This window comes from Streptomyces sp. NPDC005070 (genome assembly GCF_053600395.1).
The window spans coordinates 1-112946 of sequence record NZ_JBSFZS010000001.1 but is presented as its reverse complement, the minus strand read 5'-3'; the positions used below and the strand labels follow the sequence as shown (position 1 = coordinate 112946).

Here is a 112946-nt window from a genome sequence, read left to right as displayed (position 1 = left end):
CCACCCAGCAGGTTGCACTCGCTCCCACGGCCAAGGAGGTGGTTGCCACGCGCCGCCGCTACACCTTGACGGACGCGGACACCCTGGACTTCCTCCATGATCTGGAGGCGGTCGGCCAGCCGCTCCAGCACCATCTTTCCGCACGGCTCCGGCGGTCCGGCGCGAGCTGAGAAGCGGGGCCGGCGCCGCCGACCGGGGCAGGCCGGGCCGGAGATCGGCGCGGTGCCCGCCCGACCGTACGTGGACGCGGTGCCTGCTTGCCCGTACATCGGCACGCTGCCCGCCTGACCTTACGTGCACGCGATGCCCGTGCCCGTACATCGGCTTGGCGTGGTGCCTACCTCCCCGTACACCGTTTCCTCGTATCCGTACCCTGGTTGCATGCGCATGCGCCCCACTCTGAGCTGGATCCCCTCCGGGGATCTCCCGCCGGGCACCACGGACCTGGAGCCGGTGGCCGCCGCGCTGCGCACCGGCGGTGTGCTGGTGCTCAGCGGGGCGGGCATCTCGACGGAGTCGGGCATCCCCGACTACCGGGGCGAGGGCGGGAGCCTGCGTCGGCACACCCCGATGACCTACCAGGACTTCACCGCCACCACTCAGGCCCGGCGGCGCTACTGGGCGCGCAGCCACCTCGGCTGGCGGACCTTCGGCCGGGCCCGCCCCAACGACGGACACCGGGCCGTGGCCGCGTTCGGGCGCCACGGCCTGCTCTCCGGGGTGATCACACAGAACGTCGACGGGCTGCACCAGGCCGTCGGCAGTCAGGGCGTGGTGGAACTCCACGGAAGCCTGGAGCGGGTCGTCTGTCTCTCCTGCGGCGCCCGCACCCCGCGCCGCGAACTCGCCCGCCTGCTGGAGGAGGCCAACCCCGGCTTCGCGCCGGTGGCCGCCGCCGTCAACCCTGACGGTGACGCCGACCTCACCGACGAGCAGGTCGGGGACTTCCACGTGGTCCCGTGCACGGTCTGCGGCGGCATCCTCAAGCCGGACGTGGTCTTCTTCGGCGAGTCCGTTCCGCCGTCGCGGGTCGAGGAGTGCCGCCGGCTGGTCCGTGAGGCGACTTCGCTGCTGGTCCTGGGCTCCTCCCTGACGGTCATGTCCGGACTGCGGTTCGTCCGTCAGGCGGCCGATGCCGGGAAGCCGGTGCTGATCGTCAACCGGGACGTGACCCGGGGCGACCAGCACGCCCTCACCCGGGTCGCTCTGCCCCTGGGTACGGCCCTCACCACGGTGGCGGGCCGGCTCGGCGTCCCCTTGGAGGAGGCCGCGGCTTGAGCCGGGCCTCTTCCCTGAGTGGTACGGCCCTTCACCCCCGCGCGCTCACGGCGCGGGCCCGCCTGCGCAGCTCCAGGCGGGCGGCGGGCATCCGGCCCGGCCCCGTCCAGAACGGATGCCACCACAGACGGGCCGACAGCACCAGCAGACGACGGCGCAATGCCGTGTGTCCCACCGGGCGGGGCGCGGCGAGGGCGTCATAGTTGCGACACCAGGCCACTTCCAGTTGGACCAGGTCTTGAGGGAAGGACATGCGCGACACGGACTCCATCGCTCTATTAGTTCACATGTTCGATTCCCGACTCAAGTCCGACCCCCTCTCGCCGCACCGCCCACCCGGTTCCGCTCGCCCGCCCGGCCACGGTTCCGCCCGCCCGCACCAGGACGGTCCGAGTCTCGGGAGCGGCGGCCCCGGCCGGTCGCGGCCGATCGCGGCCGGTCGCGGCCGATCGAGTCGCCCGCTCGGATGAACAGCCGGATACTGGATTTATGGCCCAGAAGACCGCGAAGGCACACGGGCCGTCCACCGTGACGGTCAAGGGGCGGGACTACCGGATACGCAGCATCGGTTTCTTCGTGCTGGCAGCCCTGACGATCTGGTTCATCGCAGCCAACACCAACTCTGTGACCATCCGGCTCTGGATCCCGGAGGTCACCCTCCCCCTGTGGATCGTCCTGACCGTCACCCTCCTCGTCGGCATCCTCCTGGGGCTGCTGATCGCCTACCGCAGGGCGCGCCGGTAGCCCGCGCTCGGGATTCCCCGGTCAGGCCGCCCGGACGTGGGGCCTGCCCGGCGGATCATGCCGGACAGGCCCGCGCCGGTCCCGGGAGGGCTCAGCGCTTGAGTGTGAAGGTGAAGTCGCCGGACACCTTGCCGCTCAGCCGGACCGCCGAGACGACCTTCCCCTCGTCCATCAGTCTCTCGACCTCGGCCCGCGAGAGACCGCAGCCGTCGGCGATCAGCCGCACCGGCCGGAGGGGGATCCGCGCCGCGAATCGCACCGAGACATCGATCACCTCGCGGCCCAGATGATCCGAACCGCCGGTGTCGAGACGCCAGGCGCCGTCCCAGTCGAGGGCGACGCGATTGCGGCGCCGCACGATCGGGTCCTGCAGCAACTCCGCCGCGAGGCTGGGGTCGTTGTCGTGCATCCGGTCCAGCAGCTCCGGTCGGACCGAGCGCACATGCGCCCGCTCCAGGATCGTGAGCTTGGCCGTGTCCCCGCAGCCGGCGCAGAGCACGAGGAGCCAGGCGTCGAGGAGTTTGTGGTTCGCGTTGACACGGAATTTTCCGTTGGCCCGAAAGCGCCCGGAGCCGCAGGCGTGGCAACGGCGGAGAACAGTAGGCAGGCAGGTGGGCATGACCACCCAGCTATTGAGCACAGAGGTACACCGGTTTCAGTGAGAAGTCCGCAGCAAAAGGCAGCGCGGCGCACGGAGGCGACGCGCGACAGATCAGCGCTCGGGAGGTCTCACACGGTGTACAACGGCACGTCCTTGCCTAGACGAATGGGCCCGGCAGCACCCTAGTGACGGGCCGCTCCACCACTCCACCGAATTTCCCACCGGCCGACCCGACCGTTACCGGCCGACCCGACTGACCCGACCGACTCCGGCCACTTCGACACCCGAAGGCCGATAGCCGACGTATGCGACTTAGTCACGCGCGAGTTGGGCAACCTCCCCTGATGGTGACGTCCAACCGATGGCGTGCGCCCACACGCAGGAGCGCCTTCCCGCCGACCTTCGCTCGCGACCTAAGGTCCAGGGCACGGAACCGCCACGCGCGGGGAGGCGCGGTGTGATGAGGTTCTTCGGGAAGGTCCGGCTCGCGGAGCCGGAAGTGTCCGACGCGGAGCGCGAGTTGTTCGGCGGCCCGTTGCGTTACGACATGGGCTGGTCCCAACACGAGCACGCGCAGCTCGACTTGACCATGCTGTCGGCACTGCGGTCCATGCCGACCCTGGTCGGAGCGACCTTGCGCATGGCATGGAACACGGACCGCCGGGCGCTCATCGCCGTCGGCGTGAGCGAGATCGGGCAGGGCGTCGCCGCGGCCGTAGGGCTGCTCGCCGTCAACGCGGTCATGCACGCCCTGCTCGGTGTCGGCACTGCGGTCGAGCGGCTGCACGCCTTGATGCCGGGCCTGCTGGCCGCCGCCGCGATCGCCGTCGTCAACTCCGTGCTGGCGGGCTGGTCCACGTCCCGGGCGGGCCGCCTCGAACCTCTGGTGGAACGGATCGCCACCACCCAGTACCTGGCAGCCGCCGCCTCCGTGGAGCTGGAGGCCATCGACGACCCGGACTTCCGGCGGCTGATCGACATCGCCCAGTACGGCCCCGCGTCCGCCCGCCAGATGATCAGCGCCTGTGTGGCCGCGCTGAACAGCACCATCTCCCTGGTGGCCACGGCGGGCGTGCTCACGGTGCTCCATCCGGCGCTGCTGCCGATGCTCGTCCTCATCGCCGCGCCGCGCGGCTGGGGTGCGATGCGCGTGGCCCAGGAACGGTACGTGTCGGTGATGAGCTGGATCGAGCACCTGCGGGCCAGCCGGCTGATCGGCAACCTCCTCACCGAACGCACCGCCGCCCAGGAGGTACGTATCCACGGCGTCGGCCCCTTCCTGCTCAGCCGGTACGAACGCATGGCGCGCAGCGCCGAGGCCGAGCAGGAACGGCTGGCCGCCGGCAAGGCGGTCACCGAGTGGGTGGCCTCGGCGCTGTCCGGACTGGCGATGGCCGCCACGTACGGAACCATGATCTGGCTGGTCATGAGCGGGCACATGAGTCTGGCGGTGGCCGGCACGGCGGTGATCGCCGTCCGGTCCGGGTCGGCGAGCCTGGGCGCTCTGGTGATGAACGTCAACACCCTGCACGAGGAATCCCTGTACGTCCGCGACCACGGACGCTTCCTGACCGAGGCGGCCGGGTACGCCATCCCCGAGACGGGCGGTCCGGTTCCGGAGCAGGTCAAGCAGATCACGCTCGACGAGGTCTCGTATCGGTACCCCGACCGCGAGGCTCCGGCGCTCGACCGGGTCACGCTCACCATCCCGATGGGCTCGGTCACGGCCGTCGTCGGCGAGAACGGCTCCGGCAAGAGCACCCTCATGAAGGTCCTCTCCGGCCTGCTGCTCCCCCAGGCTGGAATGGTGCGCTGGGGCGACCTGGACGTCACCGGGCTGGAACGCTCCCAGGTCTTCGAGCGCGTCGCGCTGCTCACGCAGGACTTCCAGCGCTGGCCCGTGACGGCGGCGATGAACATCAGGATCGGCCGCCCCGAAGCCGAGGCCACCGACGACGACCTGCGGGCGTCCGTCGACTACGCGGGTGCGGGCCCGGTCGTCTCCAGACTCCCCGACGGGCTGCGGAGTCTGCTGGCCCGCGTCTTCCGCGGGGCCATCGAACTGTCCGGCGGCGAATGGCAGAAGGTCGGTCTGGCCCGCACGCACTGGCGCAGTTCGACCTCGCGGGCGGACAGCATCCTCATCGTGGACGAACCGACGTCCGCCCTCGATCCGGAGGCCGAGATCGCGGCGTTCGACCGCATCCGCGGACTCGCCGCCCCGCACCGCGCCGTCGTCCTCGTCACCCACCGTATGTCCGGAGTCCGCCACTCCGACCGCATCTACGTCCTGCACCAGGGGCGGCTGGTCGAGGAGGGCGGCCACGACGAACTCATGGCGGCCCAGGGCCGCTACGCGGCGATGTTCACAGCCCAGGCAGCCCAGTACGCCCCCACCCCCACCATCCCGCACCCCAACTCACCCGGCTCGTCCACCCCACCTGGTTCAGCCACCCCGCCCGGTTCACCGACTGTGGCGGACCCGGCGTGACGCCGTCGACGGCGGAGTCCGAGCGGCCGGAAGCGTGCGTCTCGGGCGTGCGAGCGGGACCCTGTATCGCGATATAGCGTTAGTCTTCTCCTCGCGCCGCTGCCCGCGTCGCGCGGAGTCGTTCGACAGGATCAGGACGGAAGCATGTCGGGAGAGATCGCGCCCACCGGGAAGCCCGCCGGCCCCGGCTCGTCGCCCGAGCTGCGGGCCTCGCACGCGGACCGGGACCGGGTCGTGGACGTACTGCGTATCGCGGCCGGGGACGGTCTACTGACCGCGGACGAGCTGGACGAGCGCCTGGAAGCCGCCCTGTCGGCGCGGACCTTGGGCGAACTGGCCGCGCTCACCGCCGACCTGCCGTCCGTCGGCGCCGCCGGAGCGGAGGCCAAGGACACGGTCCGGATCGAGCAGGTCCACAGCGGCGCGGTCGCACGTGTGGGGCGCTGGGTCGTGCCGCGGAGGCTGGAGCTCGCCGTGACGTACTGCGAGGTGACCCTCGACTTCACCGACGCCGTGATCACGCACGACACCCTGCGCGTCGACGTCGCCATGATGGGCAAGACCCTGACCCTCGTCACACGGCCGGGCATCGTGGTCGACACCGACGGTCTGCGGCTGGTGCACTGCAGGGTCAAACACCGTCCCACTCCGACACATCCGGACACACCGGCTACCCTGCGGGTCGAGCTGGTCGGCGAGAAGGCGCACGGCAGCGTGGTGGTACGTCCCCCGCGCCGGACCGTCGGGCGGTGGCTGCTGCGCAGGCCCGCCGCACTTTCCCCTGCTGAATCCAGGTGACCTGCGGGGACAGCACTGCTTACCATCGGGCGCTGCAGTTCATGTCCGCTGTCCCTGATCGGTCGTTTCGTGAAGTCTTTGGTTCCTGGTGTGCTGCGTGATGAGCCGCAGTTCGCCCGCCTGTTCATCGGGCAGTCCCTGTCGGTGGTGGGCGACCGCGTGTCGTTCATAGCGGTGCCCTTCGCCGTGCTCTCGGTGGGCGGGTCCGCCTCCGACGTGGGGCTGCTCGCGGCCGCCAGCCTCGTGCCCACGCTGCTGTTCTCCCTGGTGGGCGGGGTGTGGGCGGACCGTTTCCCGCGCCATCGCATCATGCTGGTGTCGGACCTGGTGCGGTTCGCCGTGCAGGGGCTCGCCGCCGTACTGCTGTTGACCGGCGTCGCCGAGGTTCGGCATCTGGTGCTGCTGATGATCGTGTTCGGCACGGCCGACGCGTTCTTCATGCCGGCGGCCACCGGGCTGATGCCCCTGCTCGTCGGTGCCGACCGGCTGCGGGAGGCGAACGCCCTGCGCGGGTTCGTCCAGTCGGCGGGACTGGTCGTCGGCCCTGCCGTGGCCGGGGTTCTGGTGGCGGCGGCCGGTCCCGGCGGCGCCCTGGCGGTGGACGCACTGACCTTCGCGGCCAGTGCCGCGTTCCTGACCCGGCTGACCCCACGCGACATGACACCCGACACGGCGCAGGCAGCCCCCGGCGGAAGGTTTCTCGAGGAACTGCGCGCCGGCTGGACGCAAGTACGGAGCCGGACATGGGTGTGGTCCGGCATGGCGGCGATCTCCGTCTACCACGTAGTCGTGCTGCCGTCGGTGTTCGTGCTGGGGCCCATCCTCGCCGAGCGCGAGTGGGGCGGCGCGGCCGGCTGGTCGATCGTGACCGCGGGCTTCGGCTTCGGCTCCATCGTCGGCGACGTCTGCGCCTACCGGCTCAACATCAGACATCCGATGGCACTCGCCGCCGCGGCGCTCGCGGTGGGCTCCTGCCAGGCGATCATCATCGGGTCCGGCGCGCCCGTCGCCGTGATAGCCGTCCTCGAAGCGGTCACCGGCGTCGCCGTCTCCCTCTTCTTCGTCATCTGGGAAACCGCGCTGCAGACGCACATACCCGAGGCCGCCCTGTCCCGGGTGAGTTCGTACGACTATCTGCTGTCGGCGGGACTCATGCCGCTGGGCCTCGCGCTCGCCGGCCCGGTGTCCGATTCCCTCGGCGTGCGGCCCACGCTGTACGCGATGACGGTCATCGCCGTCCCCTCGGCGCTGGCCCTCCTGTGCGTCCCCGCCGTACGACGTCTCCCCGCCCACGCCTCGGTCACGACCGGCGGCGGTGACAGCGTCCGCACCGCTGCGGACGTCGGCGTCGCGTGAAGCGGGGAGCTCGGTAGCCGCCGAGGAGGGGGCACATGGCTGTGCCCCCTTGGCCCGTTCGGGGATGAAGGCCGTTAGCCCATCCGACTCCTGCGGCAGGACAGCCATCGGCGCGCGTCCGCTCCGGGGACCTGCGCAAACACTCACGCGGGAGGCGGCAAGGCCGCTGCACGGGTGACACCTGGGCCGACGCCTCCTGTTGCGGAGCTGACGGAGCGTCGGTTTTCTCGTGTGTGGAGATCACAGGAGCGCCGAGCGGACAGGTCGGCCACTGCTTTGTCGGAGGGTTCCCTTGCGAAACAAACACGTTGGCGTCGGTGTCGGACTGCTCCTCGGCGTCCTGGCTCTGCAGGGCCCGGCCGCCGTGGCCGCCGGTGACACGGAGCTCCGTATCGACCCGGGCAGTGGCCTGCCGGGGTCCACGGTCACGGTCACGACCACCGCCTGCGGCCCGGATGTGACGTACGGCAAGGGCGAGTCGGCGGCGGGAGGTCAGTTCCACATGTTCGGGGGCAGCCGCAAGGGCGTGCTCGTGGGTGAGTTCACGATCCCGGCCGAGGGAGCGTCCGGCACCGACACCGTCACCGTGAAGTGCCCGCCGCGGATCAAGCTCACGGACACGTACGAGATCGCGGACCAGCAGCCGAGCGGCGGCATCCACGCCGGGTTCGGAGACGCCCAGGACACCAACACCCAGGTGGCCATGGGCGGCGCGCTGATCACGGCGGCCGCGGCCGGGGCCCTGTACAGGATCCGCCGTCGCTCGCAGGGCGCCCGGCCCTGACCTTCCGCTGCGGCCGCCCAGGCCCCCGACCCCCGTTCCCGACCCCAGCGCGGCGGGAGCGGACTCCCCCGGCTCCCTCCAGGCAAGAGGCCCGACGTTGAAGGAATCCAGGGACAAGGCCGACGCGCCGACGCGCACGTTCGTCCCACCCGTCACGTTCCTGATCGTGGCACTGGCGGCGGGCATCCTGCTGGTGCTCAACACGATGGTCGACAGGCGGCCCCCGCAGCCCTCGGCCGACCAGGCCTTCCCCACCCCGCCGGCGGGTCTTGCCGCCCCGCCGGCACACCCCGCCGCCCCACCGCTGCCTCGCTCCGAGCCCGTCCGCATCCGTATCCCCGCGATCGGTGTGAACGCCTCCCTGGCACGGTTGGGCCTCGACAGGGCGGGGGCTCTGCGGCCCCCGCCCGAGAGCGAGCCCGGTCTCGCCGGCTGGTACGGAGGGGGCACGACACCGGGTTCGCGCGGCACGGCCGTGACCACGGGGCACGTGGACACACGCGCCGGAGAAACCGGCGTGTTCTACCGGCTCGGCGCCCTCACCAAGGGCGAGACGATCGAGATCAACCGGGCGGACGGCCGTGCCGCCGTCTTCACCGTGGACGCCGTGGAGGTCTACGACACGGACCGGTTCCCCGACAGGAAGGTCTACGGCAGCACGGGCCGACCCGAACTCCGCGTGATCACCTGCGGCGGCCGGGCCGGGAACGGCGGATACCGCGGCAATGTCGTGGTGTACGCGACCCTCACCGGCGCGCGCCAGACCAAGGGCCACGCCCTGGCGGGGTAGCGTGCCGCCTGCTCGGCGTAGCAGATGTCCTCGTAGCCGAGGACGAGCAGCGGCCGGTGACGCGGCGCGGGATCTTCGGACGGTCGTCGGAAGCCGCCGGATTCAGGCCGGTGCCCGTCCGTCAGAAAGGCAGGGGTGCCCTTTCGCGTTGTGTCCTACCGCGGCCGGAGGGGCTTCGCGAGGGACGCTTCGGGCCATGCGTCGCATTGCTCCTTGCCCTGCCGCCCGTGTGCGGTGAACGTGGAGGAAGGGTCGGACAGCGGCCGACGCTCGGGGAAGTACGGGCCGCATGTCGCAGGAACAAGGGGGTTGCCCCTCGGACCGGCCGTCGAGAGCTGAACGCGACGCTTACGGGCCTTCCTCGTACGGGGGCTGGTTGGGACCGACCGCGACGACGCCCGGGACGCTTCGGCGGCCCGGGCGACGTGCGTGAGGCGGAGCGGGGAAGGGGCTCAGCTCGTCTGGAGCGAGGCGACAGACGGTGCCGTGAGGTGGCCGCCGTGGCCGACGTAGACGGTGGTCGGGGCGTGGCCGGCGATGACGCGCATGCTGTGCGCGGCGGCGTCCAGGTCGGTGGCGAACATGGGCTTGCGGGCGGTCCGGGCACGCATGATGCCGCCGGATAGAGCGTCGCCGGCCACGATGCTGTGGTCGGGGAGCAGGACGCAGACGGAGCCGGGGGTGTGGCCGGGGGTCACGAAGGACCGTCCGATTCCCCCGTGGCGGGCCAGGTCTTCCTCGTCTCCGAGGATGATGTCGGGCTCGATGGCCGGGATTTCGGTCTTGGCCAGCATGACCTTCATCAGGCGCGGCACCAGGCTGGTGGGGTGGAGGTCGACGCGGCCGCCGCGGCGGAGCTGGTCGGCGTCGTCGCGGTGGATGGCGATGGGCGCTCCGGTGGCGGCGCGCAGGTCGAGGGCGGAGCCGCTGTGGTCGGCGTGGTGGTGGGTGAGCAGGATGAGGTTGACGTCGGTGGGGCGCAGGCCGGCGTCCGCGATCTGCTGGAGCATCGCGGGGGCTCGTCCGGCGACGCCGGTGTCCACGATCATGGCTCCGTTCTCGTCGGTGACGAGGAACGCGGACGAGACGAGGTTCTTGACGGTGTAGACGCTCATGACTTCTCCCGGGCAGGTGGGGTTGGCGGAGCAGGTGGGCAGATGGGTCGTTTCGGTATGCGGGGCGGTGTGCGGCCGGGCCGGGTCGTGCTTTGGGTCATCCACCGGGGGCCGCGGACCGTGCGGGCGGCGCGGTGAGGTGCAGGGCCGTCAGGCCGCGGCGGCGGATCATGAACTCGGCGGCGACGATGTTGGGCAGCCAGCACAGGAAGGGCAGGGGGGCGTAGGCCTCCGCGAGGATCGCGGGGAACGGGTCCGGTCCGTGGGCGAAGGGCACCTGGGCGAGGATCAGCACGCCGAACCACAGTCGCAGGGTGACGGCCGCGTAGGTGAGTGCGAAGTTGCGGATCATCCAGGCCTGGTGGCTGGGGACGTCCCGTTCGCGGATGGCGCGGTAGCCGCGCCATGCGGTCCATCCCCACAGCACGGCCAGTGAGCCGAAGCCGAAGAAGCCCAGCAGGCCCACCGAGCTGAACATCGACACCACGAACGCGGAGACCGAGCCGAGCGCGACGCTGACCAGGTACGCGCGGCCGATGCCCCGGTGGACCCGTACGCGGCGGGTGCGCAGCCGCCGGGGGAACTGCCACGGTCCCAGGGCCAGTGCCAGCCCGGCCGTCACGATGTGGACGTAGAAGGCCGCGCGGATCACCGGCGCCTGGGAGGCGTAGCTGTCGGCGAGGCCGACGTGCCGGTTCGCGAGGGCATCGAGCGTGCCCTGCGCGTACTGGCCCGTGAAGTAGCCGGCGATCGCCAGCGAGGAGAGGGCCACCCAGGCCCAACTCCACTGCGAACGCCTCCGCCGGGGTGGGGCTTTGGCGGTTGCGGGAGGTGCGGTGGAAGTCATCCGAACTCCTCGGGTCCTCATGCCGCTCCGATGTGAACGGCTCTAACATAGCAGCCAATGTTAGAATCAGTAACATGCATTCGATGCAGTTCTCCGCGCCCGCCGACACTCTGACGGCGGGCGCGGCAAGTAGGGAGGAGCAGCGGTGACACGCGCGACCTACCACCACGGCGCACTGCGGCAGGCGCTGATCGACGGGGCCCGAGAGATCCTCACCGAGCGGGGGCACGAGCAGTTCAGCCTCAACGAGGTCGCCCGCCGGGCCGGCGTGAGCACCGCGGCGCCCTACCGCCACTTCAGCGGCAAGGACGAACTGCTCGCCGCCGTGTCCGACCAGGGGTACGCCACCTTGCGCGGAAGCCTGGAGAAGGCGGCGGCAGGCGCGGACGATGCCCGTGAGCGGCTGTTGTCTCTGGCCGGGGCGTACGTGCGCTTCGCACACGATCATCCCGACCTGTTCGTCACCATGTTCCGCAGTCGGCCGGACGGAGAGCCGGTCGGTCACGACTCCTTCGAGGTGCTCCTGAGCTCCGTCGTCGACGCCCAGGCGGCCGCGCTCATCCCCGCCGGGCCGTCATCGGAGCTGATGGCCAGGTCCATCTGGGCCACCCTGCACGGCTTGGCGGTGCTCAGCCTGCGCCGGCCCCACCAGCGGTTCGGCATGGACGAACCTCCCGAAGACCTCGCGGCCGCCACCCTGTCGGCGATGTTCGGGCTGTAGCCGTGGAGCGGTTGCTCAGGCCTCGGCGCGCGCACGGCGCCCGGGTGTGCCCGAGCTGCCGCCGAGGACGCTGTCGACGTGGGTCGTGAGTGCGGCCCGCAGGTCGTCGGAGGTCATCTTCTGGTGGTCGATCAGGTGGGCGACGAGGTCGGCGCGGACGGCGGCGAGCAGCGCGTGAGCGGTGAAGTCCGCGTCGTGGACACCGGGCACTTCGGCCAGTTCCGTGCGCAGGGTCTCGTGCCACCAGCCGTAGTGTTCGGCCTGGTAGGGGCTGCTGAGTCCGGCGTCCTCCGCGGCCGACATCAGGTTCCGGTTGTCGATCTTGAAGCTCAGCAAGGCGTCGAGAAGCTCCCGCACGCGCCGGTGCGGTGAGGACCCGGCCGCATCCTGAGCGTCCCGTACGGCTTGTTGCAGGGGTTCGAGGCGGGATGCGATGACGGCGGCGATCAGGCCGGCGCGGTCGCCGAAACGGCGGAAGAGAGTGCCCTTGCCCACGCCCGCGGCCGCCGCGATGTCGTCCATCGACACGCTGTGGGGGCTGCTGCTGGCGGCGAAAAGGCCATCGGCGGCAGCCAGGACGGCCTCTCGGTTGCGCAGGGCGTCCGCGCGCTCCGGGCGCTGGGTCATGGATCCTCCGTGGTCTTCGGCCCGTCCGCGGCGTGGCGTCCGTCCGGCTGGAGCGTGTCGTCGAGCCAGTCGAAGATACGCGCTGCGGCGAGGCGGATCGCGCCGGGGTGACAGTGGGCGTCGGCTCCTTCCTCCTCGGTGAACGTCAGGAGCGTCTTGGGTGCGGTGAGCTGCCGGTACAGCTTGCGCGGATCGGATTCCCCGGCGGCGGAGTAGTAGAGGTCGTCGGCCGCCTCGCACACCAGCACGGGGCAGGTGATCTTCGCGGCGCTGCCGTCCTTGAAGCCGTAGCGGGCGTACTCGGCGAGGAACGCCCGGTCGGTCGGGGTCTTCGTGACGTAGCGGCCGTGGTCGAAGGCCCAGCGCAGGATCGGGCTCCGCACACGGGCGTGGGCGAGCATGCGGTCCAGTTCCTCGTCCTGGTCGGCTGCCGCGCGCCGGACCGCTTCCTCGTGCGGCATCGGGAGGTGTGCTGTGAGGGCGGAGACGGCGTCGAAGACTCCGTCGAGGGCGACGACGGCGGCGAGGCGGGGCTCGTAGGCGGCCGCCCGGGGCGCGAGGTATCCGCCGAGGCTGACGCCGAGGAGCGCGATGCGGGCAGGATCGACGCCTGGGTCCCGGGTGAGGAAGTCCAGGACGGGGCCGACCACGTTCTCCCGGTCCGGCCGGAAGGCCGGCCCGCCGAGGTGGATGGCCGCGGGCTGCCCGGGGCCGTCGAAGGCGAGGACGTGGTAGCCGCGTTCCTGTCCGGCGGGTGCGCCGAAGAAGTGCAGTTCCTCGGCGGCGCCGTCGAACCCGTTGTGCATGACCAGCGTCGGCCCCGGGCCTTCTCCGGCCGCTCGGTAGAAGTAGCCGTGCAGGACGGTGTCCTCGTACGGGATCTCGACGGGCGTGACACCGGGCAGGTGGGCGACGGCGTCACGGAAGCAGACGACGCCGCGCTCGTAGGCGTGGTCGATGCGCGGGTCTTCGGGGTTTCCGTGGAGGAAGAACTCGGCGGCCCGGTAGTAGCTGGAGGCGCGCAGCAGTCCGTCGCGCGCGCTGACCGGGCGGGCCGCTCGCGCCTCGGTCTCCAGACGCCGGGCGGTGGACAGCCAGGCATCGTGCCAGCCGTCGTAGTCGCCGGACGTGATGCGCGAGGCGGTGGCGATGACCTCGCCGACGTCAGAGCCGCCGTACGCGGCGAGACCGAGATTGCGCAGCGTCTCGAACCAGAACGCCGGATCGTCCTGGAACATCAGCTGCTTCATCGGACTTCCCGCTCGACGAACGCGCGCAGCGTCCCCGCCGGGCGGCCGGCGACGCGCTGGACGGTGTCGGTGGTGCGGTTCTCCGCGCCGCCGGCGATGGCGCGGTCCATGCCGGCCAGCATGGTGGCGAACTCCAGCGGTATCTCGGCCGCCCACCGGTCGCGCAGCTCCTCGAAGGTCAGGTGTCGGTGCTCGACTGGCCGGCCGGTGACCTCGGTGATGATCGCGGCGACATCGTCGTAGCTCAGCGCCTCGGGCCCGGTCAGGAGCAGGTCGGTGTCGGGGGCCTGCTCGTCGGTCAGGGCGCGCACTGCGACGGCGGCGATGTCACCGGCGTCGATGAACCCGACGCGGCCGTCTCCCGAGGCGGTCAGGATGGCGCCCTCCTCACGGATGCTGCGCGCATGGGGGGTGCGGCCGGCAAAGTTCTGCATGAACCAGGACGGGCGCAGCACCGCCCACTCCCGGAACAGGCCGGGCAGTTCCTCGTGGACCTGCCCGACCGCCGGGCCGCCCGCGGGGATCGCGGAGGAACTGAGCAGCACCGCGCGGCGCACGCCCCTCGCGCGGGCCTGCCGCAGAAAGGGCAGCATGACCGCGGCCGGGTCGGAGGATCCGATAGGCGGGACGAGGTAGCCGCGATCGACACCGTCCAGGGCCGCGTCCCAGGTCGCGGGCTCGTTCCAGTCGAAGCGGACGGCCTGCGCGCCGTCGACCGGGGTGGCCTTGCGGCTGGCGGCCTTGACGCGGTGGCCCTCGGCGGCCAGTTGGGCGGTGACGCGGCTGCCAGTGGTGCCGGTGGCCCCGATGACCAGGGTGGCGCTGGTGGTAGTCATCAATTCGCTCCCACGAAATCGGCGCCGGGCTGCTGGACGGCCAGGGGATTCCAGTAGTCACGGTAGGAAGTGATGAGCCCGTCCCTGACCGTGACCACGGCGATGTAGGTCATGTCGAAGGGGCTGTCGGTCTCCACCAGGCGTCCGACCCCGCGCATCTCCACCACGACAGTCTCCGGCGCGGCGGTCTGGTGGACCGTCACCTCGGGGAAGTCGTGCAGGTCGACGTGGTCGGGGTAGTGGCGCATGTACGCGCCGACCGCAGCCTTGCCCTCCAGCCGTACGGGCCAGCCCTCCGGCGCGAAGGGGAACTCCAGGACACCGTCCTCGTCCCACAGGTCCACCCAGCCCGCGATGTCCTTCTCCAGCAGCAGTCGCAGACCGTGGCGGTACAGCTCCGCGGCTGTCATCGGCATTGTCATGATCAAGCCTTCCATCCTGTTCGAACACACAGTGTTCGCGGCCCTGTGGGTACGGCCATTCGCCATGGGGCCGACAGCAGACAGGCGTGATGCTCCCCATGGCAGGCCACCCGACAAGGCGGGGCCCCCAAACGAAGCGGACCGGCGGTCCGCATACGGACGACTATACGGACCGCCAGTCCGCTTTTCAAGACCAGGCATGTGGCTGCCGTCTGACATCGGTCGCGTTTCATAGGGTCGCGCTGTGGACGACGAGGACGGCGCGGAGGCATGAACCGCCCTGCCGAGCAACACCGTGCGCCCGTTCCTGTCGCTGCTGGGCGGATCGAACGCGCTGGGCGCGACCCAGGGCGGCCGGCGCATCCTGAAGGCGGTCCGCCTCCTCCCGGCGCTGTCGCGGCGGCGGGTCAAGGAGCGTCCGCTGCCGCCGCGCGAGGTCAGCCGGGATCCAAGCGCTTGACGCCAACGGTCGTACCGATCATCTTCACCGGCCGCGCGCATCTGTCAGGTTGGTATACCGGGGGTCATCCCGTCTGTCCCGCAGTCCCCGGCGAAGTACTGGGCCATGGATGCCAGGGTGACCTCCACGCTGTCCGCCATGTAGCGGCGCAGGTCGTCCAGGTCGGCGCGGGTGGTGCCCAGGACCGGGTCGAGGTGCAGGAGTTGCCAGGACTGCCGGACGATCGTGCCGCGGCCTTGGGGGTGGAAGGTCCAGTCCCACTGCACGATGCCGTTCTCGGTGCCGCCGACGACGAACCCGAACGCGGCCGCGGGGTCGGCTCGTACGACCTGGGAGCGGGTGGTCCACTCCCGTCCGTCCTTGCGGTTGTGGCCGCTGAACCAGGCCCCGACCCGGGGTCCGGCGTCGTGGTCGTAGGCGGCGTCGGTCGCGTTGGGGCTCCAGCGGCTGATCGAGGACACGTCGCCGACCAGGCGGTAGACGCGGGCGGGTGGGGCGTCGACCCAGGTGCGCCTGGTGAACGCGTAGGCGGCCGGGTCCAGGGAGTCGAAGGTTGCAAGGGCGTCGGGTCGGGGGGTGGTACTCACGGGGGTGCTCCTCGTTGGGCAGGCTGATCGGTCTGCATCCACTTCAGCGGCCGTGCGGCTCGGGAACCAGACCCGCTCGTGCCTATTCACAGCTGGGGCAGGCTGGGTGTCCGCGAGGCGTTGATACTCGGAGCCATGAACGGAAAATCGCAGCTCGGGGAGTTTCTGCGGACGCGGCGTTCCCAGCTGCGCCCCGAGGATGCCGCAGTGCCCACCTACAACGAGCGCCGGCGCGTGTCCGGACTCCGGCGCGAGGAGCTGGCGTTGTTGGCGGGTGTGAGCGCCTCCTACTACACGCGGCTGGAGCAGGGCCAGTCGCAGAGCGCCTCACCTGAGGTGTTGGACGCGATCGCCGGGGCGCTGCGGCTGGATGACTCCGAGCGGCGGCATCTGCACGACCTGGCCCGGGCGGACCGGCACCGGCCGCGGGCCCTGCGGCCCGCGCCGGAGCGCGTGAGCGAGGCGGAACGGCAGTTGCTGGACGTCCTGTCGGACGTACCGGCGGTCGTTCTCGGCCTGCGCAGTGACGTGCTGGCGTGGAACCGGCTGGGACACGCCCTGTTCGCGGGGCATCTGGACCCCAGGGCCCCGGAGATCGCGGGGCAGCGTCCCAATATGGCCCGCCTGGTGTTCCTCGACGGTCATACCCGCGAGCTGTACGCGAATTGGCCGAGCAAGGCCAGGGCCGTGGTGGGGAACCTGCGGCTGGTGGCGGGCCGCCATCCGCAGGACGCGGCACTGCACGCGCTGGTGGGTGAACTGAGTTCGACGAGCGCGGAGTTCGCCACGATGTGGGCGGACCACCGGGTCAGGGCGTGCACCGTCGCCGCCTATGCGATGCGCCACCCGCTGGTCGGCGCGGTGGACGTCATCCAGCAGACCTTGAGCCACGGAGCGGGCCCCAGCGTCGTCGTGGCCACCACCGAGGCGGGCTCCCCTTCGCGTGCGGCGCTGGCCTTGCTGGGGCAGGCCACCGCGCAGGCCGGGCCGGGACAGGAAACCGTCCCATCTGCCCGGACCGCTCCGCCGGCGTCCGTTCCGACCAACCCGGCCGGTCCCGCGCGACCAGGCCCCCGTACTGCCGCCGACTGATCCGCGTACTACGGGCACCAGGCGCTGTTTCTGCCCGCACCCGGCTCCCCGCTGCCCGGACGGCGGCCGGTGGACGCCGCCCGTGGCCACGCGCCTTCTTGTCGGCCCGGCCCACAGCACACTTCCCCGCATGCGTCGGCGTGTGGCTGCCGCATGCCCGAAAACGACTGAAGGAACCATGACCAAGAAACTCTCCCCTCTCGCCGCCACGGTGGCCGCCCTGGCCGCTGTGGCAGGGGTCGCGCTCGGACCCTCCCAGGCATCGGCCGCCTCCCCGACGCTGAGCGACGCGCGGATCGCCGCGCACTTCGACCTGGCCAAGGGCCGGACACCGGAGAACATCGCCTTGGCCCCGGACGGCGACGCCTACGTCACCTTCGCGGTCGGCCGCCAGGTCGCCAGGATCTCCGCCCACGGCGGCACCCGAATCCTGGCCACCCTGCCGGCGCCGGCCGACGGCGGCATCCACACCCCGGTCCTGGGCTTCGCCCTGACCACTGGCATCGTCCGCGCCCATGACGGCACCCTCTACTTCCTGTATGCCACGGGAACCCCCGACCTGACCGGGGTGTGGCGCCTGCACCCGGGCGGCCGGCCGCAGCGGATCGCCGCGCTTCCCGCAGGCGGCCTGCCCAACGGCCTGGCGCTGGACGCACGCACCCGCACCCTTTACATCACCGACTCCGTCCTCAACACCATCTGGCGCGTCCCCACCCGAGGCGGGACACCCACCGCCTGGTCCACCGCGCCCGAACTGGCCTCCAGCGGCTTCCTCGGCGCCAACGGCCTGAAGATCCGCGACGGCGAGATCTGGGCCACCAACTTCGACCGGGGCACCGTCCTGCGCATCCCCGTCCTGCGGGACGGGCGGGCCGGCAGCGTCCGTACCGAGGCGAGCGGGCTCACGGGGATCGACGACTTCGCCTTCACCGGTCGCGGCGACCAGCTCCTCGCCACCCTCAACGGCTCCAGCCAGGTTGCGCTGGTACGGCCCGGCGGCAGCCACACGATCGTGCTGAGCCCGGCCGACGGCCTGCAGAACCCCACGTCCATCGCCCTGCGCGGCAACACCGCCTACGTGCTGAGCGCCGCGTACGTCACCGCCAAGGACCCCAACCTGCTCCTCGCCCGCCTCAACAAGTAACGGAGAAAGACCATGCAGGACACACACGAGATCGCCCTCGGCGCTGTCACCGTCACCCGCATCGAGGAGATGCACGGTCCGATCATGCCCGCGGACCAGTTCTTCCCGGACCTTCCCGAGCAGGCGTGGAAGGAGCACCGCGCCATGCTGGTCCCCGACCACCACAGCCCCGATGACGCCATGGTCCACATCGCCATGCAGACCTGGCTGCTGCGCAGCGGCGGCCAGACCATACTGATCGACACCGGCATAGGCAACGACAAGGCCCGCCCGGCCGTGGGCGCGTGGGACCATCTGCACCTCGACTACATCGGCAACCTCGCCCGCGCCGGCGTACGACCCGAGGATGTCGACCTGGTGGTCAACACCCACCTCCACGTCGACCACGTCGGCTGGAACACCCGCCTGCTCGACGGCGCCTGGGTTCCCACGTTCCCCAACGCCACCTACCTGATGCCGAAGGCGGACTTCGAGTTCTTCAACCCGGACAACAACCCCGGCATCGCCGGCGGAGTCAACGAGAACGTGTTCGAGGACAGCCTCGCCCCGGTGCACGCCGCCGGCCAGGTCAAGCTGTGGGAGGGATCCCACACGATCGACGCGCACCTGCGCCTGGAGGCGGCCCCGGGCCACACCCCCGGATCCGGCATCGTCAAGCTGGCCTCCGGAAACGACCGGGCCCTGTTCGCCGGTGATCTGCTGCACAGCCCGCTCCAGATCACCCACCCGGATCACAACAGCTGCTTCTGCCAGGACCCGGCCCAGTCCCGCACGACCCGACGGGCCCTGCTCGGCTGGGCCGCCGACACGGGCGCCCTCGTACTGCCGGCCCACTTCAGCGGCCACAGCGCCCTGGAAGTCCAAGACACCGGCAAGGGCTTCGCCATCAAGGGCTGGGCACCGTTCACCCGGTACTGACACCGGATCTCGAGCAGCCCTACGACAAGCCGCCGCCCCAGGCCCGCCGGGGCGGCGGCGCCCCCGAGACATCCGGCGGCGAGGAGACACCCACGTGACACCACCCGACTTCGTCATCATCCCCACCACTCGCGGCCCGGTCCGAGGCCGCCGCCACGAACACGGTGCCGTCTACCTCGACGTGCCCTACGCCGCTGCGCCCGTCGGTCGCGAGCGATTCACCGCACCGCGCCCGCACCCCGCGTGGACCGAGGTGCGAGACGCGACACGGCCGGGGCCGACCGCGCCCCAGCCCGTCCGGGACGCCTTCGGCACCCTCGACATGTCCCCCTACTTCGGCCCGGGCTGGCAGCGCGGAGAGGACTACCTCACCATGAACATCTGGGCCCCGCGGACGGACGGCCCAGGACGGCGGCCGGTCATGGTGTTCGTCCACGGCGGAGGCTTCGTCGCCGGATCCAACCGCGCACCGCTCCACGACGGCACCACCTTCGCCCGCGACGGCGTGGTCCTGGTCACCGTCAACTACCGCCTGGGCATACCCGGCTTCCTGCACCTGCCCGACGCGCCGGACAATCGCGGCATGCTCGACGTCCTCGCCGCCCTGCGATGGATCCGCGACAACATCGACCGCTTCGGCGGGGACCCCTCCAACCTCACCCTCTTCGGCCAGTCCGCAGGAGCCGTCATCGTCGGCGGCATCCTCGCCGATCCCGCCGCATCCGGCCTGGTGCGGCGGGCCGTCATCCAGAGCGGCACCGGCACCGGAGCCCTCACACCCGACCAGGCCGACATCGTCACCCGCAAGGTCGGACGCGAACTGGGCACCGAGCCCACGGCCACAGCCCTTGCCGACACCGCCGATGCCCGTCTCGTCGCCCTCCTGCCCCGCCTGGGCGAGCTGGATCTGCGCACGCCCACCCGACACCACCCGCTGGGCGGCATCACGCCCTTCAGCCTGGTCGCCGAGGAACACCCCGCCACGGTGCTGGCCACGCGAGGAAGCGGCACCGACCTGCTCATCGGCTCCAACCTCGACGAAGGCAGCCTCTACCTCGCCCCGCTCGGCTTCCTGGCAGGCAGCACCGAGGCCGACCTCCGTACCACCGCGGCGCAATTCCAGTCCGGTCCGGGCTGCACCCCCCAGGACGCCGTACGCGAGTACCGGGCACGGCACCCGAACGCCACCACCGCTGAACTGCGCACCATCATCCTCAGCGACGGGCTCTTCACCACCGGCACCCGACGAATGGCCGCCGCACACGCCCACGCCGCAACCGGGCGCACCTACCGCTACGAGTTCGCCTGGCGCTCCGACGCGCTGGACGGACAACTCGGCGCGAGCCACGTGATGGAACTGCCCTTCGTCTTCGACCGCCTCTCACTGCCCTCGCTCCACGGCCCCCAAGCCCTCCTCGGCACCACCCCTCCCCCCGACGCCCTGGCCCGCCACATCCACCAGTCATGGATCCGCTTCGCCGAAACCGGCACCCCCGGTTGGCCCGAACACCAGCCGTCAAAAGAACACGTCGAGTACCTCGGAGCCGACTGAGACCCGCAACCTGGTGGTGGAGCGGCACCGGCCGGAGAGCCCGACCGGCGAAGCCGGGGCACCCGGGCACCAGCCTTGTCTGCCGCTGGCCGAAGCCTTGGCGCATGGACCCGCGGCTCCGGACGACAGCCCGCCATTGCCAACAAGCTCCTGGCACCGGGGTGGGCATGGTCGACCGGCTGCGCGACGCGCTGAGCAGCCGGGGCAAGCTCGGCCGAGCGCGATCACGCCGAGCCGGCACCACGAACCCATGACGACCTGGCCGCCCGTACGACATCTCGTGATCGCGCGGGCGGCCGGCGTGAGTACCGCCCCTCAGGCGACGAGCGCACGCCCCTGTTCCCAGCCGGCCGACGGCGGCGCGATGTGGCCCAGCCCTCGGCGGCGAGATGGGATGCGACACAGCCGCCGCTGTCGGCGAGCCGGTCCTCCCCGGGCTGTCTGAACCGATCGGCCGGAGTGATCCACGTCTCTCGATGACCCGGACGGAGCTTTCACCCGCCGTATCCGGGCATGCGGGCAGGGACACGGGCAAGCGGACAATTCCTTACCGGATACCAGACCGCGGAGGACACGGTGACTGGGGGCGACGAGGTGGACTCGACCTCTTCGACGTCGTTGGAGGCAGGCGTCACGGCGCGTGTGAGGGAGCTGGAGGGCGAGAACATCCAGCTCCAGGAGGCGCTGCGGTCGCACGCCGTGGTGGACCAGGCGATCGGCGTCGTGCTGGCCCTGGGCGGGCTCACGCCGCACGAGGGGTGGGACGTGCTGCGGGCCATCTCGCAGCGGACGAACGTCAAGCTGCGGAGCGTGGCGGAACTGCTCATCGAGTGGGTCCGGACCAAGGAGCTCCGCGCCGACATCCGCGCGGAGCTCGAGCGGCAGCTCGCACGGATCCCCGCACACCGGCAGGCGGACAGGTGACTCCGTCGCCGGCCTCACGAACGGTGGTCCCCTTGCCGGGCCGTCGCCGGCCGTCGGCCGAGTCCGGTGGAGGGCTCAGCGGCCGAGCCCGGACAGTCCGTCACCCAGGACGCCGGCGCCCAGGAGCAGCAGCACGATCACCGTGATCACGGTGCTGTTGGTGACCATGAACTCTCTGATGGTGTCCAGGAACGACGCGGCGCGCTGTCCTCCGGCGAGATGGAGGGCGACGGCGCCGAGGACAGTGCACGAGGCGACGAGGACGTAGACGGCGACGGCCGCGACGAGACCGACGTCGTGCACCCCGGCTTCGACGATCGACGTGGTGGCCGACGCGGTCAGGACGAGGTTCTTGGGGTTGGCTCCCGAGAGGAGGGCGCCGAGGAGCAGCGCCCGTCCGGCGGTGGCGTCCTCGAGGGAGGCCATCCAGCGTGGCTGTTCCGCCTGCTCACCGGCGCGCGGACGGCTCCACCACGTGCGCACCCCGAGCACGATGAGGGCTCCTCCGGCGAGGACCCGTCCCCAGTCGGCGACCGCCGACGAGGTGCTGTCGGGGTCGTCGGCCCCGCCGAAGAGCAACGCGATGAGCGTGGCCGCGATCGTGAGGCCGGTGATCCAGCCGACCGCGAACAGCGGGCCGTTGCGGCGGCCGTGCGTGCCGGACAGGATCAGGATGATCCCGATCAGAGGGAAGGGGCTGAGCGCGACCGCCAACGCGGCCGGCAGCATCGCCCCCATCGCCTGGCCGAGCACCGGCTCCCCTTCCACGTCGTACGACTGCCACGTCGCGCGACCGGGACCGCACGTTTCGCCGACGTCATCCCGATGCTGCCCCAGCGGGGGCCCACGTGCCTTCCGAACGCGCTGACGTCACCCGTCTGCGGAACGCGCGCGGGACGCGGGCCATCCCGACCGTTCGATCGCGGGCCTCAGGCTTGGCCGGCCTTCAGCAGCAGTACGGCGATGTCGTCGGTCGGCAGGCCGTGGGGCCAGGAGTGGTGGATGAGCTTGTCGACGAGTTCGGCGAGCCTCGACCGGCCCGCGAGGAGCTGCGCGAGCCCGCTGGTCATCCGGTCGAGGTCGGTGCCGTGCACTTCGACCAGTCCGTCGGTGTAAAGGGCGAGAATCGTCCCCGGGGGCATCCGGACCGTGGTGATCGGGTACGGGAGATCGACACCGATGCCGAGCAACGGACCCGGCTCGATCTCCAGCACACCGGGGCGTTCCCCGGGCCGGTGGAGCAGGGGTGGCACGTGGCCGGCGCTGGCCAGGCTCATCTGCCCGCGGGCGAGGTCGATGTGCGCGTACAGACAGGAGACGAGAAGGTCGGGTTCCAGGTCGGCGAGGACGCGGTTGGTGCGGGAGAGCACTTCGTCGGGCCGCGCGCCCGCGGTGGCGTGGACGGCCGTACGGACCTGTCCCATGAGGGCGGCGGCCGCCACGTTGTGGCCCTGGACGTCGCCGATGACGGCCGCCGCGGTCGTGTGGTCGAGCCGGATGAGGTCGTAGAAGTCGCCTCCCACGTCCATGCCGTGGCCGGCGGGGAGGTAACGGGCCGCCACCTCCAGACCACCGACCGTGGGCAGGCTGCGCGGGAGGAGTGCCTGCTGGAGCGTGTGGGCCAGGTCGAGCTTGGCGTCGTAGAGGCGCGCCCGGTCGAGGGCCTGGGCCACGAGGCCGCCCAGCGACGTGAGGATGGCCCGGTCGTCGGCCGTGAACATGTGGGGCCGGGCGTAGGTGAGGATGCAGCAGCCGACGGGGCGGCCGTCACTGATGAGCGGGAGGAAGGCCCAGGCCTGCTTACCGCTGATCCGGGGTGTGGCCGGATAGTTGTGGGCGAGTTCGTCGGGGTCCGAGAAGAACAGGGGAACTCCCCTGATCAGCGCCTCGCCCGCGGGCGTCAGGCTGGCTTGGATCGGAAGCCCGTCGAGGCTTTCGATGGTCCCCGGGTCGTAGCCGTGGTGGCCCATGATCCTGAGGCGTCCGGCGTCGGCCGCGGCCAGGACCATGCCGTCCGCCCCGAAGGCGGGCAGGATCTGGACGGCGATCAGGTCGACCACGTCCTGAACGCCGATCACGTCCGTCAGAGCCGCCGCCAGGTGCACGAGCTGGTACAGACGGCCGGCGGACGCCTCGGGCGCGGGTGAGGAGGGCGTACGGGGCGGGTCACCGGGCCCGGAACGGCGTGCCGTGACGCGGACACTGATGCCGCTGGAATCGGGGTGGAGACCGATGTCGAGCCAGGTGTCCGGCGGCCGCAGCACGGTGAAGGCGACGGACTCACGGCTGATGACCGCAGTGCGGTAGTGATCCTCGACCAGGACCTGGTCCATCCAGGGCAGCGACTGCCAGGGCCTGGTTCCCAGGAGCTGGCTGACGTGGCGGCCGAGGAGGGACGCTGCCCGGCTGGTGAGAAAGGTGATCCTGCCCTCCAGGTCGAGGGCGACGAAGCCCTCCGGCAGCCGTTCCAGGAGATCGGCGGGCGCGTGGGCGGACAGGGCGAAGCGCTCGGAGGCGCCGTCCACGGGGATCATGTGCGGCTCGTCCGGCGGCACGAACGCCCGGCCGGCGTTTTCCAGCACGCGAGCGACACGTCGGCCGTGCCCGGCGAGGTTTCCCCTCTCCCTGAGCGAGGCCCGGCCGGAGTGGCCGGCCGGCCACATCAGGAACAGCGCGCCCCAGCAGCGGCTGCGGCCGGAGAGCGGTGCCGCCGCGAAGGCGTAGCGGTAGGGCAGCGCCGCGGCGGTCTGCGGATAGGCCAGAGCCATCTCCTCCTGCGAACCGACCCACACCACACGGCTCTCACGGAACGCGTCACTGACCGGCACGGATGCCGTCACGGGCACCCGCAACCAGGACGCGGCGACTTCGCCGGAGAGCCCACACGCCACCTTCAGGCTCAGCAGCCGTCTGGTGTCGTCCACGAGGTAGATCCCGCCACCCGAGGCCCCGGTGCGACGGACGGCCACCGCGAGCGACTCCGCCAGCGGCTCGATACCGCCCGGCTTCCCGGCGCCGCTCGCCGCCTCGGCGCGGATCGCGTCCTCGGCATCGGCGCTGATCTGCTTCTTTGCCAGGATCGACTCCTCGGCGCGGCCCGGACTCACCCTCCTCGGGTTGGTCGACCTTCTCGGGTTGGTCGACACAGCGGCGAGCCTCCTCCGCAGCCACACTCGACGGTCCAGTTCGCGTGCCCCGGCATGCTCAGGGCGGCGCCGTTCTCCTACCGGCCTACCCGTCCGGCCACCACGTTCGCGCGATGTCCTTTCGGACCTCGGGACGCGGAGGCCGCTCGACTTCCTCGGGCGCGCGACGACTGGGCTCGGACTTCTTGTCGGGCTTCTTCCGCACCATCTCTCGACGCATGTCCCTGCCTCCTCGGCCTCTCCCAAGTTCCGCAATATGCCCGCTTTAGGCATTATTCGAGCGTAATGCTCAGATGTGAGCCTTCACCTCTCCGCGCGTCCTGTCCACCCCCGGCACGACACGACACCCTCGTTACGTCCGCGGCTCAGGGGTACCCGTGTGGCGCCGCCGGCTTCCGGCCGGCCTGTCCGCCACCCTCAAGCACGTTCGGAGCGGAGTCGTGAAGGCACACCTGGTCAACCGCACATTCGAGAAGGCCCCCGCCGCTCCGTTCCGCTGCTGGATCCCGCCGGGCGTCTACCGCCCGCAGACGGATACCGGATTGCTCAGACGGGCCCTGCGCCGGGAGCGGATCACCGGCCGCACCGAGGTCCTGGACCTGGGCACCGGCAGCGGTGCGCTCGCCGTGGAAGCGGCCCGCCTGGGTGCCCGGGTGACGGCGGTGGACATCTCCTGGCGGGCGCTGGCCGCCGCGTGGTGCAACGGACTCCTCAGCGGGCACGTCGTGAAAGTGCGCCACGGGGATCTGTCGGCCGCCGTACCGGGCCGCCGGTTCGACCTGGTGGTCACCAACCCGCCGTATGTGCCCGCCCCCGGGGAGACGCGGCCACAGGGCCGCGCCCGCGCGTGGGACGCGGGTGCGGACGGCCGCCTCCTGATCGACCGGATCTGCGCGGCGGCCCCGGCGGTCCTGCGTCCGGCCGGGCGGCTGCTGATCGTGCATTCACACCTGAGCGGTGTCGAGGAGACGCTGGCCCGGCTGCAGGCGGGCGGGCTGCGCGCGGAGGTCGTCGAGCGCACCCGGCTGCCCTTCGGACCCGTACTGCGCTCGCGGCTCTACTGGCTGCGCGAGCGCGGGCTGGTGGGCGGCCGTACGACAGAGGAACTGGTGGTGATCCGTGCCGAACACGCCTGAGCGCCCCCGCCGTATCCGTGTCCAGCGCGAGGGACCGCTCCTGGTCGAGGGGCCGGTCGAGATCGTGGGTGAGAACGGTGAGTCGACGGTGTCACGGCGATTCGTGGTGGCCGTCTGCACCTGCCGTCGCACACGCACACCGCCCTGGTGCGACACCAGCCACCGCCGACGTACGAAACCGGACGAGGCGTCATGACCGGCGCGCGCCTGCCGGAACCGCGCGGCCCGGTCTCGGCCACGCTCCTCGACGCGCTGCGCGGGTCGAACGCCGGCTTCCCGCCTCCTCCCGCGGACCCCTACGGCGACGATCTCCAACTCGCGCTGTACGTCCTCTACGAGCTCCACTACCTCGGCTTCGACGGCGTACCGGACGACCGTGAATGGGATCCCCAACTCCTGACCTTGCGCGCCGCGTTGGAGGACCGCTTCCTCCGTGCGCTGCGCGCGGACGCGCCGGTCGGCGCGTCCGACACCGCGGAGGCCGCACTCGACGAGCTCCAGCTCGAACCGGTCGGGGAGGCCGACGGCAGCCTCTCCCACTTCCTCCGCGACCACGGCACCCTCGAACACGTCCGCCAATACGCGGCATTGCGCTCGCTCTACCACCTCAAGGAGGCCGATCCGCACGCCTGGGTGATCCCCCGGCTGCGCGGGCGGGCCAAGGCAGCCATGGTCGCGGTGGAGTTCGACGAGTTCGGCGCGGGCCGCGCGGACGAGATCCACGCCCGGCTGTTCGCCGACCTGATGACCGACCTGAGCCTGGACACCTCGTACGGCCACTACCTGGACGCGTCCCCGGCCGAAGCGCTCGCCACCGTCAATCTCATGTCTCTGTTCGGCCTGCACCGTGCCCTGCGCGGAGCGCTCGTGGGTCACTTCGCCACTGTCGAGGTGACCTCCTCCCCCGCCTCCCGCCGCCTGGCCCAGGCGCTGCGCCGGATGAACGCCGGTCCGGCGGCCGTCCGGTTCTATACCGAGCACGTCGAGGCCGACGCGGTGCACGAACAGGTCGTACGGCACGAGGTCGTCGCCGGACTCCTGGCGGACGAGCCGTGGCTGGAGAGCGACGTGGTCTTCGGGAGCCGCGCCACGGAGCATCTCGAGGACCGGCTGGCCGCGCGACTGCTGCCGGCCTGGCGCGACGGCCGGTCGGCACTGCGCACGAACCACGTCATCCCGTTGTCCGGGAAAGGGCCACGCGAAGGCTGCAAATCGGCGGCGTCGGCACGTGCACGGATGGCCCCGGGCACGTGAGCGCCGCCGGGCGCGCGGGCGAACCGATGGCAAGGGTGACCGACCCCACCGACCGGGCGGTCGTACCGCCGTGGGGCGGGAAGACCGCGATCGACCTGATGCCGCTGCCCGACCGGGACCGGCTGCGCGCGGCGGAGCCGATCTGGCTCGTCGGGCTCTCCGACATCTCGACCCTGATGACACCGCTGCCCTGGCCACCGGGCGGGCGACCCTCCACGGCAACATCCTCATGGGCACGCCGTGACGATCAGCGCGCTGCCGCCCGCCGAGTCCGCCCGAGCGTCCGCGTCGTACGACGGCGGGAATCCGAGGCCGGTCATCGTCCCTCCCACGGGACCGGGATTTCCGACGGGACCGGTAGCCGAGTGGCAATCGATGCCCGCGATGTACATGGGGCTGCCGAGAAGGCTCCGGATTCCTGTGGCCACGAGGGACGTCGCCCGTCATCTTGGAGGCACCAGGCGCTTCACGCTTCGGCGGGACCCGGGCCGTCCTGCCCCTGCTCCTGCTCCTGCTCCTGCTCCTGGGCCCAGGCGATCGCCCAGTCGTCGAGCGGGCGGAGCGCGTCGCCGAGGGCCGCTCCCAGCGGGGTGAGTTCGTAGCCGTCGGCCGCGCTGGTGACGATCCCGCTCGACGTGAGCTCGCGAAGCCGCTGGTACAGGACGCTGGACGACAGACCCTCGCACCGCGCCAGCAGCGCGCGGGCGCCGAGCGGGCCCGCGCGCAGTTCCCAGAGGATGCGCAGCGCCCAGCGGCGGCCGAACAGGTCCATCGCGGCCATGATCGGACGGCCGGTCGTCGAGCCACGGACCGACAATCCTGGGCGTGGTGTCGACATGACGCTCCTCGGCTCTCACTGACTCCTTGTGTTTCGTTATTCGAAACAGTAGCATCGACCGTCATGTGTTTCTTATTTCGAAACAACGCCCCTCGGGAGAGCCGATGCCGCGGATAGCCCTGCTGGAGCCGCCGTACACCGCCCAGGCTGACGCGCTGTTCGCGCGCCTGATGCCCGGCGGAGCTCCGCCGATCGGGCTGTTCCGGATGTTCGCCAGAAACCTCGCGATGACCGGCGCGATGCACGGCTGGGGTCGCTACGAGCTGGGCCGGCAACTGACCCTCACCGCGCGGGAACGCGAGATCGTCATCGACCGGACGTGCGCGCTGTGCGGGTGCGCGTACGAGTGGGGCGTGCACGTGATGACGTATGCCGAGCGGGTCGGCCTCACCCCCGAGCAGACCGCGTCGCTGGTTCACGGCGGCCCCGCTGACGCGTGCTGGACGTCCGAGCGGGAACGCCTGCTCATCCTGGCCGCTGACGCGCTCCACGAGCGCTCCGACATCGACGACGCGCTGTGGGCACGGCTCGCGTCGGTCTTCGACGAGCTCCAACTGCTGGACCTGCTCCTGCTGTGCGGCTGGTACCACGCCGTCAGCTTCGCCGCGCGGGCGGCACGTCTGCCGCACGAGCCGGGCGCACCGGACTTCGCCGACTTCGCGCCCCGCGTCCGATGACCATCCGCCTGTCGCGGTCGGTCACGGGCCGGGCCGACGTGCCCGTGACGATCGTGCACGCGTGCCTGCGCGGGGGCCGCGGCGGCAGTCCGACCGCGGTCGTGGCCGAGGGCTTCTCGGCCTCGGCCGGCGGTCCGTTGGACAGTCCGTTGACGGATGACGAGCGACGCCGCGTACCCGCGCTGGCCGGTACCTCTCACGCGGTTTTCCTCTCGAACGACCCCTTTCCGGCGGGCGGCCGCGCGGACGTACGCCCCCTCGTCTCGGCGCGCTTCTTCACCACGGAGGGGGAACTGCCCGCGTGCGGCCACGGCACCGTCGCCGCCCTGGCCTTCCTCGCGGCACATGCGGGCCGCGGGGAGCACCGGGTCGATGTACGGGTGTCGGGTCGAGTGATCAAGGGGCGCACGGTCCGCGGGTCGTCGGCATCGTCCGTGGATGTCGTCTTCGAGGCCGGGCCGATCGACCTGCGTGAGCCGACGCCACACGAACTCGCCCTGCTTCTCCCTGCTTTGGGGCTCCCCGCGGCGACAATGTCAGGGGCCTGCGTGGCAACACTGGGCCGTCCACGGCTGCTTGTCCCTGTCAGCACCCGGTCCGCTCTCGCGGCACTGGCCCCGGCCCTCGACCGGCTCGCCGCCGTGTGCGCAGGCCTGGACCTGCTGGGCTGCTTCGTCCACTCCCCCGGGTGGGACAGGGGCCGGGTCGCGGCCCGCATGTTCGCCCCGTCGATCGGCGTGCCAGAGGACATCGCCAACGTGAACAGCTCAGCCTGCCTGGCCGCCCACCTGCTCGCCCGTCACGGAACGCCCCGGATCGACGTCGACACGGGCGACGCGTTGGGCTGCCCTTCCAGCGTCACCGCTGCCGTACGCAAAGGTTCGCAGGAGCCACTGGTCGACATCGCGGGGGCTGCCAGGATGGGTCAAGTGCTGCACTTTTCCGTGTAGTTGTGGGGTCCTGAATCGACGCCAACTCACCCGCGAAGAGCGTTCATGGCACAGCCGTTAGGGTGAGCGGATGGCCGAAAACAGTGCGAAGGACATCCCGGCGGTACTGCCTGCCCACACCATCGAGGTCGGGACCGAGCGGCTGGAACGGCCCGCGCGGAACTCAGTGGGCGGCTGGCCCTTCCTGGACGACGCCGACGACTGGCCCGAGTGCTTCTGCGGCGAACGGATGGCGCTGTACTTCCAGCTCGACATACCCGTGGACATCCAGCACTTCGGCGGAGACCACCTCATGGTCTTCCACTGCCGTTCCCACAACGACGCGTCCGATCCGGAGTTGGCCGACGGCCGCCTCGTGCCCCGATACTGGGACGCTCCGCAGCCGCCCTACCCGCGTCCGTTCTGGCGCGTACTGCTCCAGCGGAACGTAGCCGGGCCATCAACAGAAGCCGAACCATCAGTCCGCGCACTGCCGTTGACGCTGAAACCCCTCGTCGACACTCCCGACTCACGCGGGCTGGGAGCTCAGGCGTTCAAGGTCGGCGGCACGCCGTCCTGGGCACAGGACCCCGAGTCCTACACCTGCGCGTGCGGCTCCGACCTGGTGTACCTCTGCCAGGTGCCGGAGAGCATGGAGTTCGCCGTTCACCCCGGCCTGCCGGAGCAGCCGTACAGCGTCGGTGCCGACACCTACAACCTGTTCCTGGCGAACGAGGTCTACCTGCTCGCGTGCCCGGACCACTGCGACCCCGCGGCCGTGTGGCCGGTGAACCAGAACTGAGCCGCTGCTTCACCCACCACGTGCCTCCTGTGCGGCGCACAGGTGTCAGCTCTTGGGCATGAGGACGGCTTCGATCATGTAGACGTTGGCGTTGGCGTCTACACGTTGCCACACTCGGAGGGGCGCGCGGCCCCTGTCACGGGGCGGGCCCGGCCGGTAGACGGGGGCGGGCGCGGTCAGTCGATGGTGACGACGACGGAGTGCCGTCCGCTGGCGCCGTCGGGAATGGTGCGGGTGCGTCTGCCGGTCTGCACCGCACCGGTGCGGTCGGTCGCGCGGACGGTCAAGGTGTGGCCGCCTCGGGTGGCCTTCCAGGGCATCGACCACTGGCGCCAGGTGTCGCGGGTGTCCTCGGCGGCCAGGTGGGCCTCCTGCCAGGGGCCGTCGTCGATGCGGACTTCGACCTTGTCGATGCCCCGGTGCTGGGCCCAGGCGACGCCGGCGATCATCACCGTGCCAGCCCTGGGCCGAGCGAACGGCTTGGGCGTGTCGATACGCGACTCGGTCTTGATCGGGGCCCGGCGGGCCCAGCCGCGCTTGACCCAGTACGGGTCGTAGGAATCGAAGGTGGTGAGCTCGATGTCCTCGATCCACTTGCAGGCCGAGACGAATCCGTACAGGCCCGGGACCACCATCCGTACCGGGAAACCGTGTTCGAAGGGCAGCGGCTCACCGTTCATACCGAGAGCGAGCATCGCGTCGCGGCCGTCCATGAGTTCCTCGACCGGACTGCCGATCGTCATGCCGTCGACCGAACGCGCCACCAACTGGTCCGCCGGACCTCCCCGGGACGGAGGCCGCACCCCGCACTCGTCCAGCAGGTCGGCCAGACGTACGCCGGTCCAGCGAGCGTTGCCCACGTAGGGGCCGCCGACCTCGTTGGAGACGCAGGTCAGGGTGATGTCCCGCTCGATCAGCTCCCTGTGCAGCAGGTCGTCGAAGGAGTAGGCGGTCGGACGGCGTACACCCTTGCCGTGGATACGCAAGCGCCAACCGGTGGCGTCCACCTTGGGCACCACCAGCGCGGTGTCGACCCGGTAGAAGTCGCCGTTCGGGGTGACGAAGGGGCTGATGCCGGGGACGCGAAGCCCGGCCCCTCTGGGTACCGGTTGTGCCGGTGACCGGGGGGCCGGCAGCACGACCCTTCGCCGTGAGGCGACCGCGCCCTGGCCGCGCGAGGTGCTCAGTGACCGGCCGACCACACCTACAGCGGCCGAGGCCGCGGCGGCGGACGCGGCCGCCAGGACGAATCCCCGTCGGTCCCAATCCTCGCGCGCGGGTGAGCCGTCTCCCGCTCCCTCGGTCACGGGCGCGGGCGGCACCGACGCCGGTGACGGCCTCACCGCGGTCAGACGGCTCACCAGAACGTGGAGAAGCAGGGCCCCGGCCACGGCCCCCACCACGGAGGGCAGCACGTCGGTTAGGCCGACCGAGTCGGGCCTGCTGAGGGCTGCCACCGCCCCTACGACCCCGAAGAGAAGGACCCCGGCGGTTCCGACCCGCCGAAACCGCACCGCCAGAACACCCAACGCCAGAGCCGCGACAGCCAGCACGGCGAGGATGCCGAGCTCCAGCACGAGCTTGTCGTTCGTGCCGAAGTGGCGGATTGCCCAGTCCTTGACCGGAGCGGGTGTCGCGTCGATGGACGCGCCGCCCACCGCGACGACCGGGCTGGACTGCGGACGCACCACCGCGGCGACCAGTTCGGCCACCGCCAGTGCGGCGAACGCGGCCAGCGCCCCGCTCAGCGCACCCAGCGCCCAACGCGACAAGCCTGTCCGTGCTCGCTGATCCTTCTCTTCGTCCCTCACACGGGGAATCCGGTTCTGGGCACCGGACGGATTGGCCGACCCACCTGATCGGGTGAAAAGAGATGCTCCACCGATCCAGCCCGCATTCCGCAACGGATCAGGCGCGGTCCGCGACGGATCACATGTCGCTTCGCGCCTCGTCGTGCTCGCGGCGGGCGTGCAGGCAGCGGATCATTTCCTCCGCATAGGGAAATGCGACGCACAGGCCGACTCCGGCGGCGATCGCCGTGAGGTAACCGGCCGGCAGAGGGCGCTCCTTGGGGACGAGCTTCCAGTCGTCCGGCCCGGTGCCGCTCCTGAAGGTTTCGCGGACCTGATCCCAGTGGAGGCATGCGGTGAAGGCGGCCGCCGTCATCGGCAGCACCTCCAGGAAGCTGTGAATGTGCTGCTCCAGGGGCCGCACCTCGCGCTTCTCGGTGGCCAGCGACACGTCCCACAGCGCGGTGGCTCCGTGCACCACGGCCGCGCCGCCCATCAGCGAAAGGACCAGCGGATTGACCTTGGCGGTCAGTCCCGCGACGACCGGGATTCCGGCCTCGGTCATCATCAGGGCGTGCACCGCGGACTCCCGTACTCCACTGGTGTGCTCGATGTCCGAGCGGCGGTGCATCACCCAGTCCGCGACGGCGGGAACGAACCACAGGGGCAGAACGCCGTACAGCAGGAACCTGCGGTTGGCGTTCTCCACGTCGTCGGCCCGGCCCGGAATGCGCAGCGCTGGTTGCGAGCGCCAGCGCCGCCAGCGGGTGAGTGTCGAAGCGCGGTGGATGCTCATGGATTCCTTTCCCGGCCGGATGGGGCGTGCGCGCGGGCGGGTACCCGGGAGCAGGCGAGCCGAACGGGGCGAATCAGTAAAGACCGGTTGATCGCTCAATGGCTCCGGATCGTCCCGAGGCCGGTGTCGCCGCCCTGGCCGAGGGAGAAGATCGATCGAGTCCGGCGATCCGCAGGATGCGCAGAGTGTTGGCGGGTACGGCTTCCAGCGCTATGTCCGCCTGCGCGGTGTGGGCGTGGTGGTGGGCCGCGATCAGGGCGCTGAGTCCGCTGGAGTCGCAGAATTCCATGCCGCCGAGGTCCAACGTGAGGCGCTGGCCCGGCCGGAGGGTGACGGTGGGGATCAACTCCCGTAGCTCGGAGACGGTGTCATAGTCGAGTTCCCCGGCGATCTCCAGAACGGGGCCGGTGGCGGCATCTCGGGTGGTGATCTTCAGCGGGCTCATCGGGCGCTTCTCGTCAGGGTGTCGGGGGCCGGGGCGCCGACGGCGAGCAGGGCGGTGTCGTCGTCGAGCCCGTCTCCGAAGCTGTGCAGCAGACCGGTGAGGGCTCGGACGAGGGCGGGCGTGGGCTTGCCGGCGTGGTCGGCGGCGAAGGCGAGCAGGGCCTCGTCCCCGAACAGGCTGGTGCGGTCCTCGCTCGTACGGGCCTCGGTGATGCCGTCGGTGTAGAGCAGGAGGGTGTCTCCGGGGGCGAGGACGGTCCTGGCCGCGGTGAAGTGGGCGAAGGGCAGGATGCCGACGAGGAGGCCACCGGGGGTGGGCAGGAATGCGGCGGTGCCCTCGGCTCGCAGCACGATGACCGGCGGGTGGCCGCCCGATGCCAGGTGGACGGCGACCTGCCCGGTGTCGGAGTCGGGTTCGAGGGTGCCGAAGACCGCGGTGCAGTACCGCGGGTCACCGCTGCCGCCCGCGTACCGTTCGTAGAGCACCTTGTTGAGGGTGCTCAGGGCGGAGACGGGATCGGGGTCGTGCAAGGCGGCGGCGCGCAGGGTGTAGCGGGTCAGGGAGGTGACCGCGGCGGCCTGGGGCCCCTTGCCGCACACGTCGCCGAGAAAGAAGCCGAAGCGTTTTTCGTCGATGGGGAAGACGTCGTAGAAGTCGCCGCCGAGCCGGTCGGGGTGGGCGGTGTGGTAGGAGGCGGCTGTGTCCACCCCGGGGATCGACGGCAGGGTGTCGGGCAGCAGTGACTGCTGGAGGACGGCGAGGGCGTCCTCCAGCCGGGCCCGGTCGGCTTCCGCCCGCTCGCGCGCCTCTTCGGCGGCCTTCCGCTCGCGCAGAAGCTCTTCCTCATAAGCGCGACGGTCCCGGGCGTCGAAGAGGGTGGTGCGGATCAGCAGGGGCTCACCGGTGGAGCCGTGCTTGACCACGGAGGAGACCAGCACCGGCATCCGGCCGTTCGGCTGCTTGATCTCCAGGGCGATGCCGCTGATCTCGCCCCGCATCCGCAGCAGCGGCGCGAAGTGCGTCTCGTGGTACAGCTTTCCGCCCACGGTCAGCAGGTCGGTGAACCGCATCCGGCCCACCACCGCCTCACGCTCCTGGCCGAGCCAGGTCAACAGCGTGGTGTTGATCTTCGCTATGGTGCCGTCCATCAGCGTCGACAGGTATCCGCACGGCGCGCTCTCGTACAGATCTTCGACACTGTCCTCCAGCAATGAGGCGAACGCGGCCCCGGACGACTTATCGTCGTCGGCCTCGTGCGGATCGGGGTGCTGTCCGGCGCGGCACATCACCGCAGGCTCTCCAAAAACGTACGGATGGCGTCATTGGTGGCTTCGGGCGCGGACAAGTGCGGGCAGTGGCCGTACGCGTCCAGGGTGACGAGCGTCGAACCGGGGATCGCCCGGTGGATGAAGGCGCCCACCTCGCGGGGTGCGATCACGTCCTGGGTGCACTCGAGCACCAGGGTCGGCACCGTCACCGTCTTCAGGTCGTCCCGTGAGTCCGACAGGAACGTGGTGCGGGCGAAGACGCGGGCCATCTCCGGATCGGTGGCGCAGAAGCTGTTCTTCAGCTCGTCACCGAGGTCCGGCCGGTCCGCGTTCCCCATGATCACGGGTGCCATCGCCGCCGACCAGCCCAGATAGTTCGACTCCAGTGACGCCAGCAGCTCGTCGATGTCGTCGGCGCTGAAGCCGCCACGATAGCCGTCGTCGTCGATGTACCGCGCGGACGGAGCCACCATCACGAGCGCCCCGATCCGCTCCGGGACCATGCCCGCCGCCAGCACGCCGATCATCGCGCTGACGGAATGCCCCACGAACACGGCGTCGTGCAGATCGAGCGCCTCGCACACCTCCATCACGTCCTGGGCGTAGCCGCTCAGCGAGGCATAGCGATCCGCCGAGAACGCGGCCGCGTCCGAGCGGCCCGCGCCGACGTAGTCGAACAGCACCACCTGGTAGTCCTCGGCCAGGGCGGGCACCGTCAGCCGCCACATGTTCTGATCGCAGCCGAACCCATGAGCCAGCACGACCGTCCGCCCCCGGGGGTTGCCGGTGACGGTGACATTGTTCCTGCGAGCGACATCCATGCCCGGCAGTCTCTCAGCACCTGTTCGGTGCCCCATTGCGACCATCCACCCCATGTATCCCTCCCGCCCCTGCGCAAACCGGGTCATGGCGGAAAACAGACCCGGCCACCGGGCACAGGCCGGTCTCCGCGGGGAACAGGCCCGTCCCCGAGGGGACTGGGGCACATCTCCGCAGAAAGCCCGGGACGGGTGGACGATCCGGAGTCTGTGCTTCACAAGTACGGGTACTCGGCGGCCATGGACCACGCATACTGGAACATCGCGCTCTCGAACGCCGCGTTCGGCACGCTCGGCGCCCTGCTGGGCGGGCTCGTCATCGCGGGAGCCCTGGTGTGGGCGGTGGGGCTGGGCATCCGGGCGCGCCGTCGCGAGCCGGGCCCGCCCAAGGCTCATAAGCAGCCCAAGCTTCCGCAGTCGGGGCCCGCACACGAGACCTCGGAGATCAGGGAACCGAACGAGGTGCCCCGCGCCGAGAACGACAGCGAGCGCCTTACCCCGCATCAGCTCGGCGGTTCCGGCAGCAGGCGCAGTGACCGTCAGGAGCGGCCGCGCTGGGGGTCCGGGTCGAGCGGGTCGTTCGGTGGCGGGGGTTCCGGCTGACGCCGGACCACCCGGACCACGTGAACCCGCCGGACCGGCTTCGGCAACGGAACGCGCGTCTGCGCACACCCGATCCGGGTACTCGGCGCCCCCTCCCCTTCTCCCTATCGAGGTGATGAAAGTGGCATCGACTCCACGCCGGTCAGATCTGGCCGGCCTCTCCGCACTCGTCACGGGCGGATCCAGGGGTCTCGGGCTGCTGCTGTCCGCACGGCTGGCCCAGCGCGGCTGCCTGGTCACGATGGCGGCCCGCGACGAGGACGAACTGCGACGCGGCGCCGAATGGGCCGAGGAAAGGACCGGCAAGAAGTTCTCGACCACGGTGTGTGACGTCCGCGACCGGCATGCCGTGGAGTCGATGGTCCGGCACACGGATGCCCGGCACGGCGGGCTGGACATCGTCGTCGCCAACGCCGGTGTCATCCAGGTCGCCCCGGTGGCCTCGCTCGACAGCGCGGCCTTCGAGGACGCCATGGACACCATCTTCGGCGGCGCCGTGAACACAGCCATGGCGGCACTGCCCTCCCTGCGCGCGAGCGAGGTCGGAGGCCGACTGTGCCTCATAGGCTCGGTCGGCGGGCTGCTCGCCGTTCCGCATCTGCTGCCGTACTCGTGCGCCAAGGCCGCCGTCGGCGCGCTGGGCGAGGGACTACGGGCCGAGACGGCCGGAGACCACCTCAGCGTCACGACGGTCCATCCCGGGCTGATGCGCACCGGCTCGCATCTCCAGGCCGAGTTCGGCGGACAATCCTCCCAGGAGTTCGCCTGGTTCTCGGCTCTCTCAGGGACGCCCGTCGTCTCGATGGACGCCGACCGTGCGGCGGAGCGCATCGTACGGGCGCTGGAGAAGCGCAGGACCCGCCTGGTACTGACTCCCGCCGCGCGTGCCGCGTCGGTGGCGCACGGCGTGGCACCGGCCACGGTCACCCGGCTCAGCGGGCTCGCCGCCCGGCTCCTGCCCGCTCCCCCGTCCGCGCCGGGCGACACCGGCCCGGTGGGGCACGGCATCGAGCAGGGCCACGGCATCGATCGCTCCGCCTCCACCTGGACGGAGAAGGTACGCAGGCTGGGCAGCGGCCTCAACGATCGGGCCGCCCGCCGCTACAACCAACAGATCCCGGGCCCGCCGACCAGCGCCTGACCCCCGGCCGGGGTTGAACCCTGCGACAGAAGGAGACCTCATGCGCGCACTGACCTGGCACGGCAAGAGGGACGTCCGTGTCGAAACCGTGCCGGACCCGCGGATCGAGAAGGCCGACGATGTGATCGTACGGATCACGTCGAGCGGTATCTGCGGATCCGACCTTCATCTCTACGAGTTGTTCGGCCCCTATCTGGACCCCGGGGACATCCTGGGACACGAGCCCATGGGCGTGGTCGAGTACGTCGGGTCCGAGGTTCACGCCCTCAAACCGGGCGACCGGGTCGTGATCCCGTTCAACGTCTCCTGCCGCGACTGCCACATGTGCGACTGCGGACTGCACTCGCAGTGCGAGACCACACAGGTCCGTGAACACGGCACCGGCGCCTCGCTCTTCGGATACACCAAGCTCTACGGCCAGGTCCCGGGCGGCCAGGCCGAACTGCTGCGGGTCCCCTTCGGCAACAGGCTGCCCATCAAGGTCCCGGACGGGCCGCCGGACGACCGCTACGTCTACCTGTCCGACGTCCTGCCGACGGCCTGGCAGGCGGTCGAGTACGCCGACATCCCCGAAGGCGGCACGGTGACCGTCCTCGGGCTCGGCCCGATCGGCGACATGGCGACCCGGATCGCGCAGCACCGCGGGGCCGGCCTGGTCATCGGCATCGACCCGGTCGCCGAGCGGCTTGCCCGCGCCTCCGCACACGGCGTCTCATGCTTCGACGCCCGACGCGATGGGTCCGAACTGACCGATTCTGTACGGGAGTTGACCGATGGGCGGGGCACCGACGCGGTCATCGACGCCGTCGGGATGGAGGCCCATGGAGCGCCGTTCGCGAAGGCCGCCCAGTGGGTCACCACCCTGCTGCCGGACAGCGTCGCTCAGCCGCTCATGGAGCGAGTCGGCGTGGACCGGCTGACCGCCCTGCACACCGCCATAGAGCTGGTACGGCGCGGGGGCACAGTCTCCGTCTCCGGCGTGTACGGCGGCGCGGCCAGCCCGATGCCGCTGCTGACCATGTTCGACAAGCAGATCCAGCTACGGATGGGCCAGGCGAACGTCTGGCGCTGGGTCGAGGACATCCTGCCCCTGTTGACCGACGCCGATCCGCTCGGCGTGGACTCCTTCAAGACCCACGACATGCCGCTGGAGGACGCCCCCAAGGCCTACGCGATGTTCCAGGCCAAGGAGGACGCCATGGTCAAGACGCTCCTCCACCCTTGACCCCCGGTTTCTTGGCTCGATCCGGATTCCACACTGTCCACGTGTTTGTGACCGCACGAATGACCTGGAGTTGACTGATGGAGGAACGAAAGACCCCTGGCCAGAGCCGACGCATGGGCGTGTGCAAGGCCTGTGGGAGCAGGCCGGCCGTCTGGTCCGAGGGCGGGACGATGCTGTGCGAGCACTGCTCCCGTGTGCTTGAACTGCCGGACCAGGCAGCATTGGTGGACGATGAGGGGGCCAGGGTCCGGCGCGATTTCGAGAACCGCGACGGCCGCCCAGAGGCCTGAAGTCTGAAGACAGGGCGTACGACGCGACATCCACCCCGAGGGGCCACAAGAACGGCGCGACCCATCGGCCGGAAGCCGCGAGGACAGGTCAGTCCTCCGCGACGACCCGCACCGTTTTGAGGTGCGGGTCGGCGGCATCGGGCAGGAACATTCCGGCCGCGACGCCCGTGGTCAGGTACCGCAGTAGAGGCTCGGTCAGGCGTTCGCCGGGCAGGGCCGCTGGGATGCCCGGCGGGTACGGGGTGATCATTTCCGCGGCGATACGGCCGGAGGCCTCGGCGACCGGTACCTTCTCATGCCGGGCGAAGTAGGCGTCGCGGGGCAGCCTTGCCTGTTCCATGCGCAGTTCCGCCGGTGAGGGCACGACCACCTGTGGCGCGTCGCACAGAGTGCCGGCGTGGTCGGCGAGATCGCGCAGAGCGGTCAGCAGACGGCCGACGGCCTCCTCGTCGTCGGCGTGTGTCAACTGGGCACTGATCCGCCGGTGATCGGACAGGTGAGCGTCGACGTGATGGTGCTCGCGCAGCCAGTCCGCCGCGCGGTAGCCGGTGGTGCCCAGTTCGCGGATGTCCATCACGACCGGCAAGGGATCGAAATCCGCGGCGAGGCCGGGACCGCAGAAGTCGGCCGCGTCGTTGACGTGGAAGCCGTCGATCGTCTCGATGGCCGTTCGTGTGCGGGACGCCAACTCCAGTGCCCCGCCCATGAGTTTGCGGCCTTCTTGAACCATCTGCCGGCGCCAGGCGTCGATGCCGGCGTAGAGCAGGACATTGGGGCTGGTCGTGCCGAGAAGGTCTGCCCTGGAGGCGAGCTCCGCCGGATCGATGAGATCGCCTTGCAGGTGGAACACGGAGCCCTGCTCCAGGCCGCTGCCCATTTTGTGGACGCTGGTCACGCAGATGTCCGCGCCCGCGTCCATGGCCCACGACGGCAGGTCGTCGTGGAAGGGCAGGTGTTTGCCCCACGCCTCGTCCACGATGAGCGGTTTGCCGTGGCGGTGGCAGACCTCGGCGATGCCGGCCAGGTCGGCCGCCGCCCCGTACGGCGTCGGGCTGGTGACCAGGGCGCCGTCGGCGTCGGGGTGCTCTGTGCACGCCTTGTCGTAGGCGGCCGCAGACGGCGGATGGGCGATGTGGAGCGAGGTGTCCCACTGGGGCTCCACCCACACCGGCTCGACGCCGGAGAGAATGAGGCCCGCGATCACCGACTTGTGCGCGTCCCGGCCCACCAGGAGCCGGCTGCTGGGACAGGCCACCACCAGCATGGCGGCCTTCACCGACAGTGAGCTGCCGCAGGTGGAGAAGAACGTGTGCTCGGCGTGGACAGCGTCGGCCATGAGGCGTTCGGCCCGCTCCAGGACTCCGCCCTGCGTCAGCCGGTCGTCGAGGCCCCCGCTGGCCAGGACGTCACCGAAGAAGACGGCGTCCCCCAGCACGGCTCGCGCCCGCGGATCCGCGCCCCGGGCCTGTTTGTGCCCCGGAGGCGTGAAGCCCAGCTCATCGACATCGTGATAGCGGGTGAGCGCCTCAAGGACGGGTGCCTCATCGTGGTTCAGATCCATAGGGGTGGAGTGCCCGGGTTGGACGGCTCGATGATGGACACATTCGCCGTGAGGTTGACTCTCTCGCCTCACCTTTCGCCACTCCAGCCCGTGCCCGCGAGAGGCCGCCTCGCGGCCGGGCCTGCCAGGCAGGCCCGCGCGGCGGCCAAGGCGTCGGCGATGCCCAAGTCGAATTGTCGCCTCACACCGGTGCCATCGGGTCCGCGAGCATCACCCCCGGGCCAGATGTGTGTTTCGGCCTGGTTTGGGAACGCGTTCAGAACGTTGGCCACTTCGAACCGCGGAGGCGCACATGGCCGTACGGCATCGTCTGATCCGGAAGCCCCCCGCAGCCGTCTGGGCCGTCCTGTCCGACGCCGAACGGTTCGAGGAATGGGTGGTCGGCACCTCCCGGGTCGAAGCGGACGAAGGAAGGTGGCCTGACCTGGATGCGACCCTCCGCTACGAGATCGCCATCGGTCCGATCACGTTGCACAACCGGACCATCGTGCGCCGCAGCGAACCGGACACCGTCCTCGAACTGGAGGCGGACAGCGGAGCGCTGGGGACCGCGAGGATCGCGCTGGAGCTGCGGCCCTGGGGCGAACACACCTTGTTGATCCTGGATGAACACCCCTTGCGCGGCCCGGGCGGCGCCCTCCACAACGGCCTCCTGGACGCGGCGCTCCAGGTGCGGCACCGCGCGATGCTCCGCCGCCTCGCCCGACTCTGCGAAGCGCCCGAAGAGCCGTCCCATGACCCGGTCGGACAGGGCGGGTACCCGCGCAGTGCCTGAAGCGCCACCGGGACCCGGAAGCGGTCACGGCACCCGGCGCGACGCCACACAACGAGCCAGGAGTACGTCATGGCGGACGCAATAGTGATCGGGGCGGGTCCCAACGGCCTGGTCGCGGCCAACCTCCTGGTAGACGCCGGCTGGAGTGTGGAGGTACTGGAAGCCCAGCACACGCCCGGCGGGGCGGTGCGGCACGACCATGGGGTCGACCCCGATTTCACGAGCGACGTCTTCAGCGCCTTCTATCCCCTGGCCGCGGCTTCACGGGTCCTCGACGACCTGCACCTGGAGCACGATGGGCTGGTGTGGAGACACGCTCCGAAGGTCCTCGCCCACCCGTTGCCCGACGGCCGGTGCGCGGTCCTCAGCCGTAACCTGGAGGAGACCGCCGCGAGTCTGGACGTGTTCGCTCCGGGCGACGGACCGGCCTGGGAAAACCTGTGGCGCGTCTGGGAGAGACTGCGCGAGGGCATCCTCGACGCCTTGTTCACCCCCTTCCCCCCGGTCCGCGCCGGTGCCGCGCTGGCCTTGCGGCTACGGGGTGCCGGAGGACTGCGGCTGGCCAGGACGATGGTGCTGCCGGTGCGGCGGCTGGGCGAGGAGGAGTTCCGCGGTGAGGGTGGCCGGCTCCTGCTCGCGGGCAACGCCCTGCACGCCGACATGGCGCCGGAAGCAGCGGGCAGCGGCGGTTTCGGATGGCTCATGTCCATGCTCGGCCAGACGTACGGCTTCCCCGTTCCGGTCGGCGGCTCGGGAGCCCTCAGCAGCGCCCTCGCCCGCCGTCTGACGCGGCGCGGCGGAACCATCCGCTGCGGGGAACAGGTCACCGAGGTCGTCATCCGTAGCGGCCGCGCCGTCGGCGTCCGCACGGCGTCCGGCGAGGGAGTCCCGGCCCGCAGGGCGGTCCTGGCCGATGTGTCCGCGCCCGCTCTGTACGGCTCCCTCGTGGCCGAGGACCATCTCCCCCCACGGCTCCTCGCCGACCTGAAACGCTTCCAGTGGGACTTCGCCACCTTCAAAGTCGACTGGGCCCTGAACAGCCGGGTCCCCTGGCGCTGCCCGGAGGCCTCTCAGGCGGGAACAGTCCACCTCGCCGACGGCGTCGACGCCCTCACGCGTTTCGCCTCCCAGATCGCCATGGGCGGCGTCCCCGACGAACCCTTCTGTCTCTTCGGCCAGATGACCACCGCCGACCCCAGCCGCTCTCCCCGCGGCACCGAGGCCGCCTGGGCCTATACGCACGTACCGCAACAGGTGCGGGGCGACGCAGGGACCGACGGACTGACGGGATCGTGGGACATCCGAGAGCAGGAAGCCTTCGCGGATCGCATCGAGACACACGTCGAGCGCTACGCCCCCGGGTTCCGCGGCCTCGTACGGGCCCGACGCATCCTCGCCCCACCCACGCTGGAAGGCCTGGACGCCAACCTTCACCGCGGCGCCCTCAATGGTGGCACCACCGCCCTGCACCAACAGCTCATCTTCCGTCCCAGTCCCGGCACCGGCCGCCCGGAGACACCCGTCCCCGGCCTTTACCTGGCCTCCGCTTCCGCGCACCCGGGCGGCGGTGTCCACGGCGCCCCCGGAGCCAATGCCGCACGGGCCGCCCTGCGCCGACACCGCACGGCCGCTCTCTCCCGTCTCCAGAACCGGCTGACCCATCGCGACCGCGGGGGCCGGCGATGACGACAGAAGGGAGGTCGGCCGAAATGCTTCGCTGCCCAGTCGCCAAAAGCCGCCCTGGGACCGCCGCGTGAAACCGGCGGACCATGGGTACTCGCGCCGCAGCAGCACGCTGGTGTGCGCGGTGCCAGACGCTGCACGCGCGGCGCGTCGGCGCCCCCAGGAGGGGATCCCCGTTGACATGAGACTGATCAGCGAACGCTCGCGACGCCGGTACGCGCCGAGGTCGTGGATGTCCTACGGTGCCAGTGCCGGCGCCGTGGCGGCGACCGCTCTCCTGGGGGCACGCGCGGTCGATGCCGACAGTTCCTGGTACCGGACCCTGCGCAAACCGCCATGGCAACCCCCTTCCTGGGCTTTCGGCGTCGTGTGGACTCCGCTCTACGCGACGATCGCCTACGCCGCCGGACACGCTCTGAACGCGGCTCCCGACGGCCCTCGCCGCGCTCGCCTGGCCGCCGCGCTGGCCGTGAACCTCAGCCTCAACGCGGGGTGGAACTGGCTGTTCTTCGGCCTGCGTCGGCCCGAGGCCGCGCTGTGCGGTGTCCTTCTGCTGGATGCCAGCAACGCCGCACTCATCCGTCACACCCACCGGTTCGCCCCCCGGCAGCCCGCGCGCTCGTGCCGTACGCGGGCTGGTGCACCTTCGCCACGGCGCTCAACGGCTCCATCGTGCGACGGAACCCCTCACACCGCGTCTCGTGAGTCGCATCGAGTCCGTGAGCGCGCCCCGGCCCATCACGCGTCGGCTCCCGGCACGGTGTGCCGGGAGCCGACGCACCTGGCGCGCGGGTTCAGTCGTCGCCCCTGACGATGTTCCACTCGGCGCTCGTGTACGTGATGGCTGTGGTGCACCCGTCCGCGACGGCGGCAACACAGGTACGCACGCTCCTGCGAGGTAGGTGACGTACCTTCGCCCAGCCGGTCTCTGCCACTCGGAGGACCGATTTCTCTGCGCTTCGCCTGATCACGGCGTTCATCTTCTCTCGTTTCACGGAAGAACCGAGTAGCCCGTCGGCACACGGTCAAACGTCGCCGTGCGGCTGGCGACTTCAGCACTGGTCCTGGACCCGATGGGTCTGGGTCCCACCCGACCGGAGCGGGCACAGGATGTCGGGTGCGGCAGGCTTGGCCGTTCCTAACGTTGGGATCGAAAGGGAAGGAGGCCGGGCTTGCTGGATCGGTTGAACCAGGCCATGGAGTACATCGAGGGTCACCTCGACGAGCACATCGAGGTGGCCGAGCTGGCCCGAATCTCGGTCACGTCGGAGTACCACTTCCGGCGGCTGTTCTCCACGCTGGCGGGGATGCCGCTGTCGGAGTACATCCGGCGCCGTCGGCTGACCGTCGCGGGAGCTGAAGTCCTGGGCGGGGAAACGACATTGCTGGAGATCGCGATCCGCTACGGCTACACGTCGGGGGAAGCTTTCGCCCGGGCGTTCCGCGCCGTGCACGGCGTCGGCCCCGGCGAGGCCAGGCGCACCGGCGCGGCGCTGAACTCGCAGGCCCGGCTCTCCTTCCGCCTCACCGTCGAAGGGAACAGCACCATGCGGTATCGGATCGTGGAGAAGAAGGCATTCCGGGTCGTCGGCAGGAAAGCGCGCGTCCCGCTGATCTACCAGGGCGTCAACCCGCACATCGCCGAGCACATCCGGAGCATCCCGCCGGAGACGTTGGTCCGGATCTCCGGGCTCTCGGACGACGACCCGGAGGGCGTGGTGTCGGCGACGGTACGCCTGTCGGACGGCTTCGAGGAGGGCAGCGAACTCGACTACTACCACGCCGTGGTGACCACGGCCGTCGAGGTGCCCGAGGATCTCGACGTCCTGGACTGTCCGGCGGGCACCTGGGCCGTGTTCGACAACACCGGGCCGTTCCCGCAGGCACTGCAGCGGATGTGGGGTGACGTCGCCGCCCAGTGGATCCCGTCCAACCCGTACGAGTACCGGCCGGGACCGGAGATCCTGCGAACCCGCCTGTCACCGGACGAGCCAGCACACTCCGAGGCACAGCTCTGGATCCCGGTGACGCGCACCACGCACTGATCCGGAGGATGCGCCGCCAACCAGGTGAGGCCCTCTCACTCACTATGAGGGGAGCGCCATTACCCCGAATCCCATCCTCGAATCAGATATTTCCGCAGTGAATGGGCGCAGATCCGGGATCCTCAAGAATCCGGGATTGCCAGGTATACGGATCGGCCCGCCGGGCATCCGATGCTCCGGAGGTTGATAACTATGGTTCCCGTTCTTCTCGTTCTTCTGCTCGCGCTGATCCTCTTCGGTGCCGGTTTCGCGCTCAAGGCGCTGTGGTGGATCGCGGTCATCGTACTGATCGTGTGGGCTCTCGGCTTCGTGATCCGTCCGACGGCCAGCGGTGGCAGGCGCGGCCGCTGGTACCGCTGGTGAGCCTTGCCGACCGGCGGCATCCAAGGGTGGGCCCCGGCACTTCGGTGTCGGGGCCCACCCTTTTCTGCTCGCGGCATCGGCATGGACCGATCGTGGTTAATCCTCCGCATCGGGGTACTTGGAGGGCGGCGGTGCTGCCGAATTCGGTGGCACTCAAAAGAACTCCACGGTGGGACAGTTGAACGTGGAGTGGCAATGCATCACGACAAGGGAGCCGTTCCTCATGAGTGACAGCCTCTGGGGCTACCAGCCGACCTCCGGCCACATCGCGGGCACCGATCTGACCGGGTACAAGGTCGATGCGACCGACGGCGGCATCGGGAAGGTCGACAAGCACTCGGACGACGTCGACTCCGCCCACCTCGTGGTCGACACCGGCGTATGGATCTTCGGCAAGCACGTTCTCCTGCCGGCCGGAACCGTGCAGCGGGTCGACCACGAAGAGCGGAAGATCTACGTCGCCCTGACGAAGGACCAGATCAAGGACTCCCCCGAGTTCGACAAGGACAAGCACGTCGGAGACGCGGGGTACCACGACCAGATCGGCACCTACTACCAGGGCCACCGCGGGATCTGACCCCAGCACCAGGCCCTTCGGCGGGGCCGGCCGGAGCTTCTCCGGCCGGCCCCGCTCCGCGTGCGCCGTGCCCCTATCGAGAAGGCATGCGCACTGGTGGCCGAGTTGCGAACCGCAGGCTTGTTGGACATGGACGAGCCTCGCTTGACGTCCGGGCTCTCACTGTGGCTCGTACCGGACCTTCGGCAGCCGACCGGGCCCAGCCCGGGCAGCGAGCGCCAGCTGATCGCCGACCGGCATGAGCCTGTCCAGGCCGTCTCCTGCGGCATCACACCGAAGATCGCCCTGCCTTGGTACGCGCGATCCGGGAGGAAAGGGGGGTCGTCATCGACTCGGCTGTTGGCAGTCGGTAAGCCGGATCAGGGAGTCGTGCGGTGCGAGATGGCACTTTCGACCGCTTCATGGGTGTTTTGCGACGTCGATGGCGGTTACCCGTGCCTCGCTGTCGGATAGGGGCCGCAGTGGCCCGGCCGTGCCGTTGTGAGCGTCGAGCCCTCGGCGGTGGGTCCCCAGCGAGTTCTGAGCCAAGGTCCGCCGCCCAGATCACAATGCCGTATCCGCACGCACCATCGAAGGGGAATCGAGAATGACCGACACCACACCCAAACCGACCACCACGGACGCGGGCATTCCGGTGGAGAGCGACGAGCACTCGCTCACTGTCGGCCCGGGCGGGCCCATTCTGCTGCAGGATTCGTACCTCATCGAGCAGATGGCCCAGTTCAATCGGGAGCGCATACCCGAGCGTCAGCCGCACGCGAAGGGCAGCGGCGCGTTCGGTCATTTCGACGTCACCGCGGATGTCAGCGCCTACACCAAGGCCGCGGTGTTCCAGCCTGGTACCAGTACCGAGCTGGTCACCCGGTTCTCCACCGTCGCCGGTGAGCGGGGAAGCCCGGACACTTGGCGCGACCCCCGCGGCTTCGCGGTGAAGTTCTACACCAGTGAAGGCAACTACGACATGGTGGGCAACAACACCCCCGTGTTCTTCGTGAAGGACCCGATGAAGTTCCAGCACTTCATCCGGTCCCAGAAGCGCCGCGCAGACAACAACTTGCGTGACCACGACATGCAGTGGGACTTCTGGACTCTCTCCCCCGAGTCCGCCCACCAGGTCACCTGGCTGATGGGCGACCGAGGCATCCCGCGTAGCTGGCGTCACATGAACGGCTACACCTCGCACACCTACATGTGGATCAATGCTCAGGGCGAGCGCTTCTGGGTGAAGTACCACTTCAAGACCGATCAGGGCATCGAGTTCTTCACCCAGCACGAGGGCGACCAGATGGCGGCGGCCGACACCGACTACCACACGCGGGACCTCTTCGAGCACATCCGTGACGGTGAGTATCCGAGCTGGACACTGTACGTGCAGGTCATGCCGTACGAGGAAGCGGTCGACTACCGCTTCAACCCCTTCGATCTGACCAAGGTGTGGCCGCACGGCGATTACCCTCTGATCGAGGTCGGGCGGATGACCCTGGACCGCAACCCCACGGACAACCATGCGCAGATCGAACAGGCCGCCTTCCAGCCGAACAACCTCGTCCCAGGCATCGGCCCCAGCCCCGACCGCATGCTGCTGGCGCGGCTGTTCTCCTACGCGGACGCGCACCGCTACCGCATCGGAGCCAACTACCAGCAGTTGCCGGTGAACGCACCCGTCAATCCGGTACACACGTACTCCAAGGACGGGGCGATGGCGTACCGCAACACCAGCGACCCCGTCTACGCACCGAACTCGAAGGGCGGCCCTGCGGCGGACACAGTCCGGTTCGGCAATCCCCCGAGCTGGCACTCCGACGGTGAGATCACCCGCGCCGCCTATGTCTCTCATCGTGAGGACGACGACTGGGGGCAGGCCGGCACGATGGTGCGTGAGGTCCTGGACGACGCGGCCAGGGACCGGCTCGTGGACAACGTCGTCGGCCATCTGCTCAACGGTGTCACCGAGCCCGTGCTACAGCGAGCGTTTGAGTACTGGTCGAACATCGACAAGTCGATCGGTGAACGTATCGAGCAGGGGGTGCGTGCCAAGGCCGATGAGAAGGACCCCAAGGCCTCGGAGCAGGGCAACCCGGCACGTCAGAGCATGCAGGGCAAGGCCTGATACGAGAGCAGAGGTCCGGTCCGGGTCTGCGGGCGCCCACGCGGTCGTCGGCGGCCGGGTCCTCTGGCCGCCCGTGACCGCACGAGCGCGCGGTCGCTCCCATTTCTTCGGAGTCGTCCCCCGGGGACGGCGACCAAGGTCTTGTTCCGCCGTCGGCCGGAGCCCGCGCCCCATATTTCACTCGCTGCACCAGATCAATGTGACCGGCAGGGGAGAGATGGGACGTTTCAATAGCGGCAGAAAGGCAACCCCGTACTTCAGCGGAGCGTGCCCTCGTCAGGTCGCCTGCAGATGAACCCCCGGGAGCCCCGCTTCCCGGGGGTTCTCGAATTGTGGGACAGCGCCGCGTTCGTCCTCCTGAGACGGCGGCCACCGCCTCGAAGCGGAAGCATGACGGCATCCAGCGCCACTTCCCGGCGGCCTGAGGACGGCGTGGCGGCGTCGAGGTGACGGTCGCCGCACGAGTTCGGATCGCGATGGTTGCTGCCCTGATACGCAGGCCGGCAGCATGGGCCGCTGACCGGGCCGGCTTGGTGAATGCGCATGCCGCCGCGACACGCGAGACCATGCCAACCTTCCCGGGCCCGGCGGAATCCAGACCCTCGCCGAGCGGGCCAGTGATCGGCCTGCCGCACCCGCATTCACACGACACAGCACTCCGGCAGCCTGTACTCGTTGCACATCCTTGCGCCTTGTCAATGCCGTGCTTGGCGACCGGACTTGCGGACACAAGGACGTAGTGCTGAAGATACGTCTGATCGTCCTGCTCGACTTGCTGGCGGTGAGCAGCCTCGTCGCCGCCATACTCATCTCCCCCTGGTACTGGTGGGTCGCCGTCCCCTTACTCGTGGCCGCACTGATGGTCGTCCATGATCTTGTTCAACGGCGGCATTCCGTTCTGCGGAACTATCCCCTGCTCGGGCATTTCCGATTCGCGCTGGAGAGCCTGCGGCCGGAACTCCAGCAGTACTTCATCGAGCGGAACTTCGACGGGCGCCCCTTCGCCCGCGACACTCGCAGCATCGTCTACGAGAGGGCCAAGGGAACCGCCGCCGAGGAGCCGTTCGGCACAGAACTCGATCTCTACCGGGCCGGCAGTGAATACCTCACTCCGTCCATGGCTCCGCGAGCGGTGCCCGACATCCCGCCGCGGGTGCGGATCGGTGGACCCGACTGCACACAGCCGTACGACATGGCTCTGCTCAACGTCTCCGCGATGAGCTTCGGCTCGCTGTCGGCCAATGCCGTACTGGCTCTCAACACCGGAGCTCAGCTCGGCGCCTTCGCCCACGACACCGGAGAGGGCGGCCTTTCGGAATACCACCTGCGCCCCGGCGGCGACCTCGTCTGGGAGATCGGCACCGGCTACTTCGGCTGCCGGACGGACGACGGGGACTTCGACGAGCGGCAGTTCGCCGACAAGGCGGCGCACGATCAGGTCAAATGCGTGTCACTGAAGATCAGCCAGGGGGCCAAGCCGGGCATCGGCGGAGTGCTGCCGGGAGCCAAGGTGAACGCGAAGATCGCCGAGGTGCGTGGCGTACCGGAGGGAGAGACGGTCGTCTCGCCACCCTTCCACCGGGTGTACACCACGCCCCGCGAACTGGTCCGCTTCCTGGGCCGGATGCGCGAACTGGCCGGCGGCAAACCCGTCGGGTTCAAACTGTGTGTCGGCTCCCGCCGTGAGTTCCTCGCCGTATGCAAGGCAATGCTGGCGGAAGGAACGACACCGGACTTCATCATCGTCGACGGCGCCGAGGGCGGTACGGGTGCGGCGCCGCTCGAGTTCGCCGACAACGTCGGACTCCCGCTCAGCGAAGGCCTGATGACAGTGCACAACGCCCTCGTGGGCGTCGGGCTGCGCGACCGGATCAAGATCGGCGCCAGCGGCAAGGTCGCCACGGGCAGTGATCTGGTGAAGCGCCTGGTTCAAGGCGCCGACTACACCAACGCGGCCCGGGCCATGATGTTCGCCATCGGATGCATCCAGGCACAGCGCTGCCACACCAATACCTGCCCCGTGGGGGTCGCCACCCAGGACGAACGCCGCGGCCGCGCCGTCAAGGTCGACGACAAGTCCCAGCGCGTCCAGCGCTATCAGGAGGCGACGGTGAAGAGCGCCCTCCAGATCATGGCGGCGATGGGCGTCGACGATCCGAGCGGCCTGCACCCGCCCATGCTGCTCCAGCGGGTGGACCCGCACACCGTCCGCTCCTACGCCGAGCTCCATGAATGGCTCGCTCCGGGGCAACTGCTCGCATCAGCACCCGAGAGCTGGGCACCCGACTGGCGGACGGCCCACCCGGACCGCTTCACCCACTGAAACGTGCCCTCGTACCGCGGGGCGCACCGGACCGGAAGGCATTCCTGTGGCACGCACTGTCGCCCATGTGATCGTCGACGCACTCAAGGAGCTGGGCGTCGGTCACGTCTTCGGAGTCGTCGGGGACGCGCTGAACCCGCTGACCGACGCCATCCGCACCACGGACGGCCTGAGCTGGATCGGCTGTCGGCACGAAGAGGCCGCGGCCTTCGCCGCGGGGGCGCAGTCACAGCTCTCGGGAACCGTCGGGGTGTGCATGGGGACTGTGGGACCAGGATCCGTCCACCTCCTCAACGGGCTCTACGACGCGGCCAAGAGCCGGACACCGGTGCTCGCGATCTGCGGTCAGGTCCCTCTCGCCGAGATCAGCAGCGACTACTTCCAGGAGGTCGACAACGACCTGCTCTTCCGCGACGTGGCCGTCTACCGCGCTACCCTCACCTCCCCGAATCAAATGCCACGGATGCTCGAATCGGCCGTACGCGCCGCCGTCAGCCACGGCGGAGTGGCCGTCCTGACCGTTCCCGGTGACCTGGGTGACCAGCAACTGAGTGAGGACCGGCCGGCGCGCTTCGCTCTCGATCGTCCCGTCACCCGGCCCGACGACCCCGCGCTCGTCGAGGCCGCCGAACTTCTCAACAGCGCCTCTCGCGTCACTCTCCTCGTCGGCCGCGGGGCGCGCGACGCCCGCAGCGAGGTGCTTCAGACCGCCGAGCTGCTCGCCGCGCCCATGGTGCTCACCCTCAAGGCGAAGGAGGGTTTCGAGGAGGACAACGCCTTCCAGGTCGGCCAGACCGGTCTCATCGGCAACCCCGCCGCCGCCCACGCGTTCGACAGCGGTGACGCGCTCCTCATGCTGGGCACCGACTTCCCTTACCGCGACTGGTATCCGAAGGACTGCGAAGTTGTTCAGATCGACGCTCGTGAGGAGCACCTGGGACGCAGAGTCCCGGTGACCGTAGGACTCGCCGGCGATGTCGGAGCGACGCTGCGCGGCCTGCTTCCGCTGCTGAAGGCGGCATCCGACCGTGCCCACCTGGACGATGCCCGGGAGCGGTTCGCCCACTGGCAGGAGGGCCAGCGGCGGCTGGCCGACCCTGACCACGAACGCCGCACCACCGGCAAAATGCGCGCCGCGCTGGACAACCGGGACCACGAGATCCGCCCCGAGTCACTGGCGGCCGCGGTGGACAGGTTCGCGGACCAGGACGCCGTCTTCACCTCCGACACGGGAATGGCCACCGTCTGGCTCTCCCGCTTCGTCACCATGAGCGGCACCCGGCGCCTGATCGGCTCCTACAATCTCGGCTCCATGGCCAACGCCATGCCGCAGGCCCTCGGGGCGCAGCTCTGGGCGCCGGACCGGCAGACCGTCGCGTTCTGCGGCGACGGAGGACTCAGCATGCTGTTGGGGGACCTCATGACGATCAAGACGCACAGGCTGCCGGTGAAGCTCGTCGTCTTCGACAACCGACGCCTCGGCATGGTCAAGCTGGAACAGGAGCAGGCGGGGCTGCCCGAGTTCGGCACGGAACTCGACAACCCCGACTTCGCCGCCCTCGCCGCAGCCCTCGGGATCACCGGAATCCGGGTCACGGACCCGGCCGAGCTCCACGACAGTGTGCGCCGGGCATTCGACACCCCGGGGCCGGTCGTGCTGGACGTACTGACCAACCCGGAGGAAATGGCCGTGCCGGGCAAGCCGACCGTGGCACAGGGCTGGGGCTTCGCGATCGCCAAGGTCAAGGAGATTCTGTCGAGCCACGGAAGCTGACGCACGCGCCGCGCACCTGACCTCGCCCCGCTTGCCGGCCACGAAGCCGCCTGCCGGGCCGTGGCGCTTCCGCCGGGGACAAGTGTGCGTGGTGCCCATTGACGGCCTCCTGTTCCCAGGAGCGCGTCATCGCGGCACCGTCTTCGGGAACCATGGAGGCGCAGCCGCCGGGAGCAACCGAAGGAGTGGTCTTCTCTTGGCCGGGCTGCGGGGGCTCTCACGCGGGAGCAACGCGGCTCAGGGGGCGTCGGCAACGGCCCGGAAGTCGGTAGTCCGTTCGCCCTGCTCAGGCCGATCGACAACCGGCTGCCAGCCCGGGCCTTCGTCCCAGGCGATGCCGTAGTGCTCGTACATGTGGTGTTCCTCGTCGTCCGCGAGGAAGCCGCCCGCGTCGACGTCGACTCTGGGTGCGTCTTTGACGGTGGCTGCGGCGTAGGGGACCACCAGATGGTCCTCCACCAGGGTTGCCCCACGAGTGGGAACGAAAGACTCGCTGGTGTCGAAGAGCTCAGCCTTGAGGCCGACCCACCCGGGCTCACCGGTTCCACTGTCGAGGAAGACATGCTCAGCGTCGCCGATCTTGTTTCCGTCGACGTCGCACACCGAGTGGTTCAGCACGGTGGCAATCTGCTCGTGGGTGATCATCTTGCCTCCCGCATCCCTGGTCACCTCCCAGGTAACCAACCCACAAGCATAAAAACGTACCAATGACGACTATTTACCTCTAACGGGCAAGTTCGCCGCGCAGCCCTCTCGGACGGCGTCGCAGCAAGGCCGCCCACAGAGGTTCGGATCCTCAGCATGCCCCGGTCCACAGTCCGGGGCCGGACCGCTTGCTGCGCGAAACGGCGTCCGAAGACGGGGCTGTGCGCGCCGTCCTCATCGACTCGGACCGCCAAGTGTGGGGAATCGTGCCGCTCGGATTGTCGATTCCGACTACGTCGAGGCAGCTACTGAACGTGAACGGGTGATGTCAGGTCGGTTGGCCTGACGGGTGCCGGCCGGCTCGCCGGCTCTGGCCTTGGCGTCCACGAGAAGCGCCTCCAGGGAACGGCCTTGCCTGCCGTGTGGCCCTACGATCACGGCACCCCGCCGAACGCTTGTGCCCGACGAATTGAGTGAGCCCATGAGCGACGACGTCCTGTCGATCATTCCGACCGATCCCCAGTGGCAGCCCGACCGGCCGGCGGCCGAGCGGGCTGCCGCGCTAGCCGCGGACCTGGCTCCCGGCCTGCCCGATGGCGTGGAGGTCGAGATCGACGTCACCTGGCACGACGTTCTCACCCCCGTCGACTGCGGCGAGAATCTGGAGCGGATCGACTGCCCGCACTGCGGTGACCGGATCGACACCGAGTGGTACGCCGACCTGCTGGAAAGCAACTGTGAGGACGGTTTCGTCACCTTGGCCGTGGAAGTGCCGTGCTGCGGCGCCGCCACGTCGCTGGACGTGTTGGACTACGACTGGCCATGCGGCTTCGCCCGCTTCGAGATCGCCATCTGGAACCCCGAACGTGACTGGTTCGGCGATGAGGAACTGGCCACTATCGGCGACACACTCGGGCACCCGGTGAAGCAGATCAGGGCCCACATCTGATGCAGGTCTCAGCAGGAACCAAGTGCAGCCGTCCGGCCCGCCATCACCCATCCAGGGCCGGGGGCGGAACGCGTCGGCCCCCGCATCTGGCACGCATACCATCGCCCGCCTCTTCACGCCCGGTCAGGACTTGTGCCGACAAGGCGGGAACCCCAGTGGGCGGCTGGGATACGGCTGCCACCATCGTCGCCGACCACGCCGGTGACCATCCGGGCACCGTCAGATCAACCGCACCATGACCTCCTCCTGCGCGCCTCGCCCGAGGGACATGGCAGCGGCACGCTGGCCCTCCTGCGACCTGCCACCGCCTCGGTCGGCCGGGCGACCCGCCCGCGAACTCCCGTCCCACACACCCGCTCGGCCTGCAACCTTCGTGGAAGGGTAGACGATCACGAAACGCCGGATTCAGACGCGTGCGGGAGGAAAACACCCATGGTGACGAGCCGAGCCGACGCCTGCGTCAAGCACCCGCGGCACGAACGCCGCGGCGAACCCCGGCTGCCAGGAGTGGCCGCCACACTCATCGCCATCACCCTGTACCTGGCCCTGCCGCAACAGCTCCTGATCGCACCGCGCTACGTACTGCCCGCTCTGGAACTGCTGCTCCTGGTACCGCTCATCGCGATCAACCCCAAGAGGCTCACCCGGCAGACCACCACTTTCCGGTTCCTCTCCCTGTCTCTCGTGCTGGTCATCGTGGCCAGCAACCTCACCGCGCTCGGCATCCTGATCCACGAGTTGGTCCATGCCGAGGTGAAGGACGGCCGCTCCTTGCTGGTAGCCGCTCTGCAGGTATGGCTCACCAACATCATCGCGTTCGGCCTCGCCTACTGGGAGCTGGACCGCGGTGGCCCGGTGACACGCACGCAACTCCCCCGCGACAAGCTGCCGCTGGCGGACTTCCGCTTCTCCCAGGACGAGAACGACGACGCGGTGGAAGAGGTTGCCGATGGCGCCAGCATCAACTCCGACTGGGTGCCCGATCTCGTGGACTACCTGTACGTGTCCGTAACGAACTCCACCGCCTTCAGCCCCACCGACACGATGCCGCTGTCCACTCGCGCGAAGTTGCTGATGAGCGTTCAGAGCATCGCCGCGCTCCTGACCTCCCTGCTGGTCATCGCCCGTGCCGTCAGCATCCTGCACTGACCGGTGGACCATCTGAAGGACCGGCGAGGCCCGCCGGGCAATGGCGCCTGACCGCTCACGGCCCACAAGGCCGGACGGCCTCGCTGACGACACCGGCTACGACGCTCCGCACGTGGCCAGCGCGGTTCGTGCCAGGCCGCGTAGCCAGGCGTGGGCGTGGTCGGTGTCGTAGCGCTGATGCCACGACAGGCATATCGATGCCGACGGCAGTTCGAGCGGGAGGGGCAGGACGACCAGGCCGAGGTCGGCGACCGCCGACCGCGTGGTGGCTTCCGGGACGCTGATCACGAGGTCCGAGCCGCGCGCGAACTCCAGCGCGGCCGCTTCCGTGGGCGCGGCGGCCACCACGCGGCGGGTGAGGCCGAGCCGTGCGAGGGCCTCGTCCAATGGGCTGCTGAAGTTTCCGCGTCGCGAGATGGTGACATGCTCGGCGGCGGCGTACCGCTGTGCGGTGACGGTCTCGACTCGGGTGAGGGGGTGCCCCTGCCTCACGACGATCACGAGGCGGGTCTCGCCGACGTTCTCGGCACGGATGTCCGGTGCGCTCGGGCGGTTGGCGTTCGCCTCCAGGTCGACCTCGCCACGCCGCAACCCGGGGGTGTCGACGCTCGATTCCGCGACGAAGCGCAAGCGCACGCCCGGCGCCTGTCCACGCACGGCCGCGAGCAGCGCGGGGCCGCTCAAGGCGACCAGGGAATCGTGCCAGCGGAGGGTGAAAGTGCGCTCCAGCGTTGCCAGATCGAGTTCACGGCTCGGTGCCAGCACCCCCTGGACCTGGTGCAGCAGCTCGTGCACCTGTTCCCGGACGGCGATCGCATACGGCGTCGGGGTCATCGTGCGGCCGGTGCGCACCAGGATCTGATCGCCGGTCGTGCTCCGGATCCGGCCCAGACTCCGGCTCATCGCGGGGGCGGTGACGTGCAGGCGTGCGGCCGCCCCGGCCACGCTTCCCTCCTCCAGCAGTGCGTCGAGCGCGGTGAGCAGGTTCAAATCCAATTGCATGCGAGTAATCCTATCCGTGCTTTACATGCATTTGAAGTTAACCAAGAGGGTGGATACCTTCGAGACAGAAGCGCAGGACGGACCGCGCAGCCGGATCCGACCCGCCCAACCACCCCTTCTCACACGGGAGTTCCACCATGTCCGAAACGCTTCAGACCACTGACGTCGCCGCCTCCGACGCCGACCTGCTCCGCCAGACCGCGATCGCCGTGCGCGCGGCCGGTTCGGCACTGCGCGAGCGCTTCGGCGAGGTGGTCCGCTACGGAACCCGCGATGAGCTGATGCGCGCGCTCGCCGCCAACGACGACACGGCCCTCGACATCCTGCGCCCCCGCCTCACGCACCTGCGTCCGGACGCCGGCTGGGTGGAGGACGAGCTGGACGGCGGGGCACTGCCGTCCGGCGAGTGGTGGGTCGTGGATCCGGCCGAGGGCAACGTCAACCACCTGCACGCCCTGCCGGAGTGGGCGGTGACCGCCACTCTCGTGCGTGAGAACCAGCCGGTGCTCACCGCGGTCCACCTGCCGTTGACCGGCGAGACCTACACCGCGCTCACCGGCGCGGGCGCCCACCTCGACGGCCGGCCGCTGCGCGTCTCCCCGACCGCGGACCTCGGCCTGAGCATCGTGGCCACCAGCCAGGCCCGGCCGGACGAGGACGAGAAGGTCGTACGGCGCGTCGGCTCCTCGATCACCGCGATGCTCTTCGACGCGCTCGTCGTCCGCACCGCCGTGCCCGCGACCCTGCACCTGACGAACGTGGCCGCCGGCCGGATCGACGCCTTCTGGCAGTTCGCGGGCGCCCGCGCGGACCTGCTGCCCGGGGCGCTGCTCGTCACCGAGGCCGGCGGGCAGATCTCCGACGCCGAGGGCCGCCCCTGGACTCCGCAGAGCGAGAGCTTCCTCGCCGCCGCGCCCGGCGTCCACGCCGGGGCCGTCACCACGCTTTCACGCTGACCGCGCCCCAAAACCTGCACGCACGAAAGGACCAGATCATCATGACCACGATCGCAGTTCTCGGAAACGGCCGCGTCGGTGGCAACCTGGCCGCGGCCCTTGCCCGGGCAGGGCATGAGGTGACCGTGGCGGACCGCGCGCCGGGCGTCGCCGCCGCCGCTGCCCGGACAGCCCAGATCGTCATCAACGCCACCCCGGGCGCCGGCTCACTGGACCGGCTCGCCGCCCTGCGCGAGGAACTGCGCGGCAAGATCCTCCTCGACGTCGCCAACGCCACCGTCGACGGACCGGACGGACTGCCCGCCGGCCTGATGTACCCAGGCTCAAGCCTCGCCGAGCAACTCCAGGAAGCGCTCCCCGAAACACGCGTCGTCAAGACACTCAACACCATGCTCTTCCCGGTGATGACCGAGCCGGCCATGCTCACCCAGGCGCCGGTTGCCTTCCTCTCCGGCGACGACCCGCAGGCCAAGGAGACGGTCCGTGAACTGCTCGTCGACCTCGGCTGGCGCAAGGAGTGGATCACCGACCTCGGCGGGATCCAGACCGCCCGGGCCACGGAGGCGGCGATTCTGTTCGTACCGCACGTGATCCGGTCCAGCGGATTCGCGCCCTTCGCGATCTCGATCGCCCGCTGATTCGCACACAGTGCGCCGCCCCCGGCGGGCCCACGGAGTGCTGCGCTGCCTCGTGACGGCGATCCGGCACGACTGACAGTGCCTGACCTACTCGGGCGGAGCGAGCAGGCGGGCCCACCTGTGAGCGGCGGTCCGCCGGCTGAGGTTTCGGCCGCGTACCGCTGACCCGGTGCGTGCCCTGGCCTTCAGGCACCCGGAAGGAAGAGGCAGAACGGATGCCCGTGCGGGTCACGGAGCACCCGCACGTCGTCCTGCGGCTGGTGTTCCAGCAGCGTCGCGCCCAGAACGCAGGCCCGTTCCGTTTCCGCCTCCAAGTCGTCGACCTGTAGGTCCAAGTGCGCCTGCATCTGCTGCGTGCCCGGACGCTGCGGCCAGGTCGGAGGCGTGTGATCAGTCTCCAACTGGAAACTCAGCCCAGGGCGTTCCTGATGCGGGGCCCTCAAGCGGACCCACTCCGGCTCGCGGTCGACCTCCTCCCAGCCGAGCAGAGCCCGGTAGAAGTCGGCCAGCGCGGGAGGATCGGGCGTACCGAGAACGAAGGCGCCGAGGGTTGTCGTCATGCCCTCAGCCTTACCCCGGCACTCCCCCTCACACATCTGTGCGCCCCGATGCGGCGGCCACCCGGGCCTGGTTCGCGGCTCGCCGGACCGCTCGTCCTCGCTGTAGTCCCACACGTTCGGGCTGCCAGACACACCATGACGGGAGGTAGGGGCCGGGCGCCGGACACCGCTGATCCCGGCGCCAACAGGCTGCCGGGATCAGCGGTGTGTCGCCTACTTGGGCTTGATGGCGTCCTTGGCCTTCTCCTTGGCGTCGCGCAGGTCCCCCGTGGACTCCTCGGCGTGTCCCTCGGCCTTCAGAGACTCGTTGCCGACCGCCCCGCCGACGACCTTCTTGGCCTTGCCCTTGGCCTGCTCGCCCTTGGCCTGAGCCTTCTCATCGGCAGCCACAACCACTCACCCTGTCTCGCTGGAAATCAATTCCCACCTTGGGTAACCCCTTGCCCTATTTTCAAACCTGGCAGCACAGAGCGGCCTTCGCTCAGTCCATAGACCTCGGAGGAAATGCAGGGGATCCAGGGATTCACGGATCCACAGGAATGGCGATCGATCCACAGGGCACACGACGGCTCGGAGGTTGATATCCATGGTTCCTATTCTTCTTGTTCTTCTCCTGGCCTTGATCCTCTTCGGTGCCGGTTTCGCACTGAAGGCCCTGTGGTGGGTCGCCGTCATCGTGCTGATCGTGTGGGCCCTCGGCTTCGTCATCCGTCCGGGGGCAAGCGGTGGCCGGCGAGGCCGTTGGTACCGCTGGTAGGTGGCAGGAGCCCCTTGTGCGGGTGGGCTCCGACGCCTCGGCAGCGCGATCACCCTCGCGTATTTCCGGCCATACGAACATTTCCACGAGACGGAACGTGTGGGGTCTCAAAGCCTGGGAACCAGACGAATTTCAATGAAGGAGTCTCAATGAGTGACAGCATCTGGGGTTACCAGCCCACCACCGGCTACATCGCGGGCACCGACCTGATCGGATACAAGGTCGAGGCCACCGACGGCAGTATCGGGAAGGTCGACAAGCACTCGGACGAGGTCGATTCCTCCTACCTCGTCGTCGACACCGGCGTATGGATCTTCGGCAAGCACGTCCTGCTTCCGGCCGGCACCGTGCAGTCGGTCGACCTGAACGAGCGGAAGGTCTACGTGGCGCTCACCAAGGACCAGGTCAAGCATTCTCCCGAGTTCGTCCAGGACAAGCACCTCGGCGACGCCGACTATCACGAGCGGGTAGGCGGCTACTACACGGGCCTGCGCACGATCTGACCTCACAGCACCTGCGCGAGCAGCGGGCGGCGAACAGAAGAGAATTCTGTTCGCCGCCCGCTGCTCGTACTGCCCGCGGACGACTGGCCTGCCGGGCCGGCAGCCTGCCGGTCAGCCGGCTCCGGACATCAGAGGCTGAGGCGGATGGAGGCGGGCCGCGAAGACGATGATGTCGTCCTCGGGGTCCTCACCGAAGGCGTCCACCAGGTGGGCGCACAACGCCTCCGGCTCCCCCGGCCCTTCTGCCACGACAGCGCTGAGAAGTTCGAGGCGTTCGTTGAGTTCGGTGTCGCGGGTCTCGATGAGCCCGTCGGTGATCATGACGAGCCGGCTGCCCGGTTCGACGCGATGGCTGAGGGCCGCGGGCTGCGGCAGGCCCAGGCCCAGGAGCGGGCCGTGTGCTCTCAGATAGCGGGGCACACCGCCGGGCCCCAGGAGCAGGGGTGGCAGGTGGCCGGCGTTGGCGACGTGCAGGTGCGCGTGGTCGGCGTCGACCAGGACGATGCACACAGTGGCGGTCCATCCGGGCTGATGCAGGCCCAGCAGATGGTCCAAGTGCTGCAGCAGGATGTGCGGGGGGAGGTTCTGCGCGGCGTAGGCGCGCAGGGCATGGCGGATTTCGCCCATGACCATGGCGGCTTGGAGGGAGTGACCCACGACGTCCCCGACGGCGAGGAGCAGCCCCTGCGGGGTGGTGACGGCTTCGTAGAAGTCTCCGCCGATCTCGGTCGTGGCGGCGGGGAGGTAGCGCACCGCGAGTTCCGCACCGGGACTCTGGGGCAGGCGTGCGGGAAGGAAGGTGCGCTGCAGGGCAAGGGCGAGTTCGTGCTCCTGTCCGAAGCGTTCCACGACGTCCTTGTGCTCGACGGTCAGTTCCGCGTAGAGGGCCATCACCCCGGCATTGGTCTCGGTCAGTTCCTCGTTGAGGCGTTCCAGTTCGTCGCGTTGGGCGTGGGCTTCCTGGAGTGCGTTGATCAGGTCGCGGGACTGTGCCTGCAGGTCGTCGATGGCGCTGGCGGGGCCGTCCGACTCCAGGAGGGCCAGGACCTGTTCCACTTTCAGGTCCCGGGCGGCGGGCTCGGGGACGGGGCAGACGATCTCTATCCGGCCGCCGCCTGGGGGATCCGGGTGGCCGGGGTCCGGCTCGTAGCGGGTCTGCGGAAGCAGCCGGGTGACGGCGGTCAGCGACTCGCTGCCGGGGGCGCGGTCGTCGCGCCACTGCAGGAGGGTGCGGAGCGCGGCCGGCTCCTGCTGCAGGCTGAAAACGGCGGTCATCGCGGAAGGGCGCAGCAGGTCGCGTCCCAGCTCACTCACCGCGGTGGCCAGGCGCACCTGGTCGCGGTCGTCCAGGCCGACGGCCGAAGCGATGGTCTTGGCGTGGCGGCGCAGGGCGAAGATGTCGTGTTCGGTACTGAGCGGTGTCACCAGCAGGGCACTGGCGCCGGCGGTGAGGGCGCGCGGGGCGGGTACGTTCACCGTGCCGCCTTGGCGATCACCGCGCTGGCGTCGTCGCGGCGGGTTCCGGCCTGACGCATCAGCGCGGCGGCGATCAAGGCGGGCGGGTGGTGGAGCAGGCCCGCCAGGTCGCTGCGGGTCCAGCGTTCACTGAGGCCGTCGGAGTGCATCACCAGGATCCCGTATCGCGGGAGGTGGTACTCGTAGGTGCGCAGTTGGTGCATCTGGTGGCCTGTGATGCCCGGGTGGGAGAGCAACGTGCTGCGGCTGGTGCTGGTGACCAGGGCGGCGGTGATGTTCCCGACGCCGCAGAACAGCAGGCGGCCGTCCGGTTCCAGGCGCGCGATGGCCACCGCCGCGCCGCGCGTTCCGCGCAGAGCGCGGTGCACCTCCTCCATGGCCCCTTCCGGAGTGCGGGCGGTTCCTGTCTTGAAGGCGTGAAGGGCCGCCTGGGCCGCCACGGCGGCCATCGGGCCGTGGCCCAGCCCGTCACAGGACATGATCAGCACGCCGGTGCCGGGCCCGGCGACGGCCGCGCGCACGGCCGTCGGACGATCGGAGCGGCCGGAGCGTGTGAAGGAGCCCCGGGACGTGGCCGTCCGCGGGTGGGGGGAAGGCGGTCGGGTGCCGGTCAGGGTGGACCAGTCTGCGGCGCCGGATGCGGGCGAGCCGGCCGCTTTCTCGGTCCGTGAGACAGGCGGCTGGTCGCCGGTGTCCGTGCGGGCGGCCCAGGCGTCGCCGCAGACCTGCTCGCCGCCGATCGGCCGGGTGATACCTCCCACGGCAGGTTCCCCGGCTACCGACGGGTGTGCGGGACGCGGCCAGAAACGGGCGAGTTGCACGGTGCCCAGGCCGGGCTGGGAGTGGATGTGGAAGGAGTCGGCCAGGCGTTGGACCGCACCGAGGCCGATGCCGAGGGTCCCGGCTGTCGACATGCCGTCCCGCAGGGCCGCCGGCACGTCGGCGATTCCCGGGCCGCCGTCCACGGCCAGCACCTCCACCCCGGCGGTGGCTTCGTTGCGCACCACGCGCAGGAGCAGGGAACCGTCGACGGCATGCTTGGCGATGTTCCCCGCCAGTTCGGCCACCGCCAGCACGAGCTGGGAACTGCGCTGCTCCCCCAGACCGACACGCCGACCCAGTGCGGCGGCCGCGCCACGGGCGGCCTCCGGCTGGTCGCGGAACCAGGCCACGTCCTCGCAGTCCATCAACCGCGTGGAGCCCATGGCCGTCATCGCGCCCACTTGGTGACGGTCACCGTGGTCCCCTGTCCGGCGGCGGTCTCCAGAACGAAGTCGTCGACCAGTCGTTTGGAGCCGGACAGCCCCAGGCCCATGCCGGCGCCCGACGTCCAGCCGTCGGTCAGGGCCAGCTCCACGTCGGGGATGCCGGGCCCCCGGTCGCTGAAGACCAGACGCACCCCGCGCCGCCCGCGTTCCTCCACCAAGCCGGCGGTCATGGTGCCGCCGCCGCCGTGGATAAGGGTGTTGCGGGCCAGCTCACTCGCGGCGGTGACCAGCTTCGTCTGCTCGACCAGGGAGAAGCGGCACTCCTGCGCCAGGGCGCGTACCCGCTGGCGCGCCTGCACCACGCCCGCGTTGGCGGTGATCTCCAGCGTCTCCGAGGCGCTGGAGGCGCCGTTCACAGGCCTGCCGCAGCATCCGGCACGACGCCGTCGGCACCAGGGCCGGCCACGACGTCGGGCTCGGATTCCCCGAGGGACCGGTCGCGGGCCTGTCGCAGCAGGCGCAGTCCCTTGTCCAGGGTCAGCGCGGTCCGTACGCCGCCCAGGGACAGGCCGAGTTCGACCAGGGTGATGGCGACGGCCGGGCGCATACCCACCACGACGGTCTGTGCGTCCAGCAGACGCGAGATGGACGCGATGGTCGCCAGCATCCGGCCCACGAAGGAGTCCACGATGTCCACCGCGGTGATGTCGATGACCACCCCGTGGGCGCCCGTCTCGACGACCTTGGCCGCCAGGTCGTCCTGAAGCAGCATCACCGACTGGTCGTCCAGGTCCGTCTGGATCGACACCAGCAGTACCTGCCCGATCCGCAGGACTGGAACACGCTCGGTCACCGAGCACCTGCCTGGGACGCCGTGCGCGAGAGCGTGACACCGGAGCGGCGCAGCGCGTGCCGCAGGGCATCGGCCAGCGTGGCCTTGGTGACGATGTCACCGAAGTTGATCCCCAGCGCCACGATCGTCTGCGCGATCTGCGGACGGATGCCGGAGATCGTGCACTCGGCACCCATCAGCCGGGCCGCCACCACCGTCTTCAGCAGGTGCTGGGCGACCTCGGTGTCCACCGCCGGCACACCCGTGATGTCGATGATGGCCTGCTCGGCACCGGTGTCGATCAGGGCCTGGAGCATCTTCTCCATCACGACCATCGTGCGCGCCGAGTCCAGGGTTCCGACCAGCGGAACACCGATCACCCCGTCCCACAGCTTCACGACCGGTGTGGACAGCTCCAGCAGTTGCTCGGCCTGCGCCGATATCAGCTCCTCGCGCGTGCGGGTGTAGACCTCGATCGTGAACAGCCCCAGGGTGTCCAGCAACGCGGAGAACTTGAGGTAGGCCTGCAGGTCATTGTCATGGCCGGACAGGGCCGGCTCCAGGACCTCCTTGAGAGCGAACACGCTCACCGCGGTTTCGGTGGGAGTGAAGCCCTGGTGGGCGCGGTTGCGCGACAGCTCGCTCAGGAGCGCGCGGACCTCGCCGAACGCCTCCCCTCGTCCGTCGAGACCGCCGTCGGCGAGCGCGGCCACCAGCGCGGTGTAGATCTCCTGCAACTCCCGCTGAACCTCGGCGCGGCTCACCCGCCCGCCCAGGGAACCGGTGACCTTGTCCGCCCATTCGGCACCGAGGTCTTCGCCTCGAACCGTCAGCAAGCCGACCAAACGATCTGAAACGCCTTCACCAGCCACAGGGCACATCCTTCTTCGCAGGAGGACAGGCGGCCTGTCCGGAACCTTGGGTCATCCGAGTGACCTGCGGACGGAGTCCCAAAACCGTGACGTCCGCCACCTCGGAACCCCGCGCGCGGACGCGGCGTTGTGGCAAACCCACCGTCAACACGTCGGCACGCCCTGCCATTTGTCATGGCTGTGCCCGATGACAAACGGGTCCGGTCTGCGGAGCCTCGGGCAGGCCGGCGCGATACTTGAGGGCCGCGTCAGTGACCTCGTGGTCGGTCGCGTCTCCCGGTCTTCCGCGACGGCTATTCGCGGGCCAGCATGGCCTGGGCCTCGGTTTCCAGGTCCATATAGGGGGCGCCGCTGACGTCGACGGCGACGCGGTGCAGGGTGGCGCCGATGAAGGACCAGGGGGCGTGGCCGGGGTAGTGGTCGGTGACGGCTTCGCCGCTGTCCCGGCCTACGGTGAGTCCTTCGCCGGCCAGGGTGAAGCGGCCGGGCTGGGTCTTGATGCGGCCTTCGCCGACCTTGTGGTCGCCGTGGTAGAGGCTGAGGATGCCGGTGGCACCCGGGTGCTTCCTCGCCGTCTCTTCACGGACTCTGCGGATGACACGCCCGACGAACTGACGTGCCCAGGCAGGGCGAGTTGCGCATCGCCCTTGGGTCAAACGGCAGGTGCGCCCCAGTCATGACCAACCCCGCATACGATCTCCCCAACCGGATCCGCCCTGCGGGGGAGCCTTCACCGAGGACGGGGCACGATTCCTGGACCGTTCGCGGACGCGGTCGTGGACGGTCGAAGAGCGCGTCAGCTGACCCGAAGACCGACCGCCAGCGTCAGTTCAAGGACCCGGTGCGGCGACCCGAGATCCGGAAACAGCTCCCGCAACTGCGACATCCGGTACCGGACGGTCTGGGGATGGACGAACAACGCCGCCGCCACCTCGTCCCGCCTGCCATGGTGCAGCAGCCATGCCCGCAACGTCTCCTCCAGCCGCCGCGCGGTCGCGACAGGCAAGGTCCGCAACGGTGCGAGGGCTCGGGCACGCAGGTCTGCGAACGCGTCCACGTCGGCGCTCAGCACCAGCTCGGGCAGGTGGTCCTCAGTGTCGCGAATATCCGGGGAGAGGCGGCGCGCGCGTACGGCTCGTGCGTACGAGGCGGACGCACGAATCCATGGCCGGGCCGGGCCGACCACGGCGGTGCGGTCGGTCAGCTGCCTCAGGAGATGTGATCGGTCGGCATCGGGGACGAGCAGCACGCCGGAGGCGTCCGGCAGATCGTCGAGGACGAGGGTGCTCGGGTCGAGCACGCGGTAGGCAGGCCGGGCCTGGGCGGCGGGCAGCAGGACCGCGGTCAGCGAAACCGGAGGCTGCCACCCGGCCCGTTGGACAGAGGCCAGCAGTACGTCCGGGCTCGCGCCGGCGAGGAGGTCGCGGACCAGTTGTTCCAGGTGGCGCTCATGAGCCCGGCCCCGGGCGGCCAGCTCGTCGGCGTGGCCCGCGGCGCTCGCGGCGGAGAGCTCGTCGATGTAGGCGAAGGTCAGCTCGGCGAACTTGGCGACCTCGGCGGCGGGCAGACCTGCGGGTACGGCACCCGCGGCCAGGCATCGCCAGGCCACGCGGGCGCCGACGCGGTAGGCGCCGAGCAGGGCGTCCATCGAACGGCCGTCGCGCACCTCGCCGCGGCCCAGCTCGTAGGCTGCGTCACCGCCGTCGCCGCCCGTGGCGTTCCCGCTGGCGAGGTCCAGGTAGTGGCCCAGGGCGGTACGGACGGCTCGGCGCATGGTGGCGCCCATGCGGCCCGAAAGGGCGTTGGCGTAGGGAGGGACCTCGTCGATGATCGCCTGGACGACCTCGTCGGCGGTGGTCTTCAGCGCGGCCCGAAGCACGGTGACCGTCGTCTCGTCCAGGGCCAGTTCGGTGGCCCTCCGGATTACATGGCTCATTTTTTGTACCCTGCGAACAATTCAGCCGACCAGATTTACGTCCTGCGGACAGGACTTTACGCCCTGAGGCACATCAAGCTGGAGGCATGACGAGTGCAGCCCTCCGCAGCAGGGCATGGAAACTGCTGGAGATGGTCACGACGCCGCTGCTGCCGTCGGACTACCTCGACCTGGTCAGCCCGCTGCGCGCGGGCGCCGACCTACGGGGGCGTATCGAGGCCGTGCACCCCGAGACGGGTGACGCCGCGACCATCGTGATCAGGCCGGGACGGGGCTGGCGCGGCCACACGGCCGGTCAGTACGTGCGGATCGGGGTCGACGTCGACGGGGTGCGCCTGTGGCGTGCCTACTCGGTCACCTCGCCGACGAACCGCCAGGACGGCCGCGTCACGATCACCGTGAAGGCGATCCCGGACGGCAAGGTCAGCAACCACCTGGTCCGCAAGGCGAAACCGGGCACGCTGATCCAGCTCGACCAGGCGGCCGGTGACTTCGTGCTGCCAAAGGCCAAGCCCGCCAAAGTGCTCTACCTGACGGCCGGCAGCGGCATCACGCCGGTGATGGGCATGCTCCGCGACACCGAGTTCGACGACGTCGTCATGGTCCACTCCGCGCCACAGGCGGGGGACGTGATCTTCCGCAACGATCTGCACGGCCTGGTCGCGGACAAGAAGCTGCGTCTGACCGAGCTGCACACCGACACGGACGGCATGCTCGACATCGCCCGTCTCGACGAACTCGTGCCCGACTGGGCCGAGCGCGAGACCTGGGCCTGCGGGCCCGCGGGGCTGCTCGACGCCGCCGAAGAGCACTGGACCAGGCACGGCGTCCAAGAGCGCCTGCACACCGAACGCTTCCGCCCCGGCATCGTCGTCGCCGGTGACGGTGGCGAGGTCACGTTCAGCACCACCGGCAAGACCGTCGACGCGGACGGCGCCACGCCGTTGCTGGACGTCGGCGAGGAGGCCGGCGTGCTCATGCCGTCCGGGTGCCGCATGGGCATCTGCTTCGGCTGCGTCACGCCGCTCAAGGCGGGCGCCGTCCGCGACCTGCGCACCGGCGAGATCACCGAGGCCGAACCGGGCGTCCTCATCCAGACCTGCGTGTCCGCCGCGGCGGGCCCCTGCGACATCGAACGGTAGGAGCACCTTGACCGCCATCGACCCCACCGCCCACCTGACCGCGGAGCAGATCGAGGAGCTCGGCCGCGAGCTGGACGCGATCCGCGACGAGGTGATCGCCGACCGCGGCGAGAAGGACGCCGCCTACATCCGCAAGGTCATCTCGGCGCAGCGCAAGCTCGAGCTGGTCAGCAGGGGCGTGCTGCTGTTCTCGATCTTCCCGCCCGCGTGGCTGATCGGCACCGCCGGTCTGTCCGTGGCCAAGATCATGGACAACATGGAGATCGGCCACAACATCCTGCACGGCCAGTGGGACTGGATGCGGGACCCGAAGATCCACTCCACCACCTGGGACTGGGATCACGTCTCGCCGGCCGAGCAGTGGAAGCACTCGCACAACGAGCTGCACCACACGTACACCAACGTGATCGGCAAGGACAACGACCTCGGCTACGGCATCATGCGCGTCGACGAGGACCAGAAGTGGCACCCGATCCACCTCGGCCAGCCGCTGTGGAACTTCATCAACGCCTGCTTCTTCGAGTACGGCATCGCGGCGTACGACCTGGAGCTCGGCAAGAACCTGCACAAGCGCCGCCGCAAGAACCCGGAGTTCCGCGCGCGAGCCAGGGCCGTGGGCCGCAAGATCCGCAAGCAGGTGCTCAAGGACTACGTGATCCACCCCCTGCTGTCGGGCCCGTCGTTCCTCACCACGCTCGCCGCCACGTTCACCGCGAACATCGTCCGCAACATCTGGACCCACTCGGTGATCATGTGCGGGCACTTCCCCGAGGGCGTGCAGGTCTTCGAGCGCCGGTCGATCAGGGGCGAGACGCGCGGCCAGTGGTACCTGCGCCAGATGATGGGCTCGGCGAACATCAGCGGCAGCAAGGCCATGCACTTCATGACCGGCAACCTGTCGCACCAGATCGAGCACCACCTGTTCCCGGACCTGCCGAGCAACCGGTACGCCGAGGTCGCGGTGAAGGTGCGCGCGTTGTTCGACAAGTACGAGCTGGAATACGTCACCGGGCCGCTGCCCAAGCAGGTGTTCTCCGCGTGGCACAAGGTCTTCCGGCTCTCGCTGCCGAACAAGAAGCCCAAGGTCAAGACGCCGGACCGCGAGCAGGAGCTCGTCGCGGCCTGATTTCCGGTAGCGGTTCAGATCCTTCGGCCGTACCGGCGGCACCGCCGGTTCCGGTGAGACCCGTCGCGGACGGTGGACGACCGCGACGGCAGACCGTACGACACGGAAACGGGGCAGCGCGGTGTCCGGCTGCGCTGCTACCCGGACGTGCGCCAGGAGCTCAGCTCACAGCCCCGGCAAGCACGCCCGGCAAGGTGTTGCAGCGCGCCGACCTGCCATGATCGGGCTGGCGGCCGGGTGCGTACGCGCACTCGGTCTGCCGACGGGTGGGCTGGGTGGAAGGCATGAGGCTGTGACGTGGACACCGCCGGAACCGACGCCGCCCCGTGTACGACCCGGCGCTGCCGCCAGGGTGGGCTGACAGCGCCGGAGGAGACTGTCGAGTTCTTCGCCGGGCGTTCCGGTGGCCCGTCAGGTGTTTCCGCCTGGGGCCGGTAGTCCGAGAGCGGTGCAGCGGACAGACCTTGGGCGTCAGTTCGCCCGGCTGAGGCGGACCATGGCGCGGTAGAGGGCGGTGGGTGCGGGCGCGTCCGGCAGGGGCGGTACCGGGGCGCCGGGGGCGGCGTAGGAACGCAGCATGTGGGCGACCAGGCGCTGCCAGGCATCGGGGGCGGCGTCGCCTGCGGCGCTGACGACGCCGGCGTTGGCCATGAGGAGGATCGGCAGGTCGCGGTCGGTGAAGTCCTCGCGCAGGTGCCCTGTCCGCCTGGCTCGGTCGATGAGCTCGAGGGCCCCGTTGTATGCCTCGGCGCGACGCTCTTCGAGTGCTTTGGCGGCGGGGAAGCTCATGGTCAGTACGTCGGCGAAGCCGCGGTCGGCGGCCTGCATGGCGCAGATGGCGTGGATGTAGCCGGTGAAGCCGTGCCAGGCGTCGGGGTCGTCGAGGGCGGTGGTCACCGCGGCGGCGTAGGCGTCCATCCGGTCGGCGAAGACGGCGTTGATGAGGTCCTCGCGAGTGTCGAAGCGGCGCGAGAGGGTCGCTTTGCCGACGCCGGCCTCACGGGCGACCGCGGACATGGAGACGCCGAGCCCCTCGCGGGCATACAGGCGGCGGGCGGCGGCCAGGATGCGGTCGCGGTTGCGTTCGGCATCGACACGCAGCCCCGTTGCGGGCTGGTCTTCCGGGGTGGTGTCGGGGGCTGCGGAAGAGGTCATGTGTTCATCCTAACCAAGTGGAACAGGCGGCCCACTTCTCTTGTTACGCTGACGACGGGAAAACGGGCCGACCGTTCCACTTCCGAGAGGTCTGTTGTCATGCGTGCTGTCGCAGTGAACGAAGTTCATGCGCCGCGCCTACGACGAGATCACCGGCATGACCGACCGGATCACGCACTCGGGACTGGACCGGACCGTCGTGCGTTTCATCGCGCCCAAGCCCCCCCCCGGAGGCCAGACGTCTCCTGCACCGCTGCCCCCTCTCTCCCCGTCTCCCCGTCTCCCCGTCTCCCCGTCTCCCCGTCTCCCCGAAGGATCCCGCTCCTGTGAACGTCTTCCTGTGGATCGTGCAGGCCGTGCTCGCCGCCATGTTCGCGATGGCCGGTGTCATGAAGTCCACCCAGCCCAAGGACAAGCTCGCCGAGAAGCTGCCGTGGGTGGCCGACTTCTCCCCGGCCACCGTCCGCTTCATCGGCATCGTCGAATTCGCCGCCGCGCTCGGCCTGATCCTGCCCGCGGCCACCGGCATAGCCCCCGTCCTGACGCCGGTCGCCGCCACCGGCCTGGCCGTCGTCATGCTCCTGGCCGCCATCACCCACACCCGCCGCAAGGAGCCCTCCGCGATCGCCTTCAACACCGTCCTGCTCGTCCTGGCCGCCCTGGTGGCCTGGGGCCGCTTCGGCCCCTACAGCTTCTGACCTACCGACCCAGCCACCGGGACGCGCCACACGGCGCGTCCCGGCGGGCACCTCTGCCCGCCCTCAGCACCGGAAAGCGCGGCACCCGGCCATGACCTTCGAACTCGGCGTCTACTCCTTCGGCAACACCCCCCGCCTGGACGACGGCCGCCACGGCCCCACCGCCCAGGCCATCCGCGACGTGCTCGAAGCCATCAAGCTCGCCGACGAGGTCGGACTGGACTACTTCGGGGTCGGCGAGCACCACATGCGCGCGATGCCGCTGTCCTCGCCCACCGCCGTCATCAACGCCGCCGCCGCGTCCACGAGCCGGATCAGGCTCAGCACCGCCGTCAGCGTCCTGTCGACCGACGACCCCATCCGCGTCTTCCAGCAGCTCGCCACCGCCGCGGCCATCGCACCCGGCCGCATCGAAACGGTCGCCGGACGCGGGTCCTCCACCATCACCTTCCCGCTGTTCGACCACGACGAGCACGACTACGACATGCTCTACGCCTCCAAGCTCGAACTGCTCATGGCGGTCAACGCCGGCGAGAACGTCACCTTCGACGGGCCGCACCGCAAGCAGCCCCTGCGGGACGTCACCGTCTTTCCCCGCCCCGAGGAGCCGCTGAAGATCTGGCTGGGCACCGGCGGCAGCCCCGACTCCGTCTACCGCGCGGTCGAGCTCGGCCTGCCGATGTTCCTCGGCATCCTCGGCGGCACCCCAGGACACTGGGCCCAGTACGGCCGTGCCTACCGCGCCGCCTGGGACCAGGCCGGCCACCCCGCCGAGCAGGCCGGCATCGCCGTCGCCGTCCACGGGTTCGTCGCCGACGACGGCGACAAGGCCCGCGCCACCTACCTGGACCACGAGCACCGCATGATGGCCGAGGCCCTGGCCGAACTCGGCCGCCCCGCACCGCCGCGCGCCGACCGCGCCGCCGCTTTCGGCCCCGGCGGGATGGTGTTCGTCGGCAGCCCGGACGAGATCGCCGACCGCATCCTCCACCTCCACGGCCTGCTCGGCCACACCCGCCAAATCCTCCAGATGGACGTCGGCGGCATGCCCCAGCGCGACTTCCTCCACGCCATCGAACTGCTCGGTACCAAGGTGCTCCCCCGGATCCGCACCGAACTGACAGCGCGCCAGGGCTAGTCCGGCGGATCACGGGCCGAGCCAGGGCCGGACCGAGGCGAGGGCCGGCCAATGCCCAAATCGTGTTGACCGCCCCCGGCAGGCAGTGCTGGAGTCGGCACGTGGACAGCATCCCCGCCAACCGGCGGCTCTGGAACCGGATCAGCAGCGCCTACCAGCACAAGCACGACCCGCACATCGGCGCCACACCCCGGCTGTGGGGCATGTACTCCATCCCCGACGCGCACCTGAACGCCCTGGGCGACGTCACCGGCAGGCGCGTCCTCGAACTCGGCTGCGGCGCCGGGCAATGGTCCAGGGCGCTCGCCGCCGAGGGCGCCACCGTGGTCGGGTTCGACCTGTCCGAAGCCCAACTCGCCGCAGCGGCCGACGCGATGGGAGCGGCCCGCTACCCGCTGGTACAAGGCGCCGCCGAACAACTCCCCTTCGCCGCCGACAGCTTCGACCTGGTGTTCTGCGACTTCGGTGGGCTCAGCTGGGCGCCCCCGCACCTGGCCGTCCCGCAGGCCGCACGTGTCTTGCGCCGAGGCGGGCGCCTGGTGTTCAACGTCGCCAGCCCATGGTTCGAAGCCTGCTACGACGAAGCCGCCAGCCGCGTGACCACGACGCTGCGGCAGGACTACTTCGGGCTGAACACCATCGCCGAAGGCGACGGCGCGACCAGCTATCAGCTCACCTACGGCGACTGGGTCAAGGTCCTGCGCGGCGCGGGTCTCGTCATCGACGACCTCATCGAGCCGCGGCCCGAACTCGGAACACCCAACGGCTACAACGAAACCGACCCAGCCGACTGGGCACACCGCTGGCCGGCGGAACTGCTCTGGGTAACCCACAAGCCGTAAGTGCCGCCGCGCCGGGAGGAATGCGTCAGTCCGCCGCTTGCTGGAGGCCGTCGAGGATGAGGTCCAGGCCGAACTCGAACTCGTCGCCGTAGGCGTACCCGGGACGCATGACGTGGGCGGTCGCGATCTCGGTCAGGTACGGGTACTCGCCGTCGCCGAAACCGCTCATGATGGACTCCGCAAGTTCGGCGGTCTGCTCCGGGGTGTCGAGCGGCAAGGCCTTCTCCTGCAGGGCGAACCCGTAGATGTAGCTGTCGAGGACCGAGACGGAGTGGGCGGTCAGGGGCAGGGAGAACCCGCCCTGGCGCAGGCAGCCGAGTACGGCGTCGTGGTGACGCAGGGTGGCCGGGCCCGGGGTCGAACGTGACTCCATGAGCCCGATGGCCCAGCGGTGGCGGGACAGCACCAGACGCATCGAGATCGCCCGCTGCCGCATGGCCTGTCGCCAGTCGTCACCCGGCGCGGGCAGTTCGACCTCGCCGAAGACCAGGTCGACCATGCCGTCGAGCAGGTCCTCCTTGTTGGCCACATGGTTGTACAGCGACATCGCCTCGACTCCGACGGCTTCGCCGAGCTTGCGCATGCTGAGCGTCTCCAGGCCTCCTGTGGCGGCGAGTTCGACGGCTGCGTGCAGCACCCGCTGCCGGGTGAGCGGCTCGCGGATCGGCTGCGGGGTGCTACGTCGGGTCACGGTGGGCAGTCACTTCCTCGCGTCGTCTTCCAGCATTGACGAGCTTACGCCGTAAGTGCTGTACTTACGGCGTAAGCGGCACTTACGGCGTAAGTGCATGGGAGACGGAGCCTGGAGCAGCAACGATGCGGACCAAGAGCGAGACGATCGCGGCCACCGGTGGGACCCGGACGATGGCGGCCGTCGTGCAGGAGCACTACGGCACCGAGCCGGAGGCGGTACTGCGCACGGCGCGGCTCCCCCGGCCCGGCATCGGGCCGGGGGAGGTACTGGTGCGGGTGCGCGCCTCCAGCGTGGACCGGGGCACCTGGCACTTGATGGCCGGTCTGCCCTACGCGGTCCGGCCCGTGAGCGGGCTGCGCAGGCCGAAGCTCCCCAACCCCGGCCGCAACATCGCCGGTGTCGTTGAGGCGGTCGGCTCCGACGTGACCGGGTTCGCGCCCGGCGACGCGGTCTACGGCACGGCAGCGGCCGCGTTCGCCGAATACGCCGCCGCCCGTCCCGACAGGATCGCCCCCAAGCCGGCCGGACTCACCTTCGAGGAGGCGGCGACGGTACCCGTCAGCGCGCTCACCGCACTCCAGGCGGTCCGCGACAAGGGCAAGGTCCAGGAGGGCCAGCAGGTCCTGATCACGGGAGCCGCCGGCGGCGTGGGCACCTACGCCATCCAACTCGCTCACGCCTTCGGTGCCCACGTCACGGCCGTCGCGAGCATGCCCAAGCTCGACGCCGTACGAGCGCTGGGCGCCGACGACGTGATCGACTACACCCGCGAGGACTTCCTCGCCGGCCCGCGACGCTACGACGCCATCATCGACATCGCGGGCAACCGAGGCCTACGGGATCTGCGCCGCGCCCTCACACCCCGCGGCAGGCTGGTCATCACCGGTGGCGAGACGAACGGGCGCTGGCTCGGCGGCACCGACCGGCAGATCCGCGCACAGATGCTGTCCCCGTTCACCGGCCGGCACCTGGGCACCTTCATCGCCTCCGAGCACGCCGACGGGCTGCGCGACCTGACCGGCCTCATCGACGCGGGCGCGCTCAGCCCCGTCATCGACCGCGTCTACCCGCTCACCGAGACCGCCGCAGCCGTCCGGCACCTCCTCGACGGCCGCGTCACCGGCAAGCTGGCGCTCACCCTGCCCACCGAGTGACGCCGCAGGCCGACGCCGACACCTGCCATCGACCAGGGCCGCCCCCATGAGGCCATAGCAGTCCTCGCCGCGGCGAGCACCGGGGCGGCGGGGGGCGGACACGCCGCGAGTGCCTTCCCACGAGGGTGGCAAGGCCGAGGCCAGCCTCACCACCCCGCTCAGGAAGGCACTTTCGCGTCCCCGGCACGAGCCAGGGGGCACCGATGCAGGCCGAACCCGCAGGCTACGGAAGCGTGTTGACCATGAACCACCAGTAGGCGTTGACGGCCCCCAGCACCGTGCCGGCGGCGGTGAACGCCAGGTAACGGCCTGTTGCCTTGTTCCGTAGCCCGAAGGTCCCGGCGGGGCCGGCGACCTTGAACCAGTGGAAGGCGTCACCGTCGCCGACCGAGACGAGGATCCCCTCGCCCACGTTCCTCAGACGCTCCCTGTTCCCCTGGGTGTCCATGTTCACCAGCGATATGGAGCCGTCACTGTTGCTGGTCGTCTGCCAGATGGCGTTGTCGCGTGCGTCTCCGTACCAGCTCCGGCTGGCCTTGCAGAGGACCGAACCGTAGTAGTCAGCGTCGCCGAGCCACAGATCGGGTTGGTCCTGCGGGGCCAGCACGTAGGTGTTGGCCTGCGCGGTGACCGCCGCGGGCGCGGTGCGGGCATGCGCGGTGTCGGCGGGCAGTGCCACGGCGGAGCCGGTTGTGAGGACGGCCAGGGCGGCAGCGCATGACAGTGCTGCGGTGTAACGAGACATTGTCGTCCCTTCTCTCCTGCACGACAGGAGAAGCTGCGAAGGAGGGGGAATGCGGTGGATGGAGACGGCCGGAAAAGGCAGGCGCCCGCCGTCAGCTCTTCAGCACGGTGAAGGTGACGGCGGCGTTGTCACCGCCGCCGCCGTCCTGCCGGCAGGTGTATCCGGCGGGAGGCGAGCAGGAGTATCCGTTGCTGCCCGCGTAGGGGTTGTTCCAGGAGACGCTGACGGTGCCGACGTTGAGCATGTTGTAGACGGCCGTTCCTTGCGTCCCCGTCATGAACCCGTTCGACTCCGACTGCCAGGTCGCGTTGGACATCGGGTACACGTGGTCCGGAGGGAGCAGGTTCTCACTCCAGGTACCGTGCACCAGGCTCGAGGAGGTGCGCAGCATTTCGTTGGGCGTACGGTTTTGCAGCGTGACGTGGGTGCTGCGTGCCGCGGACGCCGACTGCGGGCCACGGTTCGCCGCAGCGGCGCGGCCGCTGCCGCTGATGGTGAACCACACGTCCGCGTTGTTGCCGCTGCCGCCGGAGCGCGCGCAGCTGTAGCCGGCGGGGGCTGTACAGCCGTAGCTGTTGCTGCCCGCGTAGGGGTTGTCCCAGTGGAGGGTGATCTCACCGGCGTTGCCGAGGGAGTAGCGGGCGTCGCCTTCCGTTCCCGTCATCATCCCGGAGGAATGGGAGCCCCAGACGACCTGGCTCCCGCCGTCGATGGCCTCGGGCGGCGTCTCGTCGTCCCAGACCCCGTGCGACAGCGACGAGTAGTTGCGATACAGGGTCGTGGTGGTGCCGTTGACGACGTGCACCCGGGTGCTGCGTGCCGACTGCGCCGAGACCGTGGACGCGTGCGCCGCGTCGTGCCCTGCCGCGGCAACGGAACTGCCCGCCGAGGCGAACACGGCCACGGCGGCCATGGCAGCTGCGGCCACTGCGCCGCGCGCCGTCACCGCCCTGCCCACCGCGCCCGGGCCCCTGCGAAATCCTGCGCTGTGTGACATCGCGCCTCCTGATTCCTTGTTCTGGCTTCCGGGAAAGAGCCTGCCGAGGGGGCCTAACGGTGGTGTAACGCTGAACAGGAGCGGCCATGGCATCCGGCCGTTAGGTCGTCGTCAGGCCTTGTCACCGCCCTGCCCGAAGTGCGGACCCCTGCCCGAGGTGCTGACCCCGCCCGAGGTCCGGACCCCTGTCCACGGCGCCCCCGTCGGACGGCGGACGGCTGATTGCGTCGCGCGCGGAAATTGAATTCGGTACGACACATTCGACGCTGCAGTCTCCCGCTGAACGCATTCGCACGCTTTTCGTCACCCCGCGCACTCGGGTCCGGTGGCAGGGATCACATGGACCTCACGCAACCCGGCGCTTTCTGGACGGACTTGAAACGCCGATTGTCCAATTCCCGATCCGAGCACCTGATTTCGGGGACGAGCATGCTTGTCTGCCTTCTGGTGAATGTCCGCCCGGACGACAGGGCCAAGAGGAGAATGCTGATGGAATTCCGGCTTCTCGGGCCCGTTTCGGCTTTCACGGGTGACAAAGAGGTGCCACTCGGCCCTCCCAAGCGCCGAGCCGTGCTGGCGCTGCTCCTGCTTGCCGACAGCACGCCGGTCAGCGCCGAGCGGATCATCGACGCACTGTGGGACACCCGGCCACCGGCCCACGCCCGCACCGTCGTCTACGGTCACATCTCCGCGCTGCGCGGGCTGATGCGTACGACGCCTGCGGCCGAAGTCGTCACCGGGAGCGGGGGCTACGCTCTGCGCGTCGCACCGGGGTCGGTGGACGTACGGCGCTTTCACGAGCTGGTGCGCCGTGCCGCGGCGGTCTCTGGCGAGCGGCGGGCCGCGTTCCTTGTCGAAGCCCTGGGTCTGTGGCGGGGCCAGGTGCTCGGCGGGATCGCGGACACCCGTTCGCTGTCGGCGGCCGCCGACCATCTGATGGAAGAACGCCTCGTGGCACTGGAGCAATACGCCGACGCTCTGCATGCGTGCGGCAACGGGGCGGACGCCCTCGTCCTGCTGCGGCCGGCGGCCGAAAGCCATCCGTTGCGCGAATCCCTCATCGCGGCCACGGTCCGTTCCCTGCACGGTGCCGACCGTCAAGGCGACGCCCTCACCCTCTACCGCCGCACCCAGCAACTCCTCGCCCGGGAGCTGGGCGTCGATCCGGGCCCCGCGCTGTCAGCGGCGTATCTCGACGTTCTGCACTCCCGGCCACCGAGCACCGGCACACCCCTGCCGGCCGCGCCCGGGCCGCGGAGGGCAACGAACCGGGCCGCCGCCCCGCATCCCTGCCCGCCGGTCCCGTGCCTCCTGCCGCGCGCGCCGGCCGGCTTCACCGGCCGCACCGCCGACCTCGCCCGCCTGACCACCATCGCACCGGCCGGCACCCTGAGCGTGGTGACCGGACCGGCCGGCGTCGGCAAGACCTCGCTGGCGCTGCACTGGGCGCATGCACACGCCGGCGAATTCCCCGGCGGCATCCTCTACGCCGACCTGCGCACCCTGGAGCCGGACGGCGAGGGCAGTCCGCATGCCGGCGTCCTGCACGACTTCCTGCTGGCCCTCGCCGTCGAGGAGGAACACCTGCCCCGTCATGGCCGCGCCGCCGAAACCCTCTACCGCTCCCTGCTCGCCGACCGCCGCGCGCTGATCGTGCTCGACAACGCCCTCGACTCGGCGCAGGTCCGTCCGCTCCTGCCCGGCACACCCCAGTGCACGGTGCTGGTCACCAGCCGCAACCGGCTCGAGGGGCTGGTGGCCACCGACTGCGCCCGGCTGCTGCCGCTTCAGCGTCTGGCGCCCGCGGACGGCGTGCACATCCTGCGCGGCGTCATCGGCGAGCTGCGCGTGGCCGCCGAACCCGCTGCCGCCGAGGAACTGTCCGCCCTGTGCGACGGCCTGCCTCTGGCACTGCGGCTGGCCGCCGCCCGGCTGGTGGCACGTCCCTGGCTCACCCTGCGCGCGATGGCCGACGACCTGGCCGACGAACACCGGCGCCTGTCCCTGCTCGCCACCGAGGACCTCGGCGTCGCGGCGGCCCTGCGCCTGAGCGCCCAGCATCTGCCCGCGGCCGGGGCGCTGCTCTTTCGCCAACTGGCCCTGCATGTCGGCTCCGAGCTCGACGGCGGCGCGGCAGCGGCGCTCAGCGGCCTGTCGCCCGCTGCCGCGCGCGCCGCCCTGGAGGAACTCGCTGCGGCCCACCTCGTCGAGGAACGGGCCAGTGGCCGTTACCTGATGCACGACCTGGTCCGGCTCTACGCACGCTCCCTGTCGGCGCGGGCCGACGCGACGGGGTTCGAACGCCTCCTGGTGCACTACTTGGCCGCAGCCCAGGCCGCCGCCGCGGCGGCCGAACCCGGCAGCCAGCCCTGCTGCTCCCTGCCTCCGCAAGTCTCGCCGCCCGGCCCGCCGCCGACTTTCACCGAGCGTGCCGCGGCGATGGCGTGGTACGTCACCGAACGCGCAAACCTCACCGCTGCGGTGGCGGCAGCGGCCCAGGCCGGGCATCGGGAACTGGCCTGGCGCCTCGCCGTCCAGCTGTGGCCGCTGATCGTGCGGCAGGTGAACGACGGCTGGGAGCCGACGCTCGAACACGGCCTCGCCGCCGCTGTCGCGCTGGGCGACACCGACGCCGAGTCACGGCTGCGCGCGCTGCTGGGCTGGGTTCTGACCGAGAACGGCCGGCACACCGCAGCGCTGACGCATCTCAGTCGCGCTCCCGACCTGGCCTTCCGAGCCGGAGACCGGCGCGGGCAGGTGATCGCCCTGATCAACTGGGCGGCCGCCCTGGAACGCACCGGGGAACTGGCCGACGCCGGGATCCGGCGCGAGGAGGCAGCCAGGATGGCCCACTTCCTGGCCCACCCCCACACCGAAACGCTGGCCCTGTATCACCTGGCGAACCACCTTCTGACCGCCGGCCGCCCGCGCGAAGCCCTGAGCCGGTGCCGGCGCGCTCTGGCCCTCGCCCCGCACGAGCAGTCCGACGAGCGCCGGGCCCTGCTGCTGACCACCTGCGGAAACGCCCTGCGGGCCCTCGGACGCGGCAGCGAGGCCCAGCACTGCCTCCACCAAGCCGCGGCCCTCGGGGGGAGACCGGACAGCACACGCGGCCACACCAGCACGAGCAGCCTCGCACCCGGCGGCGCAGCCTGAGTCCATGTCCGCGTCCTGGACTGGACTCCACCCGCAAGCCACTCGGGAGGCGACACACAGTCACCCTCGCCCCAGGGGCCGCCCCCGGCAGTGGGGCCGGCCCCTCATCGTCGCCGGACCCGTCAGGAGCAGGTGAGCTGGGGGCCCGCCCAGTCCGCGTGGTCGTAGTCGACCCCGTTCCCGCCGTCGGTGACGACCAGCTTCAGCTCCTGGCCGCCGGTGAGATCGGCGGTCAACTGCTCGGCCGCGTCAGGCCCCTTGACGACTCCGCTGTCGGCGGCCAACGCACCGTCCCGGTAGATCTGGAAGTCCACCGCGCCATTGCCGCCCGCTTCGTCGTCGACTCCGACTGCCGTGCTGAGCGAGGTGCAGGTGCCTCCCAGGTAGTACGTCACCGAGCTCGCCGCGTGCACGCCGAGGCCTTTCGCGTACGTGACCCCGTTGAGGGTGAGCGTCCTGCCGTCGCCCGCCGCCTGCTCGCCGTTGCTGCGGTCCTTCTCCACCGGGCCCCAGCCGTTCGAGGCCGATGTCCAGGTGAGGTCACTCAGCGGGTGTGTGCCGGCCGAGGGGCCGTTGCCGCAGGCCAGTTGGGCGTTGCCCCAGTCGGCGTGGTCGTACTGGATGCCGTCACCGGCATCGGTGACGACCAGTTTGAGTGTGGTGGCGCCGGTGACATCGGCGCCTACGTGCACCGGTGGATCACTCGCCGTGCGCACACCGGTGTCCGCGACCTTCGCACCGTCCTTGAAGAGCTGGAAGACCACCGTCCCGGGTTTGCTCACCTCGTCGTCCACCCCGACATCGGCGCCGACCGTCTTGCACTTGCCGCCCAAGTAGTACGTGATCTCGCTCGACGCGTGGGTGCCGAGCCCCTTCGCGTAGGTCGTCCCGCCAACAGTGAGGGGCTTCCCGTCGCCGGCCGCCTGCTCGCCGTTGCTGCGGTCGCGCTCCACCGGTCCCCAGCCGCTGACCGCCGACGTCCACGGCAGATCGCTGAGGCGGCTGACGCCGGTCGGCGGTGGCACCGGGCTGCCCGGTGTGACGCGGTACATCACCGTGCCGTGCGCGGGAACCGAGGCGCTGATCGCACTCGTCGTCGAGCTGGTCGCCTTGGACCAGAGGTCCTTGAGGGCGTACGAGGACGCTCCGCCGATCCCGATCTGGTCGACGGTGGTGGAGACCGTCTGCGCGCTCGCGTTCTCGTTGGTGAGCGTCACCGAACGCCCGCCGTCGGCAAGGGGCTTGGACATCACGACGAGTCCGCCGGAGGCGGAGACGACAGTGCCCTGCTTACCGAGACTGTCCTGATCGACCGCGATGACATCGGTGTTCTTCAGGATCGCCAAGGTCGCCGGGCTCGCGGTGCGCAGATCGCTGCCGATCAGCAGCGGCGCGGCCATCTCGGACCAGAGACTGAAGTGGGTGCGGTACTCGGTGTCGGTCATTCCGCCATTGCCGACCTCCAACATGTCCGGGTCGTTCCAGGCACCCGTCTTGGCGTACGAGGCCAGTGACTGGTTCTGGTGCGCGATGCCGATCATGCTGGTCCAGGAGTCGCTGATGTCTCCTGTCGTACGCCAGGAGTTGCCGATGTCCGGCGCCCAGTTCCAGGGCTGGTTGGAGCCCCATTCGCAGATGCTGTAGAGGATCGGCCGACCGGTGGCCTTCAACGCGTCACCCATCGCCTTGTAGCGGGTCTTCGCGTCGGCACCGGTGTTGTTGCAGTTGTCGTACTTGAGGTAGTCGACGCCCCAGGACGCCCACAGGTCGGCGTCCTGCTGCTCGTGCCCGAGGCCGCCAGGGAACCCCTGGGTGTCACAGGTCTTCGTCCCCGCACTCGAATACAGGCCGAACTTCAGCCCCTTGGAGTGCACATAGTCCGCGACCGCCTTGATCCCGTTCGGGAACCGCACCGGGTCCGGCACCAGGTTGCCCGAGGCGTCCCGGTTGGGCAGCGCCCAACAGTCGTCGATATTGACGTACGTGTAGCCGGTGTCCTTCAGTCCCTGCGATACGAAGGTGTCGGCGACGCCTTTCACCATCGCCTCGTTGAACTCGGCTCTGCAGTGGGTGGAGTTCCAGTTGTTGAAGCCCATCTGGGGCGTACGGGCCAGACCGTTCTCGACCGCGGCGGCGGGCGGTGCGGCCGCGACTTGGAGGGCGACCGCGGCCAGCGCGGCGACCGTGCCGCCTCCGGCGATCAGCGCCAGCGAGGCGGAGGCTGCCGCCAGCCGACGTCTGAAGGAGTGCCGTTCGAAAGGGTGCCGTTCGTGACGCATGTGCGGCTCCGAGGGGGGTGATTGACGCACAATTCAACGTGGTCGAACGAAATCAAACACATCTCAGCGCCGTGTCCCGCACATGTCAATACACTGCGCACTCCTTGGTCTTCAGGGCGTAATCACCGCCTCCCGTATGGCGGTTCGCCACCGCTCGGGCTGGCTGACAAAGACGGCATGGCTACTCCCCCTTGGCGCCCTTGCCCCAGCGACGGGGCCATGTAGTCCCGTACCCCGGCCAGGAATGCTCCCCCGCTCGCCCGACAGACGGGAGCGCCAGGCGGTGAACAGGGCGGTTGTCGATCTTGCTTGCGCAAAGGACGCTTCATGCGAGATCAGGCGTTTCACGAACGACCTGAAACGTCCCCGCCGCGGTGAACGCGTTGCTGATCGGCGCGATGAGCGAGGCGAAGCGGCGGGCGCCCGCGTCGCCGATCGGCGCCCATAGCGCGGCGCAGTGCTCGTCCGTTTCCCCTTCGATGCGCTCGCGTGCCGCACCGCCGGCGTCGGTGACCACGGCGTTGGAGTCGAGCCAGCCGCGCGCGACGAGGCGCGCCGTCGCCGCGCTCCACTCCTCGTCGTCCCACTGACGGGTCGCTCGCGCGAGAGCTGTCGGGAGGCGGCCGGTCGCGGTGTGCAGAACGAGGCAGTCGCACGGCCCGAGGCCGTTGTCGGCGAGTACGACGAGATGGGCGTCGCCGCGCCACTCGCGCGCCACCGTGATCTGCTGCCAGAGCGCGACGAGAGGATCGGGGGGAAGCGCGACCGAGGCGTTCGCGGCGGCCAGCACCTTGCCCGCGTAGGCGGCACCGGCGACGACCCGGTCGATCAGCGAGCGCGCCTCGGCGAGGTGGTCGTCCGTGAGACGGACGTCGACGCGCCGCATCGCCCGGCCGGCGGCCAGGAAGCGGGCGGCCTGCCACCGCTCGGGTGGCGCGGCGTCCCATACACCCGCCATGGCCCGCACTGCCCGCGGGCTGAAGTTGTAGAAGGCCGCGAGCGTGACCTGCCACGGGACCGCGCCCATCGCGGCCGACCGGAAGGCCAGATACGCCGGCCCGCGGGCGGTCACGCCGAGCTCGGCCGCCTCCTCGGCGGTCTCGGGGGCGAGATAGATGAACAGGTGGGCGGCGCTGACGGCGCGGCTGACGTCGCGGACGGCGTTCAGGTCCATCGGGCCGTCGCCGGTACGGGCGGAGCCGCGAAGGGCGTCGAGGTGCATGGCGGTGGTGCCTCCGGGAGTCGGGCGGCGCTGTCAGGCGGGCGTTTCGGCAGTGGCGATCAACACCGCGCGTCCGAGGGTGTGACTGGCCATGGTGAAGCCGAGAACGGCCGGTGTGGCATCGGCCGGAACGCCTGTCGAGGGGATGTCGAGGGCGTGGACCACGATGAAGTAGCGGTGCACGCCGTGTCCGGCCGGCGGGGCGGCGCCGATGTAGCGGGCCACGCGGGCGTCGTTGGGCAACTGGTAGGCACCCTCGGGCAGTTGTAAGCCGCTGTCGTCGCCGGCGCCCTCGGGGAGTTCGGTGACGGTGACGGGGATGTCGGCGACGGCCCAGTGCCAGAACCCGGACCCGGTGGGGGCGTCAGGGTCGTAGACGGTGACGGCATAGCTCTTGGTGCCGTCCGGGGCGCCGCTCCAGGACAACTGCGGGGATGTGTCCTTCCCGCCGGGCAGGCCGGAGGAGTGCTGCTCGGGCGGCCACGCGGCGCCGTCGGTGACGGTGGTGCTGGTGACGGTGAACGAGGCCGCCTGGGGGAGGCGGGCGAAGGGGTCGTTGGCAGGCACAGCGGTCGTTCCTTTCCGGACGAGGAGGTCCTCATTGGCTACTGAATCGACCATAACACTAATAATCGATTATCTAATGGATCGTCTATCCGGTCGTCTAGGATGGGCTCATGACTCAGACGGCGCCCCCCTCGACCCCGCCGGGGAAGCAGATGCTCTCCGAACAGGTCTACGCACACCTGCGGGACGCGATCATGCGCGGGGACCACTCCCCCGGAACCCCCCTCAAGCCGCAGGATCTTGCCAAGGAGCAGGGCGTGAGCCTGGCCGTGGTGCGCGAGGCGCTCGTGCGGGTGGTCGGCGAGGGGCTGGCCGACCGGCTTCCCAACCGCGGTTTCGCGGTCCCGTCCTTCTCCGACCGCCGCTGGCAGGAGATCGCGGAAGCCCGCCGGACCGTCGAACCGGTCGTCCTGCGCATGTCCATCGAGCGCGGTGACGTCGACTGGGAGGCCCGAGTGCGGGCCGCGCACCATCGCCTGGTGCGCACTCCGGCGTACGTGCCGGAGAACGGCGAGTACTACACCGAGGCTTGGGCCGAGGCGCACAGGGCCTTCCACCGTACGTTGCTGGAGGGGTGTGGCAACCGCGCACTGCTGGAGACCTTCGACCGGATGTGGACCGCGAGCGAGCTGGCCCGCCGTTGGTCGGCGCACCGCAACCCCGACCGGGACGGCGCCGAGGAACACCGCAGGCTGGAGGAGGCGGCGCTGGCCCGCGACGCCGACACCGCAGCGGCGGTCCTGGTCCAGCACCTCACCTTGACCGCGGCTGCTCTGACCGACGATTCAGGTCAGGCCACCTAGGCTCACGGCACAACGGCGCGGTCGAGGCGGGAATCCATGTCCGGCTCGAACCGGCCGCAGGGGTTTACGCGGGTGCAAAACAACGGCCCGCGACATCACTGTCGGGCACTGTCTTGAGCCGGCGGCCCTGCTTCCGGGCATCGGCGGTCGCTCAACGCACCGCGGTGCCGGTCATCACGCCGGTCCGGGCGGCCCGGTACGGCAGCAGAGCCCCGATACGGGCGCAGGGCCCGGACCGCGTGTCGCGGTCCGGGCCCTGCCCCGTGCGGTGCCGCCCTGCGGCGGCGGTGCGTCAGCTCTGTGCGGTGTCGTCGCCCGTCTGTCCGGCATCCTCGGATGCGCCTGCCTTCTCTCGCATCTTGCGCACCAGCTCCGCCTTCTGGTCGGCGGCAGCCTGGCGGTCGAGGTTGCGGTGCGGACCGTTGTTCTGCCGTTCGGCGCGGGACAGCTTCTTGCGCTTGCCGCCGCCCATGCCCACGGGGTTGTTGATGTTCTTGCTCACGGGTTCTCCCGGATTGATGTGAAGTGATCTACGGATTCAACGGTGGGGGACGGGCGCGGCGACGTCGGAGGACGCCGGCAGGGGCCCGTCACGCTCTCACTCGTAAATCGGCGTCTGGAAGAACATGACGGAGACGTTACCCGGTTCCGTCGGCCCCGCACACCAGGCTTTTCGCCGCCCCGGTGTCGGCCGGGCGTTCAGCGCGGGTAGAAGCCGCACGCGCGGTCGAGGGGCGTCTCCATCGAGGCGTGTGACAGCGAACCCAGTCGTTCGGCTTCCCTGTCAGCGAACCTGGTCGCTCTGCGGTCCGATGGCTTTGATCCTGGTCGGAGTTCCGTCCGGGGCGAACGAGTCGTGGAAGGTGAAGGCGTGCGGCGCGGAGCCGTGATCGTGGAGGTGTTCCAGCCTGGAGACCCCGTCCTGCCAGGTGGGTATCACGCCGTCGGAGACCCACCAGGACACGTAATTCGGGTGTCCTGACCTCTCGAACCAGTCGTATCGCCTGTTCAGCGCCTCACGGTGGAGCCCGGTGTAGACGGCGTCGAAGGCGGAGCGCAGGTCGGTCCAGAGTGAGAGGGTCGCGGCCAGGGCGGTGGTTTCCACCGTATGGCCCTTGCCGTACCAGGTCGGTACGGCGAACTCTCCCCATGCACCCCAGTCCGCCTCGAAGAGCACGCCCCGGTCACCGTCCGCCGCTTCGGCACGCGCGAGGTATCCGGGGTGCTGACTGATCTTCCGGTAGACGGCCTCACCGATGGCGTAGAACTCGCGCGTGAGAGGTGCGGGATCGGCGAGAGGTGACTTCAGGACGCCGAATGTGTACAGAGCAAGATGGGGCATGCGTCTCTCCCTGGTCGGGGGTGCCCGGAGTGGACCCGCGGGTGGCTCAGCCTCAAGCAACTCCTGTGCGACCGTGGGCGATCGCCGAGGACCAGGTGAAGGTAGCTGCCTCTGCGGGCCCTGTCGAAGTTGCGTTTTCCCTCTCCAAGTGGCCTCTTGCACCGGTCATTGCGAGGGCTGGCGCGTTGTGTGGGACACGGCTAAGGCTGGGCGTCCGGCCTCTCCGCGCGGGTCGTCGACGCAGCCCGTCGATGCAGCGCATTCGAGGGGAGGCGCGCACCCACCTCTTCGAAGCCCGCGACCTGACCCGCGGCAACCAGGAACTCACCACGACGGAGCGGGACTTCAAGCTCATGGGGTGATCCGAGGAGGCCATCAGGCCCCTCGTACGGTCAGTTCGAGCGATCGGTCACGGGGTACGGGACGAACGTGCTGGTGTTCTGGTCGATTCGCAGGGGCCGGCCGAGGGGCCGTGCCGCGCGCTGCGGGCAGTCGAGGCGTTCGCAGCCGCGCCAGCCCATGCCGATGGGGGTGGCGGCGGAGGCGTTGGTGAGGTCGATGCCGTCGGAGTAGACGAGCCGGTGGGCGTGGCGGATCTCGCAGCCGAGGCCGATGGCGAAGGTCTTGTCGGGCTCGCCCCAGCCGCCGCGGTGGCGGGTGATCACCCGCGCGGTCCACAAGTAGCGCTGCCCGTCGGGCATTTCGGCGATCTGGACGTGGATGCGACCGGGCGCGGCGAACGCCTCGTACACGTTCCAAAGAGGGCAGGTGCCGCCGGCCCGGGAGAAGTGGAAGCCGGTGGCGGACTGCCGTTTGGACATGTTCCCGGTGCGGTCTACGCGGACGAAGGAGAAGGGGACGCCGCGCAGGCGGGGGCGCTGGAAGGTGGACAGGCGGTGGCAGACGGTTTCATAGCCGAGGCCGTAGCGGTCGGTGAGGCGTTCGATTTCGTAGCGGACCTCTTCGGCCGCCGTGGTCTACGAGCTGTGTGAACACAGCGTCGCCCTGTACGGCCTCATGGAGGACGCGACGACCGCCGAGATCGCCCGCGTGCAGATCTGGCAATGGCTGCGGCACCGGGTGATCGACCGGCTGACCGTGCTCGACCTGCTCGAGGAGGAACTCGCCGCGCTCGGCGCCGAGTACCCGTGGGCGGACCTCTACGAGGTACGCGGCCTCTTCGAACGCACCGCCCTCAGCGGCGAGTTGCCGCTCTTCTTCACTCCGGACGCCTACTCCGGGCACCTCGTGTGCCACGCGGAGGCCCGATCATGAGTGCCCGCTTCATGCGCGTGGGTGTGGTCGGCGGCGGCCAAATGGGCGCCGGGATCGCCGAGGTCTGCGCGCGGGCCGGGCTGGACACGGTGGTCTGCGAGGCCGACGCGACGGCCGCCCACGCGGCCCGCGAACGGGTGGCCGCCTCCCTCGACCGGGCCGTACAGCGAGGCAAGTTGGAGCCGCACGCGGCGCGGGACACCCTCGCCCGCATCGTCTTCACGGGCAGTCTGGACGACCTGGCAGACCGGCAGCTCGTCGTCGAGGCGGTCATCGAGAACGCCGACGCCAAGACAGAGGTGTTCGCCGCCCTCGACAAGATCGTCGAGGATCCGGAGGCGGTCTTCGCGACGAACACCTCCTCCTTGCCGGTGATGCGTCTCGGCATGGCCACCAGTCGCGCCGACCGCGTGGTGGGACTGCATTTTCTTCAATCCGGTGCCAGTGCTTCCGCTGGTGGAGGTCGTGGCTTCCTTGCACACCTCACCGGAGACCGTGACCGCTGTCGAGGGCTTCGTCACGGGCACGCTCGGCAAGACGGTGATCCGTTCACGGGACCGGGCCGGCTTCGTCGTCAACGCCCTGCTGATTCCGTATCTGCTGGCGGCCGTCCGGATGGCGGAGTCGGGCTTCGCCACCGCGGCCGACATCGACACCGGAATGGAGCGGGGCTGCGCCCATCCGATGGGCCCGCTCAAGCTCGCTGTGAGGCGCTTCCCGCCCCTCCGCTGTCGCCGCGTCCCAGGGCCCCACTCCGTGTCCCACCTCGCCATCCGAACGCCGGATGTGATCGGCCGCGCGGGTGGATTGCCCTAGGCTGGGCGGTGCAGCTGGTTCGCCCCGTCCGCCAGGCGGGATGCGTCGCAAGAGGGAACCCGGTGGGAATCCGGGACTGCCCCGCAGCGGTGAGCGGGAACGACCGCCGTCATACGCACTGGACCCGACGAACAGGGCCTGGGAAGCGACGGCCAATAGGTGTCTCGTATGGCTCGTACGAAGTGTGTACGAGGAGACGTGCCCGTGAGTCCGAAGACCTGCCCGTTGCCCGCGCGCGAAAACACTCGTGCGCGGATATCCCGGTGACCTCGTGGGCGGGTCGGCGTACATATCGGACGGAAGACCGCGCCGCGCCGCGCGTGGTCGCTTCCGCCCGGTTCGTCACCCCTTCGCGCTCGCGTCCCGTTACCGGGATCCCAGGGAGATATCTCGCGAAGGAGATTTCCGTGACAGCGAAGTCCGCGACCGCGGCAGCACGGGCCACCGTGCACGGCTACCCCCGCCAAGGACCCGACCGGGAACTGAAGAAGGCGATCGAGGGCTACTGGAAGGGCCGCGTCACCGCCGACGCCCTCCACCGCGCCGCCGCCGACCTGCGCGCCGCCAACTGGCGCCGGCTCGCCGCAGCCGGCATCGACGAGGTTCCGACCGGCGACTTCTCGTACTACGACCACGTCCTGGACACCACCGTCATGGTCGGCGCGATCCCCACCCGCCACCAGGCCGCCCGTGAGGCGGACGCCCTGGAGGGCTACTTCGCCATGGCCCGCGGCACGCAGGATGTCGCGCCGCTGGAGATGACCAAGTGGTTCGACACCAACTACCACTATCTGGTGCCCGAGTTGGGACCGGACACCGTCTTCGTGGCCGACTCCACCAAGCAGGTCGCCGAGCTGAACGAGGCCCTTGCCCTCGGGCTCGGCGCCCGCCCGGTGCTGGTCGGCCCGGTCACCTACCTGCTGCTCGCCAAGCCCGCCCCGGGCGTGCCCGCGGACTTCGAGCCGCTCACCCTGCTGGACCGACTGCTGCCGGTGTACGCCGAGGTCCTCGCCGACCTGCGCGCGGCCGGAGCCGAGTGGATTCAGCTCGACGAGCCCGCCCTCGTCCAGGACCGCACCTCGGCCGAACTGGACGCCGCCGCCCGCGCCTACGACGCTCTCGGCTCCCTCACCGACCGGCCGAAGCTTCTGGTCGCCTCCTACTTCGACCGGCTCGGCGACGCCCTGCCGGTGCTGGCCAAGGCCCCCGTCGACGGACTCGCCCTGGACTTCACCGACGCCGGGGCCGCCAACCTCGACGCCCTCGCGGCCGTGGGCGGCCTGCCCGGCAAGCGACTTGTCGCCGGTGTCGTCAACGGCCGCAACATCTGGATCAACGACCTGGCCAAGTCCCTGGCCACCCTCGGCACCCTGCTGGGTCTCGCCGACCGGGTCGACGTGTCGGCGTCCTGCTCCCTGCTCCACGTCCCGCTCGACGCGACCGCCGAACTGGACATCGACCCGCAACTCCTGCGCTGGCTCGCCTTCGCACGGCAGAAGACCGCCGAGATCGTCACCCTCGCCAAGGGACTTGGCCTCGGCACCGACGCGATCACGGGCGAACTCGCCGCGAACCGAGCCGATGTGGCCTCGCGGATGAACTCGCCGATCACGTACGACCCCGCGGTCCGGGCCCGCATCACAGCCGTCACGGATGCCGACGGCCGCCGCTCCCAGCCCTATGCCGGGCGGGCGGCGGCCCAGCGCGCCCGTCTCGGCCTGCCCCTGCTGCCGACCACCACGATCGGCTCCTTCCCGCAGACCGGCGAACTGCGCACCGCCCGTGCCGACCTGCGTACGGGACGCATCGACGCCGCCGGCTACGAGGACCGCATCAGGACGGAGATCCAGGAGGTCATCTCCTTCCAGGAGAAGGCCGGCCTGGACGTCCTCGTGCACGGCGAGTCCGAACGCAACGACATGGTCCAGTACTTCGCCGAACAGATGACGGGATACCTGGCCACGCAGCACGGTTGGGTGCAGTCCTACGGCACGCGCTACGTCCGGCCACCGATCCTGGCCGGTGACATCTCCCGCCCCGAACCGATGACCGTGCGCTGGACGGCGTACGCCCAGTCGCTCACCTCCCGGCCGGTGAAGGGCATGCTCACCGGCCCGGTCACCATGCTCGCCTGGTCCTTCGTCCGCGACGACCAGCCCCTCGGCGACACCGCCCGCCAAGTCGCCCTCGCTCTGCGGGACGAGGTCAACGACCTGGAGGCGGCCGGGACTTCGGTGATCCAGGTCGACGAGCCGGCCCTGCGCGAGACCCTGCCGCTGCGGGCGGCCGATCGCCCTGCGTACCTCGCGTGGGCGACCGAGGCGTTCCGGCTGACCACCGGCGGCGTACGGCCGGACACCCAGATCCACACCCACATGTGCTACGCCGAGTTCGGGGACATCGTCCAGGCCATCGACGACCTCGACGCCGACGTCATCAGCCTTGAGGCCGCCCGTTCGCACATGCAGGTCGCCCGCGAACTCGCCGCGCACGGATATCCGCGCGAGGCCGGGCCCGGCGTGTACGACATCCACTCCCCACGCGTACCGAGCAGAGAGGAGGCCGCCGAACTGCTGCGCACCGGGCTGAAGGCCATCCCCGCCGAGCGGCTGTGGGTCAACCCCGACTGCGGCCTGAAGACGCGCGGCTGGCCGGAGACCCGCGCCTCGCTGGAGAACCTGGTCGCCGCCGCCCGCGAGGTGCGTGAGGAACTCTCCGGCCGCTGACCGCAAGCCCCATGGCCGGCAGGCCCCACGGCCGGGGGAGGGCGCACCCGCCTCCCTCTCCCGGCCTCGGCCCGCAAGTCTCTTGCTATTGCAAGTAATATGCAACAAGCTTGCGGGGTCCTTACCGGCCGTCTGTGACGTGGAGCCGCGCCATGCCCCGCCTGATGCCCACCGCCGGACCGCAGCGCGTCCTCGCGGCCTCGAACCTCGTATATACCGTTGGCAGCGGCCTGTATCTGATCGCCGGGGTGCTGTACTTCACGGAGGCCGTTCATCTTCCGGCGAGTCAGGTGGGACTCGGACTCGGCGCCGCCGGCCTTGTCGCCCTCGCCCTGGGTGTCGGGGTCGGTCATCTGGCGGACCGCCACGGAGCACGCGGCGTCTACGCATCCACCCTGGTGGTCCAGGCGCTGGCCACGGCCGGCTTCGTGCTGGTGGACGGCTTCTGGTCGTTCCTTCTCGCGGTCACCACGGCCGCCGGAGCCAAGGCGGCCGGGAAAGCCGCCCACAGTCCGCTCATCAGGCACTTCGGAGGCGACCGGCCGCAGGAGTTCCGCGCCTATCTCCGCGCGGTGACCAATGTAGGTGTCTCGCTCGGTGCCGTGGGAGCGGGGCTGGTCGTCCAGGCCGGCACGCTCACGGCCTATCAGCTCATGGTCATCGGCAACGCCATCTCCTTCGTGGTCTCCGCGGCGTTCCTCATCGCGCTGCCGCCGGTCACGCCCCTGGCCACGACCGGCGGTCCTCGCTGGATCGCTCTCAGAGACCGCCCCTACCTGCTGCTCACCGCACTTGACGGGGTCATGGCCATCCAGTTCAAGGTGCTCACCGTGGCCATCCCCCTCTGGCTGGTCGGCGCCACCACGGCCCCGCACTGGCTCATCTCGGGCACCATGCTCACCGGCACCCTCATGGTCGTGGCGCTCCAGGTGCGGGCCAGCCGCAACGTGGACTCCCCCACGGCCGGCGGACACGCCTACCGCCGTGCGGGCGTCGCCTTTCTCGTCTCCTGTTCACTGATCTCCCTGTCCGCCGGCATACCCGGGTGGGCAGCCGCGACAGTGCTGCTCAGCGCGGTGGTGATCCACACCGTCGGCGAGCTGTGGCACTCCGCCGCCGCGTTCGAGGTGTCCTTCGCTCTCGCCCCACGGCACGCCACCGGCCAGTACCTGGGCGTATTCGGTCTGGGCACCGGACTGGCCGAGGGCCTCGGGCCGGCGTTGCTCATTTCGCTGTGCATCACCTGGGGCCGCCCCGGGTGGTACGTCGTAGGAGCCCTGTTCGCACTGACAGGTCTGGCAGCACCACCCGCCGTTCGCTGGGCGCTACGCCATCAGCGTGCTGAGCAGACGCGGACCGACTCCACGCAAAAGGAGACACTCGTATCGCCCACATGAGACACAGGGCGGGCGATCGCCCCAGGGGGTGGCCTGCTCGATGCGTCGGAACGCGTACGTCGCCGTCGGGCCCGGGCAGCCTCACATCCGGGATCTCAACACGTCGACCTCACAGCCCGGCGCGAAGGGGTCGAAGCCGTGCTCGGTCAGCCAGCGAACCACCAGCAGGCTTCGCAACGACCACCACGCGTGGATCACGTCGAGGTCGACGTCGGTGCCATAGCCGGCGATGACGTCGCCGAGGTGCTCCTCGTGTCCGAGCGTGAACGTGGCGAGGTCGTACAGGGCGTCACCCGGGCCCGCCTCGGACCAGTCGATGATGCCGGTGACCTCGCCGCCGTCGACGAAGACGTGCGCGATCTGCAGATCGCCGTGCGTGAACGCCGGAGTCCACGGCCGGAGCGCGGCCTCGGCGACCTGACGGTTGCGGGTGACCAGGTCGGCGGGCAGGACACCGTTCGTCACGAGCGACGCGCACTCGTCGTCGAGTTCCGCCGCCAGCGCGTCGATGCTCCGGCCTGCCCGGCCCGGCAGGGGCGGCAGGGGCGCTTCGTGCAGCTTCCGGATGGCGGCGCCCGCCGCGGCCCACTCCGCCGGTGACCCGGTCGACGGCCCGCCGAGGCGCCCGAGCGTCGTCCCCGGGAGTGCGGCGATCGCGAGCACCGGCGGTTTGCGCCACAGGACCTTCGGGGTCGGGACCGGCGCCAGGGCCATCACCTCGACCTCGATGTCGATGCGCGCCTGATCGGCGTCCACCTTCAAGAACACGTCGCCGACGCGCAGAGTGGCGCGCTCGGAATGGGCGACGACGACTTCGACCTCATCCATGGGCGACCAGTATCCCGGGGACGATCGCCGACGTCGCCGGGTTTTCGCGTGCGACGACGCGGGTGACCGCGTCCCGCACCGCCACTCGCCGGCCTCGTGCACGACACCGGCCTCCGACCAGGTCGAGCCCAGTGCGTTTGTCGGGAGTCCTTGGTGCGCGTGCCCGTATGTCCCGGCCAGGTGGCCGGGGCATACGGGCATCACGCGCCGGGTCGCTCGGCGGTGCCGGGGGATCGTGCCGGTAGGTCAGGCCGGCGGTTTCCAGTTCTGGGCGGCCGTGCCGTTGCAGGTGTAGAGCTGGAGTTGGGTGCCGGTCGTCGTCGTGGAGTTGGGGTCGTCCAGGCACAGCTTGGACTGGGGGTTGATCAGGGAGCCGTTGGCGCCCGCGGTCCATTGCTGGGCGCCGGTGCCGTTGCACGTCCAGAGCTGGATGAGGGTGCCGTTGGTGGTCCCGCTGTGGTCGACGTCCAGGCATTTGCCGAGGGTCCGGACCGTTCCGTCGCCGGCCACGATCCAGTCCTGGGCGTAGGTGCTGTTGCAGGTCCAGATCTGGACGTGGCTGCCGTCGGTGGTGGAGGAACTCGCGTCGTCCACGCACAGGTTCGACGCCACCGCCGAGGTGATGGGCCCGATTCGGGGTGCGGCCGGGGCGGTGGTGTCACCGGCGTAGGAGGGCGGGGCGGCGGACGCGGCCGTCGCCCAGGAGGTGTTGGCGCTGGTGCCGAGCGTGTAGGTCAGGGTGCCGCCGGCGGTGATCGCCGACGTGGGGGCGTAGGCGTTGTTCCAGGCGGAGCCGTTCCACGTCGCGGACTGGACGTAGGGGGCGTTGTCGGCGGCACCGTTGCCATTGATCGTCAGCGTCCTGCCCGACGGCAGCGTGATCACGGCCTGGGTGAACAGGGGGGAACCGAGGGCGAGATCGGCGGTTCCGGGAGTCTCGGGGAACATGCCGAGCGCGGACCACACGTACCACGCGCTCATCGCTCCGAGGTCGTCGTTGCCGTCGGCCAGCCCGCCGGGGGTGTTCGCCCAGATCTGCTGCTGGATCGCCCGTACGGTGCCCTGGGTCTTGTAGGGCTGCCCGATGTAGTCGTACTCCCACGGCAGTTCGATGCTGGGTTCGTTGCCGACCCACGCGTAGCCGTTGTCGCCCGTGTAGCTGCGCAGCACGGTGTCCAGGTAGTGGCTCATCGCCGTGTTGCCGCCCTTGGCGCGCGCGAGGCCCGCGATGTTGAAGGGAATCATCCCGGTGTAGATCCAGGAGTCCGCCTCGACCATGTCGGTGCCGCTGGTGGGATCGAAGCCGCCGGTCCAGGAGCCGCTCGCGTTGCGCGGCTCGACGAAGCCGGAGGCCGGGTTGAGCACGTTGCGCCAGCCTTGGGCCCGATTCGCGTACGTCTTCTGGTTGCCGGTGTCGCCGAGCGCCCCGGCCATCGCGGAGAGCGCGAAGTCGGCGGTGTTGTACTCCAGCGTGGTGGCCACGGGGCCGTAGAAGTTGCAGCAGCCGTAGCTGCCGTCGTGCGGCATGTATCCGGGTGAGTTCAGGTAGTTGAGGCCCGGTCGGTCGTTGTTGGTCGTGCTCGCCTGTCTGACCATGTCGGCGAGAGCGGTCGCGGTGTCGAAGTCCCGCGCGCCGAAGGCGTAGTAGTCGGCGATGATGGCGTCCGCCGGGTCGCCGACCATCACGTAGGACTCGCCGTTGTTCTCCGACCACTTGGGGAAGATCCCGGTCTGGGCGTAGTCGTCGACCATCGACTGTGCCGTGTCCGAGGCGACTTGGGGCGCCACCAGGGCCTCGAGCTGTGCCTGCGAACGGTAGATGTCCCAGCCGGAGTAGTTCGCGTAGGCCGCCTTGTGGCCGGCGTCCACGGTGTGGGTCCTGCCGTCGAATCCGTAGTACTGGCCGTTGGTGTCGCTGATGACGTTCGGGTGCAGCAGCGAGTGGTAGAGCGCGGTGTAGAAGGTCTGTTGCTGTGCGGCTGTTCCGCCCGCGATCTGTATCTTGCCCAGTGCGCTGTTCCAGGCGTCCTGGGCGGCGGTGCGGGTCGCGTTGAAGTCCCACCCCGTGTTCTCCGCGGCCCGGTTGGCCGCCGCGTTGGCCACCGAGACGTAGGAGACGCCGACCTTGGCCTGCACCACCGGGTTGCTCGTGGTGTTGAAGGTGACGTAGCCGTTCGAGGCGGCGGCTTCCGGTGAGGCGCTGTCCTTGGCGGTCTTCGGGGCCGCGGCGGTGGGCATCCTGCCGTGGAGCACGGGCTTGTTGGGCTTCTCGGCCGCGTTCTTGGACGCCGTGCGGGGCTTGGCGGGGGTGGCGGCCGACGTCTTGGCGACCGAGCTTCCCTGCGAGGCGAACGGCTGGTCGAAGACCATGTCGAAGTACACGGTGTACGTGTTGCCCGCGCCGCAGAAGCGCCCGCTGGTGACCTGTCCGCTCACCTCGGTGTTCGAGACCTTGGTGAACTGCGTCGACGAGGCGCCGTTCTGACTGCCCGTGAGTTTGAAGATCAGGTTGGCCTGGCTGGTCGAGGGGAACGTGAAGCGTGCCATCCCGCTGCGTGTCGTGGTGGTCAGTTCGGTGGTCACCTGGTTGTTGAGCGCGACCTTGTACGAACCCGCGGACGCCGACTCGTTGGCGTGCGAGAACGCGTCCGTGGCGCCGGTGTTGACCGTGCCGACCGTGGGCAGCACCGGTACGTCGCCGGCCGCGCCGCAGCCGGGACCGGCGATGTGGGTGAGGCTGAAGCCGGTGATGGACGAGTCGTTGTACTCGTAGCCGCCACCGGGGGGCCGCGACGTCGTGTCGGGGCTCCACTGCACCATGCCGAACGGCACATCGGCCCCGGGAAAGTCGTTGGCCTCGTTCGACGTGCCGATGAACGGGTTGACCACGGTGGCAGGCGACGCGACGAGCGCGGCTTCGCCGGCCGCCCACGCGGGTGCGCACAGCCCGGTCATGGCCAGTGCCGCGGCCGCGAATAAGCCGATCGCGGCCGTTCCGGGAGGTCTCGACAGTCGTGTCACGGGGTTTCTCCTCTACTCGGGAGCGGGAGCTGAAGACTGACAACGTTGTCTTCCTGCGAGGCGCGACACTTGAGCGGAAGTCGAGTTGGACAACGTTGTCGCGGCGTCCGGATGGGGCGCCTGGCGATGCGAACGCACGGACGGGACCCCTGGGCCGCGAGCACCTGGGGGCGCGGACGAGAACTGTCCGTGAAGCTAGCTACAGGGCAGGGTCATGTCAACGACTTGCGCAAGGGGCCGCCCCGGGTCCGCCACGAAGATGCGGCGCCCCTCCATCGGACGGACCGTTGAGGTATGACACATCCACTCGTACCCCCAGGCGAGACCCCGCCCGTCGAGGGCTCCATCGCCGAAGCGCACCAGGAGAAGCCCGATGGCGGGATGTGGGAACACCCCTATGTCTGGCTCAGTTTCATCGTCGTGGGCTCGGTGATCGTCGCCGGGTACTTCGTGGCCCGGATCAGCGGGTACTGAGCCCGGCCGGCCACGTGGCAGACGACGACCGGAGGCACGGACCGGCACAACGACTGAAACAGGCAAACCCGTTGAAGGCCCGGCAGACCGAGCGCGGAAGGGAGTGTCAGAGCCCTGTGGCAGGGTGAGTCCCGGATGGAAGATCCGTCCGGGAGGGATCCCGAAACCCCAGGGAGCAGCACGTGACCAGCCCCGACACCGCCCCGCCCGGGCAGCGTACGACGCGGCGACGCTCGGACCTCGGCGTGATCAAGGCGTGGTGGCAGGAGCTCGAAGGGGACGGGTTCTTCGTGCTGTCGCCGCCGAGCCGGGCCCGCTACACCCAGTCCGACGGCCACGGTGACGCGGCGGAACTCCTCGCGGCGAGCGGACTCGGCGGCCCCGCCTCCTTCGCGTACTGGCACTGGCAGTCCCACCGGCGTGCCTTCGACCGCTCCGGCTCCCTGACGGGCGAGCTGCTGCTGCACTGGGGCGGCGATCACGCCGCCGTCGCCGCCGGACTCGGCGAGGGGCCGACCGGTTTCCGGGTCGTCGACGGCGGGCCCAGGAGCGCCTTCCGGCTGGACCGGATCACCCCCCGGGACGAGGCGGGCCTGCCCAGTCCCGGAGACCCCGACGGCGTGCGCCAGTTCCTCGCGGCGCTGGACGAACCGGTGGACCGCGGCGCTCCCTCCCTCCGGTACCGGCCGCTGTCACCGGCCGAGGCCGCGTGGCTCCACGAACGGCTGCGCGACCCGCTGGACCTCTCCGCCGCGACGCGGTTCGTGGCCTCGCTGGAGCGGCGGGACGAACTCACGGCCGACGAGACGGATCGGCTGCTGACCGCCTGGCGGCTGGAGCGTGAAGGGCCGCTGACGGAGTGGCGTGCCTGGCGGGCACTGCTCCACGCGTTGCTGCGCCACGGCCGGGAGGAGGCGTGGGAGCTGGTCGCCGACCTCGGCGCCGGCGCGTCCGGTGTCCTGCGGCAGGTGCCGTCCGAGCGCGGCCTGGCCGTGGTGCGGGAGTGCGCGCTCGCGGGCGACCGCCCTTCGGTCTACTCCTGGCTGGCGCTGCACCGGTCGCTCCGCGAGCCCGACGCGGTACGGGCCGCGGCCGACCTCGCGGCGGAGCTCACCACGTCCGCTGCCCCGGAGACTTCCCTGCGCGGCTTGTACGACGCGCTGATCGGGGCCGTCACGGCCGACTGGCGCCGGGAGACGGGGACGGACCATCACGCCGGCCTGTCCTACGCAGCGCTCGCGGCGGTCCGCTTCGGCACGGACGAACGGCTCCCCCACACCCTGCGCGTCCTCGCGGCGGCCGCCGCCCACGACCAGGTGGATCTCGTACGGGAGGAGGCGCTGCGGCCCGGCGGTTCCGTGCCCGTCGGCACCGACACCGCCGAGGTGCTGACCGCCGTGGAGCGCTACGAGGCCGTGCGGGACGAGCTCTTGTCCGGCACCGGCACCGATCTCACCGCCTCCGAGGGGGCGTTGAGCCGCGTGTGGCACCGGTACCGGACGCTCACCGACACCGATGTGCGCTGGTTGCGGGAGCGGGTGGCCGACCCGGCCACCGGTCTGCAGGGACTCGGCTTCTGCCTCGAACTCCTCCTCGCCCACGGCAAGGCCACGGAGGCCGACGTCGAGGCGCTGCTGCCGCGCCGGCTCAAGGACCTCACCAAGACCTACCGGACCACGTACACCGAGTGGCGCCACCCGCTCGTCACCTTGACCTGCCTCGCCCTCGACCTGGACCATCCGGCCGCGGGAAAGCTGGTCTCCTGGTGGAACGGAGCCCGGCCGGTGTGGAAGAACCAGGTGCGGCTGCTCACCCACCTCGGCGCCCCCGACGAGGCCAAGGCCGCCGAACTGTGGGACGTCGTCACCTCACCCTCCCACGACGTGGGCCAGTTGATGACCTGGGTCCTGGTCCGGGCCCGCCTCGACGAGGAGCATCCGCTGCTCGTGGCCGACCGACTGCTCGGCACCCCGGGCATCAACGGCCACGTCCTGCGCCGGGTACTGATCGGTGTCGCCGACCCCGAACAGCCGCTGTGGCACTACTCCATCAGCCCCCACAACCGGAGCTGGTGGCAGCGAGCCATGGAGGTCGCCGACCACCCCGGCCTGTCGCCGGAGGCCCGCGCCATCGGACTGCAGGCCGCCCGCGATCACCTCCTGATCCGCGACCCGGACCGGCTGAACCCGAAGCCGACCCAGGCCGAACGCGCGGCGGCCCAGGCCTGGTTCGACGGTCACACCGTCGGCCGGGGCGGGGCCACGCCGCCGCGTTGACGGACGCCTGCCCCGGAGGGCGGTGGGTCCACGCGGGGCGCGCGGACCCACCGCAGGAGGTCAATGGTCCCGCGTCCACCACGTGATCCCGGCGATCAGCGCCGAACCGGTCGCGGTGGCGATCCCGCGCACCAGGCCGAACAGGGCCGTGCGACCGAGGCGCTGGGCGGTGGGGCCGTCGTCCTGGCCGCGGCCCTTACCGGATGCGGCGTCCTCGTTCACCCGGTCGTTCGTTCCGTTGTTCATCGTGATCCTTTCGTTGGCGGCGGTTGCCGGTCGCCGCGGAGAAGGCGGTGCAAAGGAGCACGCGAAGCCCTTTTTGTGGCGAACCGAGACCCCTGTGCGGGGCGGGCGCATACGCTCCTGACGACATCGCGTGAGCGACGGGGAGGCAGAGAGTGAGTGTTGGTGTTCCGGCCGGCCGAACGCCCCTGCTCGATCGGGGGAGCTCGGCCGGGACCAGCCTGCCCCGGAGCGGGGAGGTCCGTCCCCCGTGGCGGTCGAGTCCGGAATCACCGGGTGAACGCCCAGGCCGGAGGCGGTTTCGGCCCGTTGACTCCGGAGTTCACCGGAGCTCTCGCCGCCGGGTGAGCGGATGACGCCGGCCCAGGACGGGAGCGACGAGGTGAACCTGCGCCGGGCCTTGCTGGGGCAGCGGCTGAGCGAACTGCGCGGCGAAGCCGGCCTGACCCAGAAGGCTCTCGCCCGCGGGACCGACTCGGCCGGTTCGACCATCTCCGACCTCGAGAACGGCCGGGGCACCAGGGTTCCTGACCGCGCCCTGTTCGACGCGTACGTCAGCACGTGCCTGGCCCGGTTGAAGATCGACCGAAGGGAGAGGCAGAACCGAGCGGAAAACCTGCTCGGCGACTACCTGGCGCTGAAGAGCCTGCTGGCCCGCCCCTCCGGTTCCGACCGTGGATCCGGCGCCACTCGAGGTCGCGTCGACGAACGATGCCCCTATCCGGGACTGCACGCGTTCACCGAGGACACCGCCGCCTGGTTCTTCGGCCGCACCGCCCAGGTCGAGGAACTTCTCAGTCTCCTGAAGAACCGCCTCGACGGCGGACCGCCGCTGTTCGTCACCGGAGCGTCGGGGGCCGGCAAGTCCTCCCTGCTGAGCGCCGGTCTGGTCCCGGCGCTGCGCCGAGGAGAGCTGTCCCCGTACGGCACCGGTGCCTCGACGGCGCTGCGTATCACCCCCGGCCCGCACCCGCTGGAGGCGCTGCGGCGGCTGGACGGGCTCGATCGGCCGCCGGAGGACGAGAACGGCCGGACCGGTCAACCAGTGCTGATCGTGGACCAGTTCGAGGAGATCTTCACCCAGTGCGCCGATCATGAGGAACGGCGTCGCTTCGTGGCCCGGCTCATCGAACGGGCCGCCGGCGAGGCGGGCGGCCGCGGGCCGGCCCCGGTGGTACTGGCCGTGCGCGCGGACTACTTCCACCGCTGCATCGCCGTCCCGGGACTCGCTGGAGCGGCCGGCTCGGGCAGTCTCGTCCTGGGGCCGATGAGCGAGCCGGATCTGCGCGAGGCGGTCGTGGGCCCGGCGCGCACCGCGGGCCTGGATCTCGAACCGGGCCTGGTGGAAACCCTGCTGCGGGACCTGGGTGTTCAGGGCGGCGGTCACGACGCCGGGTCCCTTCCGCTGCTGGCGCACGCTCTGCGGGCGACCTGGGCTCAGGGCGACGGCAACCGTATGACCCTGGCCGGCTACCGGGCGTCCGGTGGCATCCGGGACGCGGTGGCCAACACGGCCCAGGGGACGTACGACGCCCTCGACCCCGACCAGCGGCAGGCGGCCCGGCGGCTGCTGCTCCGGCTGGTCGCGGTGGACGAGGGCGGTGAGGCGGTGCGCCGCAGGGTCCGCGAGGACGAGCTGGCCCACGAAGGCGGTCCGGCTCGGGTCGCTCTGGAACGGCTGGTGGACAAACGCCTGGTCACCGCCGACGACGGGGTCGTCCAGATCACGCACGAGGCGCTTGTACGGGCCTGGGACCTGCTGCGGGGCTGGCTCGCCGAGGACCGCGACTGGCTGCGGGCGCACCGCGACCTCACGGCCGCCGCCGATTCCTGGCAGGCTCTCGGACGCGATCCGGGGAGCCTGTACCGCGGCCACCGGCTCGTCCGTGCCGCGGACATGGCGCAGGGGCGGCGCGCCGACCTCAATCCGCTGGAGAGCATGTTCCTGGCGGAGAGTGAGACGGCGGCCCGGGCCGAGATCCAGGCGGCGACGGCGCGGGCCGAAGCCGCGCTGCGCAGCAATCGGCGCTTACGGCGTCTCACCGCGGTCCTCGCGATGCTGGTCGTCTCCGCGCTGACCGCCACACTGCTGGCCGGCTGGCAGTGGCGGTCCGCCGAGACGGAACGCCGGACGGCCGAGGCGGAGCGCAGGACGGCCGACGACCAGAGCCGCACCGCCAGAGCGAGCAGTCTCGCGGCGGACTCCCGCGCGGCACTCGCGACCCGGCCCGAGCTGGCCGGCCTCCTGGCCCTGGCCGGGCTGCGTCTCCGGTCGGACGCGACGACCACCGCGAGCGCGCAGGGCGCCCTGGCGGCGCCCGTGCACCCTGTTCGGCCGCTGATCGGCCACACGGGCGGGGTCACGGCGGTGGCGTACAGCCCCGACGGCCGCGCGGTGGCCACCGGCGGCAGGGACCACACCGTCCGACTGTGGCGTGCCGACCACGACGGGAAGGCGACGGTTCTCACCGGGCACACCCGCGAGGTCACCTCCGTGGCCTTCAGCCCCGACGGGAAGACCTTGGCCACGGGCTCCCTCGACGGCACCGCCCGCCTCTGGAACGTGCGCACCGGTGAGAGCGTCATCCGGCTGACGGAGCACGCGGGCCCGGTCACCTCCGTCGCGTTCGGCCGCGACGGCAGGACCCTGGCCACCGGTTCGGAGAGCGGCACCACCCGGCTGTGGGAATCCCGTACGGGCCGGCCGCTCGCCACCCTGACCGGGCACTCCGGCAGAGTGGGCTCGGTGGCGTTCAGTCCCGACGGCCGCACGCTGGCGACCGGCAGTTGGGACGACACGGCCCGGCTGTGGGACCTGCGCAGCCACAGGAGCACCGCCGTCCTGAGCGGTCACGGGAGGGAGGTGTTCTCCGTGGCGTTCAGTCCCGACGGGAGGACGCTGGCGGCGGGCTCCGCGGACGGCACATCCCGCCTGTGGGACGTGCGTACACGGCGTTCCTCGGCCACGCTGCACGGACATACACGGGTGGTGAGCTCGGTGGCGTTCAGCCCCGACGGCCGCACGCTGGCGACCGGAAGCCGGGACGGCACCGCCCGGCTGTGGGACCTGCGCACCCGTAAGGGCTCCGTCCTGGAGGGCCATACGGACGCCGTCAACGCGGTGGCCTTCGGTCCGGACGGGAAGTCCGTCGCCACGGCCTCCTCGGACGGAACCGCACGGGTGTGGGGCATCTCGGTCCGGCGAGCGGTCAGGGAACTGACGGGCCACAGCGGCTACCTGGATGCCGTGGCGTTCGGCCCCGACGGCCGCACGCTGACGACCGGGAGCAGGGACGGCACCGTACGGCTGTGGGACGCGGACAGCGGCCGTACGACCGCCGTGCTCCACCATGGGCCACACGTGCTCGCGGTGGGCTTCAGCCCCCGTGACCCCGTGCTGGCTACCGGGGACGAAGAGGGCCGTACGCGCCTCTGGGACACCCGCACCCACCGCGCCCTCGCCACCCTGCGAGGGCATGTCGGCGCCGTGGACTCGGTGGCCTTCAGCCCCGACGGGAAGACGCTCGCGACCGCCTCCACCGACGGCACCGCGCGGTTGTGGGACACCCGCACCCACCGCTGCGTCGGCACCCTGTACGGCCACGACGGCTGGGTGGACGGCGTGCGGTTCAGCTCCGACGGGAGGACGCTGGCGACGGCGTCCACCGACGGAACGGCCCGCCTGTGGGACCTGCGGACTCACCGCACGACCGCGCGCTTCGACGTCGGCGCCATCGTCAACGGGGTGGCGTTCAGCCCTGACGCAAAGACCCTGGCCACCGTCGCGAACGACGGCACCACACGCCTGTGGGACATCGCGGCCCACTCCGTCGTCCGCACCCTCGCGAAGCAGAACGACCCGGTGACGGCCGTGGCATTCAGCCCGGACGGCGGCACGGTCGCGATCGGGAGCCGGGACCGTACGGCACCGGCACGCCTCTTCGACGTCGGAGACGGACACCTCGTCACCACACTCGGCGCCACGGACGGCTGGGTCACCTCCGTGGCGTTCAGCCCGGACGGCACGCTCCTCGCCACCGCCTCCTGGGACAGGGCCGCCAGGATCATCCCCGTACCCCGGCGATGGGCCGACGAACTGTGCCGCAGGGCGGGCCGCAATCTCACGCACCAGGAATGGAGACGACACGTCGGGGACACGCCCTACAGGCGCCTGTGTCCGCAGTACCCGCCCGGCCGCGCCGGGACCCGGTGACCGCTCCGGGGTCGGCGAGCTGGGCGCCGGGCTGGTCCCGCGCGGATCTGGAAGAGCGCGCGCAATCCACCGGTGCGCAGCCGGTCACGCACGGCCGGAGGGCGTTCACGGACTTTCCGGATCGCCGTGACCTGCGGTGAACGTGCTTGAGGCCCGGTCCCGGACGGGCGGCCGGGCCTCAAGGGCGCCTGATGGTGAGCTGACGCGGACCGCCGTGCTGGTGGCGGTGCCGCTGGTGTAGCCGGCCTTCTTGGCAGTCACCTTGACGGTCATCATCTTGTCCTTGCCGGACGCCGTCAGCGTGTACGTGCTCTTCGTCGCGCCGGTGATCGCGGTGCCGGAGCGGTACCACTGGTAGCGCAGCCTTGGCCAGCCGCTTCGAGGCTGTGGCGGTCCGTTCTCTGGGGGCCCTTGGCCTGATCGTGGTGCCCTTGCGGCCTTGACATACTCGGCGTCGAACCGCTCCGTGCCCAGCTGCTCCATGAGGCGGGTAAGGTCCTTCATCTGCGCGGGCATGATCGGACTCTTCTGCGCCACGGCCTTCCGCGTCGCAGCTACCTCGCGAATCTGCCCGTAACACTCGTCGTTGGCAGCCTTGCGCTTCGCATCGGACTCGGCCCGGTTCTCGCATAGCGACAGAGGGGCATGCAGCGGAGAGTGATGAACTATCTGGGCCTCTCGCAGTAAATAGGCACATCTCACGCGCGAAGTCGCGGTGATCGACCTTGCTGGCGCGGTCCATCGTCGCGGCAAATGTGCGGCTTACCGGGACGGTGGATCAGGCTGCTGAACAGGGAAATACGTACCGACGCCACTTGCCCTATACGAGAACCGGGCGGTCACTGGCGACCGGCCCCCCTGATGGTCCAGTTCACCGGCGCGATCGCCACGACCGTGACTAGGCGCATCGACGACGGCCTCATCACTGAGGTTCACGCGGTACACAATCCCGAGAAGCTGTCATGCATAGAACCGGAGACCGTGGTCAGATGCCGAGTCCGTGACGGCCTTCGGGCAGGAGTCTGATCCGCATCACGGGTCAGACCCGCGGCAGTTCAGTCCCAGACCAGGTTGAGGGAACGTTCGAAGTTGACGTATCCGGCGCGGGCGAAGGACTTCGCCATGGGGATGTTGCCGAGGTCCGTCGAGGCCCTGATCCGGTCGACGCCCTCGGCGGCCAGGATACGGGTGCCCTCGGCAAGGATGTCGTCGATGTAGCCGTTACCGCGGTGGCCGGGAAGGACTCCGATGTAGGCGATGATCGGGTGGTAGCTGTTGCGGGCGGGGACCACGAAGCCCACCGGCCTGCCCCCGTCGGGGAGTTCGGCGATGCGCCACCACTCGTGCGGGCTCTTGAACCCGGCGAACTCGCCGTCGTAGTGCTGTTCCGCCGCCTCGCGCGGGCTCAGTCCGGATGCCAGGTCCGCCTGGCCGTGGGCGTCGAGGGTGCCCTCCATAACCTGGGCCATGAGGGCGAGGAGGTCCTCACGGTCGGCCACCGGGCGGAAGACGAGACGCCCCCTGGATTCCGGGAGCAGGGACGACGGGGTCCACTGCAGCCGCAGCCGTTCGACCAGCAGCCGTGCGCCCGTGCTCTTCAGCACGCGTATGCGGGAGTCGACCACTTCGCGGGCCTCGGGGTCCTCGTGCCAGTCGGACGGGACGAAGCGGCCGTACTCCGGCAGCTTCGCGCCCGCCGGGAAGACGGTCGCCGTCGCCGTCTCGAACAGCCGCAGGCCGATCTCGTCGCGGTCGGCCCGGGGCAGCGTGTCGTCGATGTCGAAGAAATCGAACTGCAGCGGGACGTCACCGCCCGGGGTCGTCCACCAGGCGAGCCGGGCAAGGAGACGGTCGCCGTCCAGGGCCACCCAGGTCCACTCGGGGCGGCGGCAGCCGCTGGCGAAGTCGTCGGTCAGTTCGTGGTCGAGGACGTAGGAGAACTGGCAGAAGAGATCGATCTCTGTGGGGTCGGTCAGAGGTCGGTAGCTCACCGATGTCAGTGTCAAGTCAACTCCTGTGAAGGGATACAGCGCTCGGGACCCGGTACGTCGTGCTGGTCAGGCAGGCCGGATGTCCGGGCAGAGAGCGTCTAGGGCCGCGTGCTGCTGCTCAGGCCGAGTCGAGGATCGGGCGGATTTCGAGCGTCTCCGGGGTGGGGAAGCCGCGGGCCAGCGCGATGGCCTCGGCGTGGTCGGCCACATCCAGCACGAACCAGCCGCCGAGGGTCTCCTCGCCGCTGTGCACGGGACCCTCGGTCACCACCGCGGATCCGTCCAACGTCTTGCGTACGGTGACGGGGCCCCGGCGCTCGGTGTCGAGGGCGTCGCCGCCCGCCAGCTTGCCCGCTGCCGCGAGCTCGCCGATCCAGGTCTCGTACGCCTTCCGGTGGGCGTCGCGGTCCGCCTGGATCCGAGCGCGTGACGCATGCGTCTCGAAGATCACGAGGGCGTATTTCATGAGGCGTTCCTCTGTTCGGTGTTCTTGGAAGTGATGGTGGTTCTGGTGGTGGTCGGTTCGATGCGGGCCAGTGCGCCCGTCTCCAAAGCCGTCCACAAGGCGCCGTCCGGGCCCCACGTGATCCCGTGCGGCTCCGAGGCCGGGGTGGGTAGCTCGTGGACAGTGACTTTGCCGTCGGACGTGACCGAGCCGACGCGGTTGGCGCCCCACTCGGTGAACCACGCCGTGCCGTCGGCGTCGGTGGTGACGGCGTGCGGCCGCGCCGAACGGTCGGGCAGGGGGTACTCGGTGATCCGGCCGTCGGGCGCTCGGCGACCGATCTGACCGGCCGCGATCTCGGTGAACCAGACGCTTCCGTCCGGGCTCACGGCGATGCCCACCGGAGCAGCCGCCTCGGTGGGTAGCTCGTGGACCGCAACGGAGCCGTCCATGCAGACACGACCGATGGCGTTGGCCTGGTTCAGTGTGAACCACATCGCATCCCCGGCCGCGGCGATCGCGGAGGGAAATGCGCCGGTGCGGGGCAGCGGGTACTCCGTGACCGTTCCGTCGGTGGTGAGACGGCCGATGCGGTTGGCGGCGGTCTCAGTGAACCACAGCGCGCCGTCCGGCCCCGCGGCGATACCGAAAGGCCCGCACTTTGCGGTCGGCAGTGCGAACTCCGTCACCCGGCCGGCCGTCGTGATCCGCCCGATCCGGTGCGCCCGGTACTCCGTGAACCACAACGCTCCGTCAGGCCCGTTGCTGATGACCGTCGGACCGCTGTCCGGGGCGAGTTGACGACTGGTCGGTTCCTGTCCCGGGATCAGCCGGCCGATCCTGCCGCTGTGCACCATGGTGAACCACAGCGCGCCGTCCGGGCCGGTGGTGATCGCGTACGGGCCGCTGCCGCGACCGGACACCGTGTACTCCTCGATGGCCGGGGGCGTCACCGCTGCTCCAGACCTTCGGCGGTGGCGATGCGCTCGATGTCCCGCGGGGAACCGGCCATGATGGTCCGGGCGTGCGCGGTTACGAGTTCGACGGGCCAGTCCCACCAGGCGGCCCGCACGAGCCGTTCGATGTCGCTGTCGTCGAAGCGCTGTCTGATCGTCCGGGCCGGGTTCCCGCCCACGATGGTGTAGGGCGGCACGTCGGCGGTGACCATCGCTCCGGCCGCGACCACTGCGCCGTCACCGATCCGTACCCCTGGCATCACGGTGGCCCCGTATCCGAACCACACGTCGTTGCCGACCACCGTGTCCCCGCGGCTGGGCATGCCGGTGACGAGGTCAAGGGTCTGCTCGGTCCACTCCCCGCCGAACAGGCTGAAGGGGAAGGTGGACACCCCCATCGACGGGTGGTCCGCGCCCGCCATCAGGAACCGGGTGCCCGTGGCGATCGCGCAGTACCTGCCGATGATCAGCCGCTCCGGACCGTAGGCGTACAGCACATTGCACTGTGCGAAGCCGGTCGCCCCGTCGGGATCGTCGTAGTAGGTGAAGTCACCCACCACGACGCTTGTACCGGCAACCAGTGGCTTGAGGAAGACGACCCGCTCGTGGGCGGGCAGGGGATGGACGGTGCTCGGATCAGGTGTCACGCGGGAATCTCTCCATAGGAGTTCGTGCTCGGCGGGCGGACCACGGGGCGGCGAGGCCCCACCACCAATGAGGTGCGGGCCTTCCGGGCCGTCGGCCGAATTGATCGGGCCCGCTGCCACCTCGCGCCGGCTCATGCCACCTGCGGGAGGCCGCGCGGCCCGGTCTCCAGCATGCGGACCGGGGCAGCCGGGGAACAACAGCCGATCTTGCTATGGTCGTTAACCCATAGGTTCACGAATCCGGGGTCCGGGATGGAATCGGGGGACAAGATGGAGCTGCGGGACATAGAGATCTTCCTGACGCTCGCGGAGGAGCTCCACTTCGGCCGCAGCGCCGAACGCCTGCATGTCTCCCCGGCCCGTGTCAGCCAGGCGATCAAGAAGCAGGAACGCGCCATCGGAGCCCAGCTCTTCGAGCGCACCAGCCGCCACGTGCGGATGACCCCCGTCGGAGAGGTACTCCTCCAGCGGCTGAAGCCGGCATACGAGGGCATCCAGGAAGCCATAGCGGAGGTGGCCACCGTCGCCCGCCACTCGGCCGGCACTCTGACGCTGGGGGTCATGGGCGCACAGATGCACGACATGGCCCCGGTCCTGACTCGCTTCCGGGCCCGACACCCGTCCGCCGAACTCCGGTTCCGGGAAGTGTTCTTCAGCGATCCGTTCGGAGCCTTGCGGGCCGGGAAGGTCGACGCGGTGACCACCTGGCTGCCGGTCCGCGAGCCGGACCTGACCGTCGGCGTGGTGCTGCGCGAGGAACCGCTCAACCTGATGGTGGCTGCGGATCACCCGCTCGCCCGGCAGAAGTCGGTGAGCATGGAGGTGCTCGGCGACCACATCGTGCCGCGCCTGAACGGCCCCATACCCGCCTACTGGGAGACCGCCGTCCTACCCACCCGCACGCCGGCCGGACGCCCTGTCCGCCGCGGCCCGGCCGTCTCCACATTCTATGAGATCCTCGCCCTCGTCGCGGCAGGTGACGCGATCTGCACGGTCCCCGACGAGGGACGGCGCTACAACGCGCAGACCGACGTCGTCCACCTCACCCTCCACGATGCCCCGCCCGTCCGGTGGGCCCTGATCTGGCGCACGGACCGCGCGACCCCACTGATACACGCGCTCGCCGAGGCGGCGACGGACTGCGGGAAGACAACCCCACGTGCGCCGTAGATATACGAGAACAGGGCCGACTCCGGACTGCAGCAGGTGATGTGCACGCCATCGTGCCAGGGTCTGGGCGCCGGGCTTGCCGGTGGCCACCTCCCGGTACATGGACCCCGCTGGCACCCAGCTCCGCGCCGACGGCCACGAGGTTCGTGAGGAGGACGTCGCCCGCCTTTCCCCGTTCGTGTGGCACCACGTCAACATGCTCGGCCGGTACTCCTTCCAGCTCCCCGAGATGCCCGGTGGCCTGTGCCCGCTGCGCGCCCCAGACCGGGCTGACCAAGGATGAACCGCGAGGTTCTCGGTCAACGACTCTCAGCGGCGGTCCCCCTCCTGCCGCTGCCGTCCGGCGGGGTCCTGGCCCGCGCGCATCAGCAGCTCGGCCGCTTGCAGGGTCCCGGCCACGTCCGCCGCGTTGAACCTGCTGTCGATGAGGTTGGCCACGGAGGTCGCGGCGGTGGAGTAGTCACCTGCGCCTCGCCGCAGCGAGCTCAACATGACGTTCACGGCTTCGTTGAGGGCGGCGATCCGGAAGCCTCCGCCCAGCTTCCAGGGCTCGGCCAGGACCATCGCGGCCAGGTCGGCCACGTACGCGTCGTCGAACTCGGCGCGGCACTCGTCGACGGCGTCGAGGAGTCGCGGGATGCCCCAGACGACGAAGGTGAAGTCCTGGGTCCCCGTGTGCACGGTGACCTGCCGGGTGGCCGCGAACGAGGAATCCCGGACCTCGTCGATGCACGGGAGGAAGACGCTGAACGTACCGCACACACGGTTGAAGCGATGGGACGTGAAAACCAGGCGGTAGTTGGTCAGATACAGCCGGCCGCCGATGGCTTCCTTGTTCCGCATGCCGACGAGCCACATGAGGTCGTCGAACGCGAAACGGGACAGGCCGGCCTGCCGGACGTCGATGACCGCGTTGGCGTTCTTGCGAAGGATGATTCCCTCGCCGGGCAGCAGGTCCTCGGACTTGAACGGTGCTATCGCCACGACTCCCCCTCTATGTCGGTTGTGCAGGAGCGAGGGCATCGTAGGTGTACCGACCACGGGCCCGTGCACCCGGGGGCGGCACGACACCTGCCGGCGGACACCGGAGCCGCTCAGCGCAGTACGGCCGCCAGCAAGTCGGCTCCCAGCGCCGTCAGATCGGGCAGGTTGAGGGCGTAGCGCACATAGCGCCCCTGGCGTCGGGACGTCAGCAGGCCGGCCCGCCGGAGGACGGCCAGGTGCCGGGAGACCTCGGGGGGTGTGAGTTCCCAGGCATGGGCCAGTTCGCGGGTGGTGTGCGGGCCACGGGCCAGGGTGCGCAGTAGCCGGAGCCGCACCGGATGACCGAGCGCCTCCAGTCGCAGGGTGACCGTTTCCAGTGACACAGGCTCCGCCGGACGCGGTTCGGCGACCGGGTACTGCACCACGGGTTGCCAGCCGGGCGCGTGGACTACCGCCAGGTGCGGGCTGCCGAACACACTGGGAATGAAGGTGACTCCGGTGTCCCGGGCAGTGGTCGCCTTGTCCTGGACCTTGTCCACCACGATGCACCGGCCGTCCGGCGCCAGGGTGATCGCGCCGGAGACCGACGCGAGCGTCGCCTCGAGCCCCTGGCGCCTCAACAGGTCGTGCTTCAGGCGCAGATCGGTGGCGAGCCGCACGGCGGCATCCGTCCACGCCGCGTCGAAGAACGCCCCGGCACACCGTTCGAGCGTGTCGCGCACCCGTGCCCGTACCGCGGCGGGATCGGCGAGCAGCCGTTCCGCGAAGGCCTCCTGCCGGGCGCCGCGCGCCTGGGCCACGTCCAACGCCCGCTCCCGCGCGCTCTCGTCGGTCAGCGGTGAAGGCGCGCCGAAGTAGAGCCGGTTGCTGCCGCACGTGGTGACGAGAGCGGCGGTCACATACGTCTCGTCGTCGATCCGGTCCACGTCGTCCAGTTCCTCGGCGAGGGTCGGCCGGGGCCGGGCGGGAAGCAGGAAGTCGGCCTGCGAGGAGCGCCACAGGAAGTCCGCCTCGCGCAGCCGCTCGGCCAGTTCCGGCCGCATCGCGGCCCACACCTGGCCGGCCCAGTCGGCCAGATGCGGATGATGTCCGGGTTCGGCCAGCACATGCAGCATCGCCGTCAGCTCGGCCAGCGGTGACGCGGCGAACCGCAGGCGCTCGTACGGCAGTCCGCCGATGTCGATCCTCAACGTCATCTCCTCAGGATCCCCGACGAGGCGGCCGACAACCTCGCCGGTTGACGACCTCCGTCAACTCACGTGTCCAACACCCCTGACCCGGCCCCTTCTTGACGTCATGGCAATCAAAGACAAGACCTGGTCCCGCGCGCTCGTCCGTGCCTCCGGAGGCCCCCGCTATGCCTTCGCGCTGGCCGTGGACGCTCTCGGCACCGGCCTGTTGCGCCCCTTTCTGCTCCTGTACGGGGTGAAGGTGTCGAAGCTGTCGGCACCGGTCACGGGCACCGCCATGACGGTCGGTGTCGTCGCGGGTCTGCTGTGCATGCCCGCGGTGGGCCGGTGGCTGGACCGCGGAGCACGCAGCACGGTCGTCGCGGCGTCGATGCTCGTGCGCGTGCTCGGTGTCGTACTGCTCCTGGCCAACTCGCCGGGGTACGCCTGGCTGTTCGCGACGGCGGCCCTCTTCCTCGGCATCGGCAATCAGGCCTGGCCGGCCGCGCACGCCGCTCTCGTGGCCACAGTCGCGGACGGCCGGGAACGCGACGCCGCACTCGCCGCGGGCCGGGCTCTGCGCAACGCCGGGCTGGGCGCGGGCGGGCTCGTCGCCACCGCGTGCCTGGCGGGCGGCATCGAGACGTTGCGCGTGCTGGCGGTCGTCACCGGCCTCGCCTATCTCGTCGCGGCGACCCTGGCCTGGTCGGTCCACATTCACGCGCGTCCGGCGGCCGCTCCGGCCGAGGACCGGAAGCGTGAGCCCGTACCCCGGACGGGCGCGCTGCTGGCCGCCAACGTCGTCTACGTCTTCTGCCTCAACGTCCCCGAAATCGCGCTCCCGCTGATCCTGGTGACACAATTGCACGCGTCCCCCGTCTGGTCTGCCGCCGTCTTCGTGGCCAACACGGTGCTGGTGGTCGCTCTGCAGGTTCCGGTCACCGTGTTCCTGTCCCGTTTTCCCCGGCGAAGGATTCTGGCGCTCGGCGGCGTGGTGCTGGCCGTGTCGTACCTCGGCTTCCTCGCGGCCGCTTCCCTGGGCCCCGGCTGGGGTGCCCCGGCGGTCGCCGCGGTGTCCGTGGTCTGCACCGTGGGCGAGATCATCTACGCGGGCAGCGCCACCGCGCTCGTCACCGCGCTCGCCCCGGACCGGCTCCTGGGACGCGCCCTGGCTCGCTTCCAGCTCTCCACCGGGTTCGGCCTCGCCGTCTCCCCCGCGGTCATCACCGCGCTCGCGCCCCACGGACCCGCCGCCCTCTGGGGCAGCCTCTGCGCCACGACGCTCCTCGCCGCCGGTGCCGTGGTCACCGAGAAGGACCCGGTGAAGCCGCCGTCGACCCGCGTCTCCGCCCCGAGCGGCGGCTCCGCCGCGGCCGCGCGCGAGGGAACGCATCACTCGATCAAGGACTGCTCCGAGTGGAGCCCTTGAGTGGTGGACGTCTGTCCACGCACCGAGGCTGGCCCACGTGGTGCCCGCCCGCAGCAGGCGGTGTCGGGCGGAGCCCTGCCCCGCGTCGCGACATCGGCGTGGCCGGGGACGTCAGAGAAACGGGATCGCATGAGGGCACAGCGCATCAGAACGGGCTGTCTGCCGACCGTTCGCGGGAGCGGCGAAGGCAGGAGCGCGAGGAACGGCAGCGGCAGGATCGGCGACGGCGGGGACGGTGGAAGCTGGAACGGCGGCACCGGGCACGGCGATGGCAGTGGCGGTCGCGAGGGCGAGGACGGTGGCCGTCGCGAGGGCGAGAACGGTGGCCGTCGCGAGGGCGAAGAACACCACAGCGGCTCCGGATGCGCTTCGGTGCGGACGCCGTACCGTTCCGCGCGGCAACGCTCCCGGCAGACACGTACCAGGGTGGCCGTCGCCGCCGCGGGCCTCGCCTTCCTCGGCGTCCTCGCCCCGACACCCGGCCACGCCGCGACGGCCCCCGCGAGCGGGCCCCGGCCTGGAGCACCCGCACGATTCGTGCCCGGCCCGTGCCCGGAAACGCCCGATCCGGTCCCGGGACGGTGCGGGTTCCTGGAGGTTCCCGAGAACCGCGCCCGCCCGGGCGGGCGGACGATCCGACTGGCCGTCGCGATCATCCCAGCCGTCTCGCCGAAGCCGGGCGCGGATCCGGTCGTCTTCATGGCCGGCGGTCCCGGGGGCGACGCGTTCGGCGACATGCCGTTCGTGATCGGCGCGGGCGTGAACCAGGACCGCGATCTGATCGTCATGACCCAGCGCGGAACGCTCTACGCCCAGCCGAACCTCGCCTGCCCGGAGCTCGACCGCTTCAACGCGGAGGCCGTCGGACTGCGCTACGACGCACCCTCGACCGGACGGCGCCTGGTGCGCGCGACCAGGCAGTGCCGGAACCGTCTCGCGGGCGAGGGCATCGAGCTGAGCGCCTACAACACCACCGAGAACGCGGCCGACTTCGCCGACCTGCGCAAGGCGCTCGGCATCCACCGGTGGAACGTGTACGGGTACTCGTACGGCACGGACCTGGGTCTCACCTACCTCCGCCGCCACCCCCAGGGGATCCGTTCGCTGGCGATCGACTCGGTCGTACCTCCCCAGATCGTCAGTCTGCCGTGGACCTGGGACAGCGCACAGGAAGGGATCAACACCATCTTCGCCGCCTGCGCGGCCCAGCCGGCGTGCAGGAACCGCTACCCGGACCTCTCGCGCACGCTGACCCAGCAGGTCAGGCGGCTCGAGGCACACCCCCTGACGGTGACGGCACAGCCTCCCGCCGGAGGTGCGCCGGTCAAGGTCGTCCTCGACGGGGGCGCGCTCGTCAATCTGCTGGTCGGCAACGCCGTGCCGGCCGTCGACGTGCCCGCGGCGCTCGACGAACTCGCCCACGGCGATCCGCAGCGCTTCGCGGGGGCCCGCGCCGCCGGCGCCACACCCGTCATCGGCGAGTTCGCGCACGGCCTCACGCAGTCCGTGGCCTGCAGCGAATGGGTGCCGGGCCATTCGCAGGCCGCCCTGCTGGCGGCCGGCCGACGGGCCTTCCCCGGGTGGCCCGACTCGGTGCTCGCCCAGGCACCCCAGCTCCCCTTCCAGCACGAGGCGTGCCGCGTCTGGAACGTCCCGGACCGCACCCCGGTCCAGCGGGTGACGACCGTGAGCAACGTGCCGTCACTCGTACTGTCGGGAACCTTCGACGCCAAGACGGGGGCCCGCTGGGGCGCGTACGCGGCCCGCACGCTGTCCCGCTCGACGACGGTGCGGATCCCCGGAATCGGCCACTGGGTGGTCCCCCAGTCACCGTGCGCGGCGAGCGTCCTGACCTCGTTCCTCACGCGTCCCACCGCGCCCGACACCCGCTGTGTCGCGGGCCTGACGCCGAAGCCGTTCACCATCATCCCCGCCCTGGAGAACTCTTGACTTCCTCCCCCGCCTAAAGGCGGGGGATTCCAGCGGTCGCCCGCCGGGTTTCCTGCTTCAGCGACGACTGCCCCGTCCGGGAGGACTCCCGTTGAGGTCTTACACCGTCTCCACAGGCAGACACCGCCAGCCCGGCGGCCAGAATGTTGCGTGCCGCGTTCACGTCGCGGTCATGCAGGGCGCCGCAGCCGCATGTCCACTCGCGGACGTTGAGCGGCATCTTCGCCGCGATCGTTTTGCAGGCCCCGCACAGCCTGCTGCTGGGAAACCAACGGTCGATCACCACGAGGTCGCGCCCGTACCAGGCGCACTTGTACTCCAGCATCATGCGGAACTCCGCCCACGACGCATCCGAGATGGCGCGCGCGAGCCTGCCGTTCTTCAGCAGGTTGCGGACGGAGAGGTCCTCGATCACGACCGTTTGATTCTCGCGGACGAGACGAGTCGACAGCTTGTGCAAAAAATCGCGGCGCCGGTCGGCGATCCGCACGTGAACGCGGCCGACCTTACGGCGGGCCTTCTCCCGGTTCGCCGAGCCCCTGGCCTTGCGGGCGAGTTCACGCTGTGCACGGGCCAGCCGGGCACGGTCACCGCGCTCGTGCCCCGGATTGGCGATCTTCTCACCGGTGGACAGGGTCACCAGAGAGGCGATCCCGGCGTCGATGCCGACCGCCGCCGCGGTGGCCG

The 112946-nt window shown here is 70.2% G+C and carries 102 protein-coding genes, 7 pseudogenes and 1 riboswitch (1 of these 110 running past the window's edge); of the genes and pseudogenes, 59 read left to right on the top strand and 50 right to left on the bottom strand.

The genetic code is table 11. The annotated features are described in order from the left end of the window. Positions 1–170, top strand: partial view of an FABP family protein gene (locus ACWEBX_RS00545; RefSeq protein ID WP_451882709.1) — the end only. Its footprint begins 379 nt before the window's first position; the window shows 170 of its 549 coding nt (coding positions 380–549); its start codon lies off the left edge, out of view; its stop codon occupies positions 168–170. Positions 171–381: 211 nt separating this feature from the next. Continuing rightward, positions 382–1278, top strand: a complete 897-nt coding sequence (locus tag ACWEBX_RS00540) for an NAD-dependent protein deacetylase (protein WP_451882708.1) — start codon at positions 382–384, stop codon at positions 1276–1278. 31 nt (positions 1279–1309) lie between these two features. Here the strand turns inward: ACWEBX_RS00540 and ACWEBX_RS00535 are convergent, their stop codons facing one another. After that, entirely contained in the window at positions 1310–1531 is a 222-nt protein-coding gene (locus ACWEBX_RS00535; protein ID WP_451882707.1) for a hypothetical protein, read from the bottom strand. Positions 1532–1767: 236 nt separating this feature from the next. Between ACWEBX_RS00535 and ACWEBX_RS00530 the strand changes: the two genes are divergently transcribed. Then, positions 1768–2022 (top strand): lipopolysaccharide assembly protein LapA domain-containing protein, encoded by a 255-nt coding sequence (locus ACWEBX_RS00530; RefSeq protein WP_384785083.1) that lies wholly within the window; start codon positions 1768–1770, stop codon positions 2020–2022. Positions 2023–2113: 91 nt separating this feature from the next. Here ACWEBX_RS00530 and ACWEBX_RS00525 read toward each other — a convergent pair whose 3' ends face one another. Next, complete coding sequence (locus ACWEBX_RS00525) at positions 2114–2662, bottom strand: DUF1062 domain-containing protein (protein WP_451882706.1); 549 nt, start codon at positions 2660–2662, stop codon at positions 2114–2116. 421 nt (positions 2663–3083) lie between these two features. On the opposite strand from ACWEBX_RS00525, the gene ACWEBX_RS00520 reads away from it, so the two are divergent. The 5 genes from ACWEBX_RS00520 (at position 3084) to ACWEBX_RS00500 (ending at position 8842) form a co-directional block, all read left to right on the top strand. Then, complete coding sequence (locus ACWEBX_RS00520; RefSeq protein ID WP_451882705.1) at positions 3084–5114, top strand: ABC transporter ATP-binding protein; 2031 nt, start codon at positions 3084–3086, stop codon at positions 5112–5114. A 144-nt stretch (positions 5115–5258) separates the two neighbouring features. Continuing rightward, positions 5259–5912, top strand: a complete 654-nt coding sequence (locus ACWEBX_RS00515; RefSeq protein WP_451882704.1) for a DUF1707 SHOCT-like domain-containing protein — start codon at positions 5259–5261, stop codon at positions 5910–5912. Positions 5913–6002: 90 nt separating this feature from the next. Further along, positions 6003–7268 (top strand): MFS transporter, encoded by a 1266-nt coding sequence (locus ACWEBX_RS00510; protein ID WP_451882703.1) that lies wholly within the window; start codon positions 6003–6005, stop codon positions 7266–7268. Between the two features lie 292 nt (positions 7269–7560). Further along, entirely contained in the window at positions 7561–8052 is a 492-nt protein-coding gene (locus tag ACWEBX_RS00505; protein ID WP_451882702.1) for a sortase, read from the top strand. A gap of 97 nt (positions 8053–8149) precedes the next feature. Continuing rightward, complete coding sequence (locus ACWEBX_RS00500; protein ID WP_451882701.1) at positions 8150–8842, top strand: class F sortase; 693 nt, start codon at positions 8150–8152, stop codon at positions 8840–8842. A 452-nt stretch (positions 8843–9294) separates the two neighbouring features. Here ACWEBX_RS00500 and ACWEBX_RS00495 read toward each other — a convergent pair whose 3' ends face one another. After that, positions 9295–9957, bottom strand: coding sequence for an MBL fold metallo-hydrolase (locus tag ACWEBX_RS00495; protein WP_451882700.1), 663 nt, complete (start codon positions 9955–9957; stop codon positions 9295–9297). Between the two features lie 97 nt (positions 9958–10054). Beyond that, entirely contained in the window at positions 10055–10804 is a 750-nt protein-coding gene (locus ACWEBX_RS00490) for a DUF2306 domain-containing protein (RefSeq protein ID WP_451882699.1), read from the bottom strand. Between the two features lie 145 nt (positions 10805–10949). Between ACWEBX_RS00490 and ACWEBX_RS00485 the strand changes: the two genes are divergently transcribed. After that, on the top strand, positions 10950–11525 hold the full coding sequence (locus tag ACWEBX_RS00485; RefSeq protein ID WP_451882698.1) for a TetR/AcrR family transcriptional regulator: 576 nt from the start codon (positions 10950–10952) through the stop codon (positions 11523–11525). 15 nt (positions 11526–11540) lie between these two features. On the opposite strand, the gene ACWEBX_RS00480 is transcribed toward ACWEBX_RS00485, so the two are convergent. From ACWEBX_RS00480 to ACWEBX_RS00465, 4 genes are read right to left on the bottom strand one after another with little or no spacing between them, the layout of a single operon-like run. Further along, positions 11541–12152, bottom strand: coding sequence for a TetR/AcrR family transcriptional regulator (locus ACWEBX_RS00480; protein ID WP_451882697.1), 612 nt, complete (start codon positions 12150–12152; stop codon positions 11541–11543). Further along, positions 12149–13402: an alpha/beta hydrolase family protein gene (locus ACWEBX_RS00475; RefSeq protein ID WP_451882696.1), complete on the bottom strand. Its 1254-nt coding sequence runs from the start codon at positions 13400–13402 to the stop codon at positions 12149–12151. The genes ACWEBX_RS00480 and ACWEBX_RS00475 overlap by 4 nt, the downstream gene beginning before the upstream one ends. After that, on the bottom strand, positions 13399–14238 hold the full coding sequence (locus ACWEBX_RS00470) for an NmrA family NAD(P)-binding protein (RefSeq protein ID WP_451882695.1): 840 nt from the start codon (positions 14236–14238) through the stop codon (positions 13399–13401). The genes ACWEBX_RS00475 and ACWEBX_RS00470 overlap by 4 nt, the downstream gene beginning before the upstream one ends. Continuing rightward, the gene (locus ACWEBX_RS00465; RefSeq protein WP_451882694.1) at positions 14238–14660 is read right to left on the bottom strand and encodes a nuclear transport factor 2 family protein; all 423 of its coding nucleotides are present in this window, start codon (positions 14658–14660) and stop codon (positions 14238–14240) included. Before ACWEBX_RS00465 ends, ACWEBX_RS00470 begins: the two co-directional genes overlap by 1 nt. 295 nt (positions 14661–14955) lie before the next feature. Here ACWEBX_RS00465 and ACWEBX_RS00460 point away from each other — a divergent pair, with 295 nt between their 5' ends. Beyond that, a complete protein-coding gene (locus ACWEBX_RS00460; protein WP_451882693.1) occupies positions 14956–15120 on the top strand; it encodes a hypothetical protein in 165 nt (54 codons plus the stop codon). Between the two features lie 44 nt (positions 15121–15164). On the opposite strand, the gene ACWEBX_RS00455 is transcribed toward ACWEBX_RS00460, so the two are convergent. Then, positions 15165–15707, bottom strand: a complete 543-nt coding sequence (locus tag ACWEBX_RS00455) for an SRPBCC family protein (RefSeq protein WP_451882692.1) — start codon at positions 15705–15707, stop codon at positions 15165–15167. A 135-nt stretch (positions 15708–15842) separates the two neighbouring features. On the opposite strand from ACWEBX_RS00455, the gene ACWEBX_RS00450 reads away from it, so the two are divergent. The 5 genes from ACWEBX_RS00450 to ACWEBX_RS00430 all read left to right on the top strand — a co-directional run bounded on the left by ACWEBX_RS00450 (position 15843) and on the right by ACWEBX_RS00430 (position 21337). Then, a complete protein-coding gene (locus ACWEBX_RS00450) occupies positions 15843–16799 on the top strand; it encodes an MmyB family transcriptional regulator (RefSeq protein ID WP_451882691.1) in 957 nt (318 codons plus the stop codon). Between the two features lie 178 nt (positions 16800–16977). After that, on the top strand, positions 16978–17943 hold the full coding sequence (locus ACWEBX_RS00445) for an SMP-30/gluconolactonase/LRE family protein (protein ID WP_451882690.1): 966 nt from the start codon (positions 16978–16980) through the stop codon (positions 17941–17943). 12 nt (positions 17944–17955) lie between these two features. After that, complete coding sequence (locus tag ACWEBX_RS00440; RefSeq protein ID WP_451882689.1) at positions 17956–18861, top strand: MBL fold metallo-hydrolase; 906 nt, start codon at positions 17956–17958, stop codon at positions 18859–18861. Between the two features lie 94 nt (positions 18862–18955). Continuing rightward, positions 18956–20413, top strand: coding sequence for a carboxylesterase/lipase family protein (locus ACWEBX_RS00435; protein ID WP_451882688.1), 1458 nt, complete (start codon positions 18956–18958; stop codon positions 20411–20413). Positions 20414–20989: 576 nt separating this feature from the next. After that, positions 20990–21337, top strand: a complete 348-nt coding sequence (locus ACWEBX_RS00430) for an ANTAR domain-containing protein (protein ID WP_451882687.1) — start codon at positions 20990–20992, stop codon at positions 21335–21337. 75 nt (positions 21338–21412) lie between these two features. Here ACWEBX_RS00430 and ACWEBX_RS00425 read toward each other — a convergent pair whose 3' ends face one another. Continuing rightward, positions 21413–22090 (bottom strand): GAP family protein, encoded by a 678-nt coding sequence (locus ACWEBX_RS00425; RefSeq protein ID WP_451882686.1) that lies wholly within the window; start codon positions 22088–22090, stop codon positions 21413–21415. A gap of 176 nt (positions 22091–22266) precedes the next feature. After that, complete coding sequence (locus ACWEBX_RS00420) at positions 22267–24324, bottom strand: SpoIIE family protein phosphatase (protein ID WP_451882764.1); 2058 nt, start codon at positions 24322–24324, stop codon at positions 22267–22269. A 611-nt stretch (positions 24325–24935) separates the two neighbouring features. Between ACWEBX_RS00420 and ACWEBX_RS00415 the strand changes: the two genes are divergently transcribed. The 4 genes and pseudogenes from ACWEBX_RS00415 to ACWEBX_RS00400 form a co-directional block, all read left to right on the top strand. After that, the gene (locus ACWEBX_RS00415) at positions 24936–25619 is read left to right on the top strand and encodes a HemK2/MTQ2 family protein methyltransferase (RefSeq protein WP_451882763.1); all 684 of its coding nucleotides are present in this window, start codon (positions 24936–24938) and stop codon (positions 25617–25619) included. After that, a complete protein-coding gene (locus tag ACWEBX_RS00410; protein WP_451882685.1) occupies positions 25603–25815 on the top strand; it encodes a CDGSH iron-sulfur domain-containing protein in 213 nt (70 codons plus the stop codon). The genes ACWEBX_RS00415 and ACWEBX_RS00410 overlap by 17 nt, the downstream gene beginning before the upstream one ends. Beyond that, entirely contained in the window at positions 25812–26873 is a 1062-nt protein-coding gene (locus tag ACWEBX_RS00405; protein ID WP_451882684.1) for an iron-containing redox enzyme family protein, read from the top strand. The genes ACWEBX_RS00410 and ACWEBX_RS00405 overlap by 4 nt, the downstream gene beginning before the upstream one ends. Further along, positions 26825–27114: pseudogene (locus ACWEBX_RS00400) on the top strand (LD-carboxypeptidase); the annotation flags it as partial. The gene ACWEBX_RS00405 and the pseudogene ACWEBX_RS00400, both read left to right, overlap by 49 nt. A gap of 225 nt (positions 27115–27339) precedes the next feature. Here the strand turns inward: ACWEBX_RS00400 and ACWEBX_RS00395 are convergent. Further along, complete coding sequence (locus ACWEBX_RS00395; protein ID WP_451882762.1) at positions 27340–27654, bottom strand: winged helix-turn-helix transcriptional regulator; 315 nt, start codon at positions 27652–27654, stop codon at positions 27340–27342. A gap of 161 nt (positions 27655–27815) precedes the next feature. Between ACWEBX_RS00395 and ACWEBX_RS00390 the strand changes: the two genes are divergently transcribed. From ACWEBX_RS00390 to ACWEBX_RS00380, 3 genes are all read left to right on the top strand, one after another. After that, positions 27816–28388 (top strand): carboxymuconolactone decarboxylase family protein, encoded by a 573-nt coding sequence (locus ACWEBX_RS00390; protein ID WP_451882683.1) that lies wholly within the window; start codon positions 27816–27818, stop codon positions 28386–28388. After that, on the top strand, positions 28385–29338 hold the full coding sequence (locus ACWEBX_RS00385; protein ID WP_451882682.1) for a PhzF family phenazine biosynthesis protein: 954 nt from the start codon (positions 28385–28387) through the stop codon (positions 29336–29338). Before ACWEBX_RS00390 ends, ACWEBX_RS00385 begins: the two co-directional genes overlap by 4 nt. Positions 29339–29408: 70 nt before the next feature. Next, positions 29409–30119 (top strand): hypothetical protein, encoded by a 711-nt coding sequence (locus tag ACWEBX_RS00380; RefSeq protein ID WP_451882681.1) that lies wholly within the window; start codon positions 29409–29411, stop codon positions 30117–30119. 176 nt (positions 30120–30295) lie between these two features. Here ACWEBX_RS00380 and ACWEBX_RS00375 read toward each other — a convergent pair whose 3' ends face one another. The 5 genes from ACWEBX_RS00375 to ACWEBX_RS00355 all read right to left on the bottom strand — a co-directional run bounded on the left by ACWEBX_RS00375 (position 30296) and on the right by ACWEBX_RS00355 (position 35239). Then, complete coding sequence (locus ACWEBX_RS00375; RefSeq protein ID WP_451882680.1) at positions 30296–31930, bottom strand: molybdopterin-dependent oxidoreductase; 1635 nt, start codon at positions 31928–31930, stop codon at positions 30296–30298. Positions 31931–32048: 118 nt separating this feature from the next. Beyond that, on the bottom strand, positions 32049–32705 hold the full coding sequence (locus ACWEBX_RS00370; protein ID WP_451882679.1) for a diguanylate cyclase: 657 nt from the start codon (positions 32703–32705) through the stop codon (positions 32049–32051). Between the two features lie 73 nt (positions 32706–32778). Further along, on the bottom strand, positions 32779–33150 hold the full coding sequence (locus ACWEBX_RS00365; RefSeq protein ID WP_451882678.1) for an STAS domain-containing protein: 372 nt from the start codon (positions 33148–33150) through the stop codon (positions 32779–32781). Further along, complete coding sequence (locus tag ACWEBX_RS00360) at positions 33147–34436, bottom strand: PP2C family protein-serine/threonine phosphatase (protein WP_451882677.1); 1290 nt, start codon at positions 34434–34436, stop codon at positions 33147–33149. The genes ACWEBX_RS00365 and ACWEBX_RS00360 overlap by 4 nt, the downstream gene beginning before the upstream one ends. Continuing rightward, positions 34436–35239 carry an alpha/beta fold hydrolase gene (locus tag ACWEBX_RS00355; protein ID WP_451882676.1) on the bottom strand — a complete coding sequence of 268 codons (804 nt, stop codon included), beginning with the start codon at positions 35237–35239 and terminating at the stop codon, positions 34436–34438. The genes ACWEBX_RS00360 and ACWEBX_RS00355 overlap by 1 nt, the downstream gene beginning before the upstream one ends. Before the next feature lie 237 nt (positions 35240–35476). Here ACWEBX_RS00355 and ACWEBX_RS00350 point away from each other — a divergent pair, with 237 nt between their 5' ends. From ACWEBX_RS00350 to ACWEBX_RS00340, 3 genes are all read left to right on the top strand, one after another. Next, a complete protein-coding gene (locus ACWEBX_RS00350; protein WP_451882675.1) occupies positions 35477–35839 on the top strand; it encodes a DUF6479 family protein in 363 nt (120 codons plus the stop codon). A gap of 121 nt (positions 35840–35960) precedes the next feature. Then, a complete protein-coding gene (locus ACWEBX_RS00345; RefSeq protein WP_451882674.1) occupies positions 35961–36980 on the top strand; it encodes an SDR family NAD(P)-dependent oxidoreductase in 1020 nt (339 codons plus the stop codon). 40 nt (positions 36981–37020) lie between these two features. Further along, a complete protein-coding gene (locus ACWEBX_RS00340) occupies positions 37021–38205 on the top strand; it encodes an alcohol dehydrogenase catalytic domain-containing protein (RefSeq protein ID WP_451882673.1) in 1185 nt (394 codons plus the stop codon). Positions 38206–38583: 378 nt separating this feature from the next. Here the strand turns inward: ACWEBX_RS00340 and ACWEBX_RS00335 are convergent, their stop codons facing one another. Further along, positions 38584–40056 carry an aminotransferase class I/II-fold pyridoxal phosphate-dependent enzyme gene (locus ACWEBX_RS00335; protein WP_451882672.1) on the bottom strand — a complete coding sequence of 491 codons (1473 nt, stop codon included), beginning with the start codon at positions 40054–40056 and terminating at the stop codon, positions 38584–38586. A 292-nt stretch (positions 40057–40348) separates the two neighbouring features. Here ACWEBX_RS00335 and ACWEBX_RS00330 point away from each other — a divergent pair, with 292 nt between their 5' ends. The 9 genes and pseudogenes from ACWEBX_RS00330 (at position 40349) to ACWEBX_RS00290 (ending at position 51706) form a co-directional block, all read left to right on the top strand. Next, positions 40349–40831, top strand: coding sequence for an SRPBCC family protein (locus ACWEBX_RS00330; protein WP_451882671.1), 483 nt, complete (start codon positions 40349–40351; stop codon positions 40829–40831). Between the two features lie 69 nt (positions 40832–40900). After that, positions 40901–42517, top strand: a complete 1617-nt coding sequence (locus ACWEBX_RS00325) for a phytoene desaturase family protein (protein ID WP_451882670.1) — start codon at positions 40901–40903, stop codon at positions 42515–42517. Positions 42518–42695: 178 nt separating this feature from the next. Continuing rightward, a pseudogene (locus ACWEBX_RS00320) lies at positions 42696–43219 on the top strand (TspO/MBR family protein). A gap of 467 nt (positions 43220–43686) precedes the next feature. Next, on the top strand, positions 43687–44559 hold the full coding sequence (locus tag ACWEBX_RS00315; RefSeq protein ID WP_451882669.1) for an AraC family transcriptional regulator: 873 nt from the start codon (positions 43687–43689) through the stop codon (positions 44557–44559). Between the two features lie 192 nt (positions 44560–44751). Continuing rightward, entirely contained in the window at positions 44752–44922 is a 171-nt protein-coding gene (locus ACWEBX_RS00310) for a hydrophobic protein (protein WP_355774985.1), read from the top strand. A gap of 223 nt (positions 44923–45145) precedes the next feature. After that, the gene (locus ACWEBX_RS00305) at positions 45146–45499 is read left to right on the top strand and encodes a PRC-barrel domain containing protein (RefSeq protein ID WP_451882668.1); all 354 of its coding nucleotides are present in this window, start codon (positions 45146–45148) and stop codon (positions 45497–45499) included. Between the two features lie 586 nt (positions 45500–46085). Next, a complete protein-coding gene (locus ACWEBX_RS00300) occupies positions 46086–47609 on the top strand; it encodes a catalase (protein ID WP_451882667.1) in 1524 nt (507 codons plus the stop codon). A gap of 859 nt (positions 47610–48468) precedes the next feature. Then, positions 48469–49932 (top strand): FMN-binding glutamate synthase family protein, encoded by a 1464-nt coding sequence (locus ACWEBX_RS00295; protein ID WP_451882761.1) that lies wholly within the window; start codon positions 48469–48471, stop codon positions 49930–49932. Positions 49933–49978: 46 nt separating this feature from the next. After that, positions 49979–51706, top strand: a complete 1728-nt coding sequence (locus tag ACWEBX_RS00290) for a thiamine pyrophosphate-dependent enzyme (RefSeq protein ID WP_451882666.1) — start codon at positions 49979–49981, stop codon at positions 51704–51706. Positions 51707–51943: 237 nt separating this feature from the next. Here ACWEBX_RS00290 and ACWEBX_RS00285 read toward each other — a convergent pair whose 3' ends face one another. After that, complete coding sequence (locus ACWEBX_RS00285; protein ID WP_451882665.1) at positions 51944–52351, bottom strand: hypothetical protein; 408 nt, start codon at positions 52349–52351, stop codon at positions 51944–51946. Positions 52352–52832: 481 nt separating this feature from the next. Between ACWEBX_RS00285 and ACWEBX_RS00280 the strand changes: the two genes are divergently transcribed. Together ACWEBX_RS00280 and ACWEBX_RS00275 are read left to right on the top strand one after the other, a co-directional pair. After that, positions 52833–53300, top strand: coding sequence for a hypothetical protein (locus ACWEBX_RS00280; RefSeq protein ID WP_451882664.1), 468 nt, complete (start codon positions 52833–52835; stop codon positions 53298–53300). Between the two features lie 432 nt (positions 53301–53732). Further along, complete coding sequence (locus ACWEBX_RS00275; RefSeq protein ID WP_451882663.1) at positions 53733–54449, top strand: hypothetical protein; 717 nt, start codon at positions 53733–53735, stop codon at positions 54447–54449. A 96-nt stretch (positions 54450–54545) separates the two neighbouring features. On the opposite strand, the gene ACWEBX_RS00270 is transcribed toward ACWEBX_RS00275, so the two are convergent. Next, on the bottom strand, positions 54546–55451 hold the full coding sequence (locus tag ACWEBX_RS00270; protein WP_451882662.1) for a LysR family transcriptional regulator: 906 nt from the start codon (positions 55449–55451) through the stop codon (positions 54546–54548). Between the two features lie 137 nt (positions 55452–55588). On the opposite strand from ACWEBX_RS00270, the gene ACWEBX_RS00265 reads away from it, so the two are divergent. Both ACWEBX_RS00265 and ACWEBX_RS00260 read left to right on the top strand, forming a co-directional pair. Continuing rightward, positions 55589–56407 carry a 3'(2'),5'-bisphosphate nucleotidase CysQ gene (locus ACWEBX_RS00265; protein ID WP_451882661.1) on the top strand — a complete coding sequence of 273 codons (819 nt, stop codon included), beginning with the start codon at positions 55589–55591 and terminating at the stop codon, positions 56405–56407. A gap of 41 nt (positions 56408–56448) precedes the next feature. Next, complete coding sequence (locus ACWEBX_RS00260) at positions 56449–57045, top strand: NADPH-dependent F420 reductase (protein WP_451882660.1); 597 nt, start codon at positions 56449–56451, stop codon at positions 57043–57045. 185 nt (positions 57046–57230) lie between these two features. Here ACWEBX_RS00260 and ACWEBX_RS00255 read toward each other — a convergent pair whose 3' ends face one another. Then, entirely contained in the window at positions 57231–57605 is a 375-nt protein-coding gene (locus ACWEBX_RS00255; RefSeq protein ID WP_451882659.1) for a VOC family protein, read from the bottom strand. A gap of 213 nt (positions 57606–57818) precedes the next feature. After that, positions 57819–57995: a CsbD family protein gene (locus tag ACWEBX_RS00250; protein WP_451882658.1), complete on the bottom strand. Its 177-nt coding sequence runs from the start codon at positions 57993–57995 to the stop codon at positions 57819–57821. A gap of 196 nt (positions 57996–58191) precedes the next feature. Between ACWEBX_RS00250 and ACWEBX_RS00245 the strand changes: the two genes are divergently transcribed. Next, complete coding sequence (locus ACWEBX_RS00245; protein WP_451882657.1) at positions 58192–58362, top strand: hydrophobic protein; 171 nt, start codon at positions 58192–58194, stop codon at positions 58360–58362. A gap of 149 nt (positions 58363–58511) precedes the next feature. Next, positions 58512–58865, top strand: coding sequence for a PRC-barrel domain-containing protein (locus tag ACWEBX_RS00240; protein ID WP_451882656.1), 354 nt, complete (start codon positions 58512–58514; stop codon positions 58863–58865). A gap of 111 nt (positions 58866–58976) precedes the next feature. Here the strand turns inward: ACWEBX_RS00240 and ACWEBX_RS00235 are convergent, their stop codons facing one another. The 7 genes and pseudogenes from ACWEBX_RS00235 to ACWEBX_RS00205 all read right to left on the bottom strand — a co-directional run bounded on the left by ACWEBX_RS00235 (position 58977) and on the right by ACWEBX_RS00205 (position 65189). Continuing rightward, entirely contained in the window at positions 58977–60341 is a 1365-nt protein-coding gene (locus ACWEBX_RS00235; RefSeq protein WP_451882655.1) for a PP2C family protein-serine/threonine phosphatase, read from the bottom strand. Continuing rightward, a complete protein-coding gene (locus tag ACWEBX_RS00230; RefSeq protein WP_451882760.1) occupies positions 60338–61555 on the bottom strand; it encodes an ATP-binding protein in 1218 nt (405 codons plus the stop codon). Before ACWEBX_RS00230 ends, ACWEBX_RS00235 begins: the two co-directional genes overlap by 4 nt. Beyond that, the gene (locus ACWEBX_RS00225) at positions 61552–61965 is read right to left on the bottom strand and encodes an anti-sigma regulatory factor (RefSeq protein WP_451882654.1); all 414 of its coding nucleotides are present in this window, start codon (positions 61963–61965) and stop codon (positions 61552–61554) included. The genes ACWEBX_RS00230 and ACWEBX_RS00225 overlap by 4 nt, the downstream gene beginning before the upstream one ends. Positions 61966–62051: 86 nt before the next feature. Continuing rightward, positions 62052–62402 (bottom strand): annotated as a pseudogene (locus tag ACWEBX_RS00220) (STAS domain-containing protein); the annotation flags it as partial. Beyond that, positions 62399–63262, bottom strand: coding sequence for an STAS domain-containing protein (locus ACWEBX_RS00215; protein ID WP_451882653.1), 864 nt, complete (start codon positions 63260–63262; stop codon positions 62399–62401). The pseudogene ACWEBX_RS00220 and the gene ACWEBX_RS00215, both read right to left, overlap by 4 nt. 284 nt (positions 63263–63546) lie before the next feature. Beyond that, positions 63547–63909, bottom strand: a complete 363-nt coding sequence (locus ACWEBX_RS00210) for a hypothetical protein (RefSeq protein ID WP_451882652.1) — start codon at positions 63907–63909, stop codon at positions 63547–63549. A 140-nt stretch (positions 63910–64049) separates the two neighbouring features. After that, complete coding sequence (locus ACWEBX_RS00205; protein ID WP_451882651.1) at positions 64050–65189, bottom strand: PucR family transcriptional regulator; 1140 nt, start codon at positions 65187–65189, stop codon at positions 64050–64052. 86 nt (positions 65190–65275) lie between these two features. Here ACWEBX_RS00205 and ACWEBX_RS00200 point away from each other — a divergent pair, with 86 nt between their 5' ends. Together ACWEBX_RS00200 and ACWEBX_RS00195 are read left to right on the top strand one after the other, a co-directional pair. After that, positions 65276–66331, top strand: coding sequence for a ferredoxin reductase (locus tag ACWEBX_RS00200; protein ID WP_451882650.1), 1056 nt, complete (start codon positions 65276–65278; stop codon positions 66329–66331). Between the two features lie 7 nt (positions 66332–66338). Further along, on the top strand, positions 66339–67457 hold the full coding sequence (locus ACWEBX_RS00195) for a fatty acid desaturase family protein (protein ID WP_451882649.1): 1119 nt from the start codon (positions 66339–66341) through the stop codon (positions 67455–67457). Between the two features lie 471 nt (positions 67458–67928). Here ACWEBX_RS00195 and ACWEBX_RS00190 read toward each other — a convergent pair whose 3' ends face one another. Beyond that, positions 67929–68612, bottom strand: coding sequence for a TetR/AcrR family transcriptional regulator (locus tag ACWEBX_RS00190; protein WP_451882648.1), 684 nt, complete (start codon positions 68610–68612; stop codon positions 67929–67931). 326 nt (positions 68613–68938) lie between these two features. Here ACWEBX_RS00190 and ACWEBX_RS00185 point away from each other — a divergent pair, with 326 nt between their 5' ends. From ACWEBX_RS00185 to ACWEBX_RS00175, 3 genes are all read left to right on the top strand, one after another. Further along, entirely contained in the window at positions 68939–69310 is a 372-nt protein-coding gene (locus ACWEBX_RS00185) for a DoxX family protein (RefSeq protein ID WP_451882647.1), read from the top strand. A gap of 91 nt (positions 69311–69401) precedes the next feature. After that, positions 69402–70448, top strand: a complete 1047-nt coding sequence (locus tag ACWEBX_RS00180; protein ID WP_451882646.1) for an LLM class flavin-dependent oxidoreductase — start codon at positions 69402–69404, stop codon at positions 70446–70448. Between the two features lie 101 nt (positions 70449–70549). Then, on the top strand, positions 70550–71290 hold the full coding sequence (locus tag ACWEBX_RS00175) for a class I SAM-dependent methyltransferase (protein ID WP_451882645.1): 741 nt from the start codon (positions 70550–70552) through the stop codon (positions 71288–71290). A 25-nt stretch (positions 71291–71315) separates the two neighbouring features. Here ACWEBX_RS00175 and ACWEBX_RS00170 read toward each other — a convergent pair whose 3' ends face one another. Continuing rightward, positions 71316–71981, bottom strand: coding sequence for a TetR/AcrR family transcriptional regulator (locus tag ACWEBX_RS00170; RefSeq protein ID WP_451882644.1), 666 nt, complete (start codon positions 71979–71981; stop codon positions 71316–71318). Positions 71982–72106: 125 nt separating this feature from the next. On the opposite strand from ACWEBX_RS00170, the gene ACWEBX_RS00165 reads away from it, so the two are divergent. Next, complete coding sequence (locus ACWEBX_RS00165) at positions 72107–73138, top strand: NAD(P)-dependent alcohol dehydrogenase (protein ID WP_451882643.1); 1032 nt, start codon at positions 72107–72109, stop codon at positions 73136–73138. Positions 73139–73361: 223 nt separating this feature from the next. On the opposite strand, the gene ACWEBX_RS00160 is transcribed toward ACWEBX_RS00165, so the two are convergent. Together ACWEBX_RS00160 and ACWEBX_RS00155 are read right to left on the bottom strand one after the other, a co-directional pair. Next, positions 73362–73883 carry a hypothetical protein gene (locus tag ACWEBX_RS00160; RefSeq protein WP_451882642.1) on the bottom strand — a complete coding sequence of 174 codons (522 nt, stop codon included), beginning with the start codon at positions 73881–73883 and terminating at the stop codon, positions 73362–73364. 91 nt (positions 73884–73974) lie between these two features. Next, positions 73975–74880, bottom strand: coding sequence for an aegerolysin family protein (locus tag ACWEBX_RS00155; RefSeq protein WP_451882641.1), 906 nt, complete (start codon positions 74878–74880; stop codon positions 73975–73977). A gap of 489 nt (positions 74881–75369) precedes the next feature. Between ACWEBX_RS00155 and ACWEBX_RS00150 the strand changes: the two genes are divergently transcribed. Next, positions 75370–78036, top strand: coding sequence for a BTAD domain-containing putative transcriptional regulator (locus tag ACWEBX_RS00150; protein WP_451882640.1), 2667 nt, complete (start codon positions 75370–75372; stop codon positions 78034–78036). Positions 78037–78158: 122 nt separating this feature from the next. Here the strand turns inward: ACWEBX_RS00150 and ACWEBX_RS00145 are convergent, their stop codons facing one another. The 3 genes from ACWEBX_RS00145 to ACWEBX_RS00135 all read right to left on the bottom strand — a co-directional run bounded on the left by ACWEBX_RS00145 (position 78159) and on the right by ACWEBX_RS00135 (position 82104). Further along, entirely contained in the window at positions 78159–80315 is a 2157-nt protein-coding gene (locus tag ACWEBX_RS00145; protein ID WP_451882639.1) for an NPCBM/NEW2 domain-containing protein, read from the bottom strand. 325 nt (positions 80316–80640) lie between these two features. Next, positions 80641–81537, bottom strand: a complete 897-nt coding sequence (locus ACWEBX_RS00140) for an SCO6745 family protein (protein ID WP_451882638.1) — start codon at positions 81535–81537, stop codon at positions 80641–80643. A gap of 33 nt (positions 81538–81570) precedes the next feature. Beyond that, entirely contained in the window at positions 81571–82104 is a 534-nt protein-coding gene (locus ACWEBX_RS00135; protein WP_451882637.1) for a YbhB/YbcL family Raf kinase inhibitor-like protein, read from the bottom strand. 110 nt (positions 82105–82214) lie between these two features. On the opposite strand from ACWEBX_RS00135, the gene ACWEBX_RS00130 reads away from it, so the two are divergent. Continuing rightward, positions 82215–82907: a GntR family transcriptional regulator gene (locus tag ACWEBX_RS00130; protein WP_451882636.1), complete on the top strand. Its 693-nt coding sequence runs from the start codon at positions 82215–82217 to the stop codon at positions 82905–82907. Positions 82908–83199: 292 nt separating this feature from the next. On the opposite strand, the gene ACWEBX_RS00125 is transcribed toward ACWEBX_RS00130, so the two are convergent. The 3 genes and pseudogenes from ACWEBX_RS00125 to ACWEBX_RS00115 form a co-directional block, all read right to left on the bottom strand. Next, positions 83200–83409 (bottom strand): DUF6243 family protein, encoded by a 210-nt coding sequence (locus tag ACWEBX_RS00125; RefSeq protein ID WP_451882635.1) that lies wholly within the window; start codon positions 83407–83409, stop codon positions 83200–83202. A gap of 282 nt (positions 83410–83691) precedes the next feature. Continuing rightward, the gene (locus ACWEBX_RS00120) at positions 83692–84249 is read right to left on the bottom strand and encodes a DUF3291 domain-containing protein (protein ID WP_451882634.1); all 558 of its coding nucleotides are present in this window, start codon (positions 84247–84249) and stop codon (positions 83692–83694) included. A 392-nt stretch (positions 84250–84641) separates the two neighbouring features. Continuing rightward, a pseudogene (locus ACWEBX_RS00115) lies at positions 84642–85223 on the bottom strand (short-chain fatty acyl-CoA regulator family protein); the annotation flags it as partial. 22 nt (positions 85224–85245) lie between these two features. Here ACWEBX_RS00115 and ACWEBX_RS00110 point away from each other — a divergent pair. The 4 genes and pseudogenes from ACWEBX_RS00110 to ACWEBX_RS00095 all read left to right on the top strand — a co-directional run. Then, positions 85246–85524 (top strand): annotated as a pseudogene (locus ACWEBX_RS00110) (malate synthase A); the annotation flags it as partial. Beyond that, positions 85521–86229: pseudogene (locus ACWEBX_RS00105) on the top strand (3-hydroxybutyryl-CoA dehydrogenase); the annotation flags it as partial. The pseudogenes ACWEBX_RS00110 and ACWEBX_RS00105, both read left to right, overlap by 4 nt. 108 nt (positions 86230–86337) lie before the next feature. After that, positions 86338–86580: riboswitch (cobalamin riboswitch) on the top strand. A gap of 167 nt (positions 86581–86747) precedes the next feature. Continuing rightward, entirely contained in the window at positions 86748–89066 is a 2319-nt protein-coding gene (gene metE, locus ACWEBX_RS00100) for a 5-methyltetrahydropteroyltriglutamate--homocysteine S-methyltransferase (protein WP_451882633.1), read from the top strand. 152 nt (positions 89067–89218) lie between these two features. After that, positions 89219–90463, top strand: a complete 1245-nt coding sequence (locus ACWEBX_RS00095; protein WP_451882632.1) for an MFS transporter — start codon at positions 89219–89221, stop codon at positions 90461–90463. Positions 90464–90544: 81 nt separating this feature from the next. On the opposite strand, the gene ACWEBX_RS00090 is transcribed toward ACWEBX_RS00095, so the two are convergent. After that, positions 90545–91291 carry a phosphotransferase family protein gene (locus ACWEBX_RS00090; RefSeq protein WP_451882631.1) on the bottom strand — a complete coding sequence of 249 codons (747 nt, stop codon included), beginning with the start codon at positions 91289–91291 and terminating at the stop codon, positions 90545–90547. Positions 91292–91537: 246 nt separating this feature from the next. Continuing rightward, a complete protein-coding gene (locus ACWEBX_RS00085; RefSeq protein ID WP_451882630.1) occupies positions 91538–94246 on the bottom strand; it encodes a lectin in 2709 nt (902 codons plus the stop codon). Positions 94247–94606: 360 nt separating this feature from the next. Here ACWEBX_RS00085 and ACWEBX_RS00080 point away from each other — a divergent pair, with 360 nt between their 5' ends. Both ACWEBX_RS00080 and ACWEBX_RS00075 read left to right on the top strand, forming a co-directional pair. Then, entirely contained in the window at positions 94607–94786 is a 180-nt protein-coding gene (locus tag ACWEBX_RS00080) for a DUF6480 family protein (RefSeq protein WP_384790144.1), read from the top strand. A gap of 182 nt (positions 94787–94968) precedes the next feature. Beyond that, on the top strand, positions 94969–97062 hold the full coding sequence (locus ACWEBX_RS00075; protein WP_451882629.1) for a hypothetical protein: 2094 nt from the start codon (positions 94969–94971) through the stop codon (positions 97060–97062). A gap of 60 nt (positions 97063–97122) precedes the next feature. Here ACWEBX_RS00075 and ACWEBX_RS00070 read toward each other — a convergent pair whose 3' ends face one another. Beyond that, positions 97123–97308 (bottom strand): hypothetical protein, encoded by a 186-nt coding sequence (locus ACWEBX_RS00070; protein ID WP_451882628.1) that lies wholly within the window; start codon positions 97306–97308, stop codon positions 97123–97125. A 349-nt stretch (positions 97309–97657) separates the two neighbouring features. On the opposite strand from ACWEBX_RS00070, the gene ACWEBX_RS00065 reads away from it, so the two are divergent. Beyond that, the gene (locus tag ACWEBX_RS00065) at positions 97658–101518 is read left to right on the top strand and encodes an nSTAND1 domain-containing NTPase (protein WP_451882627.1); all 3861 of its coding nucleotides are present in this window, start codon (positions 97658–97660) and stop codon (positions 101516–101518) included. Between the two features lie 105 nt (positions 101519–101623). On the opposite strand, the gene ACWEBX_RS00060 is transcribed toward ACWEBX_RS00065, so the two are convergent. The 5 genes from ACWEBX_RS00060 to ACWEBX_RS00040 form a co-directional block, all read right to left on the bottom strand. Then, on the bottom strand, positions 101624–102220 hold the full coding sequence (locus ACWEBX_RS00060) for a hypothetical protein (protein ID WP_451882626.1): 597 nt from the start codon (positions 102218–102220) through the stop codon (positions 101624–101626). Between the two features lie 353 nt (positions 102221–102573). After that, positions 102574–103509 (bottom strand): GNAT family N-acetyltransferase, encoded by a 936-nt coding sequence (locus ACWEBX_RS00055; RefSeq protein WP_451882625.1) that lies wholly within the window; start codon positions 103507–103509, stop codon positions 102574–102576. Between the two features lie 118 nt (positions 103510–103627). Continuing rightward, on the bottom strand, positions 103628–103975 hold the full coding sequence (locus tag ACWEBX_RS00050; RefSeq protein WP_451882624.1) for a YciI family protein: 348 nt from the start codon (positions 103973–103975) through the stop codon (positions 103628–103630). After that, positions 103972–104907, bottom strand: coding sequence for a virginiamycin B lyase family protein (locus ACWEBX_RS00045; RefSeq protein WP_451882623.1), 936 nt, complete (start codon positions 104905–104907; stop codon positions 103972–103974). The genes ACWEBX_RS00050 and ACWEBX_RS00045 overlap by 4 nt, the downstream gene beginning before the upstream one ends. Next, positions 104904–105557: a CatB-related O-acetyltransferase gene (locus ACWEBX_RS00040; RefSeq protein WP_451882622.1), complete on the bottom strand. Its 654-nt coding sequence runs from the start codon at positions 105555–105557 to the stop codon at positions 104904–104906. Before ACWEBX_RS00040 ends, ACWEBX_RS00045 begins: the two co-directional genes overlap by 4 nt. A gap of 252 nt (positions 105558–105809) precedes the next feature. Here ACWEBX_RS00040 and ACWEBX_RS00035 point away from each other — a divergent pair, with 252 nt between their 5' ends. Then, positions 105810–106727 carry a LysR family transcriptional regulator gene (locus ACWEBX_RS00035; protein WP_451882621.1) on the top strand — a complete coding sequence of 306 codons (918 nt, stop codon included), beginning with the start codon at positions 105810–105812 and terminating at the stop codon, positions 106725–106727. A 91-nt stretch (positions 106728–106818) separates the two neighbouring features. Then, positions 106819–107010, top strand: a pseudogene (locus ACWEBX_RS00030) (Tn3 family transposase); the annotation flags it as partial. Positions 107011–107036: 26 nt separating this feature from the next. On the opposite strand, the gene ACWEBX_RS00025 reads toward ACWEBX_RS00030, so the two are convergent. Both ACWEBX_RS00025 and ACWEBX_RS00020 read right to left on the bottom strand, forming a co-directional pair. After that, positions 107037–107711: a hypothetical protein gene (locus ACWEBX_RS00025; protein ID WP_451882620.1), complete on the bottom strand. Its 675-nt coding sequence runs from the start codon at positions 107709–107711 to the stop codon at positions 107037–107039. Positions 107712–107821: 110 nt separating this feature from the next. After that, positions 107822–108907 (bottom strand): DUF5937 family protein, encoded by a 1086-nt coding sequence (locus ACWEBX_RS00020; protein ID WP_451882619.1) that lies wholly within the window; start codon positions 108905–108907, stop codon positions 107822–107824. 100 nt (positions 108908–109007) lie between these two features. Here ACWEBX_RS00020 and ACWEBX_RS00015 point away from each other — a divergent pair, with 100 nt between their 5' ends. Beyond that, the gene (locus tag ACWEBX_RS00015) at positions 109008–110309 is read left to right on the top strand and encodes an MFS transporter (protein WP_451882618.1); all 1302 of its coding nucleotides are present in this window, start codon (positions 109008–109010) and stop codon (positions 110307–110309) included. A gap of 129 nt (positions 110310–110438) precedes the next feature. Further along, on the top strand, positions 110439–112259 hold the full coding sequence (locus ACWEBX_RS00010) for an alpha/beta fold hydrolase (RefSeq protein ID WP_451882617.1): 1821 nt from the start codon (positions 110439–110441) through the stop codon (positions 112257–112259). 13 nt (positions 112260–112272) lie between these two features. On the opposite strand, the gene ACWEBX_RS00005 is transcribed toward ACWEBX_RS00010, so the two are convergent. Beyond that, the coding region (locus tag ACWEBX_RS00005; RefSeq protein ID WP_451882616.1) for an RNA-guided endonuclease TnpB family protein at positions 112273–112946 on the bottom strand (674 nt) is incomplete at its 5' end.

Bases quoted from the DNA above. Each gene is read 5' to 3' on its own strand.
- ACWEBX_RS00540 (WP_451882708.1), top strand. From the start codon at position 382: ATGCGCATGCGCCCCACTCTGAGCTGGATCCCCTCCGGGGATCTCCCG.
- ACWEBX_RS00535 (WP_451882707.1), bottom strand. From the start codon at position 1,531: ATGTCCTTCCCTCAAGACCTGGTCCAACTGGAAGTGGCCTGGTGTCGC.
- ACWEBX_RS00530 (WP_384785083.1), top strand. From the start codon at position 1,768: ATGGCCCAGAAGACCGCGAAGGCACACGGGCCGTCCACCGTGACGGTC.
- ACWEBX_RS00520 (WP_451882705.1), top strand. From the start codon at position 3,084: ATGAGGTTCTTCGGGAAGGTCCGGCTCGCGGAGCCGGAAGTGTCCGAC.
- ACWEBX_RS00515 (WP_451882704.1), top strand. From the start codon at position 5,259: ATGTCGGGAGAGATCGCGCCCACCGGGAAGCCCGCCGGCCCCGGCTCG.
- ACWEBX_RS00495 (WP_451882700.1), bottom strand. From the start codon at position 9,957: ATGAGCGTCTACACCGTCAAGAACCTCGTCTCGTCCGCGTTCCTCGTC.
- ACWEBX_RS00490 (WP_451882699.1), bottom strand. From the start codon at position 10,804: ATGACTTCCACCGCACCTCCCGCAACCGCCAAAGCCCCACCCCGGCGG.
- ACWEBX_RS00480 (WP_451882697.1), bottom strand. From the start codon at position 12,152: ATGACCCAGCGCCCGGAGCGCGCGGACGCCCTGCGCAACCGAGAGGCC.
- ACWEBX_RS00475 (WP_451882696.1), bottom strand. From the start codon at position 13,402: ATGAAGCAGCTGATGTTCCAGGACGATCCGGCGTTCTGGTTCGAGACG.
- ACWEBX_RS00470 (WP_451882695.1), bottom strand. From the start codon at position 14,238: ATGACTACCACCAGCGCCACCCTGGTCATCGGGGCCACCGGCACCACT.
- ACWEBX_RS00465 (WP_451882694.1), bottom strand. From the start codon at position 14,660: ATGACAATGCCGATGACAGCCGCGGAGCTGTACCGCCACGGTCTGCGA.
- ACWEBX_RS00450 (WP_451882691.1), top strand. From the start codon at position 15,843: ATGAACGGAAAATCGCAGCTCGGGGAGTTTCTGCGGACGCGGCGTTCC.
- ACWEBX_RS00445 (WP_451882690.1), top strand. From the start codon at position 16,978: ATGACCAAGAAACTCTCCCCTCTCGCCGCCACGGTGGCCGCCCTGGCC.
- ACWEBX_RS00440 (WP_451882689.1), top strand. From the start codon at position 17,956: ATGCAGGACACACACGAGATCGCCCTCGGCGCTGTCACCGTCACCCGC.
- ACWEBX_RS00405 (WP_451882684.1), top strand. From the start codon at position 25,812: ATGACCGGCGCGCGCCTGCCGGAACCGCGCGGCCCGGTCTCGGCCACG.
- ACWEBX_RS00395 (WP_451882762.1), bottom strand. From the start codon at position 27,654: ATGGCCGCGATGGACCTGTTCGGCCGCCGCTGGGCGCTGCGCATCCTC.
- ACWEBX_RS00390 (WP_451882683.1), top strand. From the start codon at position 27,816: ATGCCGCGGATAGCCCTGCTGGAGCCGCCGTACACCGCCCAGGCTGAC.
- ACWEBX_RS00385 (WP_451882682.1), top strand. From the start codon at position 28,385: ATGACCATCCGCCTGTCGCGGTCGGTCACGGGCCGGGCCGACGTGCCC.
- ACWEBX_RS00380 (WP_451882681.1), top strand. From the start codon at position 29,409: ATGGCCGAAAACAGTGCGAAGGACATCCCGGCGGTACTGCCTGCCCAC.
- ACWEBX_RS00370 (WP_451882679.1), bottom strand. From the start codon at position 32,705: ATGAGCATCCACCGCGCTTCGACACTCACCCGCTGGCGGCGCTGGCGC.
- ACWEBX_RS00365 (WP_451882678.1), bottom strand. From the start codon at position 33,150: ATGAGCCCGCTGAAGATCACCACCCGAGATGCCGCCACCGGCCCCGTT.
- ACWEBX_RS00360 (WP_451882677.1), bottom strand. From the start codon at position 34,436: ATGTGCCGCGCCGGACAGCACCCCGATCCGCACGAGGCCGACGACGAT.
- ACWEBX_RS00355 (WP_451882676.1), bottom strand. From the start codon at position 35,239: ATGGATGTCGCTCGCAGGAACAATGTCACCGTCACCGGCAACCCCCGG.
- ACWEBX_RS00350 (WP_451882675.1), top strand. From the start codon at position 35,477: ATGGACCACGCATACTGGAACATCGCGCTCTCGAACGCCGCGTTCGGC.
- ACWEBX_RS00340 (WP_451882673.1), top strand. From the start codon at position 37,021: ATGCGCGCACTGACCTGGCACGGCAAGAGGGACGTCCGTGTCGAAACC.
- ACWEBX_RS00335 (WP_451882672.1), bottom strand. From the start codon at position 40,056: ATGGATCTGAACCACGATGAGGCACCCGTCCTTGAGGCGCTCACCCGC.
- ACWEBX_RS00330 (WP_451882671.1), top strand. From the start codon at position 40,349: ATGGCCGTACGGCATCGTCTGATCCGGAAGCCCCCCGCAGCCGTCTGG.
- ACWEBX_RS00325 (WP_451882670.1), top strand. From the start codon at position 40,901: ATGGCGGACGCAATAGTGATCGGGGCGGGTCCCAACGGCCTGGTCGCG.
- ACWEBX_RS00310 (WP_355774985.1), top strand. From the start codon at position 44,752: ATGGTTCCCGTTCTTCTCGTTCTTCTGCTCGCGCTGATCCTCTTCGGT.
- ACWEBX_RS00305 (WP_451882668.1), top strand. From the start codon at position 45,146: ATGAGTGACAGCCTCTGGGGCTACCAGCCGACCTCCGGCCACATCGCG.
- ACWEBX_RS00300 (WP_451882667.1), top strand. From the start codon at position 46,086: ATGACCGACACCACACCCAAACCGACCACCACGGACGCGGGCATTCCG.
- ACWEBX_RS00295 (WP_451882761.1), top strand. From the start codon at position 48,469: ATGGTCGTCCATGATCTTGTTCAACGGCGGCATTCCGTTCTGCGGAAC.
- ACWEBX_RS00285 (WP_451882665.1), bottom strand. From the start codon at position 52,351: ATGATCACCCACGAGCAGATTGCCACCGTGCTGAACCACTCGGTGTGC.
- ACWEBX_RS00280 (WP_451882664.1), top strand. From the start codon at position 52,833: ATGAGCGACGACGTCCTGTCGATCATTCCGACCGATCCCCAGTGGCAG.
- ACWEBX_RS00275 (WP_451882663.1), top strand. From the start codon at position 53,733: ATGGTGACGAGCCGAGCCGACGCCTGCGTCAAGCACCCGCGGCACGAA.
- ACWEBX_RS00270 (WP_451882662.1), bottom strand. From the start codon at position 55,451: ATGCAATTGGATTTGAACCTGCTCACCGCGCTCGACGCACTGCTGGAG.
- ACWEBX_RS00265 (WP_451882661.1), top strand. From the start codon at position 55,589: ATGTCCGAAACGCTTCAGACCACTGACGTCGCCGCCTCCGACGCCGAC.
- ACWEBX_RS00260 (WP_451882660.1), top strand. From the start codon at position 56,449: ATGACCACGATCGCAGTTCTCGGAAACGGCCGCGTCGGTGGCAACCTG.
- ACWEBX_RS00255 (WP_451882659.1), bottom strand. From the start codon at position 57,605: ATGACGACAACCCTCGGCGCCTTCGTTCTCGGTACGCCCGATCCTCCC.
- ACWEBX_RS00245 (WP_451882657.1), top strand. From the start codon at position 58,192: ATGGTTCCTATTCTTCTTGTTCTTCTCCTGGCCTTGATCCTCTTCGGT.
- ACWEBX_RS00240 (WP_451882656.1), top strand. From the start codon at position 58,512: ATGAGTGACAGCATCTGGGGTTACCAGCCCACCACCGGCTACATCGCG.
- ACWEBX_RS00230 (WP_451882760.1), bottom strand. From the start codon at position 61,555: ATGACGGCCATGGGCTCCACGCGGTTGATGGACTGCGAGGACGTGGCC.
- ACWEBX_RS00215 (WP_451882653.1), bottom strand. From the start codon at position 63,262: ATGTGCCCTGTGGCTGGTGAAGGCGTTTCAGATCGTTTGGTCGGCTTG.
- ACWEBX_RS00205 (WP_451882651.1), bottom strand. From the start codon at position 65,189: ATGAGCCATGTAATCCGGAGGGCCACCGAACTGGCCCTGGACGAGACG.
- ACWEBX_RS00200 (WP_451882650.1), top strand. From the start codon at position 65,276: ATGACGAGTGCAGCCCTCCGCAGCAGGGCATGGAAACTGCTGGAGATG.
- ACWEBX_RS00190 (WP_451882648.1), bottom strand. From the start codon at position 68,612: ATGACCTCTTCCGCAGCCCCCGACACCACCCCGGAAGACCAGCCCGCA.
- ACWEBX_RS00180 (WP_451882646.1), top strand. From the start codon at position 69,402: ATGACCTTCGAACTCGGCGTCTACTCCTTCGGCAACACCCCCCGCCTG.
- ACWEBX_RS00165 (WP_451882643.1), top strand. From the start codon at position 72,107: ATGCGGACCAAGAGCGAGACGATCGCGGCCACCGGTGGGACCCGGACG.
- ACWEBX_RS00160 (WP_451882642.1), bottom strand. From the start codon at position 73,883: ATGTCTCGTTACACCGCAGCACTGTCATGCGCTGCCGCCCTGGCCGTC.
- ACWEBX_RS00155 (WP_451882641.1), bottom strand. From the start codon at position 74,880: ATGTCACACAGCGCAGGATTTCGCAGGGGCCCGGGCGCGGTGGGCAGG.
- ACWEBX_RS00150 (WP_451882640.1), top strand. From the start codon at position 75,370: ATGGAATTCCGGCTTCTCGGGCCCGTTTCGGCTTTCACGGGTGACAAA.
- ACWEBX_RS00145 (WP_451882639.1), bottom strand. From the start codon at position 80,315: ATGCGTCACGAACGGCACCCTTTCGAACGGCACTCCTTCAGACGTCGG.
- ACWEBX_RS00140 (WP_451882638.1), bottom strand. From the start codon at position 81,537: ATGCACCTCGACGCCCTTCGCGGCTCCGCCCGTACCGGCGACGGCCCG.
- ACWEBX_RS00130 (WP_451882636.1), top strand. From the start codon at position 82,215: ATGACTCAGACGGCGCCCCCCTCGACCCCGCCGGGGAAGCAGATGCTC.
- ACWEBX_RS00120 (WP_451882634.1), bottom strand. From the start codon at position 84,249: ATGCCCCATCTTGCTCTGTACACATTCGGCGTCCTGAAGTCACCTCTC.
- ACWEBX_RS00095 (WP_451882632.1), top strand. From the start codon at position 89,219: ATGCCCCGCCTGATGCCCACCGCCGGACCGCAGCGCGTCCTCGCGGCC.
- ACWEBX_RS00090 (WP_451882631.1), bottom strand. From the start codon at position 91,291: ATGGATGAGGTCGAAGTCGTCGTCGCCCATTCCGAGCGCGCCACTCTG.
- ACWEBX_RS00085 (WP_451882630.1), bottom strand. From the start codon at position 94,246: ATGACCGGGCTGTGCGCACCCGCGTGGGCGGCCGGCGAAGCCGCGCTC.
- ACWEBX_RS00080 (WP_384790144.1), top strand. From the start codon at position 94,607: ATGACACATCCACTCGTACCCCCAGGCGAGACCCCGCCCGTCGAGGGC.
- ACWEBX_RS00070 (WP_451882628.1), bottom strand. From the start codon at position 97,308: ATGAACAACGGAACGAACGACCGGGTGAACGAGGACGCCGCATCCGGT.
- ACWEBX_RS00065 (WP_451882627.1), top strand. From the start codon at position 97,658: ATGACGCCGGCCCAGGACGGGAGCGACGAGGTGAACCTGCGCCGGGCC.
- ACWEBX_RS00050 (WP_451882624.1), bottom strand. From the start codon at position 103,975: ATGAAATACGCCCTCGTGATCTTCGAGACGCATGCGTCACGCGCTCGG.
- ACWEBX_RS00035 (WP_451882621.1), top strand. From the start codon at position 105,810: ATGGAATCGGGGGACAAGATGGAGCTGCGGGACATAGAGATCTTCCTG.
- ACWEBX_RS00020 (WP_451882619.1), bottom strand. From the start codon at position 108,907: ATGACGTTGAGGATCGACATCGGCGGACTGCCGTACGAGCGCCTGCGG.
- ACWEBX_RS00015 (WP_451882618.1), top strand. From the start codon at position 109,008: ATGGCAATCAAAGACAAGACCTGGTCCCGCGCGCTCGTCCGTGCCTCC.
- ACWEBX_RS00010 (WP_451882617.1), top strand. From the start codon at position 110,439: ATGAGGGCACAGCGCATCAGAACGGGCTGTCTGCCGACCGTTCGCGGG.